Below are 115,343 nucleotides of genomic sequence, written 5' to 3'. Positions count from 1 at the left end.
TTCTACATAAATTTCACTTTGATGTAGCTGAATCAATTTTCTAACAATAGCAAGTCCCAGTCCGGTACCTTCATATTCCTGATTCTGATTTTTAACCTGAGCAAAATTCTCAAAAATAGATTTTTGTTTGTTATCCGGAATTCCGATACCATCATCTTTTACTATAAAACGCAATACGTAATACTCTGGATCTTGCTCCATACAAACAACAGACACCCAAATATTTCCGTCAGTTGTAAATTTTAGCGCATTTCCTATAAGGTTGATTAGTACTTGGGATAGCCTAACAGAATCCCCGATGAGCGTATTAGTAATTTTTGGATCAATATTGATATGGACCGTATTTCGATTACTTTTTTGCTTGGTTCGCAGTGAGCTTGTAATACCTTCAATTAATGACCGTAGATCAAAAGTAACCTCTTCCAGTTTAATTTCGTTAGTTTCTATCTTACTTAGTTGCAAAACATCATTGATGAGAGCTAGTAAGTAATCTCCGGAGAATTTCAAAGATTCCAAGTATTCACTCTTTTTCTTTTCATCAGGATTTTCCATTAATAAGGAAGTTAATCCTATAACTCCATAGAGTGGTGTTCTTAATTCGTGGCTTACAGTAGATATAAATTGTGACTTTAAAGTAGAAACCTGTTCTGCGGTTTCTTTAGCACTTTTGAGTTCTTTATTTTTTTCTATTAAATCCTGGTTTAATTTTTTCTTTTGAAGATTATTACGGTTAGAGCTAATAAGAAAAGCTAATGAGATTAGAATAAGTACTACGCCCAAAAAAATACTCATTTGCCATTTGACAATTTGAATTTCTCTCTCCGCTTTATCAAATTCTGCTTGCTTTATTTTTGCTTGATATTGATCAACTTCATATTTAATATTTGCCCGTTGTAATTCAATAAGATTCTTGATATCAATCGCTCTCAACTTACTTCTGTAGTACTCTTCATTATAATTGATTGCACGCTTGTAATCTTCTTGTGCATAATGGAGTGAAGATTTTGCTTTATAAAGATTGGCTAGCTCTTCATAAAACGTAGATTTGGTTTGATTAGAAATAGACTCGTTGTTAATTTCTAACAAAGCATACGATATAGCTTCTTCTATATGCTCTTCTGCACGATCATAACGCTCCAGGTGAAGGAAATAGCGACCAAGTAAACTGTTTAATTTAGTTTTATCTAAGTTCGATGTATTTTCATTAATTAATTTTCTGGCAGGAGATAAATTAAAATATGCTTCAGAATAATTGTTTTTTAAAATGTAAAAAGAACCCAAATTAAGCAAGGGTCTGATCATTCTGACAGTGTCTTCAACACGTCTTGCTAATTTATATGATTTATCAAAATATTGAATTCCCTTTTTTACCGTAAATTCATGCTTTACATATAGTGTTGCCAAGCTATTGTAAATATCAGTTTCTAAGACTTTGTTTTTTGAAATTTGAGAAAACGTTAACGCCTTAACGTAGTTACGAATGGCTTTTTGGTCATCACCATTTATTTCATAATTTTTACCAATAATCTGATAAATATGAGCTTTACTCTTAGAATCATCATTGTAAAGCGCGTTTTGTAAGGCAGTCTTGGCAAGCTCCAAGGACTCCTCATATTTGTATTGATCCTGTAGTTCTTCGGCTCTTTGTATGTACCTTTGAACACTATCAGAGTTGAGAGTAGCTTGTGGGGTAACGAGTTGAGTAGAACATAAGATAATAAATAAACTTATATGCTTTCTAAGGGTAGCCAAATAGTGGTTAAAAAGTTAATAATAATTAACGAAAATACAAAAATTGTGCTTACCATGTGATATTTCAAGAATTTAACCTTATATTTTCCGTATAAAAGTTACGGTAAAAAATGATATGAGTATTTTTCCTCCTTATGAACTTTGTGTTTATGATAGCTAAAACCTATTATCAAATAAAGAATAAAAATTAGTCTTTTTAACCACCTTCATATCTTAAGTTATATTTGCAGTGAAATAAACGTTCAATAACAAAAAAATATAACTATGACAATTGTAGGAAAAAAATTTCCAGATTTAAATGTTGATGCCATGAACGATATGGGAGACACTTTTAAATTAAATGTTTTGGAAGAAGCAAAAAATAATAATAAGAAAGTATTACTTTTTTGGTATCCAAAAGATTTCACTTTTGTTTGTCCAACAGAACTACACGCTTTCCAAGAAGCACTTAAAGAATTTGAAAAAAGAAATACTATCGTGATTGGAGCTTCTTGTGATACACCAGAAGTTCATTTTGCATGGTTAAATACTTCAAAAGACAATGGCGGTATTGAGGGGGTAACGTATCCAATTTTAGCAGATTCTAATCGTAACTTGGCAAATGCATTGGGTATCTTAGATATCACTGATGAAAAGTATAACGAAGAGACCGGATTAGTTACAGTAGAGGGAGATAACGTCACGTATAGAGCTACATATCTTATCGATGAAGAAGGAACAGTTTTTCATGAAGGTGTGAATCATATGCCTGTGGGACGAAATGTAAAAGAATTTATGAGATTGATAGATGCTTATGCTCACGTTCAAAAGAATGGGGAAGTATGTCCTGCTAACTGGGAAGAAGGAAAAGAGGCTATGTCTGCAAACAGAGATGGTGTTGCTTCTTATTTAGCTTCTAACTAAGATTATACAATTTTTTATCCCCTGCATCCTTTGATGTAGGGGTATTAATTAAATAAAATACTATGGTTCAAGAATTGAATGAAGATAATTTAAAAAATATTGTGAATGATAATGATACAGTTATTGTTCAATACTCTGCAACATGGTGTGGTAACTGTCGCATTATGAAGCCTAAGTTTAAGAAATTGGCCTCAGAATTGACTGACGCTACTTTTGTAATCGCTGATGCTGAAAAGTTTCCGGAATCCAGAAAAATGGCAACTGTTGACAACTTACCGACATTCGCGGTTTTTAAAAATGGAAGCTTTGTAAATCAAGCACAAACTAACAAATTTGACGTTTTAAAAGATTTAGTTCATGAAGTTACCAGTAATTAAACATCTTACGAACTTCATCGAAGAAAATGATGAAGATTATATTATAGAATCCATCGAAACCTTAGAGGCGCTCACAGAGATTCCTTCTCTAAAAGATGAGGAGCTGGATGTTATAGGAGAGCTAATCTCTAATATGTACGGAGCGCTAGAAGTAGATAAAATGATTAAAGAAGGAACCAGTAAAAAAGAAGCACTTAATTCCTTTATGAAAAGAGTTTTAGGAGCTATCGATGCATAGCTCTTTTTAACCTTCCTGCCAGGGAAGGTTTTTTATTTTTCCTCCGATTTAGCTTAAATACCACATAATCTTAGTAATTTTATCCTTTCAAAATAAAGTTTACTATCATGGCTACAATAACACTAAAAGGGAATACATTACAAACTGCGGGAGAACTTCCTGAGATCGGGTCCAAAGCTCCGGACTTCGAATTAGTTAAAAATGACTTGTCGACAGCTACTTTAAAAGATTTTGAAGGATTTAATTTAATTTTAAACATATTCCCTTCAGTGGATACAGGGATTTGTGCGGCATCAGTTCGAGAATTCAATAAACAAGCAGCTTCTTTAACAGATACCAAAGTGGTATGTATATCCAGAGATCTTCCATTTGCACAAGAACGATTTTGTGGGGCAGAAGGAATAGAAAATGTGATCAATCTTTCAGATTTTAGAACCGGAAAGTTTGGAAAAGATTATGAAGTAGAGATGACCAGCGGACCATTAAAAGCGCTGCATTCTCGTGCTATCGTAGTGCTGGATAAGGAAGGTACCGTACGCTACACAGAGCAGGTGCCAGAAATTGTACAGGAACCGGACTACACTGCGGCATTAAATGCTTTGAAATAAAACGCTTATGAGTGGAATTTTTAAATTTTTATCCGGTCGTATTCGGGGTGGCGGTTATGCCCTAAAAGGAGCATTTCTCTTGTTAAAAACAGAAGCAAGTATACAGGTTCAGGTGTCAATTGCTCTGATCGTAACTTTTATGGGTTTTTATCTGGAAATATCAAAGATAGATTGGATGTTACAAATTTTTGCTATTGGTCTGGTACTTAGTATAGAAGCGATAAATACTGCAATTGAGGCGATAGCAGACTTTATTCATCCCGATTTTCATAATAAGATTGGATTTATTAAAGACATAGCTGCAGGGGCTGTATTTTTTGCTGCAATTGCTGCTTTTATAATCGGATTAATGATCTATATTCCCTATTTCAACTAGAAAATTTTTTTAGCATTTCTACGTTCCTATATAGATATTCGTACTTTTGCGATAATACTCCCAAATAATGGCCAAAAAGAAAACAACCACTAAAAAGAAAGCAACTAAGAATCCTACAGCTAAAACAAAAAAAAACTTATCCTTAAGCAGGCAGCAAAAGGTAATTATCGGTTCTTTTTTGTTCTTTCTGGGAATCGCTTTGTTCTTTGCTTTTATTTCTTTCTTTTTTAACTGGAAAATTGATCAAAGTGAAATTGCACAGTTCTCCAAGAGATCTGCAATTGCCAAAAATTGGCTCAGTAAGTTTGGGGCTTCAGTCAGTCACTTTTTTATTTTTAGAGGGTTTGGTGTAGCCGCACTGTTTATACCTGTGCTCACCTCACTGACCGGAGTTTATTTGTTTTTTGATCTTAACAAAAAGCGCTTGGCAGGATTTTGGTTTTGGGGTACCTTAGTCATGCTTTGGATCTCCATAGTTCTAGGCTTTATTAAACAAGAAGGTGGTTTGCTCGCCGGAGTTATTGGCTATGAGATAAATGATTTTCTAAGGGATTATGTCGGGTTTATAGGTACTGTATTAATTCTCACTTTTTTTGCTATAATTTATGTAGTTGTACGATTGCGTTATACTCCCGAGAAAATTGCAGCTTCCATACAACAAGCACAGCAGACAGTTGCCACTAATGCTACTGATCAAACGTCTCAAAGTACCACCAAGAATGGAAAACATACCACTGTTGAGTCTCCTGTTGTAACGACTATAGCTAAAGATCCTATAAATGCTAAAATCACAAATATAGAAGAGGATACGACAACTACCTTAGAAAGTACTAAAGATCTTTCTACAACTAATGTATTGAATGATTTATACACCAAGGATTCTGAACGCACTTCTACGGATGATTCAATGCAAAAACTGGTCATCAAATCCAACGATGATCCTGAAGATCTTGAAATGGAGGTCGAAAGTGTGGTTGAAGAAGAACTTTCAGAAAATCTAAGTGATAAACTTGTGAAAGATTTTGGAGAGTTTGATCCTACTTTAGAATTAGGAAATTATCAATATCCATCTATTTCATTGCTTAAGGATTATACGGGTCAAACCGGGGGAATAACAATTGATCAGGGGGAACTGGAAGAGAATAAGAATCGAATCGTTGAAACCCTTAAGAACTATAAAATTGAAATTGCTCAGATTAAAGCAACCGTTGGACCTACTGTTACGTTGTATGAAATTGTACCGGAAGCAGGAGTACGAATTTCGAAAATTAAAAATCTTGAAGATGATATAGCTTTATCGCTGGCAGCTCTTGGGATTCGTATTATTGCTCCTATACCGGGTAAAGGAACCATTGGTATCGAAGTACCTAATAAGAAATCGACGATTGTATCTATGCGTTCGGCTATATCTTCATCAAAGTTTCAGAATGCAGAGATGGAACTACCATTGTCATTGGGTAAAACCATTTCCAACGAAACCTTTGTAGTAGATTTAGCTAAAATGCCACACCTTTTAATGGCAGGGGCTACCGGGCAAGGTAAATCGGTTGGTTTAAATGCTATTTTGACGTCTCTATTATATAAAAAGCACCCGGCTGAAGTCAAATTTGTACTGGTGGATCCTAAAAAAGTAGAATTAACGCTGTTCAATAAAATAGAACGCCATTATTTAGCCAAACTACCGGATACTGAGGAGGCTATAATCACAGATAATACGAAGGTTATCAATACCCTCAATTCTTTGTGTATTGAGATGGATGCACGATATGATTTATTGAAGCTCGCGATGGTACGTAATATTAAAGAATATAACGTCAAGTTCAGAGCTCGTAAATTAAATCCTGAGAATGGTCATAAATTCTTGCCGTATATTGTGTTGGTTGTGGATGAGTTTGCTGATTTGATTATGACCGCTGGTAAGGAGGTAGAAACACCAATAGCACGTCTGGCACAACTAGCTAGAGCTATTGGGATACACTTAATAATTGCGACACAACGACCGTCGGTGAATGTAATTACTGGAATGATCAAGGCGAACTTTCCAGCGAGAATAGCTTTTAGGGTGACATCAAAGATAGATTCTCGTACAATTTTGGACACCGGAGGTGCAGATCAATTGATAGGAAGAGGGGATATGTTATACACTCAGGGTAATGATTTAATACGTATTCAATGCGCATTTGTAGATACCCCCGAAGTAGAACGTATTACAGATTTTATAGGAAGCCAAAAAGCATATCCGGATGCATATATGTTGCCGGAGTATTCTGGAGAGGAAAGTGGCACAGGTCTTGATATAGATGTTAGCGAACGCGATAAGTTGTTTAATGAAGCGGCCGAGGTTATTGTGACTGCACAACAGGGTTCTGCTTCTTTGTTACAAAGAAAACTTAAATTGGGTTACAACAGAGCTGGTAGAATTATTGATCAATTGGAAGCTGCAGGTATTGTAGGTCCTTTTGAAGGGAGTAAAGCGAGGCAAGTGCTAGTAACTGATTTGGTTTCTTTAAAACAACTATTGGATGGTGAATAATTAATAAAATCGACCGAAAATAAAATCATAAAATGAAAAAATTAGTAGTATTTCTATTATTTGTAGTTGGAGTAAATGCGATGCAAGCGCAAGAAGCTAAATCGTTATTGGATCAGGTGTCGCAAAAAGTAAAAAGTTATGACAATATTGTTATTGGTTTTAAATACGCTTTGAGCAATCCTAGAGAAAATGTTTCTCAGGAAACAAGAGGGGATGTAACGATAAAAGGGAATCAGTATGTTCTTAATTTAATGGGAACTAAACAAATGTATGATGGTAAAAAATTACATTTAATAGTACCTGAAGATGAAGAGATTAGTATCTCTAATCAGAATGAAGAAGATGAGAGTAGTATTACTCCTTCCAAAATGCTTACCTTTTATGAAGATGGTTATCGTTATGATATGGACAATGTTCAGGATATCAACGGACGTAAAATTCAATTCATTAAATTAGTTCCTATAGATTCTAATAGTGAATTAAAAGAAATTTTACTTGGTATAGATAAAGAAACAAAGCATATTTACAAAATGATTCAGACGCAGCATAATGGTACGAATGTAACTTTTACAGTGAATAGTTTTAAGACCAATCAGCCGCTCTCAAAAACCTTATTCGTTTTTGATGAATCAAAGTATGATAATTATTATATAAACCGTTTAGATTAATCACTTCCATTGAAAATCTTAGATCGATATATTCTTACTACATTTTTAAAAACGTTTTTTCCGCTTTTTCTAATTATCATGTTTATTCTTTTGCTGCAAACGATCTGGTTGTTTATATCAGAGTTAGCGGGTAAAGATTTAGATCTCAGTGTTATTTTGAAATTTTTAATGTTGGCGTCTCCTCGGTTAATTCCTATGGTACTACCGCTAACCATATTGCTGAGTTCGATAATGATATTTGGGAATTTTGCTGAGAATTATGAATTCGCAGCTATGAAATCTTCTGGGATTTCACTTAAAAGGGCGATGCGAACCTTATCCGTTTTTATTGTATTAGTGGGTATTGGTGCATTTTTCTTTTCAAACACAGTTATTCCTGCATCCGAAAGGAAATTTATTAATCTTCGTAAAAATATTGTACAGGTAAAGCCCGCCATGGTGATAACGGCGAACCAATTTAATGATCTTGGGGATTTCAATATCAAGGTTGCAGAGAAATACGGTGATAACGATCAATATCTGAGAGATGTAATTATACATTTAAAAGATGATAAACCGGGTAACTTTGTAGTAATCAAAGCAAACGATGGGGAGTTGAAAGGGAGTACCGAATCCGATCTCGTTACACTTGTTCTCAAGGACGGTAACTATTATAACGAAGTACAGCCGACCTCCAGGGAAAATAAGAGAAAATTACCTTTTGCTAAAGTTCAGTTTGAAGAATACGTTTTGAATATTGATCTATCAGAATTAGGAACGGTTGACATGAATGCTCAAAATTATAGAAAAGGGCATAATATGCTCAATGTTGGAGATTTGAGAGCAGAAATTGATACGCTTTCTACCAAAGTGGACAATGAAATGATATCCGCTCGTAGCGAAGTATCAAGGCGTAATGGAGTTGATGATCTTAGTAAAAACCTGGAAAAAGACAGTATTAAAAAATTTACACCGGATAGATTAAATCTTCTCTCGTTATTCAATACCCGAGAAAAGATGCAAATCGCTAGTTTAGCACACTCTAATGTTGACGGGGTTTTGAGAAGATTGAATAGCGTAGAAAACAGTCTTAAGGTTAAGCGAAAATATTTAAACAAATATGAAATGTCCTTGCATGATAAATATGCCTTGGGAATTGCTTGCGTGTTGCTCTTTTTTGTAGGAGCACCTCTGGGAGCCATTATACGCAAAGGAGGATTAGGACTTCCTATCGTTATAGGGGTAACCTTATTTCTTACCTATCATTTTATCGGAGTTTTTGCAAAAAATAGTGCTGAAGAAGGTGGGATTCCACCATTTGTGGGATCATGGTTATCTACCTTTATAATTTTCCCGTTAAGTATTTTCTTAACCTATAAAGCGACAACGGATCAGCAAATATTTAATATGGATATTTTTATCCAGCCGATAAAGAAAATATTTACAAAAAGAAGTACTAAATTCAAATAATTCGAGAGTTTAGGTATCTTTGCCAAGAATACATAAGATAAAAAGTATGTCTCAAACTACTGAAAGTAAGCCCAAATTGAAACTGAATACTATACAAGAAGCCATTGATGATATCCGTCAAGGTAAAGTTATTATAGTGGTCGATGATGAAGATCGGGAGAATGAAGGGGATTTTTTGGCAGCAGCCGAAAAAGTGACACCAGAAATGATCAATTTTATGGCAACACATGGTAGGGGACTTATTTGTGCTCCGTTAACTGAAAAACGTTGCGAAGAGCTGAAGTTGAATATGATGGTTGGTAATAACACGGATCCTTTAGAAACGGCTTTTACAATATCAGTTGATTTGAAAGGAGAAGGAGTAACAACAGGTATTTCTGCAAGCGATCGTGCAAAAACGGTGAATGCTTTAACAAATCCTAACACAAAACCTCATGAACTTGCCAGACCAGGTCATATTTTTCCTTTAAAAGCAAAACAAGGAGGCGTGTTACGTCGTACAGGTCATACAGAAGCTGCTATAGATTTTGCCAGACTGGCAGGACTCAAGCCTGCTGGTGTGATTGTCGAAATTATGAATGAAGATGGTACCATGGCAAGACTGCCACAATTGGTTGAAGTAGCAAGAAAATTTGATATTAAACTTGTTTCTATCGAGGATTTGGTAGCTTATAGGATGCAACATGATTCTCTAATTGAGAAAAAAGAAGATTTTGATATAGTAACGCGTTTTGGAGAATATCGTCTCAGAGCTTATAAGCAAACTACTAATAATCAAATCCATATAGCATTGACCAAAGGGCAGTGGGCTGATAATGAACCTGTATTAACACGGGTGAACTCTACCTTGTTCAATAATGATATCTTAGGTACATTGACTAATAATGCAGATAAGCGCTTGGATGCGATGTTTCAGCGTATCAATAACGAAGGCAAGGGGGTTATCATTTTTATTAATCAGGAAAGTCAATCCCTCAACCTGCTTAATCGTCTGAAAGACCTCAAGGAATTACAAAACGGGAAAGAGGTAGTGAAAGCTCCTGCAATTATAATGGATAGTAAGGATTTTGGTATCGGCGCTCAAATATTGCATGACTTAAATGTACACAAGCTTCGCTTGGTCTCTAACTCAGTACAACAAAAAAGAGTTGGAATGATAGGCTATGGTTTAGAAATAATGGAATATGTAACGTATTAACCATATTCAAATAGTATAAAAAAATGCGTGATTCTTGTAATAGAATCACGCATTTTTATTTATAGTATATATTTGTTCTTTACAAAACACTTTGAATGGCTGATACCATGCGTTCAGCTCTTTCCTGAACCTCTTCTGGAGACCATCCAACCTTTATTAGGCATGAAACTGTTCGTCCCATCCAGGCATCACTCTCCTCGAAGCTTCTGTTATTGTCTTTGAGACGTTTGTTTATTGTATCAGAGAATCGGACCAACGTACTCGGATTCAACAAATGCTCCCATTTTTTGTAATAATGCCAGTTGTTATCGTACCAATAGAAACACGCATCAACCCCATGACTTCCCAAAGCTTTATGTGCTTTTCTAGCTAAATCTTCAGTGGGTAAGAAAATATTCAAAAAAGCGTAGCTTTCTTCTCCTTTTAAAGGAACTTTTCTAAAAGTCACTTCAGGAATAGTGGTTAGAGCGTCACGTAAAACTGTATAAGTTCTTTTCTGTTTTGCTAAGGTTTCATCCAATTTTCTCAATTGTGCGATACCAACAGCAGCATTTAATTCTGATAAGCGATAATTGTACCCTAAGAATGGATGCGATTCAGCTCCACGATCATTACCAATGTGATCATGTCCGTGATCCTGATATTTATGTGCACGCTCAGCATACTCTTTAGAATTAGTAATGAGACCTCCGCCTTCACCACAGGTTATGGTTTTTACATAATCAAAACTAAAACACCCTAGATCTCCTATACTTCCCAGTGGCTTATTATCATAGGTACCTCCAATGGCCTGACAAGCATCTTCTAATAATATAAGGTCGTGCGTATCACAAATTTCTCGAAGGGCATCAAGATCTGCCATAGAGCCACACATGTGTACAGGCATAATAACCTTAGTATTTTTAGTGATAGCCGCTTCTACTGCTTCAGGTTTTAGTGTTAATGTATCATCTATATCACATAAGATAGGAATAGCACCTACGGATAAGACAGCCTCAAAACTAGCTACAAATGTGAATGTAGGTACAATAACTTCGTCACCATGACCAACACCCGCGCTGGCCAATGCAACTGTTAACGCAGCGGTTCCGCTTGATACAACTTGAGCATAATCTGACTCCATTCTTTTAGCTAAAGCTTGTTCTAGCTCCAGCGCTTTATGATGACCATTACGCATGCCATCAAAACCATAACGCATTAAGACACCATTGTCTAATACATCTTGTACCTCTTTTTTTTCTTCTGCTCCAAATAATTCAAATCCTGGCATCCAGTTTTGTTTTAAAAGTGATTATAGTATAATCCGTATATATAGTGTACGGTATTGCTATTGGCAAAAATACCTAAAAGAAGGTGATTCATTCCAATTTATATTGTTTTTTGAATATTGAAAACTTAGTTATCAGCATTGTGGTAGATCACGGTTTCTCCCATATTACGTCTTACTTTTTGTAGCTTAGAAAACATGTCATCTTCCGCTCGATAACCTACCGGTAAGACGAGTACCGAAGAAAGATCATTTTCGCTTAAATTTAAAATTTCATCGTACTTCTCAGGAATAAAGCCTTCCATGGGGCATGCGTCTATTTGTTCTGTAGCGCATACAGTTAGTAAATTTCCCATAGCGAGGTAAGCTTGCTTGGCTGCCCAATTTGTAATATCTTCTTTTGGCTTATCCTTAAAAGAGGTTATTAATTGTTGCTTAAAAGGATCCAGAATTGTGTCATCTGTATTACGGATGGCTTTTACATTCTCAAAATGCTTAGTTATAAAAGTTTCTGCTACACGTTTTTCAATACACAAAATAAGTAGATGTGATGCATCGGCAACCTGATGTTGATTCCATGAATGCTTGGTTAATTCCTGTTGTAGCTTTTTATTTTGGATAATAACTAACCGAAGCGGTTGTAGACCATAGGAGGTAGCCGTAAGATTAAAGGCTTGTGCCAAAATATCAATTTTTTCATTTGGAAGTAGTCGAGAAGGATCAAACTTTTTAGTTGCATAGCGCCATTGGAGACTCTCAATAATATTCATGTATTCTTTTTTAATAGATAGTACAAATATAAGAGGATAAAAGTACCTTTGACATTATACTTTATAATATAAACCAATACGTACCATGATGTCATCTATTACAGAACTTATTGAAACCTCAGAGACTCGTATTTTTAAAGCTGTTTTTCCAAATACTACTAATCATTATGAAACTTTATTCGGTGGAACAGCCTTGCAACTTATGGACGAAGTTTCTTTTATTTGTGCAACCCGTTTTAGCAGAAAAAAAGTAGTTACGATCTCAAGTGATAAAATTGATTTTGAAAAACCAATTCCGGCAGGATCCATTATAGAGCTAGTGGCAAAAGTAAGTGAAGTCGGACGAACAAGTTGCTTGGTTAAAGTTGATATTTATAAGGAAGATATGTATACTTATGATCGAGAAATAGCCGTTTCGGGAAACTTCAAGTTTGTAGCAATTGACCACGATAAAAAGCCTATTCCTATTTTGGATTAAGAGCTTGAGACATAGTTTTCAAGTTTTCCCATTCTGAATTTTTTAAAACTATGACCTTTAAATGCCAGAATCTAATTTGAAGTAACTAACTTCCTTATTTTTATACTAAAGGCCGCAAAGAAAAGGGTCATAAAGGGACTCAGCCAATTAAAGATGGCATATACAAAGTATTCTGCAACCGGCACGCCCAATACACCACTTTGGTAGGCACCGCAAGTGTTATATGGAATCAATACCGAAGTTACCGTACCCGAATCTTCCAAAGTTCGACTAAGATTTTCGGGTGCAAGACCTTTATCTTTAAATGCTTTGGCATACATTCTGCCAGGTACTACAATAGCCAAATATTGATCAGAAGCAGTGGCGTTAAGCACCACACAGCTTAAAGCAGTACTTGCAAATAACCCAAAGATAGAATCAAATAAGCTAAGCAAAGCCTTGCTGATACGGGCAAGTGCTCCTATAGCATCCATGACTCCACCAAAAACCATAGCGCACACTATCAACCATATTGTGCCCAACATCCCTGCCATTCCGCCAGAAGCAAAAAGATCATTTAACTGAGTGCTTGAAGTTTCTACCGCTGTATCAACGGTTATAGCTTTCATTACTCCGATATAAGCCGCATTAAAATCTAATACTTTACTACCGGCAATATTCATAACAATATCGGGTTGAGCAATAATAGCAGCTATCGCTCCTAGAAGTGTTCCCGCAAGCAATGCTATTAATGGGGGTGTTTTTTTTATGATCAATAATATAACCAGCGCAGGTACCAAAAATAGCCACGGAGTAATAGTGAACGCACTATCAATTGCTGCAAGCTGACCACTGATCTCCGGTGCTCCCGTGGTAGTTATAGTAAACCCAATGATCGTAAAAACAATAAGTGTAATTGTAACAGTTGGGATGGTAGTGTACATCATATATTTTATATGAGTAAACAAATCAGCACCAGCCATGGCAGGAGCTAAATTTGTGGTATCAGACAAGGGGGACATCTTATCACCGAAATAGGCTCCGGAAATTACAGCTCCCGCAGTCATACCTAATGAAATTCCTAAAGTATCACCAATACCGATCAATGCAATACCTACCGTAGCCGAGGTGGTCCATGAACTCCCGGTCGCAATAGAAATTATGGCACATATTACCACACAAGCTGCCAAAAAAATAGTAGGGTTTAAAATTTGTAAGCCGTAATAGATCATTGTTGGTATGATTCCACTAATTAACCAAGTTCCGGCAAGGGATCCTACCATTAACAAAATCAGAAGTGCGCTGGAAGTAGATTTTATATTTTTTGCGATTTCCTCCATCATTGTGCTATAAGAAACCTTATTAAAAAATCCCACTATAGCTGCTACCGCTGCTCCCAGAAGTAAAATAAACTGATTACTTCCACTTAGTGCATCATCACCAAAGGCAAATGCTACGTTATAAAATAACATACCCACCAATATGATAATTGGGAGTATGGCTTCCCAAATACTTAATTCTCTATTTTCAATAATTTCATCATTTTCTGGGGCACTAGAAGAATTAGCTTGACTTTTCATGAATGTGTTTAGAAATTTTACGACGTAATGTTACAATAATCTTGAAAAGTATGCAACGAAACTATAAGCTTAGCCGTATTTTTTTTTGAGCAAATGGAAGATAAAAAAACAATAAAAACACTTTATCGATCAATATTGCTTTTCATCGGCTTTTGAACAATTCATTGCTTTTCATTTTTAATATTTTGTGTATAACAAAAGTATATTTGATCAAAGAAAAAGTAAGAGAGATATTGTAGTTGTTTTTTAATTGTTTGTTTGAATTTTTTTTGCCTACAAGTTTACATTATTAATTACCCCGAAACGAAAAAGCCTCAGCCCCAGAGGCTTTTTTTATTTGCTGAGAAAGTAAAATATAAATTATGACAAATCTTCTTCTATAAAGGTAAGTAGCTTCTGCATAGCTTTTGCCCGATGGCTTATTTTGTTTTTTAAGGAAGCGGGTAGTTCGGCAAACGTTTCCTTGTATCCTTTAGGAATAAAAATAGGATCATACCCAAAGCCCTGATCGCCTTTTGGATCTTGGTTAATTGAACCTTCACAGATACCAGTAAAGGTGTGTGTAGTTTCTCCAAGCTGTAACGCAATTACAGTTTTAAAACGCGCGGATCGATCTGATATACTGTTGAGATTAGTGAGGACCTTAGCTATATTGGCTTTAGAATCCCTAGCTGAGCCGGCATAACGAGCAGAATATACACCTGGTTCATTGTTTAGTGCTATTATCTCTAAACCTGTATCATCGGCAAAACAATCATACCCATACTGTTCTTTAACATAGGTTGCTTTTTGAACGGCATTTTCTTCAATAGTTGGTGAAGTTTCAGGAATATCTTCATCACATCCAATATCCTTTAAACTTACAATAGTAATGGAATCCGGAACAATAGACTGAATATCTTTTAACTTATTTGGGTTATTGGTGGCAAAAACAATTTTCATAGGTAGCAGTAAAATTAATTATGTTTGATCATTAATCATATTTGGCATCAAATTGATTCATCCATTTGCCTTGTACTTTTAACACCTGCTCAATTACATCACGTACACATCCTTTACCTCCTTTTTTATTCGATACATATTTAGATATGGCCTTGATTTCTGGAACCGCATCTTGCGGACAAGTTGGTAAACCAATCATTTCCATTACCGGTAAATCGGGAATATCATCGCCCATATACAGGACGTTTTCGGCTTTAATATTGTAGATATCCATATATTCATCCAGCTGATCCACTTTATGGTGCGCACCAAGGTAAATATCCGTAATTCCTAAACCTCTTAGACGTTGTCTAACCCCTTCATTGGTACCGCCTGATATAACGCAAACATTAAATCCATTTTGAACTGCTGTTTTTAAGGCATATCCATCTTTGATATTCATTGTTCGTAACAATTGTCCATCAGTGTGAACTACGACATTGCCATTAGTTAACACCCCGTCTACATCAAAAATAAACGTTGTAATATGTTGTAAATATTCTTTATAACTCTTCTCCATGTGTATTTTGAATAGATTTAGTAAAATTTTCGTAAAGCGCTTTATACAATGGGTTTGTCAAAGCTTCTAATTGTTTTCGTATGGTAGCCTGGTCATAACGTCTGGCCGGACCGGTTTGTGCCTCTAATGGCGAAGTCGAAACTATCTTAGCCGATGTTTCCTGTATCAAAGGTTGTAATATTTCAAAGGGAACCTGATGCTGATCACAAATTTCTTTTCCAATTTGGTACAAGTGATTGGTAAAATTATTTACAAATACCGCTGCTAGATGAATGGTCTTACGCTGCGCTGATGTGATGGCATATACGTGTTGTGATAAACCTTCAGCCAATTGTTGAAGTATGTAATAATCGTCTTCTTGTTCCGCTTCTAAACACATGGGAATGGTTGTAAAATCCACAGGCTTATTGATACTGAAACTCTGTAACGGATACAGTACTCCTTTGCGATGCTTGTCATGAATTGCATTCATAGCTACACTACCAGAGGTATGTACAACTAAGCGATTCTCAAATTGTAAATTTTCCGAAACATCTGATATAGCAGTGTCGCTTACTGCGATAATATATAGATCAGCCTCTTTTATTTTTGAAAAATCAGAGGTCACAACTCCGGGTTCCTGATTAGGATGGAGCAACATCCCGCGTCTGTTGTAGCATTGAATCACAGTAAATGTATTCATAGCTTGTATGGCTTCATATAAATGAACAGCCACATTACCAGAACCAAGAAGTATTACCCGTATCATTCCGCAAAAATAAGGAAGTTAAAACAAATTGTCACCTTAGAAAACGAGTTCTGTTAAAAGCGAATATATACTATAGGTTCATGGCTTAAAATCTTCTTAAAATCATTAAATTTGCCGAGCTAAAAAAGAAAATAGATTATGCAAAATAGATTGCTTAGTATTTTGTTCTCCACACGTATAATGGCCCTTTTGTTTATAGTATTTGCAGTTTCTATGGGGGTAGGAACTTTCTTAGAAGATGATTATGGAACTACAGCTGCGCGTATTTGGGTGTATAACACCTGGTGGTTTGAAGCTATAATGGCTTTTTTTGTTATTAACTTTTGCGGAAATATCGTACGCTATAAATTATATAAAAGAGAAAAATGGGCAACACTTTTGCTTCACTTATCCTTTATTTTGATTCTTTTAGGTGCTTTTGTCACCAGATATATCAGTTATGAAGGCGTTATGCCAATTAGAGAAGGGGAGACCACGTCTACATTTTTATCAGAAAAAACATATTTAACCGTTTTTATGGATGGTGAAATTAATGGAGAACCGAGAAGACGCGTTGTTTCTGAAGATTTAGAGTTAGCTGAGGCGACCAAGAATGATTTTACTATTGAGACAGATTATAATCAACAAGAGGTCATTATTGATTACAAAAATTTTGTAAACGGTGCTGAGTTAGGACTTGTTCCATCAGACGAAGGAACTGAGTATCTTAAGATTGTTGAAGCCGGAGATGGTAATCGGCATGACCATTTTCTAGAAGCCGGTGAAGTATCCAACATTCATAATGTACTAATTGCTTTTAATAAGCCTACCGAGGGTGCTATTAATATCACCTATGAGAATGATGAGTATTTTATTGATTCTCCATTTGATGGAACTTACATGCGTATGGCAGATCAATTACAAGGAACTTTGACTAAAGGTGAAAAGCAACCGTTGATGTTACGTTCCTTATATCAAACTGCCGGAATGCAGTTCGTGATTCCGGATCCCGTAATTAAAGGTGTGTATGATATTGTACCTACTGAGGAGAAAGAGAAAGGACAACAAGACGCACTTACTATTGCCGTCACAACGAATGGTGAGACCAGAGAAGTTAAGTTGTTAGGGGGTAAGGGTTATGCAAATGATATGGAAAAAATTTCTTTGGGCGGTCTTGAGATGTATTTTAGTTATGGTTCAAAACGTCTAGAATTACCTTTCGCATTAAAACTCAATGATTTTATTGCAGAAAAATATCCTGGAACTGAAAAAGTTTATAAATCGTACAAGAGTAAAGTAGAAATTGTTGAAGGTAACAGCTCAACTCCCTATGACATTTATATGAATCATATTTTGGACCACAAAGGGTACCGCTTTTTTCAGGCGTCTTTTGATCCTGATGAAAAAGGAACTATTCTTTCAGTAAATCACGATTTCTGGGGAACCTATATTACCTATGCAGGGTATATGCTTTTATACCTTGGCATGATGTTGATTTTATTTACGAAAGGTTCCCGTTTTAAAGATTTGGATGGAATGCTTTCTAAGGTGAAAAATAAAAAGAAAAGGTTAACCGTTTTATTGGCCCTACTATGTACTGGTTTTTCTTTTGCTCAGACAGAACCTGGGCATGTAGCGGGTCCGTTGCAAACCTTACCAAGCAAAGCTGAGTTGGATTCTGTTATAAAAGCTAATTTGGTACCTAAAGAACACGCAGCAAAATTCGGAAGCATAGTAATTCAGGATGAGCGCGGACGTATGAAGCCTGTAAACACCTTTTCTTCAGAACTGCTTAGAAAATTGAGTAAAAATGATACATATGAAGGGCTGAATGCAGATCAGGTGTTTGTTTCGATGCTTGAAAATCCATTTATATGGTACAGTGTGCCTATTATTGAAATACAAAAAGAGAATGATAGTATTCGTAAAATTCTAGGCGTACCCAAAACAGAACGTAGAATTTCGCTGATAGATTTATTTGAGCCGGATGGTTCGTATAAATTAGATCCTTATTTGGAAGCTGCCAGTACTACAAATACACCTTCTAGTTTTGATAAGGACTTCTTAAAAACACATGAAAAATTTTACTTATTGAATCAAGCCCTGGGTGGCGGAATTCTGCGGGTTTTTCCGATTCCAAATGATGAGAATAAGAAATGGGTTTCGGTACCAGAGCTTAATGAGGCAGGATTTAAAGGTATGGATTCTGTTTATACCCGTCAAATACTTGCAATTTATCGTCAGTCGTTGCAAGAGGCACGTGCCACGGGAGATTATAGCAAACCCGATCAATATGTAGAAAGTATCAAAAGCTTTCAACAAAAATTTGGTGCTGATATCCTTCCTTCTGATAATAAAATCAAAACTGAAATAGCACTTAATAAATATGATATTTTTCGTTCCCTATATAAATATTATGGGGTCGTTGGTTTGTTATTGATGGTTTTTGTGATTGTGAGAATTTTTAAGGATAAAAAAGCAATACGTGGTATAATCTACGGAGTCATAGGGCTTACTATTTTGCTTTTTGCTTTACATACAGCAGGTCTAATTATGCGATGGTATGTATCGGGTCACGCTCCCTGGAGTGATGCATATGAGTCCATGATTTATGTGGCATGGGCAACATTGGCACTGGGATTAGCATTTGGTCGAAAAAGTAACCTTACAATTGCAGCAACTACCTTTGTAGCAGCGATCATATTATTTTTTGCACACCAAAACTGGACAGATCCGGCGATCGCTAATTTGCAGCCTGTTTTGGATTCATATTGGGTACTCATTCATGTTTCTATAATTGTAGCCAGCTATGGTCCCTTCTTTGTTGGAGCAATTTTGGGAATACTTGCACTGATATTGATAATCTTGACAACCAAGTCCAATAAAAAGAAAATGGATCTCAATATTAGAGAAATCACTATTATTAATGAAATGGCTTTAACCATTGGTTTAGTGATGCTTACTATCGGTAATTTCTTAGGCGGTATGTGGGCTAATGAAAGTTGGGGTCGTTATTGGGGATGGGATCCTAAAGAAACGTGGGCACTAATTAGTATTATGGTATATGCTTTTGTTATTCACATGCGACTGGTTCCCGGATTACGAAGTAAGTGGTGGTACAATTTTGCCTCTATATTGGCTGTTTATAGTATTCTGATGACTTATTTTGGAGTTAACTTTTATCTAAAAGGGTTGCATTCGTATGCTAGTGGTGATAAGGTAATCACTCCAAGCTCAGTATATTATTCTATTTTGTTTTTAGTAATCCTTGGTGGCGTTTCCTTTTGGCGATACCGTCTGCATTCAAAGAAAATATAATCAAGAAAAGTTTTTATAAAAAAGTCGGTTGTACCTTAATACAACCGACTTTTTAATTTCAACTTATTTCTTATTTTGCCTTTTTCTTAATATGTGATGCAAAGGTTTTAGCTAGTTTTGCATAACTCTCAGAGATTCTATACCCCGAGTTAAAATCGTATCCCATAGCTCCGTTACCTAGTGCTTTTATATAATCAGTTTTATATAAAATTTTATCAGGATTGTCATTCGCATATACGCTTATGGTAGCATTTAACTTTGCTGGTTGACGCATTACACCAACATTGTAGCCGGGGTAAATCCAAGTTGTTTTAATTTTAATGGTATGGGTTGCTTCAGCTAAGTTTTTGTCGGCTTTCATCTCATCAGCGTCAAACCGTTTATTAAAAGATTCAATGAATTTTGGCTCATAGCGATTTTCACGATCGGCAAACCAATTTTTCTTAAATTCTTCTCCTTTGCCGGCCTCTTTCTCTTCTCGCTTACCCATCTTATCTTCAAGAAACTCTTCTTCAGTATCAAATTTATCAACTTTGAGATTTTCATAATCGAAAACCAAATTATAAGCTGTAATTCCTTTGAGGTTTTTAATACTTCCTTCTTTGTCCTTTCTTTTTTGAGCAGAAGCAATTGTGGTTGTGAGTACTAAGACTAGAATAACTAATTTTTTCATAAATTAAAAGTTTAGATTGTTAGGCTAAAGATATTTATATTTTTTAAATATCAACTTTAAAGAAGAACTTTCTCTTTTCTATTATTTCAAGATTTCGGTGTCCGGTTGAAAGTCAGACAAGGGAACTGATGATTTTTATCATAGTTCATCAACGTGCTTATCTTTAGTTTTAGATGCTTTAAGTATGGTAAAACGATAAATGACTGGGTCGTGTAGACATTTAAGGAACTCAAGAGATCATGGCATATTCGCAAGAGGTATTAGCTCGTTTTAGAAACTTTTTTATCGAAATAGGAGAACTTTCTTTCTTTGCACACCGTTATTTCAAAGAAGTCTTTTCACCGCCTTTCGAATTTAAAGAGCTATTAAGACAATGCTATCAAATTGGAAATAAATCATTGTTACTGGTTGGGGTAACAGGGTTTATACTGGGGCTGGTATTTACCTTACAGTCTCGTCCGACATTAATGCAATTCGGAGCAGAGTCCTGGATGCCATCTATGGTAAGTATATCGATAGTGCGAGAGATAGGTCCTGTGATTACTGCATTAATTTGTGCAGGTAGAATAGGTTCCGGAATTGGAGCAGAATTGGGTTCCATGCGAGTAACAGAACAGATTGATGCGATGGAGGTTTCGGGGACTAATCCATTCAAATATTTAGTGATTACCAGAATAACGGCCGCTACTCTAATGTTACCGATTCTTGTAATTTTTGGAGATGCGATCGCTTTGATAGGTTCAGCCATAGTCGAGAACCTAAAAGGTGCAGTATCTTATCAATTATACTTTGGTAAAGTTTTTAATGCTTTACACTTTAACGACCTTATACCAGCCACGATCAAAACATTTTTTTTCGGCTTTGCCATTGGTCTTGTGGGGTGTTATAAAGGATATTTTTGTAAAAAAGGAACCGTTGGGGTAGGTGAAGCCTCAAACGCGGCAGTAGTTTATAGTTCTATGCTCTTATTCATAATAGATTTTATCGCTGTTTTTGTGACCGATATATTTTTTGAAATATGAAACACGAAATAAATACAGATCCGGTCTTACAAATAGATAGTCTGGTGAAAAGCTTTGGTAACAATAGGGTATTGAATGGTTTTAACTTGAAATTGTATGAGGGTGAGAACTTGGTAGTCATGGGAAAATCGGGATCAGGAAAATCGGTAATGATCAAGTGCCTGGTTGGTTTGATGCACGCAGATAGTGGTACAATAACTATCAGGGGCAAAGATATAACCATGATGAGACCACAAGAATTAGATATATTGAGAACAGAGATAGGGTTTTTGTTTCAAGGTAGTGCCTTATATGATTCTATGACAGTTCGAGAGAATTTGGAGTTTCCTCTGAGACGACATAAGGAGCGATTGAGAATAAGAGAATCAAACATAAATTTAGTTAAAGAAGCGCTGGAGAATGTGGGCTTATCGGAGGCAATTGATTTAATGCCTGCTGAACTTTCTGGTGGAATGAAACGTAGAGTGGCACTCGCCAGAGCCTTGATATTAAAACCAAAGATTATTCTTTATGACGAACCTACGACAGGACTGGACCCGATAACTGCCAAAGAAATTATAGAGCTCATGAGAACTATTCAGAAAAAATACAGTACTTCATCGTTGATTATTACCCATGATGTGGATTGTGCGCGTGTAATTTCTAACAAGATAATTTTATTGATCAACGGCGTAAACTATATCGAGGGTACTTACAAACAATTGGTGCAGTCTACAGATCCTTTGGTAAAAGCATTTTTTAAATAATCATTGATATGAGTGGCATAAAAAATAGTAGTTCTCAAAATTTTAGACTTGGTGTTTTTGTTGTTTTAGGCACCCTTATTCTGATATCAGCGTTGTATTTTATAGGAAAACGACAAAATCTATTTAGTAATACTATCACATTGTACGCGGAGTTTAAAAACTTAAATGGTTTGCAACTAGGTAATAATGTACGACATGCCGGTATTAATGTAGGGGTTGTCAATAAAATTTTAATGATTAATGATTCCAGAATTGTCGTAGGAATGTCAATCCAAGAAGATTTGAGCCAACACATTAAACAAAACGCAATTGCTACGATTGGATCTGATGGGTTGGTGGGTAATATGCTCATCAATATTATTCCGCAATCGGGAGATGGAACAATAGTAAAAAGCGGCGATACCATTCGTACCTATAGTAGAATAGGTGCAGATGATATGCTAACTACACTGAATGTTACTAATGAAAACGCTGCCCTTCTTACCGCCGATTTATTGAAGTTAACCACTAAGATATTGAATGGTAAAGGAACGTTGGGTATGCTTATCAACGACTCCTTAGTTGCTAAAGATCTCAAAAAAACAATGAATAATCTTAAATTAGCTAGTGCTCAGGCATCTCAGGTTTTAAGAGAAACCAATGCTGCGTTCAAGACGATCCAAAGCAACAACTCAGTAATAAATACGATTGCATTTGATACAGTATCAGGTACGCAAATTAAAAATTTGTTAGCTAATCTGGACGAATCCAGCATGAAGATAAAGCAAATGAGTACAGATCTTACTAATTATTTTGAGCAGCTAAAAGACGCGGATGGTGTACTTAATTACCTAACAAACGATGCTTCAGTAGTTCGGTCCATTGATTCAACATTATTCTATATCAAGGAAGGAACTTATAAGTTTAATCAAAGCATGGAAGCTTTGCAGCATAATTTTCTTTTGAGAGGTTATTTTAAAAAGCAAGAGCGGTTAAAAGAAAAAAAAGAATAATTGAGGACCTATATTCTTATTGATTATTATTTATAAATACTACAGATTATTATGAAAATCGAACATCTAGAAGAACGCGTGAACGATTATAAGGAATCGATACGTACGGTTGTAGAAAAGAAGACTGTGTGGAAACAAACAACAAAAAAGCTAATTCATAGCATTTTAACGACAATTGAAAATCAATATCCGATAGGATGGGAGGTACAAGAACTTAGTTGGATTGGCAATAACGAAGCAGTAAATATTAATTTTTATGCTTTTCCGCCAGAACTGATTGACTGTACCAATCAAATTCCGGCATATCAATTTATTGGAGGTAGCGCGTTAGTCTTTTCACAAATGCATAATGGAGATGTATATATTTTTATTATGTTTCCTCTAGTCGAAAGTTCAAGTCAGGAAAGTAATATTCAAGAACTTGGTGTTTTTAAACCTACCGATATTTCAGAAAAACTGATCGTTGAAAAGGTAGATGAATTTTTAAAAGAAATGATTCAATGGGAAGTGCCTTCACTCAAAAACCGTATTGGTTTTTGAGTTTTAACTATGAATGATTCTCCCATCCTCCATCTCAATAATGCGATCTGTCTTATCCGCAAAATCTTTGTCGTGTGTAACCACCAATAATGATAAGCCTTGGTCATCACAAAGCTGTCTGAAAATATTGAACACATTTTCAGAATTATGACTATCCAGATTCCCCGTGGGCTCGTCACCCATAATGATAGCAGGATCATTTATTAGAGCACGTGCAATCGCTACCCGTTGTTTTTCTCCTCCGGATATTCTTGAGGCTTTTTTGTCAGCCAATGTATGGATATCTAAAATTCTTAACTTTTCCATAGCATAGGCTTTAATCTCAGGTAGCGATTTTTCTCCAAGTTTTTTGGCAGGCAGTATCACATTTTCTAAAACTGAAAACTCTGAAAGTAAATAATGAAACTGAAATACAAAGCCGATATGTTTATTTCTAATGCGTGAAAGGATATCTCGTTTTTGTCCCGTAATTAATTCATTATTCAAGAACAGTTGACCTTGATAGTCCGTATCCATAGTAGATAAAATATAGAGCAATGTAGACTTGCCACAGCCTGATTTACCCATTATCGAAGCGAACTCACCTTCTTTTATTTTAAAATTAATGTCCTTCAACACATGAAAAGATACAGGCTTTTCGAAATATTTATTGATATTTTTTGCTTCTAAGACTGGATTCATGGGAGTAAGTTATTGACCTCTGATAATTTGAACGGGATCTATTTTATTTGCTTTTTGGGAGGGAAGGTATCCGGCTAGAAAAGTCGAAAGCATGGCAAAAGTAATCCCGATCACATAAAACCAGATGTTATGGTTGATAGGATAGGTAGTAACCGTAGGAAGCGCTTCGGTATTAAATGGAATTCGATCAATTATTGACGAGAGTACGTACCCGATCAGGAGCCCTAAAAAACCTCCGACAAGTCCGATGATGATAGCCTGACTCATAAATATCATCTGAACGTCTTTTCCCGAGAAGCCGGTGGCTTTAAGAATCGCAATGTCATTCATCTTCTCATAAATCAACATATTTAAAATATTATAAATACCAAAACCGGCAACAATTAATAGTGTAATGGAGACTGCGTAGGTTATCAGATTTCGTATCGTTGTACCCGTTTCAAATTGAGCATTTGCGGTGGTTATATCAATAGCTTTCAAATTAAATTGAGCTTCAATACGTTGTGCCATGGGTATAGCTTCTGCAAGATCATAAAGTTTTACATTGATATCAGTAATATAATTTTCGGCTTCCCCCAAAATACGTTGTATCGTTTTTAATTTTACAAAACTCTGTATATTGTCGATGTCAGCGATACCACTTTGAAACATTCCAACAATTTTTAATGGAAAAATATCGCCTTTTATTGTACTCACCAAGACTCGATCCCCAATATCCAAAGACATTTTATCTGCAATACCCGCTCCTAATAGAATACCATTGTCTGTATTTTGCAAATCCAGGGTAGTTCCATTAATTATATAATCTTCAAAATTAAACAGACGAGCTTCTTCCAAAACTTTAATGCCCGTCAAATTACCTCCTAATTCTATAGACCCTGCCATGTAAAAAATCTGAGTTTTTATTTGAGGAGTGGCACCTCTGACTTTCGCGTCGTTATTAAGATATATTAATAAGGGGAGTGCATTGTGAATTTTTTTTTGGCTTTGTTTTGGTTTGATAGAGTGCACCATATTCAAAGAACTCTCAATTTTAGTATACAGATCGATGGGTTGGTTTTTTGAAGGTTCAATTTCGTTGAAAATATGAATATGCGGAGTTTGGTTGAGAATTAGATCATCAAGCATACTATTGAGTCCTGTCATAAAACATACCAAGGTGATATACGCACCTATACCAAAGGTAACACCTAAAGCAGCGGTGGCCGTTTGTTTAATTTTGGTCACCAGATGAGTCTTTGCTATATGTAGGATTACCGTCCAGTTCATTTTAATCTGGTTTATAGATTTGCGTAGTTTCTTCCAATCCTGATACTATTTCGACATATTCCATATTTTCTATTCCTTTCACTATCTTAATTTCTCCATTTTCAGTGCTGACTCGCTGGTTTTCTATAAGATATTCTTTAGGAATATAGAGACTATTATCTTTGGAAGCGATAATAATATTTGCCTCTCCTGACAATCCCGGGTATAATATTTCAGGATGGTTTTTAAAATATGCTTCCACCGTAAAGGTTTGATTTCGTTGATCTTTTTTAGGATAGATTTTATGTACGCTGGCTTCAAATACCTTTTGATTATACGCATCTAGAGTAACAAGGACGCTCTGGCCTTTTTTAATTTTAACGATATCAACTTCGTCCACCAGCATTTCGAGAACAAATACCGTTGCGTTACCGATTGTGGCAAGTGGTTCCATTGTATTCACGAGTTCTCCTGGGTTTTTATATGTTGCATAGACTTTACCGTCAATTTTACTTACTATCGTATGATCTTTTAGTAAAACAGTAGCATTCTCATATAAATTTTTGGATTGTTTAACCTGTGTACTCAGTTCATTTTTTGTTTGCTGATATTTTGTTTTTAATTGTTTAAGGGTATTAGATGAGAGTTGATAGGTTAAATACTTTGTATCATATTCAATTTTGGAACCAATACTTTGATTCCATAAGTTCTTTTGTCTGTAATAATTGATAGAATCGTTATTGATCTTTAAGGTTGCAGCTTCTATTTCATTTTTTAGTGTTTTAAGTAACTGTGCGTTTCCCTGATAATTTTCTTTAGCTAATTGATACGTTAAGGCTGCGTTCTCGGCATTGAGCCTTGGTGCGGTGTTGGTTATTTTTAGTATAGCTTCATTTTTGGATACCAGATCGCCTTCCTCAACCAAATTTGCGTCTAGTATTCCCTGAACAGTAGCATACGCCTGATAGAGACTGTCTGGTTGTACAGTTACCGATGAATATACTGATTCTGTAATGAGACCTCTAGACGGAAATATAGCCTCCTTTTTATGGGCACACGATAGGTGAAGATTCAGCAAGAGGAAGAATATACAGAAGGTTCTGTTCATGTTTTTTATTTATTATTTAATTTGACAAGGATGCATTATACTTCCTTGCCTTTTAGCATTTTATTCCGTACCAGAAGGGAAGGATATATTTTCTTATAATCCAGAGTCTCCAGTGCTCTTTGGAGGAATCTTTAATAAAAAGCCGTTTCAATTTAGGATCCGGAGTAAACTTTTTTAAATTCAAATACTGCAAGCACTATTTTATCTTACCCCCATGACCATTAAACCGAAAGGCGTACCAATGCATCCATTAGCTCTCAAAATGCATACTTTTTAAAGTATTCTCCTTACGCTAGTTTTAAATCTTTTTTGGCTAAATAGAAATCAATTTTTTCACAGGATGTATCTTTAATTCTATGCTCCATTTGTTGTAAGGTTTTAGGTGGAGGTACAATTACCTTATCGCCTTTTTTCCAGTTCAGCGGTAACGCAACCTTATGTTCATCCGAAACCTGCAATGCTTCCAACGCTCTTAAAATTTCATCCATATTGCGACCAACGTTAAGCGGATAATACATTATAAGTCGTATTTTCTGATATGGATCAATAAAAAATACTGCGCGTACAGCAGCAGTTTCACTTTCGTTAGGTTGTAACATACCATATAACTTGGCAACTTTCATATCAATGTCAGCAATGATTGGAAAATCGAGATAAACATCCGTCTTTTCATGCACATTGTTTACCCACGCTAAGTGGGAGTGTATGCTATCAATACTTAATCCGATTAGTTTAGTATTTAATGCTTCAAAATCATTTTTGCGCTGTGCAAAACCACTAAGTTCTGTGGTACAAACGGGTGTGAAATCGGCTGGATGAGAAAATAAAATAACCCATTTGGAGTCAGCAAATTCTGAGAATTTCATATTTCCATGCGTCGTTGTAGCTTCGAAGTCCGGTGCATCATCTCCTATTCTTGGCATACCGTGTACCTCTTGTGTGATTGTTTCCATTTGTTTTTTTTTAAATTGAGATTTTAAAAGTACTTAGGAACAACGAGCAAAAAAATGAGAATTATCATGTATAATACTTTGAAATTGAATCTGATGCACTTATGATATTTATCATAGTTCAAAACCTTACCAGATAGTACTTTTGAGTATAAATTTTATACATTATGAAGAAATTACTTGTCCCTGTTGATTTTTCAAAATACTCGGAGTATGCATTAGAGGTTGCAGCTACATTAGCTAAACAAAATAATTCTGAAATCATAGTTTTACATATGATGGGATTGTCTGAAGCTATTCTTACCAAGGATGAAGCTCAAGAAGCTACTGAAGCACAGTTTTATATGCGACTCGCCGAAAAACGATTTAATACGTTTTTGGATAAGCCTTATTTAAAAGGTATAAAAGTTAGCGAAATGGTGCAGAATTATAAGATTTTTAGCGAAATCAATACCGTGGTAAATGAAAACGATGTTGATCTAATCGTCATGGGTTCTCATGGTTCAAGTGGTCTTGAAGAAGTTTTTGTGGGCTCGAATACAGAAAAAGTTGTGCGAACTTCTGACGTTCCTGTTTTGGTTATTAAACATAGAGCAAAAGACTTCAATGTAAAGGAAGTAGTGTTTGCATGTGATTTCAAAATGGAGAATATTGGCGTGTATCATAAAGCTATGAAACTTTTTAAGCTACTGGGTTCAAATGTTCGTTTGGTATATGTGAACTTGCCGGACGAAACTTTTAAGAGTACTTCACAAATAGAAGAGCATGTAAGTGAGTTTTTATTCAAAGCTGAGTCAGGAGATTTGAGTGTTATGGATAAGGTAGTTTATTTGAACGATTATTCTGTTGAAAGTGCACTTTTTAAGTATAGCGATAAAATCGGAGCAGATATCATAGCATTACCCACCCACGGCAGACGCGGAATAGCCCATTTCTTTAGCGGAAGCATTACAGAACGTATCGCCAACCATTCAGAATTACCAGTGCTCACATTTAAAATATAAAGAGAAAATACACAATGAGAAGGAGAAAATCTATCATAGATTTTCTCCTTTTTTATAGTGTATGTAATGCAATATTTACCATAGTACTAAAACCGGTTTCCCGATCCTCTGCTGATAATTCTTCTCCTGTAACCAATGAATCTGAAATGGTTAAAATGGATAAGGCATTTACGTTGTGTTTAGCTGCGATGGTATAGAGTCCTGCAGTTTCCATTTCTACACATAAAACACCAAAATCAGCCCATTTTTTATAGGAATCTTTGTTGTCTTCGTAAAACTCATCAGATGAGAGGACATTGCCGGCTTTGAAAGCAATAGTATTCTTCTGACAATAACCTACCGCTTTCATCAACAACTCAAAATTGGCAGTGGGTGCATAATCCGAATTGTTAAATCGGGCATTATTAATGCCCGACGTGGATGATGCAGACATAGCGATCACGATATCACGTGGCTTTAAACCCTTTTGATAGGAACCTGCGGAGCCAACACGAATCAGATTTTTTACTTTATGGTCGGTGATTAATTCGTGAGCATAAATAAGCGCAGACGGAATACCCATACCTGTTCCTTGTACCGAAACACGCTTGCCTTGGTAATAACCGGTATAGCCTAGCATTCCGCGAACTTCATTATAGCATATAACCTTCTCAAGAAAAGTTTCTGCAATCCACTTGGTCCGCATTGGATCTCCTGGTAATAATACGGTTTCGGCAACATCTCCCGGTTGGGCGTTTATATGGATACTCATAGTTTATGATTTACTTGCTAACATAATGGCAACACCCGATGAGGTTCCGATTCTGGAAACTCCAAGGTCGACATAAGCTTTTGCAGTGGCATAATCTTTAATTCCGCCAGAGGCTTTTATCTTAACCATATTTCCAACCTCTTCTTTCATCAATTCTATGTCATCCATGGTTGCTCCGCCGGTACCAAAACCAGTTGAAGTCTTCACAAAGTCCGCACCGGCATTGACACATAATTGACAGGCTACTTTTTTTTCAGTACCGTTCAGGAAACAGGTTTCAATAATTACTTTTAAGACCTTTTCGCCAATAGCTGTTTTGATCTCTTTTATTTCTTTTTCGACCGAGTCATGATCACCAGCTTTAAGCCAGCCAATGTTAAGAACCATATCAATTTCGTCAGCACCATCTGCTATCGCTTGTGTCGCTTCAAAAACTTTAGCTTTGGTTGCCATTGCTCCAAGAGGAAATCCAATGACGGCCGCTACTTTAACAGCGGTATGTTGAAGTAGTTTGACTGCTTGGGCAACATAACATCCATTTAAACAAACCGCATAAAAATTATGGCTTATGGCTTCCTCACATAAAGTATTAATATCATCAGCTACCGCTTGCGGTTTCAGTAGCGTATGGTCAATGTATTGATTGATATTCAAAATTGTTATTTATGTGAATTAATGACCTGTATAATGTCATTTTTTTGCAGAACTCCAGATTGTCGCCAAACTTGTTTTCCGTCTTTAAATAATAACATGGTAGGAACGCCTCTCACTTGATATTGAGAAGCAAGGTTTTGATTGGCATCTACATCGATTTTAATTATTTTAACTTCATCTCCGAGATCTTCTTTTACTTCTTTTAAAATGGGTCCCAACATTTTACAAGGACCACACCAATCTGCAAAAAAGTCAATAAGAACGGGTGTAGGGGAGTCTATAAGTTTATTAAAGTTACTTTTCATCATTTATTGTTTTAAAGTAGCAGAAAGATACACAAAATCATTTTTTGTCAGATCAGATTTAGAAAATAAACAACAGAGTTATAACAAAATATTATCTTTTTTGAGGAGTGTTTTAAAACGAGCTGTGGAAATTTCAATACTATATGTACCCGTATACGAAGGACACACCACACAATCATCAAAATAGAAAGTAATCAGCGCTTCATTTATAACAAAATTGTTTTTATATACTTGGAAATCTCCGGGAGAAAGTTCCCAGCACTCATAATAAAGCTCACCCGATGCTAATCCTTGAGTAATAGTATGGTTGATAATAGTAAGTACTTCTGATTCGGCATTCGGAATAAAGATATCGTTGAATGTCATAAACTCTGATGTATTTGTATTATAATTTATACAATCAAAGCTATAGACTGAATGTACGGTGCCCGAATAATAATTTTCTTTATAAAGCACCACACTCACCAGATTGTCTTTTGCCGAAAACAGTTTATAATCAATAGTACGCTTATCCATAAATCTTTTGATATTAAGTGTATCGCATAATAACGCTTTATCTTCTAAAATTTCGTTTTCGGTAGCGGCGATGTTTAGATAGGTTTCTTTAATATAATTATTGAACGTTTTATACGAAGCATTCATTTCTTCATTTAGATAAGGGTATCGATAGTTTAAAATATAGTCATCGGTTTCTTTACTAAATGTTTTTGTACTCACAAGGTCTTTTAATGCTTCTTTTTTATCTTCAAGAGCTAAAAGCTTTTCTCTTTTAAACCGTTGCGTTTTGTTATAATCAGGAGTTAATTTATCTTCAGAGAAAGTTTGCTGACTCTCAAAAGTATCCTTCATAACTTCTGTTGTGGTAACCCGATTATCTGCTTTAATCGTCTCTTTTTGATTTCTATTTTTGCAGGATGCAAGCAATAACATAAGGAATAGCAGGGATTGAAATTTCATAAGTATTAGTTTTTAGGGACAAACGTAGTTGTATTATGACGTATAAAATATGACGCATATCATAAAGCGTTATGATGCAAGTAATAGTTTTAATTTTGTAAGCAGTATAACCTCAGCTTTATTTCTTCCGGAAAATGCATTGGCAATTTCATTGGCGGTTTTCCATATTAGTTTTTTTATAGTGGTATCAAAATGCGCTGTGTTTTCCTTGTAATATGATTCAAAATCGTCATAGCATTCATTAGGGTCTTTGTCTTCATTCTCAAGCCAATCAAAAACAATTTCTATTTGAAATGCAGCATCTGTTTTGAACTCATCCGTTAATTGATCCACAGCCACCCAATCCTTTTTAACCAACTCCTTTAGCTTTGCATATTCTTTAGCGCGAATTACACGATCAATGGCGGCAATAGCATAGAACAATTTTCCTAAATTTTGATAGATCGTTATACTAGTTGTGCTCATTGTATTTATTTTTAATAATTTAAAATTAAAAATATAGTAATTCAGTCATTTGTTTTATGATATATATCACTTCTTATAGTTATAGTAAATTCCTATTTTTGGTTTATGAAAGTATTTGAAAAAAGCAACAATGTATTTACCAATCTGGCTGAAGCAGTGTCCGAAGGGATTATTGTGGTAAATGAGCAGCAAACTATCGTTGCTACGAATGGATCGGCAGAGCAACTTTTTGGATACTTAAAAGATGAATTAATTGGCAAGTCCCTTAATATTCTAATACCCCGTGAGTATCATCATGCGCACAAGGGGCATTTTGAACGTTTTGTAGAGCATTCAGAAAAGCGTCAGATGGGTCACGGGCGCGATTTACACGGGGTGCGTAAGGATGGATCTATGTTTGCCGTTGAGGCAGGTCTCAATCCATTTACAATTTATGGAAATAATTATGTCATGGCACTTGTTATTGATATTACCAATCGTAAGAAACAAGAGCGAGAAATACAAGAGCTAAATAAAAGCTTAGAACAAAAGGTTGCTGTCCGCACCAAGGACCTCAACACAACTATTTCTGCTTTGCAAGAAGAAGTTAAACTTAGGAAAGAGGCAGAAGAAAGAATCACAGAATCACTTAAGAAAGAGCGTGAACTCAATGAATTAAAAACAAAGTTTTTGTCACTGGTTTCTCACGAATTTAAAACACCACTGAGCGGAATTCTAACATCTGCAACCTTAGCAGGTAAATATACCAAGGAACAACAGCAGGATAAGCGTGAAAAACATTTGGATACTATTAAAAGCAAAGTAAAGTATCTGGATAATATTCTTAATGATTTCTTATCTATAGAACGCTTGGAGACGGGTAAAGTATCCTATAAATTTACTTCCTTTCCTCTGAGTAAGGTGATCAACGAAGTTATTTATAATGCGAATATGCTTCTTAAGGACGGACAAAAAATTGTATATCCACAAAATGCGGATGAATTCACTGTACATTTTGATGAAAAAATATTGGAACTTGTTTTGTCTAATCTTGTCCATAACGCAGTAAAATATTCCGGAGAGCATACAACCATTGATCTTAAGGTGACAAAATTGAAGGAATGCTTTAAGTTTACCATACAAGATGAGGGCATCGGAATCCCTGAGAAAGAGCAGAAATTTATTTTCAAACGCTATTTTAGAGCAGAGAATGCTTTATTGGATCAAGGAACCGGTATCGGACTCAATATAGTGAAGAGTCATCTTGAGAATTTAGGAGGATCCATTACCTTTACCAGTACCGAAGGTGTTGGAACTACATTTGAAATCAGTTTACCCATAAGTACTACAGAAACACATTAACGAATTCATTATGAAAACTATTTTGCTTATCGAGGATGATGCAGCTTTACGAGAAAATACCGCAGAACTTCTTGAGTTATCCGATTATAAGGTCATTACCGCACCAAATGGTACAATTGGAATACAAAAAGCAAAAGAAGTGTTTCCTGATATTGTGGTATGTGATATTATGATGCCGGAGATTGATGGCTACGGAGTGTTGGAATCCTTATCGAAGGGTAATAAGACAAGAAATATTCCTTTTATTTTTTTATCAGCAAAGACTGAGCACAAAGAAATAAGAAAGGGGATGGACTTGGGAGCTGATGATTACTTAACGAAGCCATTTGATGAAGAAGACTTGCTAAGTGCTATAGAAAGTAGGCTTGCAAAATCAGTATTGCTTAATCTGGATAGGGATCAGGAAGAAGAGCAAAACGACACTGATACTCAGGATAGTTTAAGAAATCTTAATGAACTGAAGAATTTTTTTGACGATAATGGTCAATTACTTTCAGTAGCGAAAGGCGATACGGTATATAAAAAAGGCGAACATTCAAATAATATTTTTCTGCTACTTAAAGGGGTGGTCAAAACGCATACCATGGATGAAAATGGTAAAGACTTGATCACAGCTTTGTATAAGGCCGATGATTTTTTAGGTTTTACTACGTTTTTAGAAACTATTAGTTATAAGGAAACGGCGACTGCGGTAGAGGATGTTGAGTTAGCCATGGTAACTAAGAAAGAACTAAAACAAATTTTGGAAAAAAGTACCACGGTTTCTTTGGAATTAATGGAATTACTTACCGATAACTTAAGCGAAGTCAAAAATCAGCTGTTGCAGATGGCTTATAGTTCAGTGCGTAAGAAGACGGCCAAAACCATCTTACAATTTGCAGCGGTACTTAATAAAAAACCCGAAGATGATATAAAGATTTCTCGCAATGACCTTGCAAGTGTTGCGGGTATTGCAACCGAGAGTTTAATCAGAACCTTATCAGGATTTAAAAAAGACGGACTCATTGCAATAGAAGGGCGTAATATTAAAATTTTAGACCTTCAGGCTTTAAAAATGGTAGACTAAGGCTACTTTTTGGAGCAATCTGATTTTTATCATATTTTTCATTCATTGAGGACTATACTTTTGTAAATAATCAAAGTATACTCCATGAAAAAAATACTAATACCAACCGATTTTTCTGAAAACTCATGGAATGCCATTCAGTATGCGGTTGCTTTTTTTAAAAAAACACAGTGCACATTTTATCTATTGCACGTAGCATCAGCAGAAGATGTTGTTATCGATGATGCTATGTTTCAAGTAGAGAACGAACATGAAGCGCTACTTACCGACAACCTGACAAGTGATGCAAAAAATCAGCTAAAATCCCTTGTAAAACGTATAGAAAAACTCCCGCTTAACACAAAACATACTTTTGAACCCCTGTTAGAATACATCTTTTTTGTCGATGGGATACGTAAAAACATTGTAGATAAGCAAATTGACTTTATTGTTATGGGGACCAAGGGAGCTACCAATGCATTAAAACGAGCTATTGGCAGCAATACGGGAGATGTCATTACCAAAGTAAAATGTCCCGTACTGGTAATTCCAGAAAATGCAACCTATAAGCGTCCAAAAGAAATAGCATTTCCTACTGATTATAACATAAATTATAAAACAAGAGTTTTGGACACGCTGACACAATTATTAGTTGATAAAAGTGCAGCATTACGCGTATTACATGTGGCCAAAAAGGATGAGACGCTCTCTGACAATCAACAGAACAATAAAGATTTTCTTGATCGGCACCTGGGAGATACCATTCCGCATAGTTTTCATTTTTTATCCAATTCCAGTATTGAACATGCTGTGCAGTGTTTTGTGGAGAGCAGGGATATTGATATGATTACGATGGTGGCTAAGAATCTCAATTTCTTTCAGCGTATATTATTTCATCCCTTAGTTGAAGAAATTAGCTACCATACCGATATTCCGTTTTTAGTCCTCCATGAGTGACATCAACCCCAATACAACCATTTCATTTCTAATTGTAAAGTAAAACTTATTCTATGTGTCAATCCTTAGTAAATAAAAATAATATTCCCGGACCTCGTTATACCAGTTATCCAACAGTTCCTTATTGGGATAACGAAACATTCTCATTGGGCGAGTATAAAAATACTGTTCGTCAGTCCTATATCGAATCAAATAGGAGTGAAGGATTGAGCGTATATATCCACTTACCATATTGTGAGTCCTTGTGTACGTTTTGCGGCTGTAATAAACGTATAACCAAGCGTCACGAAGTAGAATTGCCTTATATAAATACCTTACTCAAAGAATGGGATCTATATCTAAAGTTTTTTGCAACCAAGCCCAGAATTAAAGAATTACATTTAGGTGGAGGTACACCCACTTTTTTTTCGCCAGAAAATTTGGAGTATCTGATCAAAGGTATTTTAAGAACTGCAACCTTAGCTGACGATTTTGAGTTCAGTTTTGAAGGACACCCTGGCAATACTACTAAATTACATTTACAGACCTTATATGATCTGGGTTTTCGCCGTGTAAGCTTTGGGGTGCAAGATTATAATGAAAAAGTACAAAATGCGATTCATCGTACCCAAACGTTTGAGCAAGTACAGCAAGTAACGCAGCTGGCCAGAGAGATAGGTTATACCTCGGTAGGACATGACATTATCTTTGGCTTACCTTTTCAGACGCAGGAGGATGTTCGCCATACAATTTTGAAAACAAAAGAACTCATGCCGGATCGTTTGGCTTTTTATAGTTATGCCCATGTGCCATGGCAAAAGGGGAACGGACAACGAGGATTTAAAGACAGTGATTTGCCGGCACCGGCAGATAAACGGGCACAATACGAACTTGGTAAAGCACTCCTGGCAAGTGTTGGATATGTTGAGGTAGGTATGGATCACTTTGCACTTGTCACAGATGCATTATATCAATCTATGGAAAACAAGAGCTTGCACCGTAATTTTATGGGGTATACCGCATCAAAAACACAATTGATGGTTGGCCTCGGGGTCTCAGCCATTGGTGACAGTTGGTATGGATTTGCGCAAAATGTAAAAGGAATTGAAGAATACAAGCATTTGGTTAATGAACAGATTCTTCCAGTGTTTAGAGGACATCTTTTGACCGAGGTAGATGAGAGTGTGCGTCAGCATATTCTAGATCTTATGTGTCGTATGCAAACACGATGGGACGAAGGCACCTTGAAAATCCAAAATTTGGATGAAGTCTTAGAAAGACTTGCACCGCTGCAAAATGATGGATTACTGGAATTGGATACCGAAGGGATTACGATCTTAGAAAAAGGAAAACCCTTTGTACGTAATATTTGTATGGCTTTTGACTTGCGGTTACAAGCCCATCAACCCAAGACACAACTGTTTTCTATGACAGTTTGATAAACATATTGCTAATCAATCAATGTTTTATAAGATAAAGGGAGTGACTTGTTTTTTCTAATTATGGTGACAGTTAATTTTGTACTTTTGAGTAAAACCAACTGTATATGGATTTGTCATCAAGAAAAATTACCTTCGTTCAGGAGTTTTTAAAACTACAGGACGAAGAGATTATTGCCCGACTTGAGACCGTACTCAAGAATGAAAACGCCTTTGCTATCGAAGAGACCTTGGTACCCATGTCCCTTACTACCTTGCAGGAGATGATTGATCAAGCAGCGCATGACTTTCAAAATGGTAAGCACGTGCCCATGGCAGCATTAATTTCAAAATTTAAGTAATGGTAAATAAAATTATATGGTCCGCCTTGGCTGAGAATCAGTTAGAACAAGTATACGAGCAGCATATTAAGCGCTCCAGTCTTAAAGCGGCAAAAAAGGTGATACATACTATCATAGGCGAAGTAAACCTTCTTATCGAAGAACCTTTTTTAGGGAGTGTAGAAGAATCTTTACAACGTGATAAGATTACCTACCGATCACTCACAGCCAATCAATATAAAATTATTTATACCGTAGATGAAGCCAAAGATCTTATCAAGATCGCTACGGTTTATAATACGAGACGTGATCCTGTTATCTAAAGAGGATATATGAGCTGAATATGAGTGTTGAGTAAAATTAAAGTAATCCTGTTAAAATCAAAATTAAATAATGGCAAAGGTAAATTTAGATGCAATAATACCAAGAGAAGATTTCGAAGTAATTGGGAGCCAAAACTCAACTAATTTATTCAACTCAATATCAATTTCTAATTTTACAGGTGGATTCTTTTATCCATTTTTGAGAAAACCTGATTTTCAAAGAGAGACTAATGAATGGGATGCAAAAAAAATTGCTGAATTTATTGAGAGTTTTATCAATGGAGAGTTAATACCTGCAATTATTTTATGGAGAAATAATACTGGTTTGTATTTTGTTATCGATGGTGCACATAGGCTCAGTGCATTAATTTCATGGATTAAGGATGATTATGGAGATGGAGAAATTTCGCAAAAATTGTTTGGAGATAGCTTAAACGAGGAATTTAAAGATATAGCGCAAAAAACACGGAAATTAATAAGTAAGAGAATTGGTAAATATGAGGATATTATAAACGCACCAATTCAAGAAAATGGAAATGAGGACCTAATTCAAAAGGCTAAAAATTTAGGTGCTTTTTCAATTCAAGTTCAATGGGTGGATGGGGATGCTAAAAAAGCCGAGAAATCATTCTTCAAAATAAATCAACAACCTTCAAAAATAGACCCAACTGAATTAAAAATACTTGAATCGAGAAAAAAAGGAAATTGTATAGCCGCAAGAGCGATTATCCGAGGTGGACAAGGACACAAATATTGGTCAGATTTTTCGGCTGAAATTCAAGCTGAGATCCAAAAAATATCAAAAGAAATTCATAATATAATTTACAATCCTACATTAAAAACACCAGTAAAGACTTTAGATATTCCAATTGGTGGGAAACTAGCTTCGGCCCAAAGTTTACCTCTAATTTTGGAGTTTGTAAATATGAGCAGTAACATAGGCCCAAATTTTTCAGAAAATCTAAATGATGATATAGATGGCTCACAAACTTTGAGATATTTAAAAAATGTGAGGAAATTAGCTTGGCGTTTAAATAGTGTACATCCTTCTTCTCTTGGATTGCATCCAATTGTATATTTTTATTCAATAGAAGGCAAACATAAACCAGCTTCGTTTTATTTCACGTTAGCTTATGTAAAAGAACTAGACAAAAGAAACAAGTATAACGACTTTATACAAACCAGAGAGAAATTTGAAGAATTTTTACTTGGTTATGAATATATCATTCAACAAATTTCAAGGAAATATAGAACTGCATTTAAAGCTATCCCACACGTAGTGGAATTTTACACTGAAATAAATAAAAAATTACTAGAAGGTAAGTCTGTAAAAGAAAGTGTTAAAGAGATAATTCAAATTACCAGATTTGATTATATAACTTTACAATCAACGCCTGAGTCTAAAGAAATTTTCAGCAACTTTACGACTGATTCCAAATCTGAAGTATTTATTAAAGAAGCATTGAAAAATGGTGTTAGATGTAAAATTTGCAATGGGTTTATTCATAAAAATTCAATTACTATTGACCACATTGACAGAAAACAAGACGGAGGACAAGGAAATCCTGAAAACGGACAAATAACCCATCCTTATTGTAATACGACTTATAAAAACTAAATAGCTATGTCCAAAACTATTGTATAGCAAATTGGGCCATTAGAGTGTAATCAAAAAGTTTATGTCTATTTGTAAAGTCGATAAATCTTTTGATTTATTATTGAAAAAGAAAAATTTAAACAAACCAAAAAAATTACTTTAATAATTAACAAAAAGTTTGCTGCTTTGAAATTCCATACTAATAATAGCTAAATGTTGTACGTAAGTTGAAAAGCTAAAACTAAATTTAACTTTATGATAATCCATCATTTTCTAAAACTAAAAAAAGGAATATTTCTTACTATTGGTATTGGACTATTTGTTTTTATTTTTTGGAATTCGTATTGGCATACGAAGGAATACTATCAAAACTCACTGAACGGAATTGTCGAGTACAAATTCCGATCTAATAGCGGAATTTTAGTTAAAATATATGATATTGAAGACTTTATTGATTTGGAAATTGGTTCTTCGAATATAAAATTTATTGAGAAGGGAGATTCGATTTCAAAACCTGCAAATTCAAATGAGTTATTTTTATTTAAAAAAGACACAACTGTTGAATATCCAATGTACTTCGGTCTTAAAGATGCAGAAAAATTCAATTAGCTGGAATGAAAAAAACCTATGTACAAAATTATTTATGAAATCAGAGTAAAGTGTAGTTCTAGACTGGAAGGTCATTTCCTTTGTGAAACACGCTAAGATTACCTATCGTTCGCTTACAGACAATCAATATAAAATTATCTATGTCGTAGATGAAGCCAAAGATCTCATCAAGATCGCTATGGTCTTAATTCCATATGTGATCCCATATCAAAAAAGAAAATATAATCTTTAAATCATCGGTGAATTAAATCGATAAAGGGTATACGATGTACTACGTTTATTTTCTCGTTTTAAAAAACCAAAATAAACAAACCTATATCATCTTAAACGATATAGGCTTATTCAAACGGAAATTACATATTCACTTAGAACTAATCTTTTTTGGATAGGCGCCTGTTTTAGCGATGGCTTTATATTTTTCAGTATTGGTATCCCAAATAAGGTATCGCGCTGCGTACCCCGGTTGACAAGCCGTATTGGTCACATATTCATTCCCTTTGCTGGCCCACTGCCAGTTGTTACCTGTTATATACTCAGTATCCGTTTTATTTACGTTTTCATATAATCCAATCCAATCGTACTTGCCCACTGCAGTGGCCTCCCAATATAAGGTAAACCAACCTTTTTGATTTGGACCTAATCCCACGGTTGCTTGTGATGCTGCTTTAGCTGTCTCCACTTCGCCACTAGCCAGCGCTTTCATCGCTTCCTCCGGATTTTTAAAATCTTGCTCTTTCATTTTTTCTATCTTTAATTGTTAAACAAATTCAAGCTATTGTGAGGTCCTTTAGTACTGGTATGCTAAAAGCTATAATTCTTTCCACCCACAATCAATTCTTATTCTATAGTATAAAGATCAGATTATTAAGGTGTAGATAAAAGAGCGTAAGTACCCAAATATTATAAAACGTATAAGTACGTGCTCTTCAGGATTTACCCCTAAACCACATAACCTCATGTCGATACCCTAAAACAAAATGCGAAAGCAACCCTTTCAAAAAGGGGTTTTATCCCCTTACCACTTTCGAATAAAGATCATAGTTTTGCTCCAACTTATAAAACGGACTACTAATTATTTTTTTAAATCAATTCATGTGAATTTTTCGGATAAAGAGTTAAACGAACTGGACGCGCATATTCAAGGGATCCAAAACATTATAAAAGCAAAAACCTTTGCACTATCGTCAGAGCAACGAATACATTATAGCGACATTGCTGATCGTAATAAGCAGATAGTAGATCAAGTTATCACCTATATGGGGAAGCATCCTAAGTGGGTTCCCAACTTTATCGATAAAGAAGAATTTGATCGTGATTATTTGGTGGGCAAACACATCGAGGCACGTATTACTTTACTACAAGAATTAACACAACAGTTAATCGATACCAAGACGTTATTGGATCATGACAATTATAACAACACCTTGAGTTTTTACAGAATGGTGCGCTACTATGCGACCAAAAATGAACCGGGAGCTCACACCGTATATCAAGACATAAAGAAATTATTTGGCAACGTGATCATGGATGAAAACATGATGGTTGCAGATTAAAAATTTTCCTTTTACCCTTAGTTTTCAGAAAAAGCCGCAGTGATGCGGTTTTTTTTATTTTTCAGAAGAAATTCATGCGCATAAAAAAAGGGTATTTTTCCCCTGATAAAAATCCATTTATAGGTAGTAGCTTTGGTAAGTATAACCAAAAAACCTAACAATGGCTTTAGAAAACCTAATTAGTGTCAGCTTCTCTGACAAAGAATTAAAAGATCTCGACACACATTTAAACGCTTTTAAAACGATCCTTAAAGGAAAAACCGTGAATATATCTGCGGATCAAAGACAGCAATATGGTCGTATTGCCAATCAAAACAAATTGATCGTTGACAAAGTAAAAAACTATATGGAGCAAAACCCGGAGTGGGTGCCCAACTTCATAGATAAAGAGGAGTTTGATCGTGATTATGCAGTACGCAAGCAGATCGAGGATCGTGTACATTTGATGGAAAATCTAACGCAACAACTCATAGATACTAAAACACTATTGGATCATGATAATTACAACAATGCCTTGAGTTTTTATCGTATGGTGCGTTATTTATCTAAAGAAAATGAACCCGGAGCAAAAACGGTGTACGAGGATATGAAAAAACTCTTTAACAGAAAGCATTCAAACGAGGATACCGATCCATCGGAATAACGATTTTATCCATTTACCCTTACGTTAAGAGAAAGAACCGCAGTGATGCGGTTTTTTTGTGCTTATAGCCTCTCTTTAACACCCTTATAGGTGTTCCCAAACTATCTCGAGCCTTGCTTTAAGTACTTCGAAGCCTTGTGTTAAGGCCTGTAACCCCTGGTATGAACCCAAAAAAGGGTCATCAAATGGGCTATAAGGCCATAATGAACCCCATAAAACCTTTAATGAAGGCCAAATAGTCTATGTGGAGAGGGGTAATAGTTATTAAAAGCATTCATCGAATTACTTCGGTGAGGGGTCAAGGGGGTAGGTGATAGGGGGTACCCCCCTTATCAAGATGGGGTCAACATCAATAAATAATAACAAGAGTATTGGCTATAAAGAATATTTGCTAAAAGATTCTAATGACACTCCATGTCGGCACTTACTTCAGCTACGGGAGCTTTAGGTGATACATAAGGAATGCCCAAACCTAGGCCTCTTACGATAAAAAGGAGCCCGATGATAATCACCAGCACCGGAATCATTTTTTGCAGACGTGCACGTACTTTTACATTCAGCATACTTCCGGCGTAGACCGCAATCGTCATTAACGGGATAGTACCTACACCAAACAGCATCATATATACACTACCCTCCAGTATAGAAGCACCCGCCATCGCACCAAATACCGCCATATATACGAGTCCGCAGGGCAGTAAACCATTTAAAAATCCAATGGTCAAAAATGTATCAGGGGTCTTCTTTTTTAATTCCTTGCCCAGGGCGGTTTTTAGCTTGGATAGGAGACGATATATAGGTTTTGAAAGGTTGTATTTGGTAAAGGTTTTGGTTGGCAGTATTATCACTACAATCATTAACAACCCTATCACTATGGATAATTTTTGTTGTAAGCCGAAAAGGTATAAGCGTTCGCCAATGGCACCAAAAAATAACCCTAAAATCCCGTATGCCAACAGCCGACCCATATGATACAGGGATAGCTGAAAGAATTTTTTAACGGGCTCACGATGATTTAACGGAAGCATAAAAGCAATAGGACCGCACATCCCAATGCAGTGGAAGCTACCCAATAAACCTAATATGATTGCCGAAAGATACATGACTTACAAAGTGATATGTTGTTTGAATAAGTAGTTTGTTCCCTGATGCGTCCAGTTGACATCCACATTCCACCGACCGTCGATTAATTCTGAATTAGGGATCAGTAGGGTGGGGCTGACTAGTTTTATTGGGATCTCAAAATCTAACTTCTTATTTGACGGACGGTACAGCGTAACAATCCCCGTAATTTCTTTGAATTGAATATCCGCGGGAAAGTTGATAACTATACCCTCTACTGTTTTGGCGATGGTAATGTTGGTAGTAAGAGCGTTGCCTTTTTCCTGAGCAGTAATCTCTTCTTGAAACGCCAGTTCTTTTTTATAATATTCTTCGGTAACCAAATCATGTTGGTATGCCGTATTCGTATTCATCCGAATCACAAAGAATAAAATAAAGGATATAAACCCTATAAATGCAAGTACAATTGCTGTTCCCCAATTAATTTTCATAGTTACTTTTTTTAGGCACTAGTTAGTAGCCATTAGGCACTAGTTGTTAGGTTTTTCTCTCTGTTCTCTCTTCTCATTGTTCTCTTCTCTCTGTTCTTCACGCTCTTATGCCTTTTGCCTCTTCACTTTTTCCTTGTTGACTACCGATAACTACGCGGACCGAGAAACGCGGTGGTGGTGGTTTCTATCAATGTATCTGAGCTATAGACGCCGATGCGAAGTTTATCTTTATCGCCGCTAAGGGCAGCACTATTAATCTCTATAAATAAAGTACCTTCTGCCAGTCCCTGTTTGGGAACGATAAAATTTTTATGAGTTACGACTTTGATAGTACCTTCATGCGATAATAATTTAAAATGTACATCCGGGATAGCTTCGGTTGTTTTGTTTATTAGTTTAAACGTATATACATTACTTATAATGTTATGTTCTTTATGTTCATAGAGTTGTCCGGGGAGTCGCAAGATGTTCGCTTCTATATCATTGCGCAGAAACAACATACCGCTTAAAATTCCGGTAAGAATCACTAAAACAGCAGTATTTCCCTTTAACCGCGGAGTAAACGTAAACTTTGCTTTTTTGGCAATGTTCTCTTCACTCGCGTAGCGAATGAGGCCTTTTGGCAGATTCACTTTTTCCATCATATGATCACACGCATCAATACAGGCGGTACAATTCACACACTCTAATTGGGTACCATTGCGAATGTCTATACCGGTAGGACATACGTGAACACATTGAAAACAATCAATACAATCACCCTTTCCTGTAGCTGGGCGACCTTCATTTTTCTTAAATTTAGCCCTTCCAGCTTCTTTTTCTCCTCGCTTATAATCATAGGCCACCACAATTGATTTTGAATCCAACAGCACCCCTTGTAAGCGTCCATAGGGGCAAGCTATGATGCATACTTGTTCACGAAACCAAGCAAAGACAAAATAAAAAACCAGTGTAAAGATCACCAGAGAGATCAGCGTACTCACATGCGCAAAGGGACCATTTATAAAGATGTATTGTATGAGTTGGTCACTGCCGATGAGATACGCCAGAAATACGTTGGCGATGAGAAATGAGATAACAAAAAATATAAACCATTTAAGTAGACGTTTTTTAATCTTCTCTGCATTCCATGGCTGTTTATCTAACCGAATTTGCGAACCACGATCTCCGTCAATCCAATATTCGATACGCCGAAAAACCATCTCCATAAAGATGGTCTGCGGACAAATCCATCCACAAAAAATGCGACCAAATCCAACCGTAAACAAGGTGACAAATACAACTCCGATGAGCATGGAAATAACGAATAAATGGAAATCCTGTGGCCAGAAGGGTGCACCAAAAGTATTAAAGCGTCGCTCGAGCACATTGAAGAGAAAGAGCTGATTACCATTGATTTTGATAAAAGGAGCAGAGAAAAGAAAGATCAGCAATAGATAGCTTACCCATTTACGATACGTATAAAACTTACCACTTGGTTTTTTTGGATATACCCAAGCACGTTTCCCCTCGTCGGTCACGGTACCTATGCTATCTCTGAATTTTTCATTTGTCGGTGTATCCAATGTTTTTTCTTTATAGTTTTTCTAGGCTCTAGGCACAAGTTGTTTTAGCCACGAGCCACTAGTTCTTAGTTTTTGCTCTTTGCTCTCTACTCTCTTCTCTTTTCTCTTGTCTCTTGTCTCTTGTCTCTTGTCTCTTGTCTCTTGTCTCTTGTCTCTTGTCTCTTGTCTCTTGTCTACTTCCCAACCACTTTTGTCCAAAGTTCACCTTGCGGCTCTTTGGGTTCTGACGGCGTAGTGCCATTAAGTGAAAGCACGTAACTTGAGACCTGCGCCATTTCTGCCGGTTTAAGAATTTGTTTCCAGGCGACCATACCTTTACCATCGCGTCCACCTTCAGATATGGTATTGAATACATTTTTGATTCCGCCGCCTAGAATCCAATACGCATCCGTTAGATTGGGTCCGATACCACCGCCGCCATCTGCTTTATGGCAAGCCACGCAATTGCTTTCGAATACAGCCTTACCAGCTTTTAAATCAGCGGGATCTGTCAGTATGACTACCGAGTTTACATCCACAAAATTTTTGGCAGTTCTTTTATACTCCGCAATAGCAACTTTGGCTTCGGCAACTTCAGTTTCGTATTCCTCGGCTTGTGTATAATCATCAAAGACATGAAAACGAACCATATATACAACAGCAAACACGATGGAAGCATAAAAACCATAGACCCACCATGGGGGTAGGTTATTATCAAGCTCCTTGATACCATCATAATTATGGTCCAGGATTATTTCTTCCTCTTCGTCAACAGGAGTGCTATCTACCAATTTGAGATAGGTTCGTTTTATCCAGACAAATTGTTTTGCTTTACGTTCGCTTTCGGTTGTTAAATACCGTTCTTGTGCTTCCGGTTTAAGCGATCTGAAAAGGATGCTTTGTAAAGCAGCCACACAAATCTCAATAGCTACAGCGATTAGCAATACGATACTCATAACCACCCAAAAAACCGGCTGCGTGACTAACGAGTTTTCCCTGGCGCTGTCTTGAGTCAACAGAATTAAAATATAGGTGATGCAGACAAATGCCAGTACTCTAAGGTAGGATGATAGTGTTCTCATGTAATATCTTGATTTTTAGTTTCTAATGGTAGGTTACTTACTTCTTTGATATAAGCTTTATTTGCAGTGAATATCCACCAAAAGAGCACTGTAAAGAATATAAAAAAGATGAGTAGTGAGATCATTGGATAGATCTCGATACCGTCGATACTTTCCATATGTCCTTTTATAAATTTCAACATGATTAGTTAGCGTTAGATTCAACAATCATTTCTTTATTTTTCACTTTTATATCCGTACCTAGGCGTTGGATATAAGCAATAAGCGCCACGACTTCTCGATTGCGCATCTCGACAAACTCTTCACCGTTCTCCTGAGCAAACTTTTTGTCTGCGTCGTAAGCTTTAGCAAAATCAGGATCACTGTACAGATTTTTCTCTATTTGCGTTGCCTGTTCGTCCATCCATTGTTGTGCACGATTAATTTCTTCTATGGTGTAAGGAACTCCCAGCGTTACCATAGCTTCCATTTTGGTCTCTGTATTGGTACGATCCAACTCGTCAATTATCAACCATTTATAGCTTGGCATAATTGATCCGGAAGACGTACTTTGCGGATCATAGAAGTGATTAAGGTGCCAGTTATCAGAATACTTTCCGCCTACGCGGAAGAGATCCGGACCGGTACGTTTACTTCCCCATAAAAAAGGGTGATCATATACATATTCTCCCGCTTTTGAATATTCCCCATAGCGTTCTACTTCACTACGGAAAGGCCGAATCATCTGCGAGTGACAAGAAACACAACTTTCTCTGATATAAATATCCCTTCCTTCCAGTTCTAAGGGCGTATAAGGTTTGACACTTGTGATGGTTGGAATATTAGACTCCACAAGTAGGGTAGGCACAATTTGTACAGCACCCCCAATAAGAATTGCGATGGTAGCAAATATGGTAAGCTTTACTGGTCTACGCTCCAGCCAGGTATGATAGCCTTCGCCCACAGTCCTATGTTTGGTAACACGTTGTAAGGGAGCAGCTTCAGCCAGTTCATCTGTAACCTTACTACCACTACGTATCGTCATGATTACGTTGTACAACATGACAAACGCACCCAGGATAAAAAGACTTCCGCCAATGGCGCGCATCCAATACATGGGAATGATTTCATTGACAGTTTCTAGAAAGTTACCGTAGGTTAAGGTTCCATCAGGATTAAATTGTTTCCACATGGACGCTTGCACAAAACCTGCAACATACATCGGTAAGGCATACATTATGATTCCCAGTGTACCAATCCAAAAATGAACATTAGCGAGTCCGACAGACCATAGTTTAGTTTTTGTCATTCTCGGTACTAACCAGTATACCATCCCAAAGGTCAAGAAACCATTCCAGGCAAGTGCTCCTACATGTACGTGTGCGATGACCCAGTCACTAAAATGAGCAATAGCATTTACATTTTTAAGCGATAACATAGGCCCTTCAAATGTGGCCATACCATATCCGGTGATAGCCACCACCATAAATTTGAGCACAGGATCTGTTCGCACTTTATCCCAGGCACCACGCAGCGTCAACAATCCATTGATCATACCGCCCCAAGAGGGAGCGATCAGCATGATAGAAAAGGCAACCCCCAGATTTTGCGCCCAATCAGGTAGCGAAGAATATAGTAAATGATGTGGCCCTGCCCAGATATAGATAAAAATTAGTGACCAGAAATGCACAATCGATAAGCGGTAGGAATAAATAGGCCTGTTTGCAGCTTTTGGAATGAAATAATACATCAAGCCTAAGAAAGGCGTAGTAAGAAAGAAGGCTACAGCATTATGACCATACCACCATTGTACCAGTGCATCTTGTACTCCGGCATATACTGAATAGCTTTTTAAGGCACTTACGGGCAGTTCTAAGCTATTAAATATATGAAGTACGGCTACGGTAACAAAAGTGGCGAGATAAAACCATATAGCCACATACATGTGCCGTTGTCTACGCCTTAAGATTGTGCCGATAAGATTCCAACCAAAAGCTACCCAAATTACTGCAATAGCAATATCGAAAGGCCATTCGAGTTCTGCATATTCCTTTGAGGTGGTGTACCCGAGAGGAAGCGTAATAGCAGCTCCCACAATAATCAATTGCCAGCCCCAGAAATTAATGTTACTTAGTGCGTCACTAAACATACGGGTTTTGAGTAAGCGCTGCGTAGAGTAGTAGACTCCTGCAAAAATCGCATTACCCACAAAGGCAAAAATAACAGCATTGGTATGTAACGGACGTAAGCGACCAAAACTAAGCCATGAGATGCCATCGGTCAGATTGGGGAATAAGAACATAAATGCCAGCAGTAGCCCGACTGACATGCCAACAATACCCCAAAGCATTGTAGCGTACAAGAATTTTTTTACGATTTGATTATCGTAGTAGAATTTTTCCATTTCCATAGTATCAGGATTGTTTTTTATTGGAAGTTGAGGGTTCAACGGGAGTTTTAATTAATTCGTCATCAAATAACATTCGTACCGAGGGGGTATAGGTGTCATCATATTGGCCGTTTTTGATGGATATGATAAACGCTATAAAAAACACAATCGCTACAAGAATACTAATCGTAAGTAAGACATAAATAACTCCCATACTTTTTTGTTTAGGATTCAAAAATACTTGTGAAAGTTTTCTTAATTAATGACATTTATCAGCTATTGAATGAAAATGACTTTTTGTGATTTTCGAGTGGAGCGACTGGTCGTATCTTGATTCTTTTCTTTGCCACCCAATTGGTGAGTAGCGTCACATAGACTAAGACAGATATAGAGCTAAGAGGCATCAATATAGCTGCGATAAGCGGTGATAATTGACCGGTAACGGCAAAGTATAAGCCTACGATATTGTAAAGAAAAGAGAGTATAATGCTACTCTTGATGATGGTAATCGTTTTTTTGGATAAGGAAGTGAAATAGTCAATTCTATCAAATTGAGCAGCATCCATAATGGCATCACAAGCGGGGGAGAACACGGCGATATCTTCGGATATAGCAATACCAACATCACTTTGAGCCAAGGCTCCGGCATCATTGAGTCCGTCGCCAATCATCCCAACTTTTTTACCTTCCTGTTGCTGTTTTTGAATAAAGTCTAGTTTATCTTTTGGCCTTTGATCAAAGTATGTCTGTATACCTGTAGGCAGCAAACGTTTTAAATAAGAAGCTTCGCCGGCATTATCCCCTGACAGTATAAATAAGCGATGCGTTCCAATTAATTTTGAGAAAAGGGTAGATAAGCCCTGTCTATAAGTATTGTGAAAGGTGTAGTGTCCTTTGTAGTCCTGATCAATAGCAATATGTACTGTCGTATCCAGATGCGAATAAGAGGTTTGTACCCCTGTAAAAGAAGCCGATCCAATACGAAGGATTATATCTTTATAGATGGCCTCAATACCGGCACCGGGATATTCTTTATAAGCATCTAAGGAAACAACTTCATTAGCGTTCAAAGCAGCATATAATGACCTACTCAAAGGATGATTGGAGGCTCTAAGTGCTGTGTTTAATAAGACCGATTGATCAGCATTCAAATCTTTACCGGTATAGAATACGGCATCTCCGGTGTTAGTAGTCATGGTCCCGGTTTTATCAAAAACAAGCGTGTCCAACTGAGATAAACGCTCTATTACAGTACTGTTTTTGAGGAAAAAACCTTGCTTTCCAAAAATGCGTAGCATGTTACCCAGTGCAAAAGGTCTGGCTAGCGCTAGTGCACACGGACATGCGATTATTAGAATGGCGGTACATACTTGTGCTGCCTGACTGGCATCTGCATATATCCAATAAGCAGTAGCTATACAAGCAATCATAAGTATCGTGATTGTAAAATATTTACTAACGGTGTCGGTGATATTAGTATACCGCGAGTCTTTATCTTGATTAAATACATCGTTGCTCCATAGTTGCGTCAGATAACTCTGTTCTACGGATTCTAAGGCTTCAATTTGCAATGCTCCTGCACTTTGACGGCCTCCGGCAAATAGTGAGTCTCCTAATTCTTTATGAACCAAATTACTTTCTCCTGTGACAAAGCTATAATCGATTTGACCATCCCCTTCAATTAAAATGCTATCTACCGGAATAAGTTCATGGTTACGAATAAGCAATCGATCGCCTTTTTTAATATCATAGATTTGAATAGTTTCTTCTTTCTTATACCTGTCGGAAGTAATTCTGGTAACTGCAATAGGAAAGTAGGATTTATAATCCCTTTCAAACGACAGAAAAGAATAGGTTTTCTGCTGAAAAAACTTACCAAGTAATAAGAAAAAAATAAGTCCGGTCAGGCTATCGAAGAAGCCCGTTCCCCAATCCATAAGTATCTCAACAGTGCTGCGAGTGAAGAGTACTATAATTCCCAGTGCAATCGGAATGTCAATGTTGAGCACACCTGCACGTATGCCTTTGTACGCTGAAACTAAATACTCCTGACCGGCATAAAAAACTACCGGTATCGAAAATGCCAGCATGAGATACCTAAAAACGTACTTGTATTGATCTAACCAAAATTCGGATACTTCAAAATACTCGGGAAAAGACAAGAACATCACATTGCCAAAAGCAAAACCCGCAACACCCAATTTATAATATAAACTGCGATCTATACTTTTTTTTATTGTCGCATGATCGTCAAGACTAATATAGGGTTCGTACCCAATAGAACTCAGTTGTAAAACCACCTCTTTGAGTGAAAAATTAACTGCGTCGTAGGTGATTCTAACTGTTTTTTTTGGAAAATCGATTTGAGAATTTTTGATCTCACTTTTTAGCTTATGTAAATTTTCGAGGATCCAGATACATGAGCTACAATGAATCTTTGGGATATACAGGGTTACTACCTGCGTAGTTTCATCGGTGAAGTCTAAAAGTTTATGAATAATTTCGTTAGAATCTAAGTAATCGTACTTCCCTTTAATATCAACAGGTGTACTACCCGGGGTCTGTTCTAAATCATAGTAACAGGTAAGGTCATTATCAGTAAATATCTCGTAGACGGTTTTACAACCGGAGCAGCAGAATATTTTTTCATCAAATTGAATAGGCGTCGTATCACAAGAATCTCCGCAATGATAGCATAAGGAATCGCTCATAAAGAACTTTTATATGCAAAAATCCAAGGAAATCGAATAGTATAATATGATATATATCAGTAAAAAGTAACTATCTATTCTATATCCTTTATTGTGTGATCTTCATACCAATCATCAAAAGTCTTCGTGGACGTACGTTTATCTGTTAGAATATAATATACCATCCAGATAAAAAATAGGTGTCCGCAGCAGACCGTTATATATACCCAGAAGAATGGAGCATTATAGGCCGATAGTATTACTACAAGTAAAAGCAGCAGGGTAGCTAATGATATCACAGCTTTTGTAATGGTACGCATTTCTTTAAACTTTGATGTTCTTTTTAAAGTTAAGGATTTCAGCAGGGTTTATTTATAAAGTTATGATAAAAGTAAGCGGTTACTGATTGTATTTGCGAAGCTGATAAAAGTCATAGTTAAGCAGTACAGATACCCATAGATTTGTAACCAACGTCGTTTTAAAATCTGCCTGATGAAAAAAATTATAGTTCCCACTGACTTTTCTGATAACGCATTGAACGCCTTACACTATGCTGTAGAACTTTTTAAGTATGAACGATGTGAGTTTTTTATTATGCATGCTTATGCTGATGAGGTATATGATAATAACAGTGTAATCTCACGTGAGCTATTAGATGATTATAAGGCCTCGGTGCTTCAAACGTCTGAAAACGCGCTAGCTGCATTACTTAAAAAACTCGCTGAAATATCACCTAATCCGAGACATACCTATAAGACCTTGTCCAGATTTGGCAACTTGGTAGATGAGACTAATGAGTTGGTAGACGAACAAAATATTGATGTGGTTATTATGGGAACTCGCGGTAAAACCGATGACCGTAAAATCACTTTTGGAAGTCATACCCTTCAGGTATTAAAATATGTAAAATGTCCTGTGTTGGCCATACCTTCAGGATATAACTATATCCGGCCTAAAACCATTCTGTTTCCTACTGATTTTAGGTTGCCTTATAAGCGTAGAGAGTTGAAAATTTTGCATTCTTTATCAAAGAGTTATCGATCTATTATCCATTGCTTATATGTATCCAAATTTGAAAAATTAGCTATTCGTCAAGAAGATAATAAGGCTTTTCTAGAGGAAGCGTTGTCTGATAATGAAATAAAATTTCATACACGAGATTCTGATGATTTAACAACGGCAATCAATACATGTATTGATGATTACGGAGCTCAAATGCTTGTTATGATTAACTCAAGACATTCGTATCTGGAAAGTATATTATATCAATCAACGATAGATAAAATAGGATTGCATTTAAAAGTTCCTTTTTTCGTTATGCAGAATCTAAGCAGATAACTACGTAATTTTAAATCTAAATTTATGAAAAATGTTTTATTACCCACTGATTTTTCTGACAATGCGATGAACGCCATTCGTTATGCTATGCAGTTGTTGAAGAAGGAAGAAGTTACTTTTTATTTACTAAATACATTTACACCGGTATCTTACCACACAGGCTATTTGATAGAAAATCCAACCTTATATGGAATGGAGGATGTGGCTATGATGAATTCTAAACGGGATATCGAGCGAACAGAAGATAAGATAAAAGAAGAATTTGATACTTCAAACTTTACATTTGTGCGATGTTCTGCATTTAATACGTTGATAGGTGAGATTAAGGAGATGATAGATAAATATTCTATAGATCTTATCATTATGGGCACTAAGGGAGCTACCGGTGCGAAGGAAGTTTTTATAGGTACGCATACAATGTATACAATTAAGAAAGCTAAATGCCCTGTGTTAGCAGTTCCTGATAATTTTGAATATGAAAAACCACTTGAAATACTGTTTCCTACGGACTTTAATCTGCACACTACCAATGAATTTTTACCGCTAATCAAAGATATTTGTGAAGATCACGGATCCCGATTGAATATTTTAAATGCGTATTACGGGGTTAAGTTAGATGCACATCAAGAAGAAGTGAAAGCATATCTAGACGACTATTTCAAAACAAATGCCCATATATTTCATATTGCAGACGGTATGGATGTGATGGAAGCTGTTGAAGATTTTCAGAAAAAAATAAAGATTAATCTGTTGATTATGATCCATAATCGTCATTCCTTCTTTGAAAACTTGCTTTTTAAACCGGTAATTAATCAAATCGCTTACCATACAAATATTCCGTTTTTAGTGATTCCGTCAGAAAAGCGGTTACAATCATCCTAGAGCTTATGCAAACTGATAAAAGAATATTGATTCCAACAGATTTTTCTGATAATGCATGGAACACTATTGTGTATGCGATGCAATTGTATAAAGGCAGCTCATGTCAATTTGATATTGTTCATGTCTATGATGTACATCCTTCACAATTAGCTACCACCTTAAGTTCACAACGGATTGGATTTTTCCAGGATTTGATAAAAAAAGAGTCGGAAGCGGGTTTAAACAGTATCTTAGATGATATATCCAACTCGTATCCGGATTCCACGCACGTGTTCAATGTTCATTCAAGAAAAGGGGATTTTGTTGACGTTATTAAGGATATGGTAAATACACAAACGTATGAGCTAATATGCATTGGTACCAAAGGAGCAACGGGAGCCAGAGCTTTATTTTTGGGAAGCAATACACATAGTCTCATTAAAAATGTTGATAGGTGTCCAATTTTAGTAATTCCTGATGAAGTGAATTTTTCACCCATCCGTTCTATTGTATTTGCTACCGATTTTGAGAGGATTTATTATAAAGCAGAAATAAAACCAATTAAGAAAATTGCAAAACAGTTTGGTGCAAAGGTTTGTATGTTACACATATATGACGCGCCTTCCTTGTCTCATGTGCAAAACTACAATTCTGGTGCTTTGGATAATTACTTTAAGAATCTGGAGTATGAATTTTATGTGGTCCCCAACTTTTCTGGTGTTACCAAAGGAATTACGAGCTTTATTGATGAAGAGGATGTTGAGATGTTAGCAATGATTAATTATAAACACAGCTTTCTGGAAGAATTAATTAGGGAAGCAGTGATCAGGAAAATAACATTTAATACCAAGATTCCTTTCCTGGTAATTCCTTCAGATACCTGATCTATGTCATAGTTCTGTTCATTCGATCGTAGTAATTTTATATGTATTAGATTTTAATATATAATTATTATGAAAACCATTTTAGTTCCTACTGATTTTTCACAAAATGCTTACAATGCTTTATTCTATGCTACACGACTTTTTAAGGATCAAGAGTGTAAATTTTATCTTTTAAATACTTTTGAGGTTGATACACCAATACTTACAAGTAGAATAGATACCACAAAGGGAAACGTGTTGTATACCAGACTAAGTTGTGCATCCAAAGATGGTTTGGCAGAAACACTACACGCGATCACACGGGATTGTGAGGATTATAACCATAGTTTTGAAACGCTTTCTATTTCAAAAAAATTAGTTGAAACTGTACAAAATACAATCAAACGTAAGAAAATAGACCTTGTAGTAATGGGAACCCAAGGGGCAACACGTGCTAAGGAGTATCTTTTGGGAAGCAATACCATACGAGTCGTTCAAGGCAATACGCTGTGTCCTACCTTAATGATTCCCAGTGAGTATGTTTTTACTAATCCCAAAGATATAGCCTTTTCAACCGATCTACGTCGCTTTTATGGTAAAGATGAGATTGCACCAATAACTAGATTACTGGAAATGTTTAAAGCAGAATTACACATTTTACATATTAGAGAAACAGGGAAGTTGGATGAAATCCAGCAGTACAATTATGATAAGCTCTTGGAGCATTTGGGAGATGTAGAAGTGAGTGTACATTGGTTAGAAAAACAGAAAGAAAAATCAGAGAGTATCAGTAATTATATAAGGGAGTATAACATTCGTATGCTCTTTATGGTCAATTATAAGCATAGCTTTATTGAGCGAATGACTCGCGAATCTGTAATTAGAAAGATCGGACTACACGTGGAAATTCCTTTTATGGTTATTCCTGGTCTAAGCTGATAAATATCATAGTTATATTAGGGTTGAGGGACTACTTTTATTGAGTACGATATATCTAAAGTATATCTTCTTAACTAATCAAAAATCACAACCATTAATCTCCTACAGATGAAAAAGAAAATTTTATTACCAACAGATTTTTCCATGAACGCGTGGAACGCTATTAAATATGCAATTGAACTGTATAAAAATCAGCAATGTGAATTTTATATTCTTAACACTTTTAATGCAACCGGCTATGCTTTAGACAGTATGATGGTGCCAGAACCCGGCGAAAGAATTTATGAGGAATTAAAAGAAAAGTCAGACAAGGGATTGGCTAAAATTCTCGAGCGGTTAGGGATGAGAGAGGAAAATCCCAATCATGAGTACATTCCCATTTCTCAGTTTAATACCTTACTGGAAGCCATACGGGATACTGTGGAGATGAAAGATATTGAAATGATCGTGATGGGTACTCAGGGTGCTACCAATGCGAGTAACGTAATTTATGGTAGTAATACGGTATTGGTCATGGAGAAAATAAGAAACTGTCCGGTACTGGCAATACCTAAAGAAGTTTCCTTTAAGGAACCAAAAGAAATTGTATTTCCGTCCAGTTTAAAAACTCACGTCAAACGCAGAGAGTTGGATTTCTTAATAGACATTGCTAAGTATAACAATTCATCCATCCGCGTTTTGCATGTAACGGATAAAGAAAAGCTCACTCCCGAACAGGAAAACAATAAGCAATTGCTCGAAGAATACTTTGATGGGTTAGAATACTCTTTCCACACCTTGCATAACATAGATATTAAAAGTGCTTTAAGTTGCTTTGTTGAGAGTAGACAGAGCGACATGATTACTTTTATTAATAAAAAGCACACTTTTTTTGGAAGTATTTTGTCCAGACCTATGGTAAAAGATTTGGGTTATCATTCTAAAATTCCGGTATTGGCATTACACGATTTGAGAAACTAAAAACAGAATTTTAAAAAACACACTGATGAAAAATGTAGGTATTTGGATAGATAAAGAAAAAACAAAAATTGTTGATTTAGAAAAGGACACGATTGAAACAGTATTTTCTGAGATCGAAGATTTCCATATTCAAGGAGGATCGGGCACTCGGTTTAAAGGAGGACCTCAGGATGTGGTGCAAGACAGCAAATATTTGGAAAGAGAGAAGCATCAAACAAAGGCTTATTTTAAAAAAATCATTCCTTTTCTTGATGAAGCAAATAGCATCGTAATTTTTGGTCCGGCAGAAACGGGAGAAAAGCTTAGAAAAGAGCTAAGTGAAAATCATCCTATGATCATAAAAAAGCTTCGAGAAGTGCAGAAAGCTGATAGTATGACAGACAATCAGATGAAGGCTTGGGTTAGAGAATATTACAGAAATTAGCTTTAACCTTATAGCAATGCATATATGATAACACAAGAGATTGATGTAATAAAATCTTCTGGTGAACGGGCAAAATTTTCCTTTACAAAACTTAGAAGGTCCTTGCAACGTAGTGGAGCAAATGATACTATTATCCAGCAAATCTTGGATACTGTTCGCAATGAACTTTATGAAGGGATTTCTACCAAAGAAATTTATAATAGAGCCTTTGCCATGCTTAAACAGCAAAAATCGGTGTATGCTTCAAAATACAAATTAAAAAAAGCTATTTATGAATTGGGTCCCACGGGTTTCCCATTTGAACGTTTTGTAGCAGCGATTTTGAAATTTTCTGGGTATACTGTTGAGGTAGGCAAGATCATACAGGGGTACTGCGTTTCCCACGAAGTAGATGTTATTGCAAAAAAGGAGCAGCAGCATCTATTAATCGAATGTAAATATCATAGTGAAGAAGGACGTAATTGTAATGTAAAAGTCCCTCTCTATATTCACTCGCGCTATAAAGATATCCTTAAAAAGAATGAAATTACCAAATCCTATTTCCCACAGTTCACCAAAGGATGGGTAGTGACTAACACCAGATTCACTACAGATGCTATACAATATGGGAGTTGTGTCGATTTACAATTACTTAGTTGGGATTACCCCAAGAATGATGCGCTCAAAGATCGTATCGATCGTTTGGGATTGTATCCCATTACTACATCCACTTTACTCAGTAATAGAGAGAAACAATTTTTGCTTAGTCGAGATGTCGTGTTATTGAGACAACTCATTAAAGATACGTTTTATTTAGACCATTTGGGAATATCAGATACTCGTAAAAATAAAATCATGAGTGAGATCGACATGCTTTGTAATCTTGAAAATACAATATGACAGCAATAAAAATACATTTTTTGGGAGCAGCGGAGACGGTAACGGGTTCAAAATTTTATATTGAAACTCCGCAACAAAATATACTCATAGATTGTGGAATGTTTCAGGGAATAAAGAAGTTGAGAAGTTTGAACTGGGATCCACTACCAATAGATGTTTCGCAAATTGATATAGTATTACTTACCCATGGACATTTAGATCATACAGGCTATTTACCCAGGTTGGTTCAACAAGGATTTGCAGGTGACATCATAGGAACCTCGCCAACCTTGGCTATAACCGAAATCATATTAAAAGATAGTGCAAAAATTCACGAAGAAGAAGCAGAAAAGGCTAATAAAGAGGGGTATTCAATACATGAAGTAGCGCTACCATTTTACACAATAAAGCAAGCAGAACAAACCATTCAACGTTTTAAAAACAAGAAAGAAGGGGAGTGGTATGATCTTTCAACGGATATCAGATATAGATTCAATTATAACGGTCACATACTTGGTGCTACCTTTATCGAGCTTGAAATTAATGGAAAAGTCTTGGTTTTTTCTGGAGATGTAGGACGTAAAAACGATAAATTACTCAGAAACCCTAAGAAACCTCAATGGGCGGATTATTTATTTTTAGAAAGCACCTATGGTAATAAATGTCACCCAGAAGAGAATATAGAAGAAAAATTAATATACCTCATTAAGGAGACTATTCAGAATGGCGGAACTTTAATAATTCCTTCATTTGCAGTAGAACGATTGCAAACACTGATGTATATCTTGTGGACGCTTTATAAAAGGAATAAGATTCCTAATATACCCATATATGTAGATAGTCCGATGGGCAACTCGGTTATTTCTGTGTTTGAACGCTTTTCGGAATGGCATAAAATTTCTTTACCGGAGCTGCGTAATATCTTCGAACATATTAATATCGTAACTTCTTATAGAGAGACTTGGGAAGTTATTGACAACCCTGCACCAAAAATTGTAATTGCCGGAAGCGGTATGGTTACCGGGGGTAGAGTTTTAACCTATTTAAAACAACTTATTGATAATCAAAATACCTCGGTGCTTTTGGTAGGGTATCAAGCAGAGGGTACTCGCGGAAGACAACTACAAGAAGGCGCTCACGAAATTAAAATATTTGGGAAGTATATACCTGTAAGAGCCGGAATTTTTTATGATCAAAGTTTATCAGCACATGCGGATCAATCGGAGCTATTGGACTGGACCAATGAAATTAAAAACATACCTGAACAGGTTTTTTTAATACACGGCGAAGCAACAGCCTTAGACAGCTTACGTGTTAAAATTAAGGATGTTTACAGTTGGCGAGTAAAAATACCGAATCATAATGAGGTGGTAAATCTGTGATGATTTATAACAGTTTTTGCTTTCTCCTGATTTTTGTCATAGTTAATTTGTGGTTGCTCAATTACTTTCGCTACAAGCTGCTTTAAGGATAGGATGTAGCGTGATTTTGATCCTTTTAGAGTGTTAACTTAATACGTAAGAGCTATGAGAACAGAGATGGAGATGGAAGATAAAGAAGTTAAATCCTTTCATTTAGAAGTAATGAATTGGAAAACTAATCTTCAAGCATTGGGAGTTGAACTGTATTTTCTCAAAAAGTTGCTAGCTTCCAAGGCTTTTGAGCCAACTGTACCCAATTTGTATGAGTTGTTAGAAAGATTCAATACTAAACTCAAAGATATTGAAAAAGCATCTTCTGTGTTGTACGAAAAATTGCATCAGCATGAAAATCAGCTGGGAGGTTTAATGGAATGTGATACCATATCATGTGATCACTATTACAATAAGAATCACAAAAAGATGAAATATATCTATAAGGATTTCTGTAAGATGTTTAACCAACAAAAAAATGAAATTTACAAAGTGACAGCTAATATTTTGAAACAATAATATTGTTGTTAAAATATAAATAACATGATTTTTATCATTTTATCTGAGTGAGTTAAACGGTACTTTCATATCAAAATAAACACAAATAATAACATCTAAAACTTAACATTATGTCATTAATTAATTTCAGTAAAAAACGATTTCCTTGGATCAACGATAACGTATCTAATTGGTTAGATACCAATGAATTTTTCTCTGATGATTTCTTTGTAAAAGATAGAGATCTTCCAGCAATGAATGTAAAAGAGCATAAGGACGATTTTGAGATTGAACTTGCGGTTCCGGGGTACTCCAAAGAAGATATTGAGGTGACTATGGAAGATGATATGCTCCATGTGTGCGCCAAGTCTAAAAAAGAAGAAGTAGAAGAAGATGAGACCTATACCCGTAGAGAATTTAATTACCGGGAGTTTGATAGAAAACTTCAATTACCTAATACTATAGATCAGAAAAAGGATGTCAAGGCGACTTATAAGAATGGTATTTTAAAATTTAAATTACCAAAAAAGGAGGAAGCCAAAGAACTACCAAAGAAGATCATTCAAATTGGATAGGTGTACTATAGAAAGAAGTTGTCATCAATGAGTATTAATTCGAGAAACTTTTATCTGTTTTTAAAGAACAGGAAAGCATGGATTTAATACACCATATTAACAGCTTCTTTCTACTTTTAATATAGTTTTTAATACATGTTGCGAATATGGAGGAAGGATTTATATAAATGTATCTATGAAGAGTAACAATAAAAAAACAAACAGATGAAAAGTAAAACCATAAATCCAAAATACATAGAATGGCGCAGTCCTGAAGAAATGCATGAGATTGCCCTTACCTGGATCTCTGAGTTAAAATTTATTAAAGATGAACAACATTTTTTGGATGAATTATTGGAGAGTTTCTCACTGCAGATGTTATCAGATAAAAATTTTGCGAAGAGTAAAACTGTCATTAATGGATTGTCTGATAAGCGCAAAGCAATTGAACCCATGCTCAAAAAGATTATCAATCATCACAACAAACTAACCATTTTGATGGATGGTATAAATCAGTTGGAGGAAGAGAAAGAATATAAAGAAGAGAATAGGTCGTTATACATTGAGGTTACTGAATATTTGAATGAGTATAAAGCTGTAAAGCGACAAGTTTTTGATTTGATCAAGACAATTATGAAACATAATAAACAAAAACGATTATTAAAATAGTCTTACTAACACTAATAAAGCAGCTAACTTTTTGAGAAACCTTATAAAAATAGGAATTTTGCTTTCCCTTTTGTCCGTTGCTTTTTGGATATGGTACGATTACACGTATTCTATGGATACTGTCATTCCGTTTGAGGTAAATTCTAGAGCGTTGCCAAATAAAGTTTTAATTGCCTCTCAAGGTAGTGCATTTAAAGACTCATTGGTTCAGCATATTATTAAACATTATCATAATGAACCAATTTATTTTAAAATTATTGATGCGTATACCCTTTTTACAGTGAAAATTGATAAATGGGATGCGCTCATCATTATTAATTCATGGGAATATGCGAGCCCTCCTAAAAATGTAAAAAAGTTTATTGCAAAACATCCAGATCAATTAAATAAGTTAATAATTCTCTCCACCATTGGAAGTTACAATTTCAGTCTAAAAGATGTTGATATGATTTCGGGAGAGTCTATAATAGAACATACACCTTTATACGCTAAGAAAATAACAAATCGATTAGATTCATTATTAAATGTCCATAACAACCCTAGCACACATGATTAATTTTAAACATATTTTGATATTACTTTTCGGAATCCTCTTCTCAGGCTGTAATTCCAGTGAACTTATTGAGAATTGGAAGCATCCGGATATCGACATCTTTGAAGCTCAAAAAGTCTTAGTTGTAGGGATGACAAGAGATGAAAAAAGCAGAAAAAATTTTGAAAAGAAATTGGTTAATCAACTGGAAAATAACGGTATAAAAGCGTTGGCAAGTTACAAGGTTTTTGAAACCAATTATACAGAAGATCCCAAAACAGAAAAGGAACTACTTACCTTAGAGTCTAATCTGATTGAGCAAGGGTTCGATGCTATATTAATTTCAAAAGTCGTTGGCGTAGAGGAGAAGGTGACCTTGGCCCAAGCATATAAAAATATGGATCGTATGTTTGACAGTTTTAAGGACGATTATTTTAATAATCAAAACATTTATCATAATGAAAAGTATTATGATGAGTACAAAATCTATCATGCAGAGTCCACGCTGTACTGCGTTTGCCCCGATCGGGAACGAGAAACCATATGGAAAGGTTCTATTGATATTACAGAGCCGCAACGCATAGAAAAAGCAGTAAATGATTACATAAAAGTCCTGATTTGGGCCCTCAAAGAACAAAACGTATTGATGCGTGCAGAGACAGATGAAACCGATGACCTTTTCTTTATTGATGAATGAGCAATAGATGTACGCATTAGCCAAAAAAATATACTATGAAAATCTTAATTTACAGTGCCAAGGATTTTGAGATACCTTATCTTGAAAAAGCAAACAATGACCATCATACTTTACATTATGTTCCGGAAAGACTTGCAGCCGATACGGCTATGATGGCGATTGGTTTTGATGGTATTTCAATCTTTTCTGCCGATGATGGTTCTGCTAAGGTTTTGGAGTTATTAAGAGATTTTGGTGTAAAATATATTGCATTACGATCAGCGGGCTATGATAATGTCAATATTAAAGCTGCTACAAAGTTGGGAATACGCATCAGCCATACCCCGGATTATTCACCAAATGCTATTGCAGAACATGCTATGGCATTGCTATTAGCACTGAATCGAAAATTAATAATTGCCAATAAAAATGTTGAAAAATATAACTTTTCCTTGAGTAATTTGGTGGGATTTGATTTGTTCCAAAAAAAGGTGGGCATTTTGGGTGTCGGAAGAATAGGGAAGGTCCTCGTTAAAATTTTATCAGGATTTGGATGCAAATTGATTGCAAACGATATAGTTGAAAATAAGGAATTGTCAAAACAATACGGAGTTTCATATACAGATCTGGATACTTTATGTACTGAGAGTGATATTATCATTATTAGTGTTCCGTTGACATCGGACACGCATCATTTAATTGATGCCTCATGTATTGCACTGATGAAGAAAAATGTGATGTTAATTAATATTGCCAGAGGAGCAGTGGTTAAGACTGCTGATATTATGGATGCATTAGATAAAAACCATATCGGATGGTATGGGTCAGATGTTTATGAACATGAACATGGCATCTTTTTTTATAATCATTCGCTCCATCCTCCAAAAGATACAATGTTGAAGAAGATGATAGCACATCCCAAGGTGTTATTAACGCCTCACCAGGCTTTTGCTACCGATGAGGCATTAATAAATATTGCTAGTACAACCATTAATGCATTTACATTTTGGGAAACTGAGCAATCTTTACCCTATGAACTAACATCAATTAAAGAAAAAGTATAATCATTAATGGGGAAGTTTATCTTTAAGAATTCCATATATGAATGTGCCAAATATAGACGCAAGTAGGACCACTAAAATTGGTAAATATCCGGCACCCGCTAATACAAAAATGGGACCGGGACATGCACCGGCTAATGCCCATCCCAAACCAAATAATACTCCTCCAAACATATAGCGACTAAAGCTTTTTGCCTTTGGCGGAATTGTGATGATTTCTCCGTACACAGACTTCACTTTAAAGCGTTTGATAATCTGAATGGCAATAACGCCAATTACTAAGGCTGAACCAATGATGCCATACATATGAAAAGATTTAAACTGAAACATCTCATAGATTCTAAACCAAGAGGCAGCCTCTGATTTGAATAGGACAATTCCGAAAAAAATACCGATAATTAAATATAAAATAGATCTCATATGCTTAAAATAAAAATGGGAAGATAACGTGGATCATAAAAATGCCACCAATAAAAAAGCCTATCACCGCAATAAGCGAAGGCAACTGTAAATTACTTAGTCCTGAAATTGCGTGACCCGAAGTACATCCTCCGGCGTATCGTGCTCCAAAACCAACCAAAAAGCCACCTAAAATTAAGAGTGATAAATTTTTAATATCAGAAAAGACTGTTGTCGAATAGAGCAATTCGGGTAAATATGCCTCACCTGCACTAGTAAATCCTTTTTGATTAAGATCTGTTATTACATCCGGATTAATAGCAACTGCTGTGGTCTCTGATAAAAGGTTTGCGCCGATAAAACCGCCAATAATTACACCTACAACCACAATAAGATTCCATCGCTGCGCTTTCCAGTCAAACTTAAAGAAGTCAGCAGCCTTATCTGCACCACATAGGGTACACATGGTTCGTAAATTTGATGACATCCCAAAGTTCTTACCGATCAATAATAAAACGATCATAACTAAGGCAATGAGAGGACCAGAAACATACCATGGCCAGGGTTGAAAAATAGCATTCATAAGTTAGTATTTATAAATTGTTAGTTGATTTCTTAAAATTGCAGAAAACGAAATTTTGTTTGGTGTTAAATGGAGTGTTATGATCAAAGAATGCACACGAAGTGGCCAGGAGATCAGGCGAAAAAGTGTTTTTTAAACTAGTATCAGAATACTGCTTGATTTCAATACCACTACATTTGGTAGGACCGGATTCAGAAAAAGTTCCTATGATTGCTTTGCCATCTTCTGTCAAGGTATGATTGAGTGTACTTTTGTATGCTTGCACATCATGTTCACTGGTTAAAAAATGAAATACTGCCCGATCATGCCAAAGATCATACTGTTGTGAAGTTTTAAAATTTGTAATATCTTCAACAATCCAGGTTATTTTTGACGCCAAAATACCTAATCGTTCCTTCGCCCGGTCAATTGCTTTATGCGAAATGTCAAGTACAGTGATGTTTTGGTAACCTAAACGCAATAAATGATCAACAAGTAAGCTATCACCGCCACCTACGTCTATTATTTTAGCCGACTTTGGGAGTTTAGCATCTATTATAAACTTCAAGCTTGTATCAGGGACCTTTTGATACCAACTCACCTCATTAAATGATTTGGAATTATAGATATTTTCCCAATGTTTCTCTCTGTCAAAATCCAACGTAGACTCCATAAGACTTATGAGGTTAAGGTTGAAGGACACACATATTCTGTGGTTTCTACACCCGCTTCTTTAATTGCATTAAAACCTCCGGCCACATCGATCAAATTGTGAATTCCACGACTCTTCAAAATAGAAGCGGCTATTACAGATCGGTACCCTCCCGCACAATGAACATAAAAGTTTTTGTTATCTGGAAACTCACTAAGATGCTCATTAATAACGTCTAAAGGAGTATTTGTAGCTTGCTCAACATGTTCAGCTGTAAATTCTCCATCCTTACGCACGTCAAAAACAGGTATTTCTTCTTCTTCCTTTATTGTTTTAAACTCTTCAGCCGAAATAGATGATATAGTGTCAAAATCTTTACCAGCTTTTTTCCAGGCTTCAAAACTTCCCTCAAGATAGCCTAAAGTATTATCAAATCCTACGCGAGATAGTCTTGTAATTGTTTCTTCAACTCTACCTTCTGGTGCTACCAACAATATCGGTTGCGCTACATCGGCGATTAAGGCTCCAACCCAAGGAGCAAACCCACCATCGATACCAATAAATATAGAGCGGGGGATATGTCCTTTGACGTATTCATCTTGATGACGTACATCTAATACAATTGCACCTGCCTCATTAGCCATGGCTTCAAAAGTGTCTGGATGGAGAGCAGTCGTACCTTTTTTGATAACCTGATCTATATCTGCGTAGCCTTCTCTGTTCATTTTTACATTTAAAGGAAAATATTGTGGTGGTGGTAGTAAACCATCAGTTACTTCTTTTACAAATTCTTCTTTTGTCATATCAGCACGTAGTGCATAATTCATTTTCTTTTGGTTACCCAACGTATCTACGGTCTCTTTCATCATGTTCTTCCCGCAGGCAGATCCGGCACCGTGTGCAGGATATACTATTACATCGTCGGCAAGCGGCATAATTTTATTGCGTAAACTGTCAAATAAAGTTTCGGCAAGTTGCTCCTGAGTCAAATGCGCGGCTTTTTGAGCGAGATCTGGTCTGCCTACATCTCCCAAAAATAATGTGTCTCCACTAAAAATTGCATGATCTTTCCCCTTTTCATCACGGAGTAAATAGGTCGTACTTTCCATGGTGTGACCAGGAGTATGAAGCGCTATTATTGTGATATTACCAAGTTTAAACTCTTGTCCATCCTCTGCAATAATGGCTTCAAAAGTAGGATTTGCGTTGAGGCCATAGATTATAGAAGCTCCGGTTTCTTTGGCCAGTGTTACATGTCCACTAACAAAGTCTGCATGAAAATGAGTTTCAAAAATATATTTTATTTTTGCTTTATCATTTTCAGCCTTTAGCATATAAGGTTTCACCTCACGCAAAGGGTCGATAATGGCTACTTCTCCTTGACTTTCTATATAGTAAGCACCTTGCGACAAACATCCGGTATAAATTTGTTCAATATTCATAAGTATATATTTTTGGGCACTCTAGACTGATAATTGGTCAAAGCACTTGAATTAAACTTGTTGTATTATGGCACAAAAATAGTATTTCTCTAAAGCATACACAGTAACTTTTGTTACAAAACATAAAATCTTGATTTCTCTTGATGAGAAACGCATATGAATTTTTTAGGTGGATGGTACTTTCGTTTAAAGGACAGGGCTAAACATTTTGGCAATTCCCTCGAGCATCTTCTCTTTATTCGATCTTTTTTCAAATTCACTATAATCAATAATAGCGCTCTTTTTACAATCCCTTAAAAAATCATCTTTCAAGCTAATTGCAAAATCATCATCATATATTAATGCATTGACCTCATAGTTTTGTTCAAAACTTCGGATATCCATATTTGTGGTACCTATAGAAGCCACGGTATCATCGGCAACGATTATTTTGCTATGCAGGAAGTTATCAGGATACAGGTAAATTTTTACTTTGGCTACTAATAACTCCTCAAAGTACGAACGAACGCACCATCGCACTAATCGGCTATCTGACTTATCGGAGAGTAGTAATCTAACATCAACTCCGCTTAAAGCTGCAACTTTTAATGCGTCGAGAATCGCCTCGCCAGGTATGATATAAGGATTAGCGATATATACATAGCTCGAAGCTTCAGTAATCATAGAAAAATATAACTGTTGTGTCGCACTCTGTTCAGAATCTGGACCACTGTAAACAATTTGTCCTGTGGCCTTACCCACTGGTAAAGTTGGAGAAAAATAGGAGGGATGTAAAATATCATCTTTTTCTGATACAAATGACCAATCTGTGGCAAAAATAGCATGAATATTATTTACAATGGGACCTTTTAATTCGAGGTGAATATCATGCCAAATGCCGAGAAGCGAAACATTTTTTATGTATTTGTCAGATAAATTAATGCCTCCTGTAAATGCAATTTTATTGTCTACAACGATTATCTTTCTGTGATTTCGATAATTAATAGATGCAAGAAAACGACCAAATCGCACTGGTAAAAAACTATAAACTTCGACACCAATATCTTTTAATTGTTTAATATACTTTTTACTAAGAGACAAACTGCCAATAGCATCGTAGAGTATTCGTATTTGAACGCCTTCTTTAACTTTAATTTTAAAAATCTCAATAAAAATATCAGCAAGTTCACCATCTTCAAAAATATAATATTGAATGTGTATAAAGGATTTTGCACTTCGCAATGCCTCAAAAATAGCTTCAAAGGTAATTTTTCCATTTTTGAGATATCTGAAGGCATTTCCTGTAATTGGTAAAAAAGAGGTTGTATTAATAATTAACTGTATTAGCTTTTTATGCTCTTCGTACTCAAATAAAGAGACAGGTTGACAATGCTGAACAGATTTTTCTACAAATGCTTTAATCTTATCTGTGTGCTTATAGTGAATAAGTTTGTTCTTTCTTCGGTTTCTTCCTAAAATGAAATACAATAAAATTCCGCCTACCGGAATAGTGAAAATAGCAAGCATCCAAGCCAAAGTTTTTGCTGGTCTTAAACCATTCAAGATAAGCTGGATTACAATTAAACTAGCAATTAAAATGTAAACAGCGATAAGTATGTCATAAATCATAGTAATTAAACTTTCCCACGCTTTAAAACTAAGAGAGGGATTTTGGATCCATAACTAATCTTCGAAGTTTCGGATCCTTTAAAGAATCGCTCTAGTAAACTCTCATCATGTAATACCACAGCAGTGATATCAATATTCATAATTTGGACAAAGCTTTCAATAGCCAATGCGGTTGGAATGTTGATCATGGTATGAAAAGTATGTCTAACGTTGCTGAATTTTTCTTTCATGGCTATAATATCATTTTTTTCAGCCTCAGTAACTGTTTCGTCCTCCTTTATCTTGAGAATTTTGAGAGTACTTTTAAATTTTTCAAGGAGGTCGAGTAGAGGATTGGTACTAAGTGAATCAAAATTTTCAAAATAATCCAAAGCATAAAGGACAGTACGAGGCTTTGTGAAAGTAGTGTGCTGTGGAATAGCTAGAACAGTACAAGATACAGAACGAATTACTTTCACAGTATTACTGCCAAAAAGCACTTCTTTGGCATTGGTAGCGCCATTGGTACCCATAACTATCAAAGCTATTTTTTTCATTTTGACAGCTTGTTCAATAGCATCTGTGAAGGAATCATAATCAACTAACACCTCAAAAGAGAATTTTTTTGATGTGTATTGTTTTTCTAATCCATGACGTATGTTTTCTAACTTTTTCTTGGTCTCACCTAATATCGAAGTGTGAACGCTTGTTGTAGCTTGCGAAACCATAAGATCGTCGCTAGTATAATTAGAAGCTTTTTGAACGTGTAAAAGAATAAAATTACAAGACTCTCCCTGGTGTAATTGCAAGGCATAGTGTATTGCAGTTTCAGAATTTTCGGAAAAATCAGTGAGCAGCAGAATATTTTTCATGATACAGTTTTAATAGTTCAAATGTATTTGACACTAGATAAGTATACAATGATTAATATCATATGTTAGGCAGGATAGTAAAAAAAGGCTTCAAATGGAATTTTATATTTCGCTGTAATAACAAGTATTACGGTAAAAACTTTGTGGGTTTCCCGTATGCATTTAAGGGGCTAGCTGTCATATATTTGTATTATCTTAGTTTTTATGTTAAATTAAGATAAACTTCCATGATTGCTTGATATTTTTAAGACTAATCTTAAAAAACAAACATCATGAAAAAATTAATTACAGTATTCGCAGTAGGAGCCTTGTTTATCTCTTGTGAAAAATCAGAATTAAATGAAGAAACTTCAGAAATTAATGAGTACGAAATTTATCAAGTTGATAAGAACCGGGTTTCTCGACCAAAGGGCTAATTTTAATGAAAATAAAAGTGGCACTTTACAAGGGCTAATTGCTTCTTCGTTTATCATATTATCAGGAGCTATGTTATTTACAGATAAAATTTCCACTTTTGGAATAGAAGAGACCTTTGGTTTTTCTGATGTACAAACTATGTTGTGGGTTTTATGTCAAACTTTATCTCCGATGTTTTTATGCTTTGGGGCAATGTTGAAGCCTTATAAATTTGTATACTTCGTGCCACTTTATTTTTATTTTATTCAACTCTATTGGGTAATATATCCTGATGTCTACCATTTGGACGATGCTCTTTTACACGTGTACGCCTTTGGATTCTGTATTTTGGTTTTTGTTTTCTTGGTATTTACACTTTATTTAATAAAATTTTTAAATAAGGAAAAGAAAGTTCTAATTCAAAATATTAAAAAGCTAACGCGTCATATAGCAATTACTATTAAAGGGAAATACATCAAGGAGGAGGATGCCACAGAGTATACAATAGAAACTGTTAAAATAATTGATTCAATGGATTGAGGATGAAAAAGAAAATAGCCAAAAACAAACTTAAAGATAAAAGCAAATACTTAGATGAAGACGTCCTAAAAGCGCTGGAGCAAGATATTGATGCTCGTTTAGAAGATGAAATCAAATTACAGGAAGGATGCTTAAAGAAAAAAATAGATCAGCTTCAAAAGGTAAGCATTGATCTTGACACCGTAAAAAATATGCTGCTCACCCGGTATAACGCACGGATGGTTAAAAATAATTTTTTGCAAGCGGGTTAATCTTTATAAATCTTTAGCCTTTAATGCTTTTTCAAAAATTTCATCAATATCCATATTGAGGGTTTGCGTCATCTTCATATAATAAAAAGCTTTGAACCTTTCATCCTCCATCAAAGCATCCCAATGCTGAATGCACTTGTTTACTAATGCCTCGGTTTTTGTTTTATCAGTGTTCATATATCTAGTGGTTTTAAGCTAAAATAGTAATTTATTCTTCTTCGCGATAAAATTGTTTGCAAAAAGTATTTGCGAATTGGCGAAGTAAATTATTACTGTTCAAAATTATCGAATTTTGGATAAACTCAATAAATGTGAGTTTTTATTGGTTATGGCATTATTGTTGAATGTATACTAAGTGTTCAGCAATTAAAGTTTAGCTTTCCCGGTAGTAGTACTACCAAGGTTGGAATGAAAAATGAGTGAACAATGTTAATTTTGTTTAAACTTTGATTGTTCTAAGTGAACGATTTTGTATGTTTATTAAAAATTTTTGTGTGAGTTTAATAGAAAAAGCTTTAGAATTCGAAAGTCGAAGTATGAGCAATATGTCTACAAGTGATAGAGTGTCAGCTTCAAGAGAGGCCAAAGAGTTAATTTTGAGTCTCAATGACGTGTATAAGGAGAATAAAGATCCTGAGATTATGGATTTAATGAAACTCTTGACCGCCAAGAAAAAAAAGATAGAAAAACGCCTTAAAGGATCCAGCACAGTTTAGATGCGTAATGTTTTCTAATATAAGATCTTTAAGATCTTTAAGGTCTTTGATAAATAGTGCCCAACTCTTTTTAGTTGAGGCACTAAATGTTTATATAGATGTTAATATCAGCCAAACGTCTTAATGACAAAGAGCGAAAAATAATTAATAATAAAGTAGGTGCTCGTTTTAACTTGTTTAAACGAATGACCTCAGACTTAATAAAATCGCGTTCTTTTGTTGTTGAACAACTTAGCCCTAAAATAGGTACGCTACTTGGTGGGCAAGAACTAAAGGTTCAGGCTACTATTGAGCTTAGAACTAAAGGTATAATCATGACGCTTAAGTCTAGTACTGCCCAATGTATTTGGATAGTTCCGTATTATCAATTTTATTTGTATGATAGACAGGTGATAAGTATTCACGCACAAGGTCGTTTTGTTAATTTAACCAAGGACGATAAACTTGCTGAGAGTATGGACTTCTTTAAGAATTTGATATCCAAAAAAATTGAATACGACATCCTGCATCCACATATTGATTCCATTTAATTTTATTTTTGAATCATTCTTCCTTCTTCTTTCAAAACTTACCTATAAAAAGCTGTTGGTAAGGTGAATCGGTCTGACAAATTATTGTTAGCTGTCATATTGGCATAAATTAGTGAGTCTTTGCTCTTTTTTGCTTCAGTTTTTTAGAAATGTAAACTTCCTATTAATTCATAATCAATAATTTAACTAAAGTTTAAAAATTGATAGCTATAGAGAAGAACACTTTATATTTATCTTTATAAAAAAAAAGATTATGAAAAAGATAATGACAATATGTGCATTGAGTATATTTCTTTTTACTATAGCTTGCGCAAACAATACTAAGCAGAAAGAAACAGAGAAAGAGGAGATGGAGAAAGAGGAGACGAATGTAGTTTCAGAAGATCTGTCGACGCCTCTACAAGAAAAGTCTACAATTGTTTCCGTAGCTTCTTCAAACGATAAGTTTACAACTTTAGTGACGGCAGTAAAAGCGGCTGACTTGGTAGATACTCTTAACGGAGACGGACCTTTTACCGTTTTTGCACCGCTAAACTCAGCTTTTGATCAATTACCTGAAGGAACGGTAGATGGTCTCTTAAAGGCAGAAAATAAAGAGAAACTATCTCAGATACTAACATATCATGTGGTATCTGGTAGCATTAGTGCCGCTGACCTTATACAAGCTATTAATGATAACAACGGATCCTACATGGTAAATACAGTGCAAGGAGGTCAGTTAACAGCTACTATAAAAGATGGAAGCGTGATCCTTACCGATTCACAAGGAACCACGTCTAAAGTTGTCATGACAGATGTTGAAGCTTCTAATGGAGTGATACATGCCATTGACACTGTAGTGATGCCGTAAGAATAGAATTAATGACTTCTTATGTAAAACACCTCTTTAATAGGTGTTTTTTTTGTTTCACAGAATCTTAGTGTGGAATTGAAAACTCTAATAAGGTGTATGAAAACAAAAAAGTCTTACTATTTCTAGTAAGACTTTTTGTGAGCCCGATAGGATTCGAACCTATGACCGCCTCCTTAGAAGGGAGGTGCTCTATCCAGCTGAGCTACGAGCCCGTAACTACTTGTAAAAGTCGGGGTGGCAGGATTCGAACCTGCGACCTCCGCGTCCCAAACGCGGCGCGATAACCGGGCTACGCTACACCCCGAAACTGAAATAATCAAAAATTATTGCGGAGAGACAGGGATTCGAACCCTGGCAACACTTACGCGTTGACAGATTAGCAATCTGCTCCATTACCACTCTGGCACCTCTCCAATAATTGTTTGTAAAGAACGTCGCATTACTGTTTCAAATGCGGATGCAAATGTAGTTTTTATGAGAGTATGATGCAAGCCTTTTACTGCATTATTTTTGTGTTTATTTGAATTTTATTTTAAATAATTGAAAATCAGTTTTATTCAAGATAAAAAAATAATATCAATCACACTATTACTAATTGATTTAAAGTTCAGCATACTTCATCATATTCAATAAGTATTTTATATTTGTAGAACCTTAACCTAAGATGCTTATCTATGAATACTATGCAATATTGTCTAAAACCTAGATTTTTCTGTTTACTTATGTTTATTGTGACAAGCTGTATGTTTTCGCAAAAACCCATACTGTCTGAAGATTTTAATTTCAGCATGGGTGAAAAGTATAAGCGAATAAAAAACATGGGAACTTATTTTGTGGCTTCCGGTCAGCGTATGGTCGCCATCAAAAAGGGAAGAAAGGATATGACTATTCAGCGTTTTTCCTTACAAGACCTGAAAGAAGATGTCAAGAAGCGTCAGATTATTGAAGATAAGGGCGATTTTCAATCCGTTATGGAACTGGACGGTAAGGCAGTAGTTTTTTATACTATTAAGGATAAAGCTTATGCACAACAAATTTCTGTCACCGGGGTGGCAGCGCAGAAGCCGATACAATTAGTCACAGACAAAGAAAACATTGATCGAGATTTTGGTTTTGTAAGTACCTATGGATTTGATGCAGGCGGAAGAATCAATAAATTTGTGTTTAAAAAATCATTTGATGGCAGTAAGGTACTTGTTTTATTCAGAGTAGAAACCGGTGGTGAAAAAGCTGACAAGATTGGGGTTGCCATCTATAATGCTGATTTGTCACTTTTATGGAAACGCAAAATCACATTACCGTATCCGTCAGAGCATATGCTTAACGAAGATTTTGCTATTGATGATGATGGTAACTTTTATATGACTGCTTCAATTTTTATCTCATCATCATCTGATAAAGATAAATTGAAAAGTAACTTTAGAACAGAAGTATTTAAGATAGGAGAAGAGGATAAGGAGTTTACTAAAAGTAAAATTGATTTAGGCGTTAATTTAGTACAGGACGCTGTAATAACCAAAGACATTACCGGTTTGGTACGTGTATCCGGATTTTACAGTAATACGAGTTCACAGGACGAAATAAATGGTGTGTTTTCAGGACGTTTATCAGAAGAGGGAGTCTTTGGAAATATAATAAAGGCTGATTTTCCAAATGAAAAACTGGTAGAATTAGCTGCACAGCGAGAAACTCGTGTTAACGAAGGAACTCAAAAAGGTGATGATAAAAAAGATTTTGAAAATATAAAAGTAAATGACATCATTTTTAACCCTGACGGTAGTTTTGTTGTTTTAGGAGAACAACGGTATGTAACTTCACAAACTACCTCTAGTTCGTCTGGTTCGAGAACTACCTACAGATACTATTACAGAGATATTCTATCGTTTAAAGTTTCTGCTTCCTCACAGATGGTATGGATGCATAAACTGCCAAAGTATCAAATAGGGATCAGAGGTAAAGGTAGTATGTCTTATAAAAACTTTAAAACTAACGGAAAGCATTATTTGTTTTTTGTAGATGATTTTACCAACCTTAAAAGGTCTTTTGATGAATTTCCCCAAAAATACTATGATGATAAAAAGGAATTCCTATACTTGACCTCCTATGTGATTAATGACACAACAGGTGAGGTATTCAAAGAACCGATCTTAACCGGAAGTGATATACGAAACTCCAGACTAGAAAGCATGTTGCTTAGCAAAGCTCCATTATTAGCTAACGGAGATCTTATTATTGAAGTGTTTGATGGTAAAAAAAGTAATCTGTTGGTAAAAGTTGAGCGAGCTGATACTAAAAAGTAAAGATAAGTTTAGTTGTGCCTGAACTATATAAACTAAAAAAAACGGGAGCTTTTTAAGCCCCCGTTTTTTTTAGTTTATAATAACATTCTCAGTAGTATTCAATACTATTAATCCGTCATTTTTTCTTCCATCTCTATCAGCTTAGCTACATTACGGATAAGTCGACTGTGCTTTTTGACAAAAGGATTAGTTTCATCCCATACATAACCTGCTAATACTGCGCAAATTTGTTCTTTAATAACTTCGTTGCTATTTTTATGAAAAATGATTTTTTGCAAGTTACCGCTATACCACTCTTTAACATAGGTAGAGAAGACATCCACGCCTTTTTTCATATAGGTAACAAAATCTTCTTCCCAGTCTACCGCTTCGTTGTTTAGTTCTTTAATTACTAATTTTGCCGCCTTTAATCCCGATTCAGTAGCAAAAGAAACCCCAGATGAAAACACAGGATCCAAAAACTCTGCACTATTTCCGGTTAATACAAAGCCTTTGCCATATAGTTTGGTAACATTTTTAGCTATGTTCGCCACTTTGTAGGGTTCAAATAAGTAAGGTACATCTTTAAATTGTTCTTTATAATATATCGATGTTTCCATCATTTGTGATAAAACTTCACTATTTGAACCTTTAAATTTATTCATCCATTCCATGGGGCCTACAAAACCAATACTTGTATTTCCGTTAGAAAATGGAATATACCAGAACCATACTTCGGTCTCAATAATCTCAAAAGTTATCAATGTTCCTTCTGATCCTTCAGGACGATTTACATCCTTCACCTGAGTAAAAATCGAACCGTGTTCTGCGATTTTTGGTGTAGCTTCGAGACCTAATTGTCTGGCAATTACGCGTCCGAATCCACTGGAGTCAATGATATATTTTGCTGTAATTTCAGTCTCAGTTCCATCGGTATGTTGTACACGAGTTACTGAATACTCATCATGAAACTTGATATCTTTCACTTCAGTTTCAAAAGCTATCGGCACACCTTGTGCGGTTAATTCATCTGTAAGTGTTTTGTCAAAATGATCTCGGGGTACTTGCCATGTCCAGTCCCAACCTTCCCCATGTTTTTTGCTGAAATCAAAAGTTCCATGAGCTCCATCTTTTATAAAACGTGCTCCATATTTTTTTTGATATCCTTGTTTTGTCAGACAATCCAGCAATCCTGCTTCTTCAAAATTATCCATACAACGCGGAATTAAACTTTCTCCAACCTGATATCTCGGGAACTTACATTTTTCGACCACCTTGACATTGATGTTGTTTTTTTGAAGATAAGCTGCGCTAACACTTCCTGAGGGACCGGCACCAATTACAAGAACATCGACAATTTCTTTTTTCATGATTTTTTCAGCTACATTAAATACATTACATTTGGCATCGTAAAAATAGAGAGTAATCTCCAAATTTCTACGTTTTATCGAAAAAAATTACCAAATAACGATGTTAGAACCAAGTAAAAGATTAGAAATTAATGACTTTATAAAGGTCATTTTTGAAAACGAAAATGTAACGATACACGACGCTGTCCTCAATAGAGTGAAGGAAAGTCATGAATTTCTGTTGTCTTTTTCTGAAAATAAAGTTATTTACGGAGTGAATACAGGTTTTGGGCCAATGGCGCAATATAAAATTGATGATAAAGATAGAATCGAACTTCAATTTAATCTAATACGTAGTCACTCTTCCGGAACGGGTAAAGCCATGGAACCGGCTTACGTTAAAGCGCTGATGTTGGCTAGACTTAATACGTTGTCTTTAGGTAAGTCGGGAGTACATCATTCGGTTGTGGAGCGATTACAAGACCTGATTAATCATGATATTACACCATTAATTTTTGAACATGGTGGCGTTGGAGCTAGTGGTGATCTGGTTCAATTAGCACACTTAGCACTCGTCTTAATCGGTGAAGGAGAGGTTTTTTATAAAGGAGAAAGACGTGAGACCCAAGATGTTTTTAAAGAATTGGGGATTGACACGATTCAAATCAAAGTTAGAGAGGGACTTGCTCTAATGAATGGAACTTCTGCTATGACCGGGATAGGAATTGTGAATGTGATCAATGCGCAAAAATTATTGGATTGGTCGATCTGTTGTTCTTCGGCGATTAATGAAATAGTTGAAGCTTACGATGATCATTTATCAGTAGAGCTTAATCATAGCAAACTGCATATTGGACAGCAAGAGGTCGCTGAAAAAATGCGTGCGCATCTTGCAGATAGTAAATTGACTCGTGATCGAACAGAACATTTGTATTCGGGGCAAACCGAAGACTTATACTTCAAAGAAAAAGTACAGGAATACTATTCCCTACGTTGTGTACCGCAGATATTAGGTCCCGTTAGTGATACGATAAAACATGTAGGTCGAATTCTTATTGAAGAATTAAACTCAGCAAATGACAACCCAATTATAGATGTAAAGACAAAGCATGTATACCATGGGGGAAATTTTCACGGAGATTATGTTTCGTTGGAAATGGATAAACTAAAATTGGTTACCACCAAAATGTCTATGCTGGCAGAAAGACAGTTGAACTACCTGTTGAACTCTAAGCTTAACGATATTTTACCTCCATTTGTGAATCTGGGGAAACTTGGTTTCAATTTTGGTATGCAGGGTGTGCAATTTACAGCTGTCTCAACAACGGCTGAGAATCAAATGCTGTCAAACTCAATGTATGTGCACAGTATCCCAAACAATAACGATAATCAAGATATCGTGAGTATGGGGACTAATGCGGCCAATGTGACGAAAACTGTTATAGAAAACACCTATGAGGTGTTAGCTATCGAGGTCATGACTATAGTGCAAGCCTTAGAATTTTTAGACTTTGGTTCTAAATTGTCGTCAAAAACTAAGAAATTGGTAAAGGATATAAAAGAGATTGTGCCTCCTTTTACAAAAGATTATATTACGTATCCTTTTGTACAAAATGTAAAGGACTATTTGAAAAATAATCCTGCGATATAATTTTAGCTTCTATAAAAAGAATAAGGGAACGTTTTAGCAAAAATTAGGCTAACACAGATTAAGAAGTTATGACGTGTTAAATTTCCATTTTCTTTTGGCGGTTGTTAATTAAATCTTAAATTCAATTTCTCAATAAGTACATTTGTAACTTATTTTGAAAAAATATAATATTCGAGAATGAAATATGCTTTAGTAACGGGTGGATCCAGGGGTATTGGACGAGAAATAGCTCTTAAATTAGCTATCGATTTAGAGTATCCGATAGTATTGAATTATCAATCAAATGATGCAGCTGCAAATAACACAAAAGCTGCCATAGAGGATGCCGGAGGAACTTGTGACCTGCTTAAGTTTGATGTTTCAGATCAACAAGCGGTACATACAGCGATTGATACTTGGATGTCAGAGCATCCCGATGCGTTAATAGAAGTCCTAATTAACAACGCTGGAATTACACGGGACGGTTTGTTTATGTGGATGAAACCTGAAGATTGGCATCAAGTTGTGGATATTAGTCTTAATGGTTTTTATAACGTAACGAATCACTTGATTCAAAAAATGCTTAGCAATAGATATGGACGAATAATCAATGTTGTATCTGTTTCAGGAGTAAAGGGCACACCCGGACAGACCAATTATTCTGCTGCAAAAGGTGCATTAGTAGGTGCAACAAAAGCATTGGCTCAAGAAGTTGCAAAACGTAAAATTACTGTGAACGCAGTAGCTCCGGGTTTTATTAAAACTGATATGACCGCCGAGATGGATGAGAAAGATTTAAAACGTATGATACCTGCAAATCGTTTTGGAGAAGCAGAAGAAGTGGCGGATTTGGTGTCTTTTTTAGCTTCAAAAAAAGCATCATATATCACAGGCGAAATAGTAAATATAAATGGTGGAATCTATTCTTAAGGTATGCGCAGAGTTGTAATCACAGGTATGGGGATTTATTCGTGCATAGGTAAAAATGTCGACGAAGTAAAGGAGTCTCTGTATGAAGGGAAATCCGGAATTGTCTATGATCAGGCGCGTAAGGATTTTGGATACCGTTCAGCGTTAACGGGTACTGTGCCAAAACCGGATCTTAAGAAAGAGTTAAGTAGACGACAACGAATAAGTTTTGGGTCTGAGTCAGAATATGCTTATATCGCCACAAAACAAGCTTTTGATCAAGCAGGTGTTGATCAGGAATTTTTGGACACTAAAGAAATTGGTATTTTGTTTGGAAATGACAGTACGGCGGAGTCTGTGATGGAAGCTATAGACAAAATACGAGTTAAAAAAGATACGACCCTGGTTGGATCAGGAGGTGTTTTTAAATCGATGAATTCTACGGTGACCATGAATTTGTCTACCGTATTTAAATTGAAAGGTATAAACTTCACAATTAGCGCGGCCTGTGCCAGTGGATCACATTCAGTAGGAATGGGGTATCTTTTGATCAAACAAGGGCTTCAGGATTATGTCATTTGCGGGGGCGCACAAGAAATAAATGAATATGCCTTTGGTAGTTTTGATGGCTTAGGTGTTTTTTCGGTTAATGAAGAGCAGCCTCAACAAGCATCTCGTCCATTTGATACAAAGCGTGACGGTTTAGTCCCAAGCGGTGGTGGTGCTTCACTTTTTTTAGAAAGTTATGAGAGTGCAATAGCTCGGGGAGCAACTATTTTAGGAGAAATTGTAGGCTATGGTTTTTCTTCAAATGGAGATCATATTTCGACGCCTAACCAAGAAGGTCCGGCCAGAGCTATGAAGAGAGCTGTTGAGCAAGCAGCAATGGATCCGGCAGCGGTAGATTATGTGAATGCGCATGCTACGTCAACACCCATTGGTGATGCTAATGAGGCAAAGGCAATAGACGAAGTGTTTGGTAAGTCAAAACCTTATGTGAGTTCTACTAAGTCAATGACAGGGCATGAATGTTGGATGGCAGGAGCCAGTGAAATTGTTTATTCTTTAATAATGATGAACAATTCTTTTATAGCACCTAACATAAATTTGGAACATCCCGACGAGGATTCTGCTAAGTTAAATCTTACAAACAAAACGTTAGATAAAGAAATAAATGTATTTTTGTCGAATTCATTTGGATTTGGGGGAACAAATTCGGCAATTGTTATAAAAAAAGTTTAGGATAGGAAAAAATTACTAAGGATGATGGAAACAAGTGTTATTGTTGAGAAAGTAGATGAATTTCTGATAGAAGAATTCGAAGTAGAATCTGATGAGATTTCTCCAGAAGCAAACCTGAAAGAAACATTGGATCTGGATAGTCTTGATTATGTAGATTTAGTGGTTGCAATCGAAGCAACGTTCGGAGTAAAATTAGTTGGTGAAGATTTCGTAGGGATAGAAAGTTTTCAGGACTTTTATAAACTCATAGAGAGAAAAGTGAATGCTTAATTATGGCGCAATGGCAGGGTAAAGCGAAGGGAACACCCTTAGGGTATAAAATTTTTATTGCATTAATCAAGAATTTTGGTCTTAAGGCTGCGTATTCAGTTCTTATATTCGTAGCTGCTTATTACGTGATTTTCTCATACACGTCAACCCGCACCAGTTATTATTATTTTAGACAAAGGCTTAACTATACATTCTTTAAGTCTATTGTTAGTATCTATAAAAATTACTTTGTTTTTGGTCAAACCTTAATTGATCGTACTGCTATTTCTTTCGGTTTGAGAGAAAAATTTGTTTTCAATCATGATGGTCGAGAACGAATGCAAGCTCTGATTGATCAAGGGGACGGTGGTGTTATTTTCAGTGCGCATATAGGTAGTTTTAATATTGCACGCTACTTTTTTGACGATTTTGATCTTAATGGAACTGCTATTAATTTGATTGTTACCGATCAGGAAAATGAGCAAATAAAACAGTACGTAGGAGCAGTCTCTCAAGATACGAAAATGAATTTTATTGTGATAAAACCTGATATGTCACATATCTTTGAAATGAATGATGCATTATCCAATAATGAAGTTATCATTTTTGCTTCAGATCGCTATGTGGAAGGTGTTCAGTTTCTGGAAGAAGAGTTATTAGGGAAGTCTGCTAAATTTCCTTCAGGACCTTTTAAGTTGGCAGCAAGAAAGAAAATACCAATTCTTTTTATGTATATAATGAAAGGAAGGGGTAAGAACTATAATTTATACGCCAGAACTCCTATTTTTAAAGAAACACCCATTCGCCCCAGACACGTTCTAAAGGAGTATTTAAGAAATCTTGAGGTAATGCTTCAAAAATATCCACTCCAGTGGTTTAATTACTATGATTATTGGGATGATATATCTAACAAGTAAATGAAAAATATTTTAATACTGTATTATAGTCAAAGTGGTCAGCTCAGGGAAATATTATCTAACTTGGCAAAACCATTAGTTGAGAGCGCAGACATGAACGTGGTTTTTCATGCAATTGAACCTGAGCAACCCTATAAGTTTCCATGGAAAAAAGAAGATTTTTTTCAGGTATTTCCAGAAACCTTTTTACAAAAAACCAAACCTAATAAACCACTTCCTCAGCATATAAAAGATACAAAATTTGATTTGATAATTCTTGGATACACTGTTTGGTATCTATCTCCATCTATTCCCATAAATTCTTTCCTAAAAAGTGAAGAAGCCAGAGTACTTCTCGAAAACACCCCGGTAGTTACTGTCAATGGGTCCCGTAATATGTGGATCTTAGCTCAGGAAAAAATAAAAAAGCTTTTATTTAAAATAAATGCTAAGTTGGTCGGCAATATAGCTTTTGTAGATAGACATGTAAATCATATCAGTGTCATTACTATTGTACACTGGATGATGGGAGGAAAGAAAACAAAATATCTGGGCTTTTTCCCAAAACCTGGAGTCTCTGAGACAGATATTAAATCCGCTGATAAATTTGGGGAAATTTTAAAAAAATACATTGAGAAAGCAGAGTTCGCCACTTTGCAAGAAGATATCGTAAGTGTTGGGGGTGTAGTGGTCAAACCTTTTTTAATTCGATCAGATCAGGGAGGAAACAGAGTTTTTGATAAATGGTCGAAGATTATTTATCATACCGGACAAAAATCAGAAATCCGCAGAGCTCGTTTGCTGAAAGTTTTTAATTATTACTTGTTATTTGCCATTTGGATAGTAGTACCTATCGTTTTTATTATATTTTTGTTGACTTATTTACCACTTTACGGAAAAATAAAAAGAGATAAAAAATACTATCAATCGGTAAGGTTAAGATAGGAATACATTTATGAAAGAAGTTTATATTACCAAAACAGCACATTTTTTACCCAATAAACCTGTGACTAATGATGAGATGGAATCTAAGTTAGGTTTTGTTGACGGACAGACGTCACGGGCTAGAAGAATCGTGTTGCGCAATAATGGAATTGTAACGCGGTATTACGCCTTAGATGAAGCGGGGAACAGTACACATAATAATGCAGATATCACTGCTGCTGCGATTCAAAATCTACTTGAAGAAACTATAGCTCCTACTTCAATAGAATTATTATCCTGTGGTACATCGACTCCGGATAATTTATTGCCAGCCCACGCTTCAATGGTGCACGGGTTGATGGATGTAGAGAATATTGAATTAAACACGGCATCAGGAGTATGTTGTTCGGGTATGAGTGCCCTCAAATATGGATATTTGGCAATTAAAGCTGATGATAAGAACAACGCGATTTGTACCGGGTCAGAGCGAGTATCTACTTGGATGCAAGGACATAAATTTGATAAAGAAGTTGAGAATTTAAAAAGTCTTGAAGAGCAACCGGTAGTGGGCTTTAAGAAAGACTTTCTAAGATGGATGCTTTCAGATGGTGCTGGTGCTTTTTTATTAGAAAATGAGCCTAAAGGTGAATTCCCGTTGCGAATTGAATGGATGCAGGCATATTCGTATGCAAATGAATTAGAAGCGTGTATGTATGCCGGTGGAGATAAGATGGAAGACGGATCACTAAAGCCCTGGAGTGAATATGAACCTGAGAGCTGGCTTAATGAATCTATATTTTCATTAAAACAAGATGTAAAAATTCTTGATGAATTCGTTTCAAAAAAAGGGGTTGAAAGTCTTAAAGATGTATTAGAAAAAAAACAGGTTGATGTTTCAACTATAGATTATTTTCTTCCGCATATTTCTTCGTTCTACTTTGGAGATAAGTTACAAGAAGCAATGCAGGATGCAGGTATCGTCATCCCGAATGAAAAATGGTTCACGAACTTGGCAGATGTGGGGAACATCGGTTCTGCCTCAATTTATTTGATTATTGACGCGCTGGTTACTTCCGGTAAGTTAAAGAAAGGAGATCGTTTGCTTGTTGCTGTACCTGAAAGCGGCCGTTTTTCGTATTTTTATAGTTTACTGACTGTTTGCTAATGAAAAATATGACCAATATATCCCATAGTGCCGATCGAGAGTTAATCAAAAAATTAATTCCTCAAAAAGATCCTTTCGTTATGATTGACAAAATGTTAGATTATAGTGAAGATAGTGTGGTATCAGGCTTCACCATAACTTCAGATAATATTCTCTGTAATGGATCACATTTTACAGAAGGCGGCTTGGTCGAAAATATGGCACAGTCCATAGCGTTGCATCGAGGGTATCGAGGTTTCTTGAATAAAGGTAAAAACGAAAAGCCCAAAACAGGTTTTATAGGATCAATAAAACATGCGACTATTTTTAAACTCCCTAAAATAGGAGATGAAATTATAACTACAGTAACGATAGTAGCCGAAATTATGCAAGTTACGTTGGTTACTATTGAAGTACGTGACAAAAATGAGGTTTTATTAGCTTCATCAGAAATGAAAACTATTATTGTTGATCAATAAATCGTACGTATGAAAAAGAATGAGGTGCCACAAGACGAAAGTTGCTTGTCTAAAGTAAACATTAAAGAAGTGGTGTATGCGGTTGATGAGCAAGGAAATTATGACAAAACACTCAGTTCTGGTTGGGAAACTAAGAATAAGGTGTTAAACGAATCTTTGGAGCTTATCGAAGAACGACTTAAGGAAACCAAAGAGGCACTTTTGGCTGGAACCGCAAGTCCAATTGCCTATTATATGGAGCTACACAGAATGGATGTTACCATTTTGGCTAGTTATGTTGGGTTTTGGAAATTCAAAGTTAAAAGACATTTACGGCCTAAAGTTTTTGCCCGACTAAAAAAACGTACGTTAAAGAAATACGCAGAAGTTTTTGATATTTCTGTATCAGAATTAAAAAACCCAAAAGTTTGAAAATAGATTTTCAGCATAATCAATCTGCACATTGTGAGAATGGAGTGGTGTCTAACTTATTGCATCATAATGGATTAGAATTAAGTGAGCCAATGATATTCGGTATTGGATCGGGTGCTTTTTTTATCTACTTACCGTTCATAAAAGTAAATTTTGCACCGGCATTCAGTTTTAGACCTGTACCAGGTTTTATTTTTTCAAGAGTTAGTAAACGTCTTGGATTTAAAATAAAACGCATTAAATTCAAATCTAAAAGTAAAGCGCAGCAGGTTCTAGATCGGGAACTGGCGCAAAACAATCCGGTAGGGTTACAGGTAGGCGTTTATAATCTCACCTATTTTCCTGATGAGTATCGCTTTCACTTCAACGCACATAACTTAGTGGTTTATGGTAAAGAAGAGGACACTTATTTGATTAGTGATCCCGTAATGCCCGAAGTAACTACACTTACAGTAAAGGAATTAGAGAAAGTACGATTCGCAAAAGGGGCATTTGCTCCTAAAGGACATATTTACTACCCAACTGCACTTCCTAAGAAGTTCAAGTTGGAAAAGGCAATTGTCAAAGGTATCAAGCAAACCTGCAAACATATGTTAGCACCGGTTCCTGTGGTTGGTGTTAAAGGGATACTTTACGTTTCTAAAAAAATAAGAACTTGGCCTAACAAAATCGGAGTCAAAAAAACTAATCATTACTTAGGTCAATTGGTACGAATGCAAGAGGAAATTGGTACCGGTGGCGGCGGTTTTCGATTTATTTATGCGGCTTTTCTACAAGAAGCTTCACAAATATTGGCACTGCCAAGACTCAATGAACTGTCCCGAGAAATGACAGCTATTGGGGACTTATGGAGAGATTTTGCTATTGATGCTTCCAGATTATATAAAAATAGAAGTAAAGAGACTGATGCCTATAACAAGGTTGCAGATAAGCTTGAAACTATTGCTTTAAAGGAAAAGGCCTTCTATCAGGAATTAAAAAAAGCAGTTAGTACGTTATAATATGCCGGATCCGATAGTACATATAGAGGGTATTTCAAAACAATATCGTGGTGCAGATTTCAAATCATTAGATACTGTCAATCTCAAGATTTACAAAAATGAAGTTTTTGGATTGTTAGGACCTAACGGCGCCGGTAAAACTACGTTGATATCAATTTTATGCGGTTTACTACATCCTTCTTCGGGAACGGTCTATATAAATGGAAACCCACTAAATGAAAACTTACAGGAGGTAAAAAAATTAATTGGGGTGGTACCACAAGAATATGCCTTATATCCATCGCTTACTGCAAAAGAGAATTTACAATATTTTGGGAGTATGTACGGACTCTCAAAAACTGAACTACAATCACGAATAGGATCTCTGCTTGAGGCAATGGGCTTACTATCTTTTGCTAATAAAAAAATCAAAACTTTTTCTGGCGGAATGAAAAGACGAATCAATCTTATTGCCGGTATTCTTCATAATCCGCAATTACTTTTTTTGGATGAGCCCACCGTTGGAGTAGATGTTCAGTCAAAAAAAGCAATCACAGAACAGTTGAGAATTCTTAATGCTGAGGGCACTACGATAATTTATACCTCTCATCACTTGAGAGAAGCGCAAGAATTATGTACTCGGGTAGGTATTATAGACATGGGTCGTATCATAGCTGATGACACCCCTGAAAATCTGATAAACTCTACGAAGGATGCTAGAAATCTGGAAGACGTCTTTATAACCTTAACAGGAAAAGAACTTAGAGATTATGCGTAAACTAATTGCCTCAATATATAAGGAAACACTTTTATTACTAAGGGATCCTGGAGGGTTAATTATTTTGTTTTTGATGCCGATTGTACTGGTTATCACCATCACGTTAATTCAGGATGCTACCTTTAAGTCCGTTTCCGGAAGTACGATGGATATTTTGTTAGTGGATCATGATAAAGGTGAACTTTCTACAGAAATCAATAGGCGTTTTGATAGTTTACCCTTTCTTAATCCGATTACTAGTTATAATCAAAAAGCATTGTCAGAAGCAAAGGCAGAAGCATTAGTTGCTTCAGGAGACTATCAACTGGCTATTGTGATACCCGAAGGCTTAAGTACAGATCTGAATGCACAGATCAAAGATAATATCGATAAAATTCTGGCAGAACTGCAGGGTGAAGAATTAACAGCTGATACTATTGAAGTTCCTCAAAAACTTTCAAAAAAAACAGTCCGTATTTATTTTGATCCCATTACACAAGAAACCTTTCGCAGCTCTGTAATGTTTTCGATTGATAAGCTGATAGCCACTATTGAAACCAAAACTATTTATAAAGCGTTTGAAGAGGCTTTGGGTACTACCCAAAGCATTGGATCTTTTAAGCGAGAGAGTTTTGTTGCCTACGAACAAATTAATCCTTCTTTGAAGGGTGCGATAGAATTACCTAATTCTGTACAACATAATATTCCTGCTTGGACATTATTTGCTATCTTTTTTATGATCCTGCCGATATCACTAAACTTGGTACATGAAAAGGGGCAGGGTACCTTTGTACGCCTACGTACAACTCCGGTAGCCTACCATACAATTATTGGAGGTAAGGCAGCGGTATATCTTATAGTTAGTCTTTTACAATTTACGCTCATCTTAATTTTAGGGATAGTTGTTTTTCCACAAATGGGATTACCTGAGTTACAGGTAGGTTCAAATCTCGGATTTCTTTATCTCGTTGCTTTTGCAGCTGGTTTGGCTGCTATTGGATTAGGAATTCTTCTTGGAACACTATTTAACAGTCATGAACAAGCGGCACCTTTTGGAGCAGTTTTAGTCGTCATCTTGGCGGCAATAGGAGGAGTATGGGTTCCTGTTTTTGCTATGCCCGATGCAATGCAAGTAATAGCAAAAATATCACCCATGAATTGGGGCCTTGAAGCGTTTTATGATTGTTTCCTACGAAAAGGAGGCTTTTTTGAGATTCTACCCGAGCTAGGTTTGTTAATTGGTTTTTTTATTAGTACTATCGCAATTGCTATATTTTATTATGAAAAGAAAAAATCGATCTAAAGAACGTGTTACAAACCTTACAAACAGGCACCAGGTTCGTGTTCGTTTTAATGATTGTGATCCCTTAAATATCGTTTGGCATGGGATTTATGTAACGTATTTTGAAGAGGGAAGAGAAGCTTTTGGTCGCAATGAAAACATATCATATTTGGATGTAAAATCGAATAATTTTGTAACACCGATTGTGAATTTTAATTGTGATCATAAACTACCGCTTACGTACGGTGATGTTGCAACGATCGAGACCATTTTTGTGGATAGTCCTGCTGCCAAAATGATTTTTAAATACAACGTTTACAATCAACGGGAAGAGCTAGTGTGTAGTGGAGAGACTACTCAAGTTTTTTTGGACATGGACGGAAATATGTCGCTAACAATTCCTGATTTTTTTATGGAATGGAAACGTAAAGTTGGATTGGTTGACTAAGCAACTTGAGAAAAGTATAAAAGAAATTTACATGAAGTCGGTATATATAGTTGATGATAGTATTATTTCTCCTTTGGGGTTTTCTGTAGAGGAAAATTTACAAAATCTAAAAAATAATACAACCGGAATAGTAGAAGTAAAGGATACGTCGATTCATACTGATAGCTTTTATGGAGGTCTTATTGATGAAAAACGCTTAACTGATGCATGGGACGCTCTTTCTGAGATCGCTTCATATACTAAGCTTGAAAAAATGATGTTGCTCGCCATGCAACGTTTGCTCGATAAGAATCCGCAATTGGATATTACACGATGCGGAGTTTTGATCTCAACAACCAAAGGAAATATTGATCAGTTAAAAGAAAATAACACAGATCGTGCGTACCTTGATACCCTTGCATCTGCAATACAGCAATTTTATAAGTTAGGCAATTCGCCAACGATTATCTCCAATGCCTGTATTTCCGGTGGATTAGCTATTGCAATTGCCAAAAGGATGATTCAGGCGGGACATTATGAGGATGTTATTGTGGTTGGGGGAGATTTATTATCAGAGTTTACCTTATCCGGTTTTTTCTCTTTTCAGGCCGTAAGCCCAAAACCCTGCAAGCCTTTTAGCAAAAATAGAACCGGTATTAGTTTGGGAGAAGCAGCTGCAGCTACTTGGATTAGTGGTTCAATCAAGAACACAAATATTAGTGAGGTTGTAGAAGTAGTGGGAGAAGCCTCAGCAAATGACGCTAATCATATATCGGGCCCGTCCAGAACAGGAGAAGGCTTGTATTTAAGTATACAACGTGCGCTTGATGAGGCAAAAGTGTCTGCAAGTGACATTGATTACATTTCTGCGCATGGTACCGCCACTCCCTTTAATGATGAGATGGAATCTATAGCTTTTAGTCGTTCGGGATTAGAAGATATCCCGGTAAATAGTCTTAAAGGATATTATGGTCATACGTTGGGAGCATCAGCATTATTGGAAACTATTATAGCAAAACATCATCTTCTGGCCAATGAAGTAGTTTGTTCGTTGGGGTTTGATGAACTTGGGGTTTCTTATCCCATCGATGTGATAAAAAAAAACAAAGCAATAGCTATGCAGCATGTTCTAAAAACAGCCTCTGGTTTTGGCGGATGTAATGTAGCCCTAGTACTTAAAAAAGTTTCTATATGATGGTTGAAGATTATAAGATAACTTCTTTTTGTAGCATAAAAGACAATAAGGTTATTGTAGATAATAAAGTATTGTACGTTCATGAGGAGCAAGGAACTGTAAAAGAATTTACTAAAGCAATCTATAAAAGTTTAGGAATCAAATACCCTAAGTTTTATAAAATGGATACCTTATGCAAACTAGGTTTTTTGGCCACCGAAGCTTTGTTACGTAACGCAGAAAAGCCCGATAATCAAACAGCCTTAGTGTTATCGAATCGATCATCAAGTTTGGCGACTGATAGAATACACCAAGAGAGTATTGCCAATAAAGAGGATTATTTTCCTTCGCCTGCAGTATTTGTATATACGTTACCCAATATCGTGTTGGGAGAGATTAGTATACGTCACCAATTTAAAGGTGAAAATGCGTTTTTTGTTTCAGAGCAATTTGATGCAAAGCTGTTAACTGACTATTCCCGATTGCTTTTAGATACTAATAAAGCAAGCAATGTAATTTGCGGATGGGTGAATTTGGATAGTAATAAATATGACGTATTTTTGGCAATCATTTCCCGAAAAGGGAATACCATTTTAACCGAAGAACAATTAAATAAACTTTATCATACCTAAACATGGCAGATTTACAATTAGAATTAAAAGAGAAAATAATAGAACAACTAAGTTTAGAAGATATCGAAGTAAGTGATATTGATGATAATGATCCCCTATTTGGTGACGGACTGGGACTAGATTCAATTGATGCTCTTGAACTTATTGTATTGCTAGAAAAGGATTATGGTATTAAATTAAAAGATCCAAAAGAAGGAAAAGCTATTTTTGAATCTATTGGTGTAATGGCAGCGTATATTGAAAACAACCGTACCAAATAATATGAAAAATGGCGTAGCCATCACAGGTATGGGTATTATTTCTTCAATCGGTGACACCGTTGAAGATAATTTGCACGCCTTACGTTCAGAGATCGGAGGTATTTCTAGAATAGAACATGTCGATACCAGAAAACGGGATGAGATTATGGTTGGTGAAATTAAAAAGACCAATGATGAGCTTATTAATATGTTAGGGCTGGATACGATAAATAGTTTTTCTCGAACAGCCATGCTGGGAGCGATCGCGGCAAAGGAGGCGATTCACAATGCTGGTATCACAGATGCCATTACCTCAAGAACCGGTTTTATATCAGGAACGAGTGTCGGGGGTATGGATACTACCGAAAAGCATTATTTGGACTATACCAACACTGATACGTATCATCGCTATATTGAAGCCCAACATGCAGGTTTTACTACACAATCTATTTCTAAGTATTTAGGTATTCGAGGGTATGTTTCTACCATAAGCACCGCTTGTTCTTCGGCTGCCAATGCTATTATGCTTGGCGCCAGAATGATTGAAGCAGGGCAACTGGATCGCGTGATTGTTGGGGGAACCGATGCTTTATCAAAGTTCACAATAAACGGTTTTGGTACGCTTATGATCTTATCTGATGATGTGTGTACACCATTTGATGAACATCGTAAGGGATTAAACCTCGGCGAGGCTGCAGCATATTTAGTATTAGAAAGCGATCAGATGGTTGCTCAGGAAAATAAAAAAGTGTTGGCGAGAGTGAATGGATGGGCCAACACAAATGATGCTTTTCATCAAACAGCTTCCTCATCTAATGGCGAAGGCGCCTATCTTGCGATGAAAGAGGCGCTCGAAGTAGCACAATTGGATCATAGTCAGATTGATTATGTAAACGCGCATGGTACCGCTACCCCAAACAATGATTTATCCGAAGGTATTGCACTTACACGTATTTTTGGGGATCAAGTACCTGTTTTTAGTTCTACTAAAGCCTACACTGGTCACACCTTGGCTGCTGCAGGTTCAGTTGAAGCTGTGTTTTCAATCCTATCCATGCAGGAAGAAATTATTTTTCCGAATTTGAATTTTGAAACTAAAATGGAAGCATGTCCGATTACACCTCAGACAAAACTTAGCTCTCAAGCTGTTAAAACGGTACTTTCCAATTCCTTTGGTTTTGGAGGTAACTGTTCCACCTTAATTTTTAAAAAACAATGAGCGGTAAATGTTTTATCAATGGTATTGCAGGGATTTCTGCACAACTTACTACAGATGGAGATGCTTTCTTTGATGATGTTGTGGAGCACACAGAGCTTATTTTTAGAGCTATAGACCCTGACTATAAAAAATACATCAAACCTGCCGCTATGCGTCGTATGTCCAAATCAGTTAAGATGGGCGTTACAGCTTCTCAAATGGCACTGGATCAAGCGGGTATTGAGATGCCGGATGCTATAATTACCGGAACCGGTATGGGATGTAAACAGGACTCTGAAAAGTTTCTTGAAAATATCTTACATAACGACGAACAGTTTCTTACGCCTACCTTATTTATTCAGTCTACCCATAATACAGTGGGAGGGCAAATAGCTTTAGGACTTAATTGCAAAGCCTATAATGTAACCTATGTACAAGCGGCGGCTTCTTTTGAAGTTGCTTTGATGGATGCCAAACTAAAACTCTTAGAAAAAGAAAACCAACATATTTTGGTGGGGGGAATTGATGAAATTGCCAAAAATTCTTCACGTTTGCATACGCTGGATGGGCATATCAAATCAGAACCCTTAGCTGTTATTGATTTACTTTTTTCTACCAGTTCGGGAACAGTCACCAGTGAAGGTGCTACCTTTATGACGGTAACCAATGACAGTTCCAATAAAAATATTGCTGAAATTCTGGATGTTACTATCTTCAATCAAGCGACTCCTGAGGAAGTCGAGGATGAACTCAAAGAATTTATGCAGCGAAACTCGGTTGAGATATCAGATCTGGATGCTGTCATTTTAGGTACTAATGGAGACGGTGATTTTGATTTATATTACCATAAGCTACAGCAAGGAGTCTTTGCAGATGTACAGCAAATAGGATATAAACATCTAATTGGTGAACATCATACTGCTTCTGCCTTTGCATACTGGTTAGGATGCAAGATTTTTAATAAACAACAGCTGCCGGAGATAGTTAAAATGAACAAAAAAGAAACATCCTCTTTTAAAACTATACTCTTGTATAATCAATATCGAGGTAAAAATCATAGCTTTGCGTTGTTACAGCAATGCTAATGCGGTTATTTGTAAATATTTTATTTTCTGTTCTGGCGATTACCACCTTGATCGGTTTATTTTATAATAAGATTTCCTGGTGGGTACTCCTTATTATAGCATTTTCTTGGTTATTAATCACCGGCTACGGTGTGATTACTATTCGTTCGGGATACTTCTTAAAAGCGTTAAGCGCTGCCAAAACAAATAAAACAGGTGCCATAGCGATTACTTTTGATGACGGTCCCGATATCAATACGCTGACTATTCTCGAAGTGCTTCGCAAATTTAATGTCAAGGCTACTTTTTTTTGTATTGGTCAGCAGGTAGAGAAGCATCCGAATATTGCACAAAAAATTATTGATGACGGACATGTCATTGCCAATCATACCCAAACACATGCACAGTGGATTGATTTGTATGGTACAAAACGTTTTACCGAAGAGATTAAAACAGCAGATTACTCTATTGAAAAATATACAGGAAAGCGTCCATTACTTTTTAGACCTCCTTACGGTGTAACCAACCCTAATATCGCGCGAGCCATAAAGGAAACAAAGCATCATGTTATTGGATGGAATAAAAGATCGTTTGACACTACGATTCCGTCAGCACAACTTATCCTTAAACGAATTACTAAAAACTTGACTTCCGGAGATGTTATTTTATTACATGATACAAAAGAAATAACAGTAACTGTATTGGAACAGTTATTGCTAGTTGTACAATCTAACAATCTTACACCGGTTACTATTGATGAACTATTCGAAATTCCCGCTTATGCGTAACGCATTAACTGCTTTGATATTCTTACTCTCTGTAACTGCTATTGCACAGGAAAAAGAGTTAACACACGATGAGATTCTAAACTTCAAAAAGCAGGTGCATCAATCAGCCAAAACCACGACTTCGTTGGTTAATTCTTTTGTACAGTCAAAACATATTGCGTTTTTATCAAATCCGATAGAGAGTGATGGTACTTTGTACTTTACGGCACCCGATATTATCAAGTGGTCGTATGATAATCCGTATGTGTACAGTGTTATTTTTAAAGAGGATACACTGTATATTAATGACGAAGGCAAGAAAAGTGACGTAAATCTATCATCAAGTAAGGTTTTCAACAAACTCAATGCCTTAGTCTCAAGAAGTGTAAGTGGTGATATGCTTAATAAAGAAGAGTTCGATATGAAGTTTTACAAAAACGATACAGCGTATCGCGTAGACCTTGCACCGCTTGATAAGGCCTTAGGATCTTTATTTAAGCAAATTGAACTCACCTTTGATGCTAGTACCTTGCTGGTATCTGCAGTGAAGTTAATAGAGCCTTCCGGGGATTATACAGCCATTACATTTACAAATCAATCTGTTAACACACCTATTCCCGATGCGGTTTTTAGCCATTAGTCTCCTCGCATTGGTATTTGTGCAGTGTAAGTCTGTTGTACCCAAGAATACCTATAAACCACTTGCAGTAGTACAACAACCAACGGTTAATCCTTTTTTTACGGATTTTGAGTACGATTATGTGTACAAGATTAATATTGAGGTGTATGGTAACGAAATGAGCGGGTTGCTAATTATCAAGAGAATAGGGGAAGACGCACATCGCGTGGTATGTACTTCGCAGTTTGGAACTACTTTTTTTGATTTTGAATTGAGTCCGAAAGGCAATAAGGTTCATACGGTTATCGAAGCAATGGATAAGAAGTTTATTATTAATACCTTGCTAAGAGATTTTACTACCTTGATACAACCGAAAGCTGAAATTAAGAAAGCCTATCAAGGTGTCACTTATAAAGTTCTCAAAACTGCAGGGAGAAGCCAAAAGAATTTTTATTTTTACACAGGTGATTCCGAACAGTTATCGCGTATTATTCGCAGCGGAATGTTAGGGAAGCAAATCACCATTAACTTTGATGCTGTTGATATTAACAAAGCGACTGCAATAACAATTAATCATCACGATATTGCCTTGGCAATGGCGCTGGAACTTATTAAAAACTAAGCATGCTTATAGCAGATTTATATACCACTCAAGAGATTACAGTAGAAGATACTGTTCAAACAGCTAAGGTTCGTCTTAATGCGGACAGTGCATTGTTTAAAGGCCATTTCCCCAACAATCCGGTAACTCCGGGCGTATGTATGCTTCAGATTATTAAGGAACTCACAGAAGAGCGTGTCGGTGCGCCCTTGTTTATGAAAAAAGCTTCAAACGTAAAGTTTATGGCGGTCATAAATCCAGATAAGCATCCGGACTTAGTGATTTCGAATACCTTTACCGACACAGAAGAGGAAATTAAAGTTAAGAATACGATTATGTATAATGAGACGATCGCTTTAAAAGTGGTGGTTCTTTTTGAAAGACTATAGCGATGGGTATAAAAATTCTTATAAGTTTGTTTTGCGCGGTTGCTTCATTTAATAATGCCGAAGAACTCAATGTCATCAGAGAAGCCTATCGTGAGATCAGTGCTAACGAAGAAACAATCGAAGAATTTTATAAGCTTACTCAAGAAACTATGCCTTCTTCAAAACCTGTGTATCAAGGGTATCACGGGGCCGCACTTACCCTAAAAGCATCTGTTGCGGGAAGTATCAAAGACAAGCTAAGCTATTTTAAGGAAGGAAAAAAGTTAATCGAAACTGCGATTACCGAAGACTCTGCAAATATAGAGCTTCGTATGATACGCTTGAGTGTTCAATCCAATGTGCCCAAAATAGTAGGATATCGTAGAAATATGGAGGAAGATAAAGCGTATATTCAAGAAAATATATCGACTGTTACCGATCCTGCTCTCAAGAAGTTACTCAGTGGATTTATTAAAAACTCCGGTGCCTTTTCAAAAGAATAACTTACTCTTTTAAGATCTCTGCCACTGCACTTTGATAGGCTCGTGGATTTCCTGCCTTCTTTATCTTCTTAAAAGTTTTCTGTGGATTAGGAAAAGCTTGCGCAAAATATTCCCAAAAACCCTGCATTTTCATTTTAATTGGAGTAGGCCCTGATAAAGCGGCATCATATTCCTGATAGATGGTATCGTGAAAAGCCTTAAAGATTTTGAATCGATCCTTGGGATACTCTGTAGTATTGTTCTTAATCATTTGTGGTAAAAACGGATCTGCAATAAGTCCACGACCTATCATCCAGTGATGAATCATAGGAAAACGTTCCTGCATAGTCTTAAAACCTGTAACCGAAGTAATATCACCGTTATAATACAAGGTATGCTTGGTAGCATCGATACAACGTGCAAAAGCATCCAGATCTACACCGCCCTTATATAACTGTTTACCGATTCGGGCATGAATCGCAATATTTTTAAGCGGGTAGTTATCGAGAATGGGAAAGGTGTCCAGGATCTCTTCACTATGCTCATAGCCCATGCGCATCTTCATAGAAATCACGACATCGGTTTCATTATGTGCACGCTCAAGGATATGATTTATTTTTTGAGGTTCACAGATCAAACCTGATCCCATACCACGTTTGGTTACCATGGGATACGGACAACCCAAATTCCAATTAAGTTCTTTATACCCCAGTTCCTGTATGTATTTGATGACAAATAAGAACTCATCGGCATCGTTGGTCATTACCTGCGGTATCACTTCGAGTGTTGTATTGTTTTCAGGTTGCAGATCACGCTGATATGAAGACTTGATAACTAATTTACCATTAAGCCGAATATACGGCGCATAAAAGGTATCAATACCTCCAAAATATTTTTGAAACGCATTACGAAATCTAAAATCAGTAAAACCTTGTAAAGGAGAAGAAAGTAGGGTAGTAGCCATGTATTTTAATAAGCGGCAAATATAGTGTAAAGTGTTTAATAATTGGGAGGCTCAAAGAAGGTGTTATTTCATTTGGATTTTAAAAGCATCAATCAAAATCTGCGTCATAATTATCAGAGTCACTGTTATCACTAAAATTAATCTCTAGCGTGTCAAAGTTTTGACTTATTACATTTAGTTGATTATCAAAATCGTCACAAATTATATGATCATATGATAGATGTGCATCGGTATTCTGATAATCTTTATTTGAGTTTTTAAATTTCACTTTATTGAATAAATCATATATTGATCTATCAAGAATAAATATATGACTACCTAATTCGTTTAAAATTGAATGTAACGTGCTTATATCTCCATTTGAAACCCTTTTTTGCGTTTTGTCTAAGTAGCTTTTAATACTTCTTTTTAAAATCGTTCCTTTTTTACTTTGAATTGTTAATTGGAGCAATGCAATTAACCATGAATTTTTGTGAGTATATTCTAGATAAGAGCCTTTTATAACGTAGCGATAGCAAATGTAATTACTTGGGAGATTAGTATATATCTTCTTCAGATAACTTCGTAAATAGTAAAAAGTGGTGTCATCAAGAATTTCTGTAAAGTATTTTTCAAATTGATCGGGAACGTATTTTTTAAAATTTGTACCAGTTTCAATAATAGTATAGTGCCTAAGTTGATTGTCTCTGGAATGTGATTTCCTAAACTCTGTTCTAATCACTAAGACTTTTTTAAATATTAAATCGAGGACTGTAAGTCTGATTATATCCAAAACGTCTACACCAGAACCATCCAGAAGTAACTTTGCTGCAGCTGGTTTAAGGTTATTTAGAGGAGAGTTTTCTTCAATACATTCTTGGTTTAAATCTAAGGGTAGAGGATGATTCATTGTGATAAAACTTCTAACTAAAAAACTAAATATATAATAAAGATATCAAAACTTACTAATCAAGCCCCATATAAAACTTAAATCGATCTGAAGTTAGGATAAGCGTATCTACAGCCAATGTATCAATCGTAAAACGCTTTTGTTCTTCTTTGGTTTTAATGGTTAGAATTGAATCTTCTACTTGCCATGAACCGGTAATTTTTGAACCTGTTTGCGTGATAATTTTTGCCATTTTAGTGGACTCCAGCTTATATGTCGCTTTTTTATGTACTGTAATATTGATAGGAGCTTGTGTATCTGCAGTTACAGAAACCATTCGTTCCATTTTGCGTACTTTCCAATCATTGGTTAGTTGATCTTCTGTACTATTACAAGCCAATAACAAAAGTGCCAGGGTTGCTTTAATAACTAGGATAATGATTTTAATAAGGGTTTGCATGCTGTGGTAGTTTAGAAAGTGTGATTGGTTTTTTTTTTTAAAAAAGCCGAATCGGGTTAGGATTCGGCTTTGATTCAATTATACGTTTACGATTATTCTCGCAGCTTCGTAACCATTATAAAAGTTACTATCCGTACGTTTAAAACTCTTTAAGATTTTGTCTAACTTGTTCGTTAGCAATTCTGTTAGTTGATCAAATAACTCTGATAAGCTCATGGTCGCTTGCTTACTCTCAATACGATATTGTCTCGGCTGACCGTGTAACTCCAAAAACCCATCAAGACTTGTTTTTAGATCTGTAATTTGCTCTGCAGTCACACCATATATTGCTAAGGCTTTTAGATGTACTTCTAACAAGCTTATCGTTTCATTAATGACTAGAATAAAGTCCTGATTGCGCAACTTATATAGTTCTGAAAAAGACTTAGCTGCTTTTTGTTCCAGTCCCTTCTTTTCTTCAATCGCAGCGTAGGCTTCAAGAATGTCATTTAGAATATCTGCTTTTTCGGCTACGATGCGTTTTTGTGCAACCTTGTTACTGCCCAGATAGAGTTTAGCTCCTTCCTGATTTTTACTATCCTCGTGTAAGTTGATAAGCAGTTGATCTAATTCATTCTTAAATTCCAACAGTTTAGGAATTGCACTCCATTTTTTGGTGTTAGTGTCCAGATAAGTTTGTACCGCCTGGTACATGTCCAACTTGTTGATCTGTTGTTTAGTCATATATATTTAAATAAATTGGTTACAATACAGTGTACGTACAACGTAACTAAGTGGGGTGGGTGTTTGTTCGTTAAGAGAGAGCAAAGTAGCAATTAATTATAAAAAAGTAAAATTTTATGTTAAAAAAGAATAGAATTTATTGAGCATCAGTATAAATCCATGAATTTCCTTTTAATAGTTTGCTACTAATATCCTACAACATGAATTTCTTTGTCGTGAGATAAGATTTCTATACTTCAATCGAAAATTTCGGCAGGTCATGATGATATTTCCGTACATCAAGATGACATTTCGGCACCTCAAGATGATATTTCTTTACTTCAAGAGGATATTTCCTTAGTTAAAGATGATATTTCCGTACTTCAATCGGAAATTTCGGCAGGTGAAGATTATATTTCCATTGTGTGAGACCTTATTTCTGTGTGCTAGTCAATAATTCTTCCCATTTTCCGGATTCTGCATAAAGCTTTATAGTATCATTTCTTTTTATTAAAAGTCTTTTTATATAATTTTCAAGAAATAAGCTGTCAGCAATGTTCCCCAATATACCTAATGGTGATTCATACGTAAATAGATCAATCATTTCGGTTCTACCATTTACTTCTTTGAAATAATGATCATGTTTGAAACTTTTGAAGGCTCCTTTGACCATTTCATCTGTAAATGAATTGGGACGATCATATTTCGTTATTTTTGAAGTTAAATGTTGATATATACCAAAGTGTTTAGCTCTCCAGGTTACAAATTCACCAAGTTCTATTAGTCCTTCAGTTTTACCGTCAATAGCAGTTTCATTTGTGTGCTCTGTAGATATTTTATGGAGATCAATACTTCGGGACAGATCAAAAACAATTAGACGTTTGGCGTTGATGATGGTTTTTATTTTAATTTCGGGCATTTTCTTCAATTTTGTAATTATGAATTTATGTTTTGCATTTGATCTTTTTGATTCTGAATAAATGTTTCAATTATTGATCGATACTTTTTATTAAATTTTCCTCTTGATCCAAATCCTTTTTCCAATTTCTCAATTTCTTCTTCTTTCATTGGAAAGGGAAATCTTCCAGCCCAGCTTGTATAAGATAACAGTTCTTTAAAAACTTTTTTTTCTTCAGGTTCTAAAGCTAATTTATAATGCTCGATTATTTGAAAATAATCATGTCCGTGAGATCGCGATTTTTTCCATTGGTTCATGAATGAATTAAAATCTGTAATTTTTCCGCTAAGAATATCCTCTCTTTCTTCATATAGTGCTCTGGCTTTAAATATAAGTTCAACACTTACTGAATATAATAACATTGTTGAGTTTAAAAGTCCGACTTGCAACTGTCGTTCAGAATTTCTATCCTGAATAGCTTTTATAAATAATTCATCATTTTGATCTGCTGCTATTTTTAAGCATTGAGAATGCTCTATATATACGGTGTAGTTTAAAGACGATCGAATATCATAAGGATCCATACTGGTAGATTTTTTTTTAAATTTAGTAATCTCTCTCCAATTATTGCGATGCGTTTTATATAAAATACACACATATTAGAGGGTATAAAACAATTCTCAACAGCATTTTCTTTCGCGAAAGCAAAACAATACTTAAAGCCTTTAACACTCCGTTTTCAATTTAACATTTACTTCTGTTAACTAGTATTAATAAGGGTTAAACAGCGTTAAACTCCATTATACCAAGGCTGTTTGATAGTATCTTTACACTGTTGAATTGCTGGAAATACATAATATACCAATCAAAAGCAACTCAATACATAAAGTAGACTATTAACTTAAAATAAAAAAAACATGTCAAACAGAAGCAACACAATTTTAGGAGTATTATCAGCAGCAGCAGTAGGTACCGCAATCGGAATTTTATTTGCTCCGGACAAGGGTAAAAACACCAGAACCAAAATACAGAAAAAAGCTGTAGATGCTAAAGGTGATATCATGGACAAAGCCAACGCTTTTTCAACAGAAATCAACTCACGATTTACCTCTAAAAAGGCTGAGTTTGAAAATGAATTAGATGGACTGGTAAGTAACATGAGTGTAAAAGCTGATGACGTAATTACTTCTCTCGAAAAGAAATTAGAAACGTTGAAGAAACGTAACGAAGTTATATCTTCTAATTAATTACTAAGGACTAACCATCCTTTACCGGAATTAGTGAAGAAGCATACCAATTATTAATTTAAATACCACATACTTATGAATATTACAGCATTAAAAATGATGGCCTTTGCCTTTACATTGAATTTAGTTTCGATTGCAAGTGCACAGGATCAAAGTATAGAGCTAACAAAAGAAACGATCGAAAAGACGTACGAGATTGATAAAGGGGATAAAAAGATGCCCTATGTCGTAAAGATCAAAAATAAAGAGATGAGCCCGGTAAAACTGGACGAAAATGATATAGATAAAGTAAATCAGGATCGTGTAGAAACTCCAGAAATGGTGACTAAGGTAATCTCAATTAATGATGATAATAACGATGCATTTGATAATGTAATTGAGCTATCGTACATTAAGGAAGCAGACAAAGATTTTAATATCTTTCCTGCAAAAGATGGTTTCTTGATCCGAGTTAAAGGTAGAGAGTTTAATTACTCTGTAGAGGATAAGGATTACATGATTGAAAAAGAAGATGAAGACTTTTTTAAAGTTGAAAAAGCAGTAAGCTCATTTTAATAGTTAGATATATTTAGTGAAAATAGTGGCGTAATCTTAGATTGCGTCGCTATTTTTTTTGACATGTATTACAATCTTTCGCTCATTAAGATCTGTTGTAAAAAATAAATAATCCTCTCCGCCGTCCTTTATTTTGAGCCGTTTACGCAGCGTAGCAACGGTATCAGGAAAATTACGGATTGTTATATTAGCCTTGGTGATGCCCAGTCCCTTTACTTCTTTTTTTGAAAACGGGATGACCTCTATGATTTCAAAAACCCTTCCGGGGAAGGTAACGCGGGTATGGGATGTATAGAGATGACTATTGGGATGCAATTTATCAAGCTCGTATGTTTCTCCTACGTTAGCAAAACTACCACTTTTTAAAATTGCGGCATTCGGTTCATACAAATAGTCTGAAGGTAATCCATAGGATACTTGTTGTAAGGTACGACTTCCGTATTTGAACGTGAATATATCAGTTCCTTGCTTGTGTATATTAGCCGTGGTAATTTTGACAGACCCTGTGTGATCCTTCTTTAGTACCCAAAGCAATTCTTTTACCTCGTTGTTTACAGCCACGACGTGAATCTTAGCTACATGCTTTAAAGTTTCGATTCCGTGTTGGAGATCTAGGAGCGGAGAGGTCTTAATAAGGATATTATCGGCTTTTTCAAAAAAAAGTTCCTGATGCACAGTAACATCCGGCAGACAATCTTGTAAAAAGAAAACTTTTCCCTTTGTATCTGATCGTCGAGAGGGATCAACGTAGATCCAATCGAGTTTTTCACTTGTTTTAAGCACCTCTAATCCATCTCCGCATTTTGTTTTAATATTGTTTGCTTTACGGATCTTAAAATTGTGAGTAGCAAGTTCACTGAGCGTTGGATTGAGTTCACAATGAAGCACCTGATGTATTTGTTGGCTAAAGGCAAATGCATCAACACCCCAACCTCCAGTAAGATCAATCAAGGAGTCGCCGCTTACCAATGTACTTTTATAAGTTGCGGTGGTATCAGATGAAGTTTGTTCCAGATTAAGGGTAGGCGGATAAATAATATCACGACACGAGGCCCAGGAGTTTAGTTTTTGTAAGGCCTTTTGTCGACCCGCAATTTGTTGCGCCAGCTCTTGTATGGTAATACCTTCAAACGGACTTCCTGCCAAGATCAGTTTAGTAAGATCTACGGACTCGTTAGAGGTTTTAAAAATAAAATCCTGTACTTCGGGGAGCAATAGCTTGGTATTCACTTACAAATCTTTTGTGAGTTTAGCAACGATCTTATATTCTGACCAAAATTCTTTTGCAATCACTTTTAACGAAGTATAAGCAGGTATCGCTACGATCATGCCTCCAATTCCAAAAAGTAAACCGCCGATAATAATGACCAAAAAGATCTCTAATGGATGCGATTTTACACTGTTTCCGAAAATAATAGGTTGATTAAAGAAATTATCCACCAGTTGAACGATCATATAGCCAATGACGATATAGACGAGTTTTGGGAAGATTACTGTAGAAAAATCCATTCCCAAATTACTGGTTGTTGCCAGTACAATAATAAACATCCCGCCGACTAAGGGTCCGATATAGGGTATGATATTAAAAATAGCCGCAATTAATGCAATGGCGATGGCATTGTTGATACCAAAAACTAAAAGTAAGATCGTGTAGAGTACAAATATGATGGTGATCTGCAAAAGGAGTCCAACAAAATATCTTGATAACAGGTCTTTAATCTTGTTAAATGCAGTTCTAAATTTTCCCTCGTCACCCTGTTGTGCAAAGGCAAGTAAACTACCTTCCAGAATCTGACTGTCCTTTAAGAAAAAGAAAGAGATAAAAAGAATAGAAAAAATGCCCAACATTACGGAACCAAAGATGTTGAGAAAAGAGTTGACCATATCTGGGATAGACCTGAAATTAATAAAGTTAACCAGGTCTGATTGCTTAACTAATTCGACAAAACTAAGACGATTAATTCCAAAGAATTCACTAATTTGATTGTTAAGCTGATCCAGATCATCACCTACATTTTCAATATTTATTTCACCAATCAATTGAGCCTGTTCGATAACTATTGGAATAAACAGCGTAAATATACTTAGAAAGAGAATGGTAATTATGAACAGGGTACAGATAACTGCAATGGTATTTCTAAAATGCAATCGGCGTTTAAAAAAAACTACCAATGGCCGACCCATAAGAGAGATGACTGCTGCAAAGGCTATATACACCAATACAGACTGAATCTTGTATAAAAACCAAAGTACGACAGCTACAGCTACAAGTACCCCTACAGCTTTGAGTATCCCGAGGGTAATTGCTTTTGAATGAATACGGTTGGGTGAGTTAGACATGGTTAAGTTGTGTTGTTAATTCATATAAAGCGATGCCTGTAGCCATTGCTACATTCATGCTACTATTGTTGCCATACATATTAATATGAACCGACGTATCAGCCTGCGCTAATAATTCTTGAGATACGCCTGTATTTTCTTCTCCCAGAATCAACGCAATGGGTTGCTCCTGATTTATTTTATAGTTATGGATTGGTGTACTGGTATCGGTAATTTCCAGCGCTACTACTGCATATCCTTTACCCCTTAATTCAGGTAACAGGGAGGTAGCATCAGGAAGCACATCATACGAAACTATTTTATGTGTTGCTCTGGCAGTACGTTCCATACGTTTACTCTCTATAGCAATATGTTCCCCAATAAAATAAATATGAGAGACACCAAAACTGTCGGCAAGTCTAAAAATACTCCCAATATTAGCGGGAGAACCTATATGATCACAGATTAAAACGATAGGATGCGCTCTTTTCTGAAAAGCATCAGAGGTATGATGTAATTGCTGGGTCATTAGTAGTTAAATGCGTATTTAATAATGTTCGCTCCCATTTGCAAGGCTTTTAGGCGAACGTCTTCCGGGTCATTATGTACTTCAGGACTTTCCCATCCGTCACCAAGATCACTTTCAAAAGTAAATAGCAGAACAACACGGTTATTCTCCATAATTGCCAACGCTTGCGGAGCGCTACCGTCATGTTCATGAATTTTAGGCAATCCGTCTTTGAACGGAAAAGCAGTTGAAAAGATAGGATGTGAGGGAGACAAGTTTACTAATTCTTTATCAGGAAAAACCTTTATCAATTCTTTTCTAATAAACGGTTCCATCCCATAGTTATCATCAATATGTAAAAAACCACCACTCATGAGGTACGCACGTAGATTCTGAGCTTCTGATTCACTAAAGTAGACATTGCCATGGCCAGTCATGTGTATATAAGGGTAATTATAAAGATCAGAGCTATCCGGTGTTACCACCTCAGGTTTTGTGTCAATGACTGTACCGATTGTTTTGTTGCAAAAGGTAATTAAGTTAGGGAGTGCAGTAGGGTTACTATACCAATCCCCACCACCTTTATAATGTAATACTGCAATTTCCTGTGCCTGTATGGCGATGCTAACTATGAATAAGAGACTACAAAGAATTTTCATACACTTACAAACTCTAATTAGATGTTAAAAGTACTAAAAATTTAATCAGGGAAGCTAACGTTTAGATACTATTAACGCAGCGATATTTTATAGATGATACTGATAAAAATATGTCTGAATTCCACGAAAAATTTTTAAAACTACATGTTTAATTCCTTACGAATTAATAAACGCAACACTGTGAACAGCTGCAATAGCGGCCGTTTCTGTTCGCAAGCGCGTTGCTCCAAGCGTTATCGGTTGAAATTTATAATTCAGTGCCTTTTGGATTTCGTCAGGCGAAAAGTCACCTTCGGGTCCGATCAGTATGGTGATCTCCTGTTTGGGGACAACCAAGGTTTTTAAATTTTGTTTTTGACCATCTTCGCAGTGTGCAATACACAAGATACCTTTTTGCTCTTGCGTAAGAAACTCAGAAAACGGAATCAACCCATTTAATTTAGGAAGAAAGGTTTGCTGTGATTGTTTCATAGCGCTTTGCAGAATTTTTTCATAACGCTCGGGTTTAATTACTTTACGTTCGCTATGATCACAAAGAATCGGCGTAATTTCGTCTACACCAATCTCTGTAGCTTTTTCCAGAAACCACTCAAAGCGATCATTCATTTTTACAGGAGCTACCACCATGTGCAACCGGTAAGGTTTGGGCGGAGTGAGGTGGGTTTCCTCAATCAGGATATCACAGCGTTGCGCATTGGCAAACGTGATGATTCCTTTGCATAACAAGCCTTTACCGTTTGTAACATGCAAACGATCCCCTTCAGATTTACGAAGGACTTTATGTATATGTTTACTTTCTTCCTTCGAAAATGAATAGGTCGAAGCCTGTTCTGTAAGATCTGTGCTGTAAAATAATTGCATGGTCTCAGGATTGTTTTAAAATTTCATTCGGGCTTTGGCAACCACACTCATATCGGTAAAATCCTTGTTGAGATATTTTAAATACCCTACAATACCAATCATCGCTGCATTATCAGTGGTATATTCAAATTTTGGCACATACGTAGTCCATCCCCAATTTTGTTCGGCTTTTTGTAGAGCTTCTCGGATACCGGAGTTGGCAGATACACCACCCCCAATAGCAATTTGAGTAATGCCCGTCTGCTTGACTGCTTTTTTCAGCTTATCAGTCAGGATATTAACAATAGTATATTGAATTGAAGCACAGATGTCATCACGATTGGTTGTAATAAAATCTGGATTTTCTTTTACTTTCTTTTGAATAAAATATAATACCCCTGTTTTAAGTCCGCTAAAACTAAAATTTAGTCCGTCAACCTTAGGTTTGGTAAAGGGAAATGCCTTTGGATTTCCAAGTTTAGCATACTTATCAATTAAAGGACCTCCCGGATAAGGAAAACCGAGAATCTTGGCACTTTTATCAAAAGCTTCGCCCACGGCATCATCAATTGTTTCGCCGATTACTTTCATATCAAAATAACCCCGGACTTCTATAATTTGCGTATGTCCGCCACTGATGGTCATTGCCAAAAACGGAAATTGCGGTGTTTTATACCCGTCTTCTTTGATAAAATGAGCTAAAATATGGGCTTGCATGTGATTTACCGCGATTAACGGAATGTTCAAAGCGAGCGCCAGGGACTTGGCAAAAGAAGTGCCAACTAATAATGAACCCATAAGACCCGGACCTTTGGTAAACGCAATAGCATGTAGATCTTTTTTGGTAATTCCTGCTTGCTTAATAGCCTGATCTATCACAGGTACAATGTGTTGCTGATGCGCACGTGAAGCAAGTTCTGGAACTACACCACCATATTGTTCATGAATTTTTTGTGTTGCCACAACATTTGACAATACTTTATCGTTGCATAGTACAGCTGCAGAGGTATCATCACAAGATGATTCAATTGCCAGGATGTATATATTTTGTGAACTCATTATGAGGAAAAGGGCATAGAAATTGTTAATATTGTCAGCAAAGTTAAAACAATAATACGTATCAAAAAATTCGGGAAGATATTGATTAGAACCCTTACCGTTCTAATTGCCATTTTTGCTATTCTGGTGATTCTGTTTTCGATTCCCGGAATACAAACTTTCTTTGGTAAAAAACTCACGAATTACCTCAATGAAACATACGATGTCGATCTAAGTATTGGCAGAATTGGTTTGACCTATTCCGGTAACCTTGATTTGCAGGAAGTTTTTATAAGAGATCATCATAAGGATACACTTATCTATGCCAAAGCAATCGAAGGCTCTATTCTCAATCTAAAGGAAATTACAAAGGGGCAGCCCGAATTAGGTGCTGTAGCAATTGACAGTCTGGATTTTAATATGAAAATCTATGAAGGTGAGTCCAGTGATAACCTTATGATTTTTGTAAGAAAATTTAATACCGAAAAAAAACGGGAACGTTCGAGTTTCGTACTTACGGCAGAAGATGTTACTGTTGAAAACGGAGCGTTCAGTTATGTGAATGAAAATATTTCTAATCCCGAAGTGCTGGATTTTACGGATATCGTTATCGATGCGGAGGATCTGAAGGTAGACGGACCGGATTTTTATATCACGACAAATACGCTATCCTTAAAAGAAGCCCGAGGCTTGGATGTAAGTAATTTGCAAACAAAGTTCTCATTGACAGAGACACAGATGTTGTTCAGAGATTTTAATCTGGAAACTCAAGATTCAAAAATTATGGGAGAAATTGCGCTCTCCTATACCAAAGAGAATTTTTCCGATTTTGAAAATAAAGTTGATATTACTGCTGCTTTTACCGAAGCTGATATGTCTACAAACGATCTTATTCCTTTTTATAAGGAATTTGGGAAAGACCATACCATCACGTTTGACAATACAGTTTTACGGGGGACATTAAATGATTTTAAATTAATAGATGCGAATATTCTTGGACTTGACCGAACCATTATTCGTGGAGATTTGCATATACGAAATGCAGTCTCTGATCCTAAAAATTTTAAACTTAATGGTAAGTTTGATAACCTGACGACAAATTATTACGATTTAGTCAATCTTTTGCCAAACATTCTAGGCTCTTCGTTACCCAAACAACTCTATCAGTTTGGTAGTATTCGTGGGACGGGAAACATCATGGTTACTCCCAACGCAGTGGATTTGGACATGGATTTTTACTCGCAGTTAGGTAAAATTTATGCTTTTGTATTGTTAGGAGAGCTAGAGAATGCTAAAAACGCAACGTATAATGGAAATATCATTTCCGAAAGTTTTAATCTCGGACAACTATTAGGAAAAGAATCGTTGGGCAAAGCGGCATTTAATATTGATGTTGACGGTAACGGATTCACCTTGGCGAACCTGGACACCAAAATTGAAGGAGATATCAGTGCTTTAGAATTTAATGGCTATACATATAACAATATCTCGGTAGTAGGTGGATTAAAGGATCCTGTATTTGACGGTCGTTTAGTTATTGATGATCCAAATATTCAGTTGATTTTTAACGGAGTTGTAGATATGGATAAAACCATAAATAACTACGATTTTGTTGCCAATGTGGAGTATATAGACCTCAATACACTTAATTTATTTACTCGTGATAGCTTATCCATCTTTAAGGGAGATGTAATCATGGATATGAAAGGATCTGGAATCAACGATGTGGTTGGAACGATCAGCTTTCAGGAAACCTTATACAAAAATCAGAAATCGGACTATTATTTTGAAGATTTTGAGGTGGTTTCCAGTTTTGATACTGATAATGTACGTACGATCAGCATAAACAGTCCGGATATCATTCAGGGGAGTGTACGTGGTAAGTTCAGGTTTGAGAATGTATATGATTTATTCAGAAACTCCATTGCCAGCTTATATACCAATTTCGAACCTGTAGCCATAACCGATGATGAGTTTATGGAATTCAACTTTAATATCTACAATAAGATCGTGGATGTTTTTTTACCCGAAATTCAGTTTGCACCGAATACCTTTATCAAAGGGCGGGTAGAAAGCAACGACTCTGAGTTTAAACTAACGTTCAAATCACCCTCGATCAAGGCATTTGATAATTTATTCGAAAAAGTAGATATACAGGTAGATAATAAGAATCCGATTTTCAACACCTATGTAGCCATTGATAGTATTGACTCTAATTTTTATGATGCTTCAGAGTTTAGTTTAATTAACGTGACTCTTAAGGATACATTGTTTATGCGTTCAGAATTTAAGGGTGGTACAAATAACGAGGACAATTTTAATTTAGAGTTTTATCACACGATTAATGAGGATAATAAATCAGTAATCGGACTTAGAAAGTCGGACTTTACTTTTAAGGGGTATACTTGGTACGCTAATCATAACAAAAGCAAATCCGATAATAAGATCATCTTTGACAATCGTTTTGAAACCGTGCGGATTCGACCTATCTCTCTTACCCACAAAAATGAGAAAATTGAGATAAGTGGTGTTACAAAAGGAAGTGATTTCAAAGATATCAAAGCCGTATTCAGCGATGTAGATCTATATAAAATTACACCAAGTCTTGACAGTTTGAGGTTCAAGGGCGTGGTTGATGGAAATTTAAGAGTCTTTCAGGAAGAAGGGGTGTACTTTCCAAGTTCCACTATAACTATTGAGGATTTACAGATTAATACTTCTAAATTAGGGGAACTAAAACTTAATGTTGCCGGTAATGAATCTTTGACCCAGTATAATATTAATACGAAGTTGACCGATAGTACGGGTGTGAAAACGTTTTCAGCTATTGGGGGAATTGATGTTGGTGAAGATAGCTCTAATATCAACTTGAATATTGGTCTTAATGGTCTTGATATGTCCGGTTTTAGTGCCTTAGGCGGCATTGTGCTGGATAATTTAAGAGGTACAGCTTCTGGTAGAGCATCGGTAACTGGAGATTACGTGAATCCTAATATCAATGGAAATTTGGTATTAAATAATGCCGGATTGCGTATTCCCTATTTAAACGTGGATCTGGCGCTGGAGGATAATGCTCGTATTTCGCTCAATAAGCAAAACTTTATTTTTGAAGATATTGCTATAACCGATACCAAATATAATTCTAAAGGAACTCTGGGTGGTTTTATTCGTCATAAGAGATTCTCAAAATGGTATTTGGGATTAAAACTGGACGCAGATCGATTATTAGTGCTCGATACCGAAGAGGATGAGTTTTCATTGTATTATGGAACTGCTTTTATCAGTGGAGACGCAAAAATTCATGGTCCCAGTGACGAATTGGTAATTGATGTTAATGCAACTACAGAGAAGGGAACGGTTTTTAAAATTCCGTTGAACGAATCAGAATCTCTGGGAGAGAGTAGTTATATCCATTTTTTAAGTCCGGAAGAGAAAAAAGCAAGATTAGCAGGAGAAGAGATTATTATAGAAGAAGTAAAGGGACTCGAACTGAACTTTGATCTCGATGTTAATCGTAACGCAGAAGTTGAAATCGTAATCGATAAAAATACTGGGAGTTCACTAAAAGGAAGAGGTGCCGGTACCCTTTTGATAGAAATCAATACCAATGGAAAATTCAACATGTGGGGGGATTTTTATGCCTATGAAGGTGTGTACAATTTTAGATACGGAGCTTTTGTAGAGAAGGTATTTAATGTACGATCCGGGGGAAGTATTAACTGGGATGGCAGTCCAACACGTGCTGTGTTAAACCTTAGTGCGGTGTACAGAACAGAAGCCAATCCGGCAGTTTTGTTAGAAAATGCAACCTTTAATAAAAAGATTCCAGTAGAAGTAGTGGTGGATCTGAAAGGTGAATTGGTACAACCGGATCTGGATTTTAATATTGAATTCCCGTTCTTAAATTCGATTGTCAAAAGTGAATTGGAGTATCGTTTGGAGAGTGAGTCAGCAAGAGAATTACAAGCTTTATCCTTAGTTACACAGGGACAGTTTTATAATGACTTTACGTTGGGACAGAATGCAATTACCGGAAATTTGGTTGAACGTGCTTCCAGTTTGGTAAATGGAATTTTTTCCGGTGAAGATGATAAGTTTCAGGTAGGCCTTAATTATACTCAGGGAGACCGTGTCTTGGACGAAGAAACCTCAGATCAATTTGGAGTTACCTTATCTACCAAAATTAATAATCGAATCTTAATAAACGGACAGGTGGGGGTTCCCGTAGGCGGTGTAAGTGAATCGGTGGTTGTAGGTAACGTAGAAGTGGAGTATTTGTTTAATGAACAAGGGACGTTGCGTGGTAAAATTTTTAATCGGGAAAACGATATTCAATATATTGGAAAAAATAACGGTTATACACAAGGTGTAGGGCTTTCATATTCGGTAGATTTTGATAATTTTAATGAGTTATGGAAGAAGATTTTTGCTACCCGGGAAGAAAAAGAATCTTTGGTAAAAAAAGATAGTGTAGCAGTTGAAAAACGTCCGGAGTATATTAATTTTACAAATAAAAAAACTACCAACTAAAAGATCAGTAATTTATGGCAAGACCGATTAAAACCATTGGTGTAATGACATCCGGAGGCGATTCTCCGGGAATGAACGCAGCTATTCGTGCTGTAGCGAGAGCTTGTGCGTATTATGATGTGCGGTGTATTGGTTTTTATCGAGGGTATCAAGGAATGATCGAAGGAGATTATACTGTGATGACCGCGCGTTCTGTACGTAACATCATAAGCCGAGGAGGAACCATTCTGAAATCCGCCCGATCAGAAGCTTTTAGAACCAAGGAAGGTCGACAAAAAGCTGCAGAAAACCTTAAGAAAATTGGGGTAGATGCAATGGTCTTAATTGGAGGAGATGGTACCTTCAAAGGCGGGAAGATCTTTAATGAAGAATATAATATTCCGATTATCGGGGTTCCGGGTACTATTGATAATGATATTGCAGGTACAAACTTTACAATTGGATATGATACTGCGCTCAATACGGTGGTAGAAGCTATTGATAAAATCAGAGATACTGCCAGTTCTCATGATCGGTTGTTCTTTGTGGAAGTCATGGGACGCGACGCAGGATTTATAGCCTTAAACAGCGGAGTAGGAGCAGGTGCCGAAGAAATCCTGATTCCAGAAGAAGATTTAGGGCTGGAACGTTTACTTGAATCCTTAAAACGAAGCCGACGTTCGGGAAAATCATCCAGTATTGTAGTAGTGAGTGAAGGCGATAAGATAGGAAAAAACGTATATGAGCTAGCAGATTATGTTACCGAAAACTTACCCAATTATGATGTGCGTGTAACCGTTTTAGGCCATATGCAACGTGGAGGTTCTCCTTCTTGCTTTGACCGAACCTTGGCAAGTCGCTTGTGCGTTCGTGCGGTTGAATTGCTATTGGACGGTGAAAAAAATGTGATGGTAGGCTTACTAAACAACGAAATAACCAAGACCGATTTTGATAAAGGTTTACGAGAGGACCATAGTATTAATAAGGAATTACTCAGAATCTCGGATATTCTATCTACTTAATGCTGTCGGATTTCTTAGTAAACTATCGTAATACATAAAAAGAGAATATTACGTAGTTGTTAGTTGAAGATGTACAAGGCTTAAGATATATTAATCGTTTTCAAGCGCTTCAAAAATTATTCTTTTATTCTCCATCCAGTGATTCATTGCTTCAGGTGATTTCATTAAACTTTGCATTTCGTTCATAGCGCGTATATGAGCCTGATCACCCAGTTGCCACATAGCCATAGCATGGACTTTACTTAATGCAGCCACCTCCTCAAAAGTATTCGCTCGAATTTTTGGTCACATGCACCTCCTAATTGTTTACATGTCATTGTTTTCATAAGTATCGGTTTAATAGTTTTGACTGTTATATTATTGGAATAATATAAGTGCCCAATAATCTCATCAGTATTTTTATGACTATTTTAATTATTATTTTATAGTCGTTATGCAACCATTAAATCCAGATTGGTTCATAACTTTTTTATTAGTTTGAATAGTCATTATTTTTTTCTGAATTCAAGTTTTTTGTAAAATGATTCTTTTGAATCTATAACTTTACATTCTATAAGAATTGTTGATTCGTCTATCCACTTTAGCTCAACAGGTCCCCAGTTTTCATCTAACAAATAACTTGGATCGATTTTATATAATTCAATTAAAGAACCATTTTGAACCTCGAAGACTTGAATTCCATTAGGCGTCCATCCTGCCCAAATATCAATCGCATAAGAGGCAAAAATATTTTCATTTGTACTAGAAGAAAATTTTCTTCCCATTACATCTATTATTTCACCGTTCAAACCATTGACAATAATTGGATTACCTGCTTCTAACCAGTTTTCCCAAAACACATATAGATTTCTAACTGTATCATAATGAACAAACGTGTAACCGAAAAATTGATTTTCCCAATCCTTATCAATTCTTTCTATATTAAGTGTAAATTGTCTATCATCTACCAACCTAAGCTTAAATTCTTTTGAAGACACTGTCGAAAGGTAGCCTGCCTTTTTACAATCTACTTCATCCATATAATAATGGCTTGAATCTTTAGCGATAGGTACATTGTTAAATTCTTCCTCAGTAGTTTCCGAAATAATAATCTTGTAATCTTTAGTGTCTATTAATTTTGCATTATTAGATTCAGTTTTTACGCTTAGTAGGTATTGGTTAAAAACATACCCTACAATAGGTGATGGATATTGGTTAAATGATCTGACTTTATACCATCTACCGGTTATTTCTTCTTGACTATCCCAAATAGTAAGACTTTTGTCAGTACGCTCAATAACTTCAACTTTATGACCATCACGGAACTTTCCTATTCTTTTAGATTTAATATCGGGTAATTCTCTTATAATAAGTCCATTTTTTGCTTTCACAAAAAAAATTTCTTGTGCAAGAGTGACGCTATTAAATAAAACTATATAGGCGATTATTAATGTTTTCATATATCTGATTATTTCCACGATTGGGTATATGAAACACAGTGTCCATACATTATTAACTTATCCATTTTGCAAGATTACCACAAAGCTGTGGCGTCTAAAATACAAAATTTTTAGCAAGTGACTTCCCCCCATTTTAGGTACTGGTCATACCTAGAGAATCTGGGCTATTTTCATTCATTTTTATGAAATCATGGGAGAAATATCCGCCAATTAAACTCACTTGCATTATGCACCTTGACACGCTTTGGAAGCACTTAGCTCGTGAAAGCGATAGTATTTTTCATCACGTGGACAACACCACTTCCTTTAAAGCATTTTCTCGCATGGATAGCTAGGCACTTGTGACTATAATTATCTACTACAGTTAAACCGGAGAAGGTCAAATTAGAAGTACAAAAGTTTTAATCTGCACGAAGATTTTTTTGAAGAGAAGACTTTAAATAACCGCTTTAATTACAATTGTTTATAGAAATGTAGTTCCCCATAAGTTTTTTTCTGTTTAGCTTGGTTTTCAGCGTTGAATTTTCTATTCATTTGCTCAATTTTAAAATCCTAATTGCCCCTTGGATTACTAATCCAAACACTACTGTCCCTATTATCAAATCTGGTTTTCCTGAATTCATCCAATTGACTAAAAGGCCTGCTATAACTACACCTAAATTAATAATCACGTCATTCGAAGTGAAAATCATGCTGGCTTTCATGTGAGCTTCTTCTTTGCTCTTCGACTTTTGTAAAATATATAGACAAATTCCATTTGCGATAAGTGCAAAAATCGACACAATAATCATGGTTGAAAAATCGGGGAGTTTCTCATCTCCAAAAAATCTCCTTAAAACTTCCACAAATCCGATAACTGCTAGTGTTATTTGAAAATATCCGGCTAGTTTGGCAATCCGCTTTTTCTTAATTAAAGTTCCGCCAACAGCAAACAAACTAATTCCATAAACAAAACTGTCAGCAAGCATATCCAAACTATCAGCAACAAGTCCCATTGATTTTGAGATTATCCCTGTTGTCATTTCAATTAGGAAAAAGGTAAAATTGATAGCAAGAACTGACCAGAGTAGTTTTTTTTGGTTTGTACTTTCTTTAAATTCCGTTTTGTCAGTCTGCTCAGTCGAGATTTTCTTTCCACCTAATTTCAGTTCGATAACTGACTTTTCGATTTGGTCAGATTCTCCACTGTGAAAAACAGTCAGTTTTCGGTTTGGAATATCAAAGTCCAAATTCGCAATACTTGAAATTCCGTCCAATTTCATTCGGATAAGATTTTCCTCTGAAGGACAATCCATTTTAGTAATCTCAAATATTGTTTTATTCATTTAGTTATACGTTTTCAGATAGTATCCACAACACCAAATGTATGAATTGAAACAAGGGTGAACACACTCGAATCAATCAATCAGCGTATTTATATTTCTTGTTTAATTTATAAAAATTTGGCACCTTTACAAAAAAGAAAATGACCTTTCGACTCAGCACCTATTTACTCTGACTTTAGACATATTGTTGTTTGTTCGCTCTTTTTTTAATTTGGCGAATGAAGTCCGATTTTATTTCCCTCTGAATCGTGGAAAATAGCAAAAAATCCAATCTCATCTGCATGAGGTGATTTTGGGATAATGATTTTTCCACCGTTCTTTTCTACTTTATCAAGAATAGTTTGCAGGTTATCTCCGCCATTGAGATAAATGGTAACTCCGCTGGCAGAAGGTTCGTAACCTTCTCCTTTCATAATAACTCCTGTTACCATTTGGTCTTGGTATAGGAATAAGCCCATTTCCATTTCTGGGAAACTCAATTTTTCAATCTCTATACCTAAAATTTCTTTGTAAAAATTAATGGCTCGTGAAATGTCCGTTGCCGGAATCTCAACTATTGATATAAAACTATTCATATTCGTATCATTTTTTAATGTAGTCTCTTTAGCTGGGTCTGGTTGGGAAGCAGAAGTCTCCTTATTTTTACAGGATACTATGCCAAAGGTCAAGGCAATAATTGTAATGAGTATAATATCTTTCATTTTTCGACTTGTTGTTTACAGGACAAATTTAGCAGTAGAAAGTTGCTTGAAATTGTAAAAATGCGACACTATGAGTTATTTATAAAAAAGAGCAGAAAGGGCCAAGCCTTCGTGAGCGAGAAACTCTTTAGGGTTTATTCCTGTAAATTCTCTAAAGTCCTTTATGAAGTGTGCTTGGTCAAAGTATTCACTTTTATAAGCAATATCTGTTAAGTTTTCTGACTTTGGGTCAAGCAACATTTTCAAAGCGGTTTGGAGTCGAATTACCTTTCCCAATTGCTTAGGACTAACACCGATTTGCTTTCTGAAGTTTCTTTCAAGTTGTCTCCGTTTTGAAGGTTTATCTTTAAAAATTGAAGCTATTGAAGCACTACCATTGGTAGATAAAAGGGAATCAACGGTGTCTTTTACAATTGAATTAATTGTTTTTTCGTCATTAAGCTTGTTTAAAAGAAATTTCTCGATAATCCCTATCCGTTGTTCGGTGTTTACCGCTTTGATTATTTTTTGTTCTAAATCATTTGCCGCTTGTATTCCAAAAAGTTGTTGTATTGGCGTTTCTTTATTTACCAAGTTTTTGATTGGTTCAGAAACAAAGTTTGCAAATCCAAAAGGATAAAATCGGACAGCAAATGTATTCACAAACCCTGTTGGTTCAATGAAAAAAGGTTCAATTGTTTGTCCGAGTACCATTGCACGAGGTTGTAGTATAAATTCATTTTCGGAAGTGTACCTCCTTATGTCGTCTCCAAGAATAAACGCCATTTCAATACAGCCGTCTGGTACAATTCGTTGTTTTTGTGGTTCGGTTTGCGTTGGTACTTTCAAAGTCCAAAAGCAACTAACAAGTGATTTTAAGTCAGTATGTGGATTGTATGTTTGATAGTCCATTTATTGTTTGGTCCTTTTCAAAATGTTTGCTAGAAATAATATTTAATCACCTAAAGTAACTATAGAGTTCTTTTACTATTCACTATCCTTAAATTTCTAAGTAGGGTAGGTAGTGGGTTGTAATTGAGCCTAAGCTACAGATTTTATTTAAGATAAACCAATGCCAGTCAAGAGGGACTAGGCAGAAGGTAAAAGTTCAAGAAAGGAGACAATAATATAGATGCATGAAAAAGATCTATAGAAACTGGTAGCAATCTCCATACAAAAAAATATTGGCCCGGATGAGTCAATACCGTATTTATGCTTGGTCATAGCGGCCATATGAAGGCTTAATTATTGGCGGTAGTACCTCTAATATTATTTAGTACGGGCGTTGCAATAGTCCCTAAAATGTCAAGAATGGCAAACACTCCTAAGAGTCTAAAGTAAAATTCACTTTCATTAAATTCGCTAAAGGTCAATTTAATTAGCATTAGTCCAACTATTGAAATAAAAAGGATCATCACGATTTATGAATATTTGGTAGTATTTGTTCTTGGACGTATCTGAAGCAAAAGCGATACGTGTGCAATTGCTACTGTAAGAATAATAAATACAATAACTAGGAGCCATATATCATTAAAATCAATAAGTTCCCATATGGCTGCAATTGTCACTAAAAAGCCTAGAACTGAAATTAGCATTCCTACCTAAGATAAGACTTTTAGTTTATTTCTGTATTGAATTGTTGAACTACAAAGCTCGGTAAGACTGTAGCCACCGATTGTTAAGGTTGTAAATAAAAGTCGAACTTCAGTTTCTCCTAAGTCACCTAAAAGGAAAACAAAAATTCCGACTAATGTGCTAGTAAAGAGCGATACAATTAAGATTTTTAAAAAATACTTCTTATAGTTGTTGTTGAACTAAACCTAAAGGTAGCTTTTTGATTTTAATTGTATTAGCTACCTTTAGGAGAGGTTAAATATATAAAGCTTGAAATTATGAAAAAAA

At 35.9% G+C, this 115,343-nt stretch carries 126 protein-coding genes and 3 tRNA genes (1 of these 129 running past the window's edge); 73 read left to right on the top strand and 56 right to left on the bottom strand.

Annotated elements, in window-relative coordinates; genetic code table 11:
• Positions 1-1,752, bottom strand: the 5' portion of a protein-coding gene (locus BD809_RS07870) for a tetratricopeptide repeat-containing hybrid sensor histidine kinase/response regulator (protein WP_148782429.1). It extends 483 nt beyond the left edge of the window; 1,752 of the gene's 2,235 nt are visible here — the first part of the coding sequence; it begins with the start codon at positions 1,750-1,752; its stop codon lies off the left edge, out of view.
• 264 nt (positions 1,753-2,016) lie between these two features.
• Here BD809_RS07870 and BD809_RS07865 point away from each other — a divergent pair, with 264 nt between their 5' ends.
• The 9 genes from BD809_RS07865 (at position 2,017) to ribB (ending at position 10,102) form a co-directional block, all read left to right on the top strand.
• Positions 2,017-2,655: a peroxiredoxin gene (locus tag BD809_RS07865; protein ID WP_148782428.1), complete on the top strand. Its 639-nt coding sequence runs from the start codon at positions 2,017-2,019 to the stop codon at positions 2,653-2,655.
• Between the two features lie 62 nt (positions 2,656-2,717).
• Positions 2,718-3,032: a thioredoxin family protein gene (locus BD809_RS07860; protein ID WP_148782427.1), complete on the top strand. Its 315-nt coding sequence runs from the start codon at positions 2,718-2,720 to the stop codon at positions 3,030-3,032.
• Positions 3,013-3,270 (top strand): DUF6952 family protein, encoded by a 258-nt coding sequence (locus tag BD809_RS07855; RefSeq protein WP_148782426.1) that lies wholly within the window; start codon positions 3,013-3,015, stop codon positions 3,268-3,270. Before BD809_RS07860 ends, BD809_RS07855 begins: the two co-directional genes overlap by 20 nt.
• A 107-nt stretch (positions 3,271-3,377) precedes the next feature.
• A complete protein-coding gene (gene tpx / locus BD809_RS07850; RefSeq protein ID WP_148782425.1) occupies positions 3,378-3,878 on the top strand; it encodes a thiol peroxidase in 501 nt (166 codons plus the stop codon).
• Between the two features lie 7 nt (positions 3,879-3,885).
• On the top strand, positions 3,886-4,254 hold the full coding sequence (locus tag BD809_RS07845) for a diacylglycerol kinase (RefSeq protein WP_148782424.1): 369 nt from the start codon (positions 3,886-3,888) through the stop codon (positions 4,252-4,254).
• 67 nt (positions 4,255-4,321) lie between these two features.
• On the top strand, positions 4,322-6,787 hold the full coding sequence (locus BD809_RS07840; RefSeq protein WP_148782423.1) for an FtsK/SpoIIIE family DNA translocase: 2,466 nt from the start codon (positions 4,322-4,324) through the stop codon (positions 6,785-6,787).
• A 32-nt stretch (positions 6,788-6,819) separates the two neighbouring features.
• Positions 6,820-7,455 (top strand): LolA family protein, encoded by a 636-nt coding sequence (locus tag BD809_RS07835; RefSeq protein WP_148782422.1) that lies wholly within the window; start codon positions 6,820-6,822, stop codon positions 7,453-7,455.
• 9 nt (positions 7,456-7,464) lie between these two features.
• Positions 7,465-8,904: an LptF/LptG family permease gene (locus tag BD809_RS07830; RefSeq protein WP_148782421.1), complete on the top strand. Its 1,440-nt coding sequence runs from the start codon at positions 7,465-7,467 to the stop codon at positions 8,902-8,904.
• A gap of 46 nt (positions 8,905-8,950) precedes the next feature.
• On the top strand, positions 8,951-10,102 hold the full coding sequence (gene ribB, locus BD809_RS07825; protein WP_148782420.1) for a 3,4-dihydroxy-2-butanone-4-phosphate synthase: 1,152 nt from the start codon (positions 8,951-8,953) through the stop codon (positions 10,100-10,102).
• Between the two features lie 79 nt (positions 10,103-10,181).
• Here ribB and BD809_RS07820 read toward each other — a convergent pair whose 3' ends face one another.
• Positions 10,182-11,372 carry a DegT/DnrJ/EryC1/StrS family aminotransferase gene (locus BD809_RS07820; protein WP_148782419.1) on the bottom strand — a complete coding sequence of 397 codons (1,191 nt, stop codon included), beginning with the start codon at positions 11,370-11,372 and terminating at the stop codon, positions 10,182-10,184.
• A gap of 125 nt (positions 11,373-11,497) precedes the next feature.
• Positions 11,498-12,139, bottom strand: a complete 642-nt coding sequence (locus BD809_RS07815; RefSeq protein WP_148782418.1) for an NAD(P)H-dependent oxidoreductase — start codon at positions 12,137-12,139, stop codon at positions 11,498-11,500.
• A gap of 88 nt (positions 12,140-12,227) precedes the next feature.
• Between BD809_RS07815 and BD809_RS07810 the strand changes: the two genes are divergently transcribed.
• Complete coding sequence (locus tag BD809_RS07810) at positions 12,228-12,617, top strand: acyl-CoA thioesterase (RefSeq protein WP_148782522.1); 390 nt, start codon at positions 12,228-12,230, stop codon at positions 12,615-12,617.
• Positions 12,618-12,688: 71 nt separating this feature from the next.
• Here BD809_RS07810 and nhaC read toward each other — a convergent pair whose 3' ends face one another.
• From nhaC to BD809_RS07790, 4 genes are all read right to left on the bottom strand, one after another.
• Positions 12,689-14,176, bottom strand: a complete 1,488-nt coding sequence (gene nhaC, locus BD809_RS07805) for a Na+/H+ antiporter NhaC (protein WP_148782417.1) — start codon at positions 14,174-14,176, stop codon at positions 12,689-12,691.
• 360 nt (positions 14,177-14,536) lie between these two features.
• Positions 14,537-15,118, bottom strand: a complete 582-nt coding sequence (locus tag BD809_RS07800) for a non-canonical purine NTP diphosphatase (protein WP_148782416.1) — start codon at positions 15,116-15,118, stop codon at positions 14,537-14,539.
• Positions 15,119-15,149: 31 nt separating this feature from the next.
• A complete protein-coding gene (locus BD809_RS07795; protein ID WP_148782415.1) occupies positions 15,150-15,677 on the bottom strand; it encodes a KdsC family phosphatase in 528 nt (175 codons plus the stop codon).
• A complete protein-coding gene (locus BD809_RS07790) occupies positions 15,661-16,425 on the bottom strand; it encodes a Rossmann-like and DUF2520 domain-containing protein (RefSeq protein ID WP_148782414.1) in 765 nt (254 codons plus the stop codon). The genes BD809_RS07795 and BD809_RS07790 overlap by 17 nt, the downstream gene beginning before the upstream one ends.
• Before the next feature lie 138 nt (positions 16,426-16,563).
• Between BD809_RS07790 and ccsA the strand changes: the two genes are divergently transcribed.
• A complete protein-coding gene (ccsA, locus tag BD809_RS07785) occupies positions 16,564-19,722 on the top strand; it encodes a cytochrome c biogenesis protein CcsA (protein ID WP_148782413.1) in 3,159 nt (1,052 codons plus the stop codon).
• A 70-nt stretch (positions 19,723-19,792) separates the two neighbouring features.
• Here ccsA and BD809_RS07780 read toward each other — a convergent pair whose 3' ends face one another.
• Positions 19,793-20,395, bottom strand: coding sequence for a hypothetical protein (locus BD809_RS07780; protein WP_148782412.1), 603 nt, complete (start codon positions 20,393-20,395; stop codon positions 19,793-19,795).
• Positions 20,396-20,634: 239 nt separating this feature from the next.
• Between BD809_RS07780 and BD809_RS07775 the strand changes: the two genes are divergently transcribed.
• Genes BD809_RS07775 through BD809_RS07760 form a run of 4 tightly spaced genes read left to right on the top strand, consistent with a single transcriptional unit; the run spans position 20,635 to position 23,695 of the window.
• Complete coding sequence (locus BD809_RS07775) at positions 20,635-21,417, top strand: MlaE family ABC transporter permease (RefSeq protein ID WP_148782411.1); 783 nt, start codon at positions 20,635-20,637, stop codon at positions 21,415-21,417.
• Positions 21,414-22,163, top strand: a complete 750-nt coding sequence (locus BD809_RS07770; RefSeq protein WP_148782410.1) for an ABC transporter ATP-binding protein — start codon at positions 21,414-21,416, stop codon at positions 22,161-22,163. Before BD809_RS07775 ends, BD809_RS07770 begins: the two co-directional genes overlap by 4 nt.
• An 8-nt stretch (positions 22,164-22,171) precedes the next feature.
• Positions 22,172-23,155 (top strand): MlaD family protein, encoded by a 984-nt coding sequence (locus BD809_RS07765; protein WP_148782409.1) that lies wholly within the window; start codon positions 22,172-22,174, stop codon positions 23,153-23,155.
• Positions 23,156-23,206: 51 nt separating this feature from the next.
• Positions 23,207-23,695: a hypothetical protein gene (locus BD809_RS07760; RefSeq protein ID WP_148782408.1), complete on the top strand. Its 489-nt coding sequence runs from the start codon at positions 23,207-23,209 to the stop codon at positions 23,693-23,695.
• A 3-nt stretch (positions 23,696-23,698) separates the two neighbouring features.
• Here BD809_RS07760 and BD809_RS07755 read toward each other — a convergent pair whose 3' ends face one another.
• From BD809_RS07755 to BD809_RS07735, 4 genes are all read right to left on the bottom strand, one after another.
• On the bottom strand, positions 23,699-24,376 hold the full coding sequence (locus BD809_RS07755; RefSeq protein WP_148782407.1) for an ABC transporter ATP-binding protein: 678 nt from the start codon (positions 24,374-24,376) through the stop codon (positions 23,699-23,701).
• A 9-nt stretch (positions 24,377-24,385) separates the two neighbouring features.
• Positions 24,386-25,645: an ABC transporter permease gene (locus BD809_RS07750; protein WP_148782406.1), complete on the bottom strand. Its 1,260-nt coding sequence runs from the start codon at positions 25,643-25,645 to the stop codon at positions 24,386-24,388.
• 1 nt (position 25,646) lies between these two features.
• Complete coding sequence (locus BD809_RS07745) at positions 25,647-26,732, bottom strand: efflux RND transporter periplasmic adaptor subunit (RefSeq protein ID WP_148782405.1); 1,086 nt, start codon at positions 26,730-26,732, stop codon at positions 25,647-25,649.
• 287 nt (positions 26,733-27,019) lie between these two features.
• Complete coding sequence (locus BD809_RS07735) at positions 27,020-27,685, bottom strand: peroxiredoxin (RefSeq protein ID WP_148782404.1); 666 nt, start codon at positions 27,683-27,685, stop codon at positions 27,020-27,022.
• A gap of 164 nt (positions 27,686-27,849) precedes the next feature.
• Here BD809_RS07735 and BD809_RS07730 point away from each other — a divergent pair, with 164 nt between their 5' ends.
• Positions 27,850-28,686, top strand: coding sequence for a universal stress protein (locus BD809_RS07730; RefSeq protein WP_148782403.1), 837 nt, complete (start codon positions 27,850-27,852; stop codon positions 28,684-28,686).
• Positions 28,687-28,738: 52 nt separating this feature from the next.
• On the opposite strand, the gene deoD is transcribed toward BD809_RS07730, so the two are convergent.
• From deoD to BD809_RS07705, 5 genes are all read right to left on the bottom strand, one after another.
• Positions 28,739-29,437, bottom strand: coding sequence for a purine-nucleoside phosphorylase (gene deoD / locus BD809_RS07725; protein WP_148782402.1), 699 nt, complete (start codon positions 29,435-29,437; stop codon positions 28,739-28,741).
• Between the two features lie 3 nt (positions 29,438-29,440).
• Complete coding sequence (gene deoC, locus BD809_RS07720) at positions 29,441-30,091, bottom strand: deoxyribose-phosphate aldolase (protein ID WP_148782401.1); 651 nt, start codon at positions 30,089-30,091, stop codon at positions 29,441-29,443.
• A gap of 5 nt (positions 30,092-30,096) precedes the next feature.
• On the bottom strand, positions 30,097-30,396 hold the full coding sequence (trxA, locus tag BD809_RS07715) for a thioredoxin (RefSeq protein ID WP_148782400.1): 300 nt from the start codon (positions 30,394-30,396) through the stop codon (positions 30,097-30,099).
• A gap of 78 nt (positions 30,397-30,474) precedes the next feature.
• Positions 30,475-31,353, bottom strand: coding sequence for a DUF3298 domain-containing protein (locus BD809_RS07710; RefSeq protein ID WP_148782399.1), 879 nt, complete (start codon positions 31,351-31,353; stop codon positions 30,475-30,477).
• A 69-nt stretch (positions 31,354-31,422) separates the two neighbouring features.
• Positions 31,423-31,818: a hypothetical protein gene (locus BD809_RS07705; RefSeq protein WP_148782398.1), complete on the bottom strand. Its 396-nt coding sequence runs from the start codon at positions 31,816-31,818 to the stop codon at positions 31,423-31,425.
• Between the two features lie 105 nt (positions 31,819-31,923).
• Between BD809_RS07705 and BD809_RS07700 the strand changes: the two genes are divergently transcribed.
• The 8 genes from BD809_RS07700 (at position 31,924) to BD809_RS07665 (ending at position 39,428) form a co-directional block, all read left to right on the top strand.
• Positions 31,924-33,159, top strand: a complete 1,236-nt coding sequence (locus tag BD809_RS07700) for a PAS domain-containing sensor histidine kinase (RefSeq protein WP_148782397.1) — start codon at positions 31,924-31,926, stop codon at positions 33,157-33,159.
• A 10-nt stretch (positions 33,160-33,169) separates the two neighbouring features.
• Positions 33,170-34,225, top strand: coding sequence for a response regulator (locus BD809_RS07695; RefSeq protein ID WP_148782396.1), 1,056 nt, complete (start codon positions 33,170-33,172; stop codon positions 34,223-34,225).
• A gap of 84 nt (positions 34,226-34,309) precedes the next feature.
• The gene (locus tag BD809_RS07690) at positions 34,310-35,161 is read left to right on the top strand and encodes a universal stress protein (protein ID WP_148782395.1); all 852 of its coding nucleotides are present in this window, start codon (positions 34,310-34,312) and stop codon (positions 35,159-35,161) included.
• A 53-nt stretch (positions 35,162-35,214) separates the two neighbouring features.
• Positions 35,215-36,579 (top strand): oxygen-independent coproporphyrinogen III oxidase, encoded by a 1,365-nt coding sequence (hemN, locus tag BD809_RS07685; RefSeq protein ID WP_148782394.1) that lies wholly within the window; start codon positions 35,215-35,217, stop codon positions 36,577-36,579.
• Between the two features lie 107 nt (positions 36,580-36,686).
• Positions 36,687-36,920 carry a hypothetical protein gene (locus tag BD809_RS07680; protein WP_148782393.1) on the top strand — a complete coding sequence of 78 codons (234 nt, stop codon included), beginning with the start codon at positions 36,687-36,689 and terminating at the stop codon, positions 36,918-36,920.
• The gene (locus BD809_RS07675) at positions 36,920-37,222 is read left to right on the top strand and encodes a type II toxin-antitoxin system RelE/ParE family toxin (RefSeq protein WP_148782392.1); all 303 of its coding nucleotides are present in this window, start codon (positions 36,920-36,922) and stop codon (positions 37,220-37,222) included. Before BD809_RS07680 ends, BD809_RS07675 begins: the two co-directional genes overlap by 1 nt.
• 70 nt (positions 37,223-37,292) lie before the next feature.
• Entirely contained in the window at positions 37,293-38,840 is a 1,548-nt protein-coding gene (locus BD809_RS07670; protein WP_148782391.1) for a GmrSD restriction endonuclease domain-containing protein, read from the top strand.
• Positions 38,841-39,074: 234 nt separating this feature from the next.
• Positions 39,075-39,428 (top strand): hypothetical protein, encoded by a 354-nt coding sequence (locus BD809_RS07665; protein WP_148782390.1) that lies wholly within the window; start codon positions 39,075-39,077, stop codon positions 39,426-39,428.
• A gap of 361 nt (positions 39,429-39,789) precedes the next feature.
• Here BD809_RS07665 and BD809_RS07660 read toward each other — a convergent pair whose 3' ends face one another.
• The gene (locus BD809_RS07660; protein ID WP_148782389.1) at positions 39,790-40,167 is read right to left on the bottom strand and encodes a hypothetical protein; all 378 of its coding nucleotides are present in this window, start codon (positions 40,165-40,167) and stop codon (positions 39,790-39,792) included.
• Between the two features lie 355 nt (positions 40,168-40,522).
• On the opposite strand from BD809_RS07660, the gene BD809_RS07655 reads away from it, so the two are divergent.
• Together BD809_RS07655 and BD809_RS07650 are read left to right on the top strand one after the other, a co-directional pair.
• Positions 40,523-40,981 (top strand): hypothetical protein, encoded by a 459-nt coding sequence (locus BD809_RS07655; RefSeq protein WP_148782388.1) that lies wholly within the window; start codon positions 40,523-40,525, stop codon positions 40,979-40,981.
• Between the two features lie 160 nt (positions 40,982-41,141).
• Positions 41,142-41,624: a hypothetical protein gene (locus tag BD809_RS07650; RefSeq protein ID WP_148782387.1), complete on the top strand. Its 483-nt coding sequence runs from the start codon at positions 41,142-41,144 to the stop codon at positions 41,622-41,624.
• Between the two features lie 401 nt (positions 41,625-42,025).
• Here the strand turns inward: BD809_RS07650 and BD809_RS07645 are convergent, their stop codons facing one another.
• From BD809_RS07645 to BD809_RS07605, 9 genes are all read right to left on the bottom strand, one after another.
• Positions 42,026-42,727, bottom strand: a complete 702-nt coding sequence (locus BD809_RS07645) for a sulfite exporter TauE/SafE family protein (RefSeq protein WP_148782386.1) — start codon at positions 42,725-42,727, stop codon at positions 42,026-42,028.
• A gap of 3 nt (positions 42,728-42,730) precedes the next feature.
• Positions 42,731-43,177 (bottom strand): FixH family protein, encoded by a 447-nt coding sequence (locus BD809_RS07640; protein WP_148782385.1) that lies wholly within the window; start codon positions 43,175-43,177, stop codon positions 42,731-42,733.
• A gap of 140 nt (positions 43,178-43,317) precedes the next feature.
• The gene (gene ccoG / locus BD809_RS07635; RefSeq protein WP_148782384.1) at positions 43,318-44,742 is read right to left on the bottom strand and encodes a cytochrome c oxidase accessory protein CcoG; all 1,425 of its coding nucleotides are present in this window, start codon (positions 44,740-44,742) and stop codon (positions 43,318-43,320) included.
• A gap of 173 nt (positions 44,743-44,915) precedes the next feature.
• Positions 44,916-45,803 (bottom strand): cbb3-type cytochrome c oxidase N-terminal domain-containing protein, encoded by an 888-nt coding sequence (locus BD809_RS07630; RefSeq protein ID WP_148782383.1) that lies wholly within the window; start codon positions 45,801-45,803, stop codon positions 44,916-44,918.
• Positions 45,800-45,985, bottom strand: coding sequence for a CcoQ/FixQ family Cbb3-type cytochrome c oxidase assembly chaperone (locus tag BD809_RS07625; protein ID WP_148782382.1), 186 nt, complete (start codon positions 45,983-45,985; stop codon positions 45,800-45,802). The genes BD809_RS07630 and BD809_RS07625 overlap by 4 nt, the downstream gene beginning before the upstream one ends.
• A gap of 2 nt (positions 45,986-45,987) precedes the next feature.
• Positions 45,988-48,192 carry a cytochrome-c oxidase, cbb3-type subunit I gene (gene ccoN, locus BD809_RS07620; protein ID WP_148782381.1) on the bottom strand — a complete coding sequence of 735 codons (2,205 nt, stop codon included), beginning with the start codon at positions 48,190-48,192 and terminating at the stop codon, positions 45,988-45,990.
• A gap of 4 nt (positions 48,193-48,196) precedes the next feature.
• The gene (ccoS, locus tag BD809_RS07615; RefSeq protein WP_148782380.1) at positions 48,197-48,385 is read right to left on the bottom strand and encodes a cbb3-type cytochrome oxidase assembly protein CcoS; all 189 of its coding nucleotides are present in this window, start codon (positions 48,383-48,385) and stop codon (positions 48,197-48,199) included.
• A gap of 58 nt (positions 48,386-48,443) precedes the next feature.
• Complete coding sequence (locus BD809_RS07610) at positions 48,444-50,882, bottom strand: heavy metal translocating P-type ATPase (RefSeq protein WP_148782379.1); 2,439 nt, start codon at positions 50,880-50,882, stop codon at positions 48,444-48,446.
• A gap of 74 nt (positions 50,883-50,956) precedes the next feature.
• Complete coding sequence (locus BD809_RS07605; RefSeq protein WP_148782378.1) at positions 50,957-51,181, bottom strand: hypothetical protein; 225 nt, start codon at positions 51,179-51,181, stop codon at positions 50,957-50,959.
• 172 nt (positions 51,182-51,353) lie between these two features.
• Here BD809_RS07605 and BD809_RS07600 point away from each other — a divergent pair, with 172 nt between their 5' ends.
• From BD809_RS07600 to BD809_RS07535, 14 genes are all read left to right on the top strand, one after another.
• Positions 51,354-52,199, top strand: coding sequence for a universal stress protein (locus BD809_RS07600; protein WP_148782377.1), 846 nt, complete (start codon positions 51,354-51,356; stop codon positions 52,197-52,199).
• A 24-nt stretch (positions 52,200-52,223) separates the two neighbouring features.
• Positions 52,224-53,081 carry a universal stress protein gene (locus BD809_RS07595; protein ID WP_148782376.1) on the top strand — a complete coding sequence of 286 codons (858 nt, stop codon included), beginning with the start codon at positions 52,224-52,226 and terminating at the stop codon, positions 53,079-53,081.
• 5 nt (positions 53,082-53,086) lie between these two features.
• A complete protein-coding gene (locus BD809_RS07590) occupies positions 53,087-53,944 on the top strand; it encodes a universal stress protein (RefSeq protein WP_148782375.1) in 858 nt (285 codons plus the stop codon).
• Positions 53,945-54,013: 69 nt separating this feature from the next.
• Positions 54,014-54,862: a universal stress protein gene (locus BD809_RS07585; protein ID WP_148782374.1), complete on the top strand. Its 849-nt coding sequence runs from the start codon at positions 54,014-54,016 to the stop codon at positions 54,860-54,862.
• 108 nt (positions 54,863-54,970) lie between these two features.
• Positions 54,971-55,822, top strand: coding sequence for a universal stress protein (locus tag BD809_RS07580; protein ID WP_148782373.1), 852 nt, complete (start codon positions 54,971-54,973; stop codon positions 55,820-55,822).
• 25 nt (positions 55,823-55,847) lie between these two features.
• Positions 55,848-56,246: a hypothetical protein gene (locus BD809_RS07575; RefSeq protein WP_148782372.1), complete on the top strand. Its 399-nt coding sequence runs from the start codon at positions 55,848-55,850 to the stop codon at positions 56,244-56,246.
• A gap of 24 nt (positions 56,247-56,270) precedes the next feature.
• Positions 56,271-57,125, top strand: a complete 855-nt coding sequence (locus BD809_RS07570) for an ATP cone domain-containing protein (protein WP_148782371.1) — start codon at positions 56,271-56,273, stop codon at positions 57,123-57,125.
• Positions 57,122-58,486, top strand: coding sequence for an MBL fold metallo-hydrolase RNA specificity domain-containing protein (locus BD809_RS07565; protein WP_148782370.1), 1,365 nt, complete (start codon positions 57,122-57,124; stop codon positions 58,484-58,486). The genes BD809_RS07570 and BD809_RS07565 overlap by 4 nt, the downstream gene beginning before the upstream one ends.
• Positions 58,487-58,630: 144 nt before the next feature.
• A complete protein-coding gene (locus BD809_RS07560; RefSeq protein ID WP_148782369.1) occupies positions 58,631-59,035 on the top strand; it encodes a hypothetical protein in 405 nt (134 codons plus the stop codon).
• A 110-nt stretch (positions 59,036-59,145) separates the two neighbouring features.
• On the top strand, positions 59,146-59,589 hold the full coding sequence (locus tag BD809_RS07555) for an Hsp20/alpha crystallin family protein (protein ID WP_148782368.1): 444 nt from the start codon (positions 59,146-59,148) through the stop codon (positions 59,587-59,589).
• 204 nt (positions 59,590-59,793) lie between these two features.
• Positions 59,794-60,237 (top strand): hypothetical protein, encoded by a 444-nt coding sequence (locus BD809_RS07550; protein WP_148782367.1) that lies wholly within the window; start codon positions 59,794-59,796, stop codon positions 60,235-60,237.
• A 31-nt stretch (positions 60,238-60,268) separates the two neighbouring features.
• Positions 60,269-60,793 (top strand): hypothetical protein, encoded by a 525-nt coding sequence (locus BD809_RS07545; RefSeq protein WP_148782366.1) that lies wholly within the window; start codon positions 60,269-60,271, stop codon positions 60,791-60,793.
• On the top strand, positions 60,786-61,466 hold the full coding sequence (locus BD809_RS07540) for a hypothetical protein (protein ID WP_148782365.1): 681 nt from the start codon (positions 60,786-60,788) through the stop codon (positions 61,464-61,466). Before BD809_RS07545 ends, BD809_RS07540 begins: the two co-directional genes overlap by 8 nt.
• Positions 61,467-61,501: 35 nt before the next feature.
• Positions 61,502-62,509 carry a 2-hydroxyacid dehydrogenase gene (locus BD809_RS07535; protein ID WP_148782364.1) on the top strand — a complete coding sequence of 336 codons (1,008 nt, stop codon included), beginning with the start codon at positions 61,502-61,504 and terminating at the stop codon, positions 62,507-62,509.
• Positions 62,510-62,512: 3 nt separating this feature from the next.
• On the opposite strand, the gene BD809_RS07530 is transcribed toward BD809_RS07535, so the two are convergent.
• The 6 genes from BD809_RS07530 to BD809_RS07505 form a co-directional block, all read right to left on the bottom strand.
• Positions 62,513-62,926, bottom strand: coding sequence for a DUF6691 family protein (locus tag BD809_RS07530; RefSeq protein WP_148782363.1), 414 nt, complete (start codon positions 62,924-62,926; stop codon positions 62,513-62,515).
• A 4-nt stretch (positions 62,927-62,930) separates the two neighbouring features.
• Positions 62,931-63,488, bottom strand: coding sequence for a YeeE/YedE family protein (locus BD809_RS07525; protein ID WP_148782362.1), 558 nt, complete (start codon positions 63,486-63,488; stop codon positions 62,931-62,933).
• Between the two features lie 10 nt (positions 63,489-63,498).
• Positions 63,499-64,140 (bottom strand): class I SAM-dependent methyltransferase, encoded by a 642-nt coding sequence (locus tag BD809_RS07520; protein WP_148782361.1) that lies wholly within the window; start codon positions 64,138-64,140, stop codon positions 63,499-63,501.
• A gap of 5 nt (positions 64,141-64,145) precedes the next feature.
• On the bottom strand, positions 64,146-65,561 hold the full coding sequence (locus tag BD809_RS07515; RefSeq protein WP_148782360.1) for an MBL fold metallo-hydrolase: 1,416 nt from the start codon (positions 65,559-65,561) through the stop codon (positions 64,146-64,148).
• A gap of 186 nt (positions 65,562-65,747) precedes the next feature.
• Positions 65,748-67,169: a cardiolipin synthase gene (gene cls, locus BD809_RS07510; protein ID WP_148782359.1), complete on the bottom strand. Its 1,422-nt coding sequence runs from the start codon at positions 67,167-67,169 to the stop codon at positions 65,748-65,750.
• Positions 67,170-67,174: 5 nt separating this feature from the next.
• Positions 67,175-68,020, bottom strand: a complete 846-nt coding sequence (locus BD809_RS07505; RefSeq protein WP_148782358.1) for a universal stress protein — start codon at positions 68,018-68,020, stop codon at positions 67,175-67,177.
• A 339-nt stretch (positions 68,021-68,359) separates the two neighbouring features.
• Here BD809_RS07505 and BD809_RS07500 point away from each other — a divergent pair, with 339 nt between their 5' ends.
• Together BD809_RS07500 and BD809_RS07495 are read left to right on the top strand one after the other, a co-directional pair.
• Positions 68,360-68,956, top strand: a complete 597-nt coding sequence (locus BD809_RS07500; RefSeq protein ID WP_148782357.1) for a hypothetical protein — start codon at positions 68,360-68,362, stop codon at positions 68,954-68,956.
• 2 nt (positions 68,957-68,958) lie between these two features.
• On the top strand, positions 68,959-69,207 hold the full coding sequence (locus tag BD809_RS07495) for a hypothetical protein (RefSeq protein ID WP_148782356.1): 249 nt from the start codon (positions 68,959-68,961) through the stop codon (positions 69,205-69,207).
• A 3-nt stretch (positions 69,208-69,210) separates the two neighbouring features.
• Here the strand turns inward: BD809_RS07495 and BD809_RS15580 are convergent, their stop codons facing one another.
• A complete protein-coding gene (locus BD809_RS15580) occupies positions 69,211-69,384 on the bottom strand; it encodes a hypothetical protein (RefSeq protein ID WP_170251806.1) in 174 nt (57 codons plus the stop codon).
• 317 nt (positions 69,385-69,701) lie between these two features.
• On the opposite strand from BD809_RS15580, the gene BD809_RS07490 reads away from it, so the two are divergent.
• The 3 genes from BD809_RS07490 (at position 69,702) to BD809_RS07480 (ending at position 71,303) form a co-directional block, all read left to right on the top strand.
• Positions 69,702-69,923: a hypothetical protein gene (locus BD809_RS07490; RefSeq protein ID WP_148782355.1), complete on the top strand. Its 222-nt coding sequence runs from the start codon at positions 69,702-69,704 to the stop codon at positions 69,921-69,923.
• Between the two features lie 98 nt (positions 69,924-70,021).
• A complete protein-coding gene (locus BD809_RS07485) occupies positions 70,022-70,453 on the top strand; it encodes a hypothetical protein (RefSeq protein ID WP_148782354.1) in 432 nt (143 codons plus the stop codon).
• 253 nt (positions 70,454-70,706) lie between these two features.
• On the top strand, positions 70,707-71,303 hold the full coding sequence (locus BD809_RS07480; RefSeq protein ID WP_148782353.1) for a fasciclin domain-containing protein: 597 nt from the start codon (positions 70,707-70,709) through the stop codon (positions 71,301-71,303).
• A 141-nt stretch (positions 71,304-71,444) separates the two neighbouring features.
• Here the strand turns inward: BD809_RS07480 and BD809_RS07475 are convergent.
• The 3 genes from BD809_RS07475 to BD809_RS07465 form a co-directional block, all read right to left on the bottom strand.
• Positions 71,445-71,518: transfer RNA gene (locus BD809_RS07475), tRNA-Arg, on the bottom strand.
• 17 nt (positions 71,519-71,535) lie between these two features.
• Positions 71,536-71,610 (bottom strand) — tRNA-Pro (locus tag BD809_RS07470).
• Positions 71,611-71,635: 25 nt separating this feature from the next.
• Positions 71,636-71,719, bottom strand: a tRNA-Ser gene (locus tag BD809_RS07465).
• Positions 71,720-72,124: 405 nt separating this feature from the next.
• Between BD809_RS07465 and BD809_RS07460 the strand changes: the two genes are divergently transcribed.
• A complete protein-coding gene (locus tag BD809_RS07460) occupies positions 72,125-73,606 on the top strand; it encodes a hypothetical protein (protein ID WP_148782352.1) in 1,482 nt (493 codons plus the stop codon).
• A gap of 107 nt (positions 73,607-73,713) precedes the next feature.
• On the opposite strand, the gene BD809_RS07455 is transcribed toward BD809_RS07460, so the two are convergent.
• Complete coding sequence (locus tag BD809_RS07455; RefSeq protein WP_148782351.1) at positions 73,714-74,955, bottom strand: NAD(P)/FAD-dependent oxidoreductase; 1,242 nt, start codon at positions 74,953-74,955, stop codon at positions 73,714-73,716.
• A gap of 100 nt (positions 74,956-75,055) precedes the next feature.
• Between BD809_RS07455 and BD809_RS07450 the strand changes: the two genes are divergently transcribed.
• From BD809_RS07450 to BD809_RS07340, 23 genes are all read left to right on the top strand, one after another.
• A complete protein-coding gene (locus BD809_RS07450; RefSeq protein WP_148782350.1) occupies positions 75,056-76,585 on the top strand; it encodes an HAL/PAL/TAL family ammonia-lyase in 1,530 nt (509 codons plus the stop codon).
• Between the two features lie 177 nt (positions 76,586-76,762).
• A complete protein-coding gene (gene fabG / locus BD809_RS07445; protein ID WP_148782349.1) occupies positions 76,763-77,494 on the top strand; it encodes a 3-oxoacyl-ACP reductase FabG in 732 nt (243 codons plus the stop codon).
• Between the two features lie 3 nt (positions 77,495-77,497).
• A complete protein-coding gene (locus BD809_RS07440; protein ID WP_148782348.1) occupies positions 77,498-78,715 on the top strand; it encodes a beta-ketoacyl-[acyl-carrier-protein] synthase family protein in 1,218 nt (405 codons plus the stop codon).
• 24 nt (positions 78,716-78,739) lie between these two features.
• Positions 78,740-78,985 (top strand): phosphopantetheine-binding protein, encoded by a 246-nt coding sequence (locus tag BD809_RS07435; RefSeq protein WP_148782521.1) that lies wholly within the window; start codon positions 78,740-78,742, stop codon positions 78,983-78,985.
• Positions 78,986-78,987: 2 nt separating this feature from the next.
• Positions 78,988-79,881, top strand: a complete 894-nt coding sequence (locus BD809_RS07430; protein WP_148782347.1) for an LpxL/LpxP family acyltransferase — start codon at positions 78,988-78,990, stop codon at positions 79,879-79,881.
• A complete protein-coding gene (locus BD809_RS07425; RefSeq protein ID WP_148782346.1) occupies positions 79,882-80,805 on the top strand; it encodes an NADPH-dependent FMN reductase family protein in 924 nt (307 codons plus the stop codon).
• 10 nt (positions 80,806-80,815) lie between these two features.
• Positions 80,816-81,949 carry a beta-ketoacyl-ACP synthase III gene (locus BD809_RS07420; protein WP_148782345.1) on the top strand — a complete coding sequence of 378 codons (1,134 nt, stop codon included), beginning with the start codon at positions 80,816-80,818 and terminating at the stop codon, positions 81,947-81,949.
• A gap of 8 nt (positions 81,950-81,957) precedes the next feature.
• On the top strand, positions 81,958-82,407 hold the full coding sequence (locus BD809_RS07415; RefSeq protein WP_148782344.1) for a hypothetical protein: 450 nt from the start codon (positions 81,958-81,960) through the stop codon (positions 82,405-82,407).
• A 9-nt stretch (positions 82,408-82,416) separates the two neighbouring features.
• Positions 82,417-82,818, top strand: coding sequence for a hypothetical protein (locus tag BD809_RS07410; protein ID WP_148782343.1), 402 nt, complete (start codon positions 82,417-82,419; stop codon positions 82,816-82,818).
• On the top strand, positions 82,815-83,819 hold the full coding sequence (locus BD809_RS07405) for a BtrH N-terminal domain-containing protein (protein ID WP_148782342.1): 1,005 nt from the start codon (positions 82,815-82,817) through the stop codon (positions 83,817-83,819). The genes BD809_RS07410 and BD809_RS07405 overlap by 4 nt, the downstream gene beginning before the upstream one ends.
• A gap of 1 nt (position 83,820) precedes the next feature.
• Complete coding sequence (locus tag BD809_RS07400; RefSeq protein ID WP_148782341.1) at positions 83,821-84,576, top strand: ABC transporter ATP-binding protein; 756 nt, start codon at positions 83,821-83,823, stop codon at positions 84,574-84,576.
• A complete protein-coding gene (locus BD809_RS07395; protein ID WP_148782340.1) occupies positions 84,569-85,858 on the top strand; it encodes an ABC transporter permease in 1,290 nt (429 codons plus the stop codon). Before BD809_RS07400 ends, BD809_RS07395 begins: the two co-directional genes overlap by 8 nt.
• Positions 85,836-86,285 (top strand): acyl-CoA thioesterase, encoded by a 450-nt coding sequence (locus BD809_RS07390; RefSeq protein WP_148782339.1) that lies wholly within the window; start codon positions 85,836-85,838, stop codon positions 86,283-86,285. Before BD809_RS07395 ends, BD809_RS07390 begins: the two co-directional genes overlap by 23 nt.
• A gap of 31 nt (positions 86,286-86,316) precedes the next feature.
• The gene (locus tag BD809_RS07385) at positions 86,317-87,459 is read left to right on the top strand and encodes a beta-ketoacyl synthase N-terminal-like domain-containing protein (RefSeq protein ID WP_148782338.1); all 1,143 of its coding nucleotides are present in this window, start codon (positions 86,317-86,319) and stop codon (positions 87,457-87,459) included.
• The gene (locus tag BD809_RS07380) at positions 87,456-88,070 is read left to right on the top strand and encodes a 3-oxoacyl-ACP synthase (protein WP_246131462.1); all 615 of its coding nucleotides are present in this window, start codon (positions 87,456-87,458) and stop codon (positions 88,068-88,070) included. The genes BD809_RS07385 and BD809_RS07380 overlap by 4 nt, the downstream gene beginning before the upstream one ends.
• A gap of 2 nt (positions 88,071-88,072) precedes the next feature.
• On the top strand, positions 88,073-88,330 hold the full coding sequence (locus tag BD809_RS07375; protein ID WP_148782337.1) for a phosphopantetheine-binding protein: 258 nt from the start codon (positions 88,073-88,075) through the stop codon (positions 88,328-88,330).
• Between the two features lies 1 nt (position 88,331).
• Entirely contained in the window at positions 88,332-89,528 is a 1,197-nt protein-coding gene (locus BD809_RS07370; RefSeq protein WP_148782336.1) for a beta-ketoacyl-[acyl-carrier-protein] synthase family protein, read from the top strand.
• Entirely contained in the window at positions 89,525-90,592 is a 1,068-nt protein-coding gene (locus tag BD809_RS07365) for a beta-ketoacyl synthase N-terminal-like domain-containing protein (RefSeq protein ID WP_148782335.1), read from the top strand. Before BD809_RS07370 ends, BD809_RS07365 begins: the two co-directional genes overlap by 4 nt.
• A complete protein-coding gene (locus tag BD809_RS07360; RefSeq protein WP_170251804.1) occupies positions 90,592-91,359 on the top strand; it encodes a polysaccharide deacetylase family protein in 768 nt (255 codons plus the stop codon). The genes BD809_RS07365 and BD809_RS07360 overlap by 1 nt, the downstream gene beginning before the upstream one ends.
• On the top strand, positions 91,352-91,978 hold the full coding sequence (locus BD809_RS07355) for a LolA family protein (protein WP_148782333.1): 627 nt from the start codon (positions 91,352-91,354) through the stop codon (positions 91,976-91,978). Before BD809_RS07360 ends, BD809_RS07355 begins: the two co-directional genes overlap by 8 nt.
• Positions 91,959-92,579 carry a hypothetical protein gene (locus tag BD809_RS07350; protein WP_148782332.1) on the top strand — a complete coding sequence of 207 codons (621 nt, stop codon included), beginning with the start codon at positions 91,959-91,961 and terminating at the stop codon, positions 92,577-92,579. Before BD809_RS07355 ends, BD809_RS07350 begins: the two co-directional genes overlap by 20 nt.
• Positions 92,580-92,581: 2 nt before the next feature.
• Positions 92,582-92,947 carry a hotdog family protein gene (locus tag BD809_RS07345; RefSeq protein ID WP_148782331.1) on the top strand — a complete coding sequence of 122 codons (366 nt, stop codon included), beginning with the start codon at positions 92,582-92,584 and terminating at the stop codon, positions 92,945-92,947.
• Positions 92,948-92,949: 2 nt separating this feature from the next.
• Positions 92,950-93,429, top strand: coding sequence for a hypothetical protein (locus BD809_RS07340; RefSeq protein ID WP_148782330.1), 480 nt, complete (start codon positions 92,950-92,952; stop codon positions 93,427-93,429).
• Position 93,430: 1 nt separating this feature from the next.
• On the opposite strand, the gene BD809_RS07335 is transcribed toward BD809_RS07340, so the two are convergent.
• The 6 genes from BD809_RS07335 to BD809_RS07310 all read right to left on the bottom strand — a co-directional run bounded on the left by BD809_RS07335 (position 93,431) and on the right by BD809_RS07310 (position 97,884).
• Entirely contained in the window at positions 93,431-94,372 is a 942-nt protein-coding gene (locus BD809_RS07335) for a tRNA dihydrouridine synthase (RefSeq protein WP_148782329.1), read from the bottom strand.
• An 88-nt stretch (positions 94,373-94,460) separates the two neighbouring features.
• On the bottom strand, positions 94,461-95,261 hold the full coding sequence (locus BD809_RS07330; protein ID WP_148782328.1) for a hypothetical protein: 801 nt from the start codon (positions 95,259-95,261) through the stop codon (positions 94,461-94,463).
• 55 nt (positions 95,262-95,316) lie between these two features.
• Positions 95,317-95,700 carry a hypothetical protein gene (locus BD809_RS07325; protein ID WP_148782327.1) on the bottom strand — a complete coding sequence of 128 codons (384 nt, stop codon included), beginning with the start codon at positions 95,698-95,700 and terminating at the stop codon, positions 95,317-95,319.
• Between the two features lie 78 nt (positions 95,701-95,778).
• Positions 95,779-96,423 carry a hypothetical protein gene (locus BD809_RS07320; RefSeq protein ID WP_148782326.1) on the bottom strand — a complete coding sequence of 215 codons (645 nt, stop codon included), beginning with the start codon at positions 96,421-96,423 and terminating at the stop codon, positions 95,779-95,781.
• A 412-nt stretch (positions 96,424-96,835) separates the two neighbouring features.
• Positions 96,836-97,321, bottom strand: coding sequence for an SRPBCC family protein (locus BD809_RS07315; protein ID WP_148782325.1), 486 nt, complete (start codon positions 97,319-97,321; stop codon positions 96,836-96,838).
• A gap of 17 nt (positions 97,322-97,338) precedes the next feature.
• Positions 97,339-97,884: a hypothetical protein gene (locus tag BD809_RS07310; protein ID WP_148782324.1), complete on the bottom strand. Its 546-nt coding sequence runs from the start codon at positions 97,882-97,884 to the stop codon at positions 97,339-97,341.
• Positions 97,885-98,217: 333 nt separating this feature from the next.
• Between BD809_RS07310 and BD809_RS07305 the strand changes: the two genes are divergently transcribed.
• Entirely contained in the window at positions 98,218-98,547 is a 330-nt protein-coding gene (locus BD809_RS07305) for a YtxH domain-containing protein (RefSeq protein WP_148782323.1), read from the top strand.
• Between the two features lie 75 nt (positions 98,548-98,622).
• Positions 98,623-99,102, top strand: coding sequence for a hypothetical protein (locus tag BD809_RS07300; RefSeq protein WP_148782322.1), 480 nt, complete (start codon positions 98,623-98,625; stop codon positions 99,100-99,102).
• 36 nt (positions 99,103-99,138) lie between these two features.
• Here the strand turns inward: BD809_RS07300 and BD809_RS07295 are convergent, their stop codons facing one another.
• The 6 genes from BD809_RS07295 to tsaD all read right to left on the bottom strand — a co-directional run bounded on the left by BD809_RS07295 (position 99,139) and on the right by tsaD (position 104,487).
• Positions 99,139-100,332 carry a THUMP-like domain-containing protein gene (locus BD809_RS07295; RefSeq protein WP_148782321.1) on the bottom strand — a complete coding sequence of 398 codons (1,194 nt, stop codon included), beginning with the start codon at positions 100,330-100,332 and terminating at the stop codon, positions 99,139-99,141.
• Complete coding sequence (locus BD809_RS07290) at positions 100,333-101,442, bottom strand: AI-2E family transporter (protein ID WP_246131461.1); 1,110 nt, start codon at positions 101,440-101,442, stop codon at positions 100,333-100,335.
• Positions 101,435-101,950, bottom strand: a complete 516-nt coding sequence (locus BD809_RS07285; RefSeq protein WP_148782320.1) for a TrmH family RNA methyltransferase — start codon at positions 101,948-101,950, stop codon at positions 101,435-101,437. The genes BD809_RS07290 and BD809_RS07285 overlap by 8 nt, the downstream gene beginning before the upstream one ends.
• The gene (locus BD809_RS07280; protein ID WP_148782319.1) at positions 101,950-102,588 is read right to left on the bottom strand and encodes a DUF4159 domain-containing protein; all 639 of its coding nucleotides are present in this window, start codon (positions 102,586-102,588) and stop codon (positions 101,950-101,952) included. Before BD809_RS07280 ends, BD809_RS07285 begins: the two co-directional genes overlap by 1 nt.
• 156 nt (positions 102,589-102,744) lie before the next feature.
• Positions 102,745-103,449, bottom strand: coding sequence for a 16S rRNA (uracil(1498)-N(3))-methyltransferase (locus BD809_RS07275; protein ID WP_148782318.1), 705 nt, complete (start codon positions 103,447-103,449; stop codon positions 102,745-102,747).
• A 15-nt stretch (positions 103,450-103,464) separates the two neighbouring features.
• Complete coding sequence (gene tsaD / locus BD809_RS07270; protein WP_148782317.1) at positions 103,465-104,487, bottom strand: tRNA (adenosine(37)-N6)-threonylcarbamoyltransferase complex transferase subunit TsaD; 1,023 nt, start codon at positions 104,485-104,487, stop codon at positions 103,465-103,467.
• An 81-nt stretch (positions 104,488-104,568) separates the two neighbouring features.
• On the opposite strand from tsaD, the gene BD809_RS07265 reads away from it, so the two are divergent.
• Positions 104,569-108,996, top strand: a complete 4,428-nt coding sequence (locus BD809_RS07265) for a translocation/assembly module TamB domain-containing protein (RefSeq protein WP_246131460.1) — start codon at positions 104,569-104,571, stop codon at positions 108,994-108,996.
• A gap of 14 nt (positions 108,997-109,010) precedes the next feature.
• On the top strand, positions 109,011-109,997 hold the full coding sequence (gene pfkA, locus BD809_RS07260; protein WP_148782315.1) for a 6-phosphofructokinase: 987 nt from the start codon (positions 109,011-109,013) through the stop codon (positions 109,995-109,997).
• A 90-nt stretch (positions 109,998-110,087) separates the two neighbouring features.
• Here the strand turns inward: pfkA and BD809_RS15830 are convergent, their stop codons facing one another.
• From BD809_RS15830 to BD809_RS15575, 6 genes are all read right to left on the bottom strand, one after another.
• Positions 110,088-110,225: a hypothetical protein gene (locus BD809_RS15830; RefSeq protein WP_246131459.1), complete on the bottom strand. Its 138-nt coding sequence runs from the start codon at positions 110,223-110,225 to the stop codon at positions 110,088-110,090.
• 260 nt (positions 110,226-110,485) lie between these two features.
• Positions 110,486-111,436 (bottom strand): SH3 domain-containing protein, encoded by a 951-nt coding sequence (locus BD809_RS07250; RefSeq protein WP_148782314.1) that lies wholly within the window; start codon positions 111,434-111,436, stop codon positions 110,486-110,488.
• A 530-nt stretch (positions 111,437-111,966) separates the two neighbouring features.
• On the bottom strand, positions 111,967-112,761 hold the full coding sequence (locus BD809_RS07245; protein ID WP_148782313.1) for a cation transporter: 795 nt from the start codon (positions 112,759-112,761) through the stop codon (positions 111,967-111,969).
• A gap of 206 nt (positions 112,762-112,967) precedes the next feature.
• A complete protein-coding gene (locus BD809_RS07240; protein ID WP_148782312.1) occupies positions 112,968-113,462 on the bottom strand; it encodes a VOC family protein in 495 nt (164 codons plus the stop codon).
• Between the two features lie 75 nt (positions 113,463-113,537).
• On the bottom strand, positions 113,538-114,353 hold the full coding sequence (locus tag BD809_RS07235; protein WP_148782311.1) for an AraC family transcriptional regulator: 816 nt from the start codon (positions 114,351-114,353) through the stop codon (positions 113,538-113,540).
• A 329-nt stretch (positions 114,354-114,682) separates the two neighbouring features.
• Positions 114,683-114,826 (bottom strand): hypothetical protein, encoded by a 144-nt coding sequence (locus BD809_RS15575; protein WP_170251802.1) that lies wholly within the window; start codon positions 114,824-114,826, stop codon positions 114,683-114,685.
• Between the last annotated feature and the right edge of the window lie 517 nt (positions 114,827-115,343).

The sequence above is a fragment of the Aquimarina intermedia genome (genome assembly GCF_008124785.1).
Lineage (GTDB): Bacteria > Bacteroidota > Bacteroidia > Flavobacteriales > Flavobacteriaceae > Aquimarina > Aquimarina intermedia.
This window is presented reverse-complemented; position numbering and strand designations above follow the sequence as displayed.

Bases quoted from the DNA above. Each gene is read 5' to 3' on its own strand.
- BD809_RS07865 (WP_148782428.1), top strand. From the start codon at position 2,017: ATGACAATTGTAGGAAAAAAATTTCCAGATTTAAATGTTGATGCCATG.
- BD809_RS07860 (WP_148782427.1), top strand. From the start codon at position 2,718: ATGGTTCAAGAATTGAATGAAGATAATTTAAAAAATATTGTGAATGAT.
- BD809_RS07855 (WP_148782426.1), top strand. From the start codon at position 3,013: ATGAAGTTACCAGTAATTAAACATCTTACGAACTTCATCGAAGAAAAT.
- tpx (WP_148782425.1), top strand. From the start codon at position 3,378: ATGGCTACAATAACACTAAAAGGGAATACATTACAAACTGCGGGAGAA.
- BD809_RS07845 (WP_148782424.1), top strand. From the start codon at position 3,886: ATGAGTGGAATTTTTAAATTTTTATCCGGTCGTATTCGGGGTGGCGGT.
- BD809_RS07840 (WP_148782423.1), top strand. From the start codon at position 4,322: ATGGCCAAAAAGAAAACAACCACTAAAAAGAAAGCAACTAAGAATCCT.
- BD809_RS07835 (WP_148782422.1), top strand. From the start codon at position 6,820: ATGAAAAAATTAGTAGTATTTCTATTATTTGTAGTTGGAGTAAATGCG.
- ribB (WP_148782420.1), top strand. From the start codon at position 8,951: ATGTCTCAAACTACTGAAAGTAAGCCCAAATTGAAACTGAATACTATA.
- BD809_RS07820 (WP_148782419.1), bottom strand. From the start codon at position 11,372: ATGCCAGGATTTGAATTATTTGGAGCAGAAGAAAAAAAAGAGGTACAA.
- BD809_RS07815 (WP_148782418.1), bottom strand. From the start codon at position 12,139: ATGAATATTATTGAGAGTCTCCAATGGCGCTATGCAACTAAAAAGTTT.
- BD809_RS07810 (WP_148782522.1), top strand. From the start codon at position 12,228: ATGTCATCTATTACAGAACTTATTGAAACCTCAGAGACTCGTATTTTT.
- nhaC (WP_148782417.1), bottom strand. From the start codon at position 14,176: ATGAAAAGTCAAGCTAATTCTTCTAGTGCCCCAGAAAATGATGAAATT.
- BD809_RS07800 (WP_148782416.1), bottom strand. From the start codon at position 15,118: ATGAAAATTGTTTTTGCCACCAATAACCCAAATAAGTTAAAAGATATT.
- BD809_RS07795 (WP_148782415.1), bottom strand. From the start codon at position 15,677: ATGGAGAAGAGTTATAAAGAATATTTACAACATATTACAACGTTTATT.
- BD809_RS07790 (WP_148782414.1), bottom strand. From the start codon at position 16,425: ATGATACGGGTAATACTTCTTGGTTCTGGTAATGTGGCTGTTCATTTA.
- ccsA (WP_148782413.1), top strand. From the start codon at position 16,564: ATGCAAAATAGATTGCTTAGTATTTTGTTCTCCACACGTATAATGGCC.
- BD809_RS07780 (WP_148782412.1), bottom strand. From the start codon at position 20,395: ATGAAAAAATTAGTTATTCTAGTCTTAGTACTCACAACCACAATTGCT.
- BD809_RS07775 (WP_148782411.1), top strand. From the start codon at position 20,635: ATGGCATATTCGCAAGAGGTATTAGCTCGTTTTAGAAACTTTTTTATC.
- BD809_RS07770 (WP_148782410.1), top strand. From the start codon at position 21,414: ATGAAACACGAAATAAATACAGATCCGGTCTTACAAATAGATAGTCTG.
- BD809_RS07765 (WP_148782409.1), top strand. From the start codon at position 22,172: ATGAGTGGCATAAAAAATAGTAGTTCTCAAAATTTTAGACTTGGTGTT.
- BD809_RS07760 (WP_148782408.1), top strand. From the start codon at position 23,207: ATGAAAATCGAACATCTAGAAGAACGCGTGAACGATTATAAGGAATCG.
- BD809_RS07755 (WP_148782407.1), bottom strand. From the start codon at position 24,376: ATGAATCCAGTCTTAGAAGCAAAAAATATCAATAAATATTTCGAAAAG.
- BD809_RS07750 (WP_148782406.1), bottom strand. From the start codon at position 25,645: ATGAACTGGACGGTAATCCTACATATAGCAAAGACTCATCTGGTGACC.
- BD809_RS07745 (WP_148782405.1), bottom strand. From the start codon at position 26,732: ATGAACAGAACCTTCTGTATATTCTTCCTCTTGCTGAATCTTCACCTA.
- BD809_RS07735 (WP_148782404.1), bottom strand. From the start codon at position 27,685: ATGGAAACAATCACACAAGAGGTACACGGTATGCCAAGAATAGGAGAT.
- BD809_RS07730 (WP_148782403.1), top strand. From the start codon at position 27,850: ATGAAGAAATTACTTGTCCCTGTTGATTTTTCAAAATACTCGGAGTAT.
- deoD (WP_148782402.1), bottom strand. From the start codon at position 29,437: ATGAGTATCCATATAAACGCCCAACCGGGAGATGTTGCCGAAACCGTA.
- trxA (WP_148782400.1), bottom strand. From the start codon at position 30,396: ATGAAAAGTAACTTTAATAAACTTATAGACTCCCCTACACCCGTTCTT.
- BD809_RS07710 (WP_148782399.1), bottom strand. From the start codon at position 31,353: ATGAAATTTCAATCCCTGCTATTCCTTATGTTATTGCTTGCATCCTGC.
- BD809_RS07705 (WP_148782398.1), bottom strand. From the start codon at position 31,818: ATGAGCACAACTAGTATAACGATCTATCAAAATTTAGGAAAATTGTTC.
- BD809_RS07700 (WP_148782397.1), top strand. From the start codon at position 31,924: ATGAAAGTATTTGAAAAAAGCAACAATGTATTTACCAATCTGGCTGAA.
- BD809_RS07695 (WP_148782396.1), top strand. From the start codon at position 33,170: ATGAAAACTATTTTGCTTATCGAGGATGATGCAGCTTTACGAGAAAAT.
- BD809_RS07690 (WP_148782395.1), top strand. From the start codon at position 34,310: ATGAAAAAAATACTAATACCAACCGATTTTTCTGAAAACTCATGGAAT.
- hemN (WP_148782394.1), top strand. From the start codon at position 35,215: ATGTGTCAATCCTTAGTAAATAAAAATAATATTCCCGGACCTCGTTAT.
- BD809_RS07680 (WP_148782393.1), top strand. From the start codon at position 36,687: ATGGATTTGTCATCAAGAAAAATTACCTTCGTTCAGGAGTTTTTAAAA.
- BD809_RS07675 (WP_148782392.1), top strand. From the start codon at position 36,920: ATGGTAAATAAAATTATATGGTCCGCCTTGGCTGAGAATCAGTTAGAA.
- BD809_RS07670 (WP_148782391.1), top strand. From the start codon at position 37,293: ATGGCAAAGGTAAATTTAGATGCAATAATACCAAGAGAAGATTTCGAA.
- BD809_RS07665 (WP_148782390.1), top strand. From the start codon at position 39,075: ATGATAATCCATCATTTTCTAAAACTAAAAAAAGGAATATTTCTTACT.
- BD809_RS07660 (WP_148782389.1), bottom strand. From the start codon at position 40,167: ATGAAAGAGCAAGATTTTAAAAATCCGGAGGAAGCGATGAAAGCGCTG.
- BD809_RS07650 (WP_148782387.1), top strand. From the start codon at position 41,142: ATGGCTTTAGAAAACCTAATTAGTGTCAGCTTCTCTGACAAAGAATTA.
- BD809_RS07645 (WP_148782386.1), bottom strand. From the start codon at position 42,727: ATGTATCTTTCGGCAATCATATTAGGTTTATTGGGTAGCTTCCACTGC.
- BD809_RS07640 (WP_148782385.1), bottom strand. From the start codon at position 43,177: ATGAAAATTAATTGGGGAACAGCAATTGTACTTGCATTTATAGGGTTT.
- BD809_RS07630 (WP_148782383.1), bottom strand. From the start codon at position 45,803: ATGAGAACACTATCATCCTACCTTAGAGTACTGGCATTTGTCTGCATC.
- BD809_RS07625 (WP_148782382.1), bottom strand. From the start codon at position 45,985: ATGTTGAAATTTATAAAAGGACATATGGAAAGTATCGACGGTATCGAG.
- ccoN (WP_148782381.1), bottom strand. From the start codon at position 48,192: ATGGAAATGGAAAAATTCTACTACGATAATCAAATCGTAAAAAAATTC.
- ccoS (WP_148782380.1), bottom strand. From the start codon at position 48,385: ATGGGAGTTATTTATGTCTTACTTACGATTAGTATTCTTGTAGCGATT.
- BD809_RS07610 (WP_148782379.1), bottom strand. From the start codon at position 50,882: ATGAGCGATTCCTTATGCTATCATTGCGGAGATTCTTGTGATACGACG.
- BD809_RS07605 (WP_148782378.1), bottom strand. From the start codon at position 51,181: ATGCGTACCATTACAAAAGCTGTGATATCATTAGCTACCCTGCTGCTT.
- BD809_RS07600 (WP_148782377.1), top strand. From the start codon at position 51,354: ATGAAAAAAATTATAGTTCCCACTGACTTTTCTGATAACGCATTGAAC.
- BD809_RS07595 (WP_148782376.1), top strand. From the start codon at position 52,224: ATGAAAAATGTTTTATTACCCACTGATTTTTCTGACAATGCGATGAAC.
- BD809_RS07590 (WP_148782375.1), top strand. From the start codon at position 53,087: ATGCAAACTGATAAAAGAATATTGATTCCAACAGATTTTTCTGATAAT.
- BD809_RS07585 (WP_148782374.1), top strand. From the start codon at position 54,014: ATGAAAACCATTTTAGTTCCTACTGATTTTTCACAAAATGCTTACAAT.
- BD809_RS07580 (WP_148782373.1), top strand. From the start codon at position 54,971: ATGAAAAAGAAAATTTTATTACCAACAGATTTTTCCATGAACGCGTGG.
- BD809_RS07575 (WP_148782372.1), top strand. From the start codon at position 55,848: ATGAAAAATGTAGGTATTTGGATAGATAAAGAAAAAACAAAAATTGTT.
- BD809_RS07570 (WP_148782371.1), top strand. From the start codon at position 56,271: ATGATAACACAAGAGATTGATGTAATAAAATCTTCTGGTGAACGGGCA.
- BD809_RS07565 (WP_148782370.1), top strand. From the start codon at position 57,122: ATGACAGCAATAAAAATACATTTTTTGGGAGCAGCGGAGACGGTAACG.
- BD809_RS07560 (WP_148782369.1), top strand. From the start codon at position 58,631: ATGAGAACAGAGATGGAGATGGAAGATAAAGAAGTTAAATCCTTTCAT.
- BD809_RS07555 (WP_148782368.1), top strand. From the start codon at position 59,146: ATGTCATTAATTAATTTCAGTAAAAAACGATTTCCTTGGATCAACGAT.
- BD809_RS07550 (WP_148782367.1), top strand. From the start codon at position 59,794: ATGAAAAGTAAAACCATAAATCCAAAATACATAGAATGGCGCAGTCCT.
- BD809_RS07540 (WP_148782365.1), top strand. From the start codon at position 60,786: ATGATTAATTTTAAACATATTTTGATATTACTTTTCGGAATCCTCTTC.
- BD809_RS07535 (WP_148782364.1), top strand. From the start codon at position 61,502: ATGAAAATCTTAATTTACAGTGCCAAGGATTTTGAGATACCTTATCTT.
- BD809_RS07530 (WP_148782363.1), bottom strand. From the start codon at position 62,926: ATGAGATCTATTTTATATTTAATTATCGGTATTTTTTTCGGAATTGTC.
- BD809_RS07525 (WP_148782362.1), bottom strand. From the start codon at position 63,488: ATGAATGCTATTTTTCAACCCTGGCCATGGTATGTTTCTGGTCCTCTC.
- BD809_RS07520 (WP_148782361.1), bottom strand. From the start codon at position 64,140: ATGGAGTCTACGTTGGATTTTGACAGAGAGAAACATTGGGAAAATATC.
- BD809_RS07515 (WP_148782360.1), bottom strand. From the start codon at position 65,561: ATGAATATTGAACAAATTTATACCGGATGTTTGTCGCAAGGTGCTTAC.
- cls (WP_148782359.1), bottom strand. From the start codon at position 67,169: ATGATTTATGACATACTTATCGCTGTTTACATTTTAATTGCTAGTTTA.
- BD809_RS07505 (WP_148782358.1), bottom strand. From the start codon at position 68,020: ATGAAAAATATTCTGCTGCTCACTGATTTTTCCGAAAATTCTGAAACT.
- BD809_RS07500 (WP_148782357.1), top strand. From the start codon at position 68,360: ATGAAGAAACTTCAGAAATTAATGAGTACGAAATTTATCAAGTTGATA.
- BD809_RS07495 (WP_148782356.1), top strand. From the start codon at position 68,959: ATGAAAAAGAAAATAGCCAAAAACAAACTTAAAGATAAAAGCAAATAC.
- BD809_RS15580 (WP_170251806.1), bottom strand. From the start codon at position 69,384: ATGAACACTGATAAAACAAAAACCGAGGCATTAGTAAACAAGTGCATT.
- BD809_RS07485 (WP_148782354.1), top strand. From the start codon at position 70,022: ATGTTAATATCAGCCAAACGTCTTAATGACAAAGAGCGAAAAATAATT.
- BD809_RS07480 (WP_148782353.1), top strand. From the start codon at position 70,707: ATGAAAAAGATAATGACAATATGTGCATTGAGTATATTTCTTTTTACT.
- BD809_RS07460 (WP_148782352.1), top strand. From the start codon at position 72,125: ATGGGAACTTATTTTGTGGCTTCCGGTCAGCGTATGGTCGCCATCAAA.
- BD809_RS07455 (WP_148782351.1), bottom strand. From the start codon at position 74,955: ATGAAAAAAGAAATTGTCGATGTTCTTGTAATTGGTGCCGGTCCCTCA.
- BD809_RS07450 (WP_148782350.1), top strand. From the start codon at position 75,056: ATGTTAGAACCAAGTAAAAGATTAGAAATTAATGACTTTATAAAGGTC.
- fabG (WP_148782349.1), top strand. From the start codon at position 76,763: ATGAAATATGCTTTAGTAACGGGTGGATCCAGGGGTATTGGACGAGAA.
- BD809_RS07440 (WP_148782348.1), top strand. From the start codon at position 77,498: ATGCGCAGAGTTGTAATCACAGGTATGGGGATTTATTCGTGCATAGGT.
- BD809_RS07435 (WP_148782521.1), top strand. From the start codon at position 78,740: ATGGAAACAAGTGTTATTGTTGAGAAAGTAGATGAATTTCTGATAGAA.
- BD809_RS07430 (WP_148782347.1), top strand. From the start codon at position 78,988: ATGGCGCAATGGCAGGGTAAAGCGAAGGGAACACCCTTAGGGTATAAA.
- BD809_RS07425 (WP_148782346.1), top strand. From the start codon at position 79,882: ATGAAAAATATTTTAATACTGTATTATAGTCAAAGTGGTCAGCTCAGG.
- BD809_RS07420 (WP_148782345.1), top strand. From the start codon at position 80,816: ATGAAAGAAGTTTATATTACCAAAACAGCACATTTTTTACCCAATAAA.
- BD809_RS07415 (WP_148782344.1), top strand. From the start codon at position 81,958: ATGACCAATATATCCCATAGTGCCGATCGAGAGTTAATCAAAAAATTA.
- BD809_RS07410 (WP_148782343.1), top strand. From the start codon at position 82,417: ATGAAAAAGAATGAGGTGCCACAAGACGAAAGTTGCTTGTCTAAAGTA.
- BD809_RS07400 (WP_148782341.1), top strand. From the start codon at position 83,821: ATGCCGGATCCGATAGTACATATAGAGGGTATTTCAAAACAATATCGT.
- BD809_RS07395 (WP_148782340.1), top strand. From the start codon at position 84,569: ATGCGTAAACTAATTGCCTCAATATATAAGGAAACACTTTTATTACTA.
- BD809_RS07390 (WP_148782339.1), top strand. From the start codon at position 85,836: ATGAAAAGAAAAAATCGATCTAAAGAACGTGTTACAAACCTTACAAAC.
- BD809_RS07385 (WP_148782338.1), top strand. From the start codon at position 86,317: ATGAAGTCGGTATATATAGTTGATGATAGTATTATTTCTCCTTTGGGG.
- BD809_RS07380 (WP_246131462.1), top strand. From the start codon at position 87,456: ATGATGGTTGAAGATTATAAGATAACTTCTTTTTGTAGCATAAAAGAC.
- BD809_RS07375 (WP_148782337.1), top strand. From the start codon at position 88,073: ATGGCAGATTTACAATTAGAATTAAAAGAGAAAATAATAGAACAACTA.
- BD809_RS07370 (WP_148782336.1), top strand. From the start codon at position 88,332: ATGAAAAATGGCGTAGCCATCACAGGTATGGGTATTATTTCTTCAATC.
- BD809_RS07365 (WP_148782335.1), top strand. From the start codon at position 89,525: ATGAGCGGTAAATGTTTTATCAATGGTATTGCAGGGATTTCTGCACAA.
- BD809_RS07360 (WP_170251804.1), top strand. From the start codon at position 90,592: ATGCGGTTATTTGTAAATATTTTATTTTCTGTTCTGGCGATTACCACC.
- BD809_RS07355 (WP_148782333.1), top strand. From the start codon at position 91,352: ATGCGTAACGCATTAACTGCTTTGATATTCTTACTCTCTGTAACTGCT.
- BD809_RS07350 (WP_148782332.1), top strand. From the start codon at position 91,959: ATGCGGTTTTTAGCCATTAGTCTCCTCGCATTGGTATTTGTGCAGTGT.
- BD809_RS07345 (WP_148782331.1), top strand. From the start codon at position 92,582: ATGCTTATAGCAGATTTATATACCACTCAAGAGATTACAGTAGAAGAT.
- BD809_RS07340 (WP_148782330.1), top strand. From the start codon at position 92,950: ATGGGTATAAAAATTCTTATAAGTTTGTTTTGCGCGGTTGCTTCATTT.
- BD809_RS07335 (WP_148782329.1), bottom strand. From the start codon at position 94,372: ATGGCTACTACCCTACTTTCTTCTCCTTTACAAGGTTTTACTGATTTT.
- BD809_RS07330 (WP_148782328.1), bottom strand. From the start codon at position 95,261: ATGAATCATCCTCTACCCTTAGATTTAAACCAAGAATGTATTGAAGAA.
- BD809_RS07325 (WP_148782327.1), bottom strand. From the start codon at position 95,700: ATGCAAACCCTTATTAAAATCATTATCCTAGTTATTAAAGCAACCCTG.
- BD809_RS07320 (WP_148782326.1), bottom strand. From the start codon at position 96,423: ATGACTAAACAACAGATCAACAAGTTGGACATGTACCAGGCGGTACAA.
- BD809_RS07315 (WP_148782325.1), bottom strand. From the start codon at position 97,321: ATGCCCGAAATTAAAATAAAAACCATCATCAACGCCAAACGTCTAATT.
- BD809_RS07310 (WP_148782324.1), bottom strand. From the start codon at position 97,884: ATGGATCCTTATGATATTCGATCGTCTTTAAACTACACCGTATATATA.
- BD809_RS07305 (WP_148782323.1), top strand. From the start codon at position 98,218: ATGTCAAACAGAAGCAACACAATTTTAGGAGTATTATCAGCAGCAGCA.
- BD809_RS07300 (WP_148782322.1), top strand. From the start codon at position 98,623: ATGAATATTACAGCATTAAAAATGATGGCCTTTGCCTTTACATTGAAT.
- BD809_RS07290 (WP_246131461.1), bottom strand. From the start codon at position 101,442: ATGTCTAACTCACCCAACCGTATTCATTCAAAAGCAATTACCCTCGGG.
- BD809_RS07285 (WP_148782320.1), bottom strand. From the start codon at position 101,950: ATGACCCAGCAATTACATCATACCTCTGATGCTTTTCAGAAAAGAGCG.
- BD809_RS07280 (WP_148782319.1), bottom strand. From the start codon at position 102,588: ATGAAAATTCTTTGTAGTCTCTTATTCATAGTTAGCATCGCCATACAG.
- BD809_RS07275 (WP_148782318.1), bottom strand. From the start codon at position 103,449: ATGCAATTATTTTACAGCACAGATCTTACAGAACAGGCTTCGACCTAT.
- tsaD (WP_148782317.1), bottom strand. From the start codon at position 104,487: ATGAGTTCACAAAATATATACATCCTGGCAATTGAATCATCTTGTGAT.
- pfkA (WP_148782315.1), top strand. From the start codon at position 109,011: ATGGCAAGACCGATTAAAACCATTGGTGTAATGACATCCGGAGGCGAT.
- BD809_RS15830 (WP_246131459.1), bottom strand. From the start codon at position 110,225: ATGGCTATGTGGCAACTGGGTGATCAGGCTCATATACGCGCTATGAAC.
- BD809_RS07250 (WP_148782314.1), bottom strand. From the start codon at position 111,436: ATGAAAACATTAATAATCGCCTATATAGTTTTATTTAATAGCGTCACT.
- BD809_RS07245 (WP_148782313.1), bottom strand. From the start codon at position 112,761: ATGAATAAAACAATATTTGAGATTACTAAAATGGATTGTCCTTCAGAG.
- BD809_RS07240 (WP_148782312.1), bottom strand. From the start codon at position 113,462: ATGAAAGATATTATACTCATTACAATTATTGCCTTGACCTTTGGCATA.
- BD809_RS07235 (WP_148782311.1), bottom strand. From the start codon at position 114,353: ATGGACTATCAAACATACAATCCACATACTGACTTAAAATCACTTGTT.
- BD809_RS15575 (WP_170251802.1), bottom strand. From the start codon at position 114,826: ATGCTAATTAAATTGACCTTTAGCGAATTTAATGAAAGTGAATTTTAC.